Annotated in this window: 97 protein-coding genes (1 of these 97 running past the window's edge); 39 read left to right on the plus strand and 58 right to left on the minus strand. The window is 40.0% G+C overall.

The features are described from left to right. Positions 1 to 338: 338 nt before the first annotated feature. Positions 339 to 2,249, plus strand: a complete 1,911-nt coding sequence (gene dnaK, locus AC04Q1_RS14830; protein ID WP_478365368.1) for a molecular chaperone DnaK — start codon at positions 339 to 341, stop codon at positions 2,247 to 2,249. A 416-nt stretch (positions 2,250 to 2,665) separates the two neighbouring features. Here dnaK and AC04Q1_RS14835 read toward each other — a convergent pair whose 3' ends face one another. The 9 genes from AC04Q1_RS14835 to AC04Q1_RS14875 form a co-directional block, all read right to left on the minus strand. Then, positions 2,666 to 3,358 (minus strand): TMEM175 family protein, encoded by a 693-nt coding sequence (locus tag AC04Q1_RS14835; RefSeq protein ID WP_478365369.1) that lies wholly within the window; start codon positions 3,356 to 3,358, stop codon positions 2,666 to 2,668. 5 nt (positions 3,359 to 3,363) lie between these two features. After that, a complete protein-coding gene (locus AC04Q1_RS14840) occupies positions 3,364 to 4,440 on the minus strand; it encodes a phosphotransferase enzyme family protein (protein WP_478365370.1) in 1,077 nt (358 codons plus the stop codon). After that, entirely contained in the window at positions 4,431 to 5,330 is a 900-nt protein-coding gene (locus AC04Q1_RS14845; protein WP_478365371.1) for a nucleotidyltransferase family protein, read from the minus strand. The genes AC04Q1_RS14840 and AC04Q1_RS14845 overlap by 10 nt, the downstream gene beginning before the upstream one ends. A gap of 132 nt (positions 5,331 to 5,462) precedes the next feature. Beyond that, complete coding sequence (locus AC04Q1_RS14850; RefSeq protein ID WP_478365372.1) at positions 5,463 to 6,125, minus strand: hypothetical protein; 663 nt, start codon at positions 6,123 to 6,125, stop codon at positions 5,463 to 5,465. An 11-nt stretch (positions 6,126 to 6,136) separates the two neighbouring features. Beyond that, positions 6,137 to 7,711 carry a helicase HerA-like domain-containing protein gene (locus tag AC04Q1_RS14855; RefSeq protein ID WP_478365373.1) on the minus strand — a complete coding sequence of 525 codons (1,575 nt, stop codon included), beginning with the start codon at positions 7,709 to 7,711 and terminating at the stop codon, positions 6,137 to 6,139. Between the two features lie 94 nt (positions 7,712 to 7,805). Next, positions 7,806 to 8,111, minus strand: a complete 306-nt coding sequence (locus AC04Q1_RS14860) for a chaperone modulator CbpM (RefSeq protein WP_478365374.1) — start codon at positions 8,109 to 8,111, stop codon at positions 7,806 to 7,808. A gap of 5 nt (positions 8,112 to 8,116) precedes the next feature. Next, positions 8,117 to 9,013, minus strand: coding sequence for a DnaJ C-terminal domain-containing protein (locus tag AC04Q1_RS14865; RefSeq protein WP_478365375.1), 897 nt, complete (start codon positions 9,011 to 9,013; stop codon positions 8,117 to 8,119). 314 nt (positions 9,014 to 9,327) lie between these two features. Next, positions 9,328 to 11,745, minus strand: coding sequence for an alpha/beta hydrolase family protein (locus tag AC04Q1_RS14870; RefSeq protein ID WP_478365376.1), 2,418 nt, complete (start codon positions 11,743 to 11,745; stop codon positions 9,328 to 9,330). 281 nt (positions 11,746 to 12,026) lie between these two features. Beyond that, positions 12,027 to 12,443 (minus strand): DUF1801 domain-containing protein, encoded by a 417-nt coding sequence (locus tag AC04Q1_RS14875; RefSeq protein WP_478365377.1) that lies wholly within the window; start codon positions 12,441 to 12,443, stop codon positions 12,027 to 12,029. A 138-nt stretch (positions 12,444 to 12,581) separates the two neighbouring features. Here AC04Q1_RS14875 and AC04Q1_RS14880 point away from each other — a divergent pair, with 138 nt between their 5' ends. The 5 genes from AC04Q1_RS14880 to xth all read left to right on the plus strand — a co-directional run bounded on the left by AC04Q1_RS14880 (position 12,582) and on the right by xth (position 17,518). Next, positions 12,582 to 13,697 carry a Gfo/Idh/MocA family protein gene (locus tag AC04Q1_RS14880; RefSeq protein WP_478365378.1) on the plus strand — a complete coding sequence of 372 codons (1,116 nt, stop codon included), beginning with the start codon at positions 12,582 to 12,584 and terminating at the stop codon, positions 13,695 to 13,697. Positions 13,698 to 14,052: 355 nt separating this feature from the next. Then, positions 14,053 to 15,129 (plus strand): PAS domain-containing sensor histidine kinase, encoded by a 1,077-nt coding sequence (locus tag AC04Q1_RS14885; protein ID WP_478365379.1) that lies wholly within the window; start codon positions 14,053 to 14,055, stop codon positions 15,127 to 15,129. Between the two features lie 40 nt (positions 15,130 to 15,169). Beyond that, complete coding sequence (locus AC04Q1_RS14890; RefSeq protein WP_478365380.1) at positions 15,170 to 15,820, plus strand: response regulator; 651 nt, start codon at positions 15,170 to 15,172, stop codon at positions 15,818 to 15,820. Positions 15,821 to 15,944: 124 nt separating this feature from the next. Beyond that, positions 15,945 to 16,463, plus strand: a complete 519-nt coding sequence (locus AC04Q1_RS14895; protein ID WP_478365381.1) for an RNA polymerase sigma factor — start codon at positions 15,945 to 15,947, stop codon at positions 16,461 to 16,463. Positions 16,464 to 16,744: 281 nt separating this feature from the next. Further along, positions 16,745 to 17,518 (plus strand): exodeoxyribonuclease III, encoded by a 774-nt coding sequence (gene xth, locus AC04Q1_RS14900; protein ID WP_478365382.1) that lies wholly within the window; start codon positions 16,745 to 16,747, stop codon positions 17,516 to 17,518. Between the two features lie 3 nt (positions 17,519 to 17,521). Here xth and AC04Q1_RS14905 read toward each other — a convergent pair whose 3' ends face one another. The 7 genes from AC04Q1_RS14905 to AC04Q1_RS14935 form a co-directional block, all read right to left on the minus strand. Next, complete coding sequence (locus tag AC04Q1_RS14905) at positions 17,522 to 17,932, minus strand: PAS domain-containing protein (protein ID WP_478365383.1); 411 nt, start codon at positions 17,930 to 17,932, stop codon at positions 17,522 to 17,524. 181 nt (positions 17,933 to 18,113) lie between these two features. Beyond that, on the minus strand, positions 18,114 to 18,803 hold the full coding sequence (gene gpmA, locus AC04Q1_RS14910; RefSeq protein ID WP_478365384.1) for a 2,3-diphosphoglycerate-dependent phosphoglycerate mutase: 690 nt from the start codon (positions 18,801 to 18,803) through the stop codon (positions 18,114 to 18,116). Positions 18,804 to 18,939: 136 nt separating this feature from the next. Then, positions 18,940 to 19,203, minus strand: a complete 264-nt coding sequence (locus AC04Q1_RS14915; RefSeq protein ID WP_478365385.1) for a hypothetical protein — start codon at positions 19,201 to 19,203, stop codon at positions 18,940 to 18,942. Further along, on the minus strand, positions 19,203 to 20,318 hold the full coding sequence (locus AC04Q1_RS14920) for a M42 family metallopeptidase (RefSeq protein ID WP_478365386.1): 1,116 nt from the start codon (positions 20,316 to 20,318) through the stop codon (positions 19,203 to 19,205). The genes AC04Q1_RS14915 and AC04Q1_RS14920 overlap by 1 nt, the downstream gene beginning before the upstream one ends. Before the next feature lie 41 nt (positions 20,319 to 20,359). Then, positions 20,360 to 20,809 (minus strand): GNAT family N-acetyltransferase, encoded by a 450-nt coding sequence (locus tag AC04Q1_RS14925; RefSeq protein WP_478365387.1) that lies wholly within the window; start codon positions 20,807 to 20,809, stop codon positions 20,360 to 20,362. Then, positions 20,809 to 21,963: an MFS transporter gene (locus AC04Q1_RS14930; RefSeq protein ID WP_478365388.1), complete on the minus strand. Its 1,155-nt coding sequence runs from the start codon at positions 21,961 to 21,963 to the stop codon at positions 20,809 to 20,811. Before AC04Q1_RS14930 ends, AC04Q1_RS14925 begins: the two co-directional genes overlap by 1 nt. A gap of 108 nt (positions 21,964 to 22,071) precedes the next feature. Then, positions 22,072 to 23,613, minus strand: a complete 1,542-nt coding sequence (locus tag AC04Q1_RS14935; RefSeq protein ID WP_478365389.1) for an acyl-CoA carboxylase subunit beta — start codon at positions 23,611 to 23,613, stop codon at positions 22,072 to 22,074. Between the two features lie 397 nt (positions 23,614 to 24,010). Between AC04Q1_RS14935 and AC04Q1_RS14940 the strand changes: the two genes are divergently transcribed. The 4 genes from AC04Q1_RS14940 (at position 24,011) to AC04Q1_RS14955 (ending at position 28,411) form a co-directional block, all read left to right on the plus strand. Further along, positions 24,011 to 24,313, plus strand: coding sequence for a hypothetical protein (locus AC04Q1_RS14940; RefSeq protein ID WP_293310014.1), 303 nt, complete (start codon positions 24,011 to 24,013; stop codon positions 24,311 to 24,313). Positions 24,314 to 24,467: 154 nt separating this feature from the next. Next, positions 24,468 to 26,075 (plus strand): SulP family inorganic anion transporter, encoded by a 1,608-nt coding sequence (locus AC04Q1_RS14945; RefSeq protein WP_478365390.1) that lies wholly within the window; start codon positions 24,468 to 24,470, stop codon positions 26,073 to 26,075. 3 nt (positions 26,076 to 26,078) lie between these two features. After that, positions 26,079 to 26,645: a carbonic anhydrase gene (locus AC04Q1_RS14950; protein ID WP_478365391.1), complete on the plus strand. Its 567-nt coding sequence runs from the start codon at positions 26,079 to 26,081 to the stop codon at positions 26,643 to 26,645. Positions 26,646 to 27,019: 374 nt separating this feature from the next. Continuing rightward, complete coding sequence (locus AC04Q1_RS14955; protein ID WP_478365392.1) at positions 27,020 to 28,411, plus strand: undecaprenyl-phosphate glucose phosphotransferase; 1,392 nt, start codon at positions 27,020 to 27,022, stop codon at positions 28,409 to 28,411. A gap of 175 nt (positions 28,412 to 28,586) precedes the next feature. On the opposite strand, the gene AC04Q1_RS14960 is transcribed toward AC04Q1_RS14955, so the two are convergent. From AC04Q1_RS14960 to AC04Q1_RS14995, 8 genes are all read right to left on the minus strand, one after another. Further along, positions 28,587 to 28,847 carry a hypothetical protein gene (locus tag AC04Q1_RS14960; protein ID WP_478365393.1) on the minus strand — a complete coding sequence of 87 codons (261 nt, stop codon included), beginning with the start codon at positions 28,845 to 28,847 and terminating at the stop codon, positions 28,587 to 28,589. A gap of 110 nt (positions 28,848 to 28,957) precedes the next feature. Further along, positions 28,958 to 31,150, minus strand: a complete 2,193-nt coding sequence (locus AC04Q1_RS14965) for an alpha-galactosidase (protein ID WP_478365394.1) — start codon at positions 31,148 to 31,150, stop codon at positions 28,958 to 28,960. Between the two features lie 37 nt (positions 31,151 to 31,187). Then, positions 31,188 to 33,605 (minus strand): glycoside hydrolase family 95 protein, encoded by a 2,418-nt coding sequence (locus AC04Q1_RS14970; protein ID WP_478365395.1) that lies wholly within the window; start codon positions 33,603 to 33,605, stop codon positions 31,188 to 31,190. 39 nt (positions 33,606 to 33,644) lie between these two features. Further along, the gene (locus tag AC04Q1_RS14975) at positions 33,645 to 34,103 is read right to left on the minus strand and encodes an L-rhamnose mutarotase (protein ID WP_478365396.1); all 459 of its coding nucleotides are present in this window, start codon (positions 34,101 to 34,103) and stop codon (positions 33,645 to 33,647) included. A gap of 15 nt (positions 34,104 to 34,118) precedes the next feature. Then, on the minus strand, positions 34,119 to 35,420 hold the full coding sequence (locus tag AC04Q1_RS14980) for an alpha-L-fucosidase (protein WP_478365397.1): 1,302 nt from the start codon (positions 35,418 to 35,420) through the stop codon (positions 34,119 to 34,121). Between the two features lie 7 nt (positions 35,421 to 35,427). After that, positions 35,428 to 37,080: a sodium:solute symporter gene (locus AC04Q1_RS14985; protein ID WP_478365398.1), complete on the minus strand. Its 1,653-nt coding sequence runs from the start codon at positions 37,078 to 37,080 to the stop codon at positions 35,428 to 35,430. Between the two features lie 18 nt (positions 37,081 to 37,098). Further along, on the minus strand, positions 37,099 to 38,316 hold the full coding sequence (locus tag AC04Q1_RS14990) for an enolase C-terminal domain-like protein (RefSeq protein ID WP_478365399.1): 1,218 nt from the start codon (positions 38,314 to 38,316) through the stop codon (positions 37,099 to 37,101). A 14-nt stretch (positions 38,317 to 38,330) separates the two neighbouring features. Further along, on the minus strand, positions 38,331 to 39,095 hold the full coding sequence (locus tag AC04Q1_RS14995) for an SDR family NAD(P)-dependent oxidoreductase (protein ID WP_478365400.1): 765 nt from the start codon (positions 39,093 to 39,095) through the stop codon (positions 38,331 to 38,333). A 167-nt stretch (positions 39,096 to 39,262) separates the two neighbouring features. On the opposite strand from AC04Q1_RS14995, the gene AC04Q1_RS15000 reads away from it, so the two are divergent. Continuing rightward, entirely contained in the window at positions 39,263 to 40,144 is an 882-nt protein-coding gene (locus AC04Q1_RS15000; protein ID WP_478365401.1) for an AraC family transcriptional regulator, read from the plus strand. 103 nt (positions 40,145 to 40,247) lie between these two features. Here the strand turns inward: AC04Q1_RS15000 and AC04Q1_RS15005 are convergent, their stop codons facing one another. The 10 genes from AC04Q1_RS15005 to AC04Q1_RS15050 form a co-directional block, all read right to left on the minus strand. Next, entirely contained in the window at positions 40,248 to 41,756 is a 1,509-nt protein-coding gene (locus AC04Q1_RS15005; protein ID WP_478365402.1) for a sulfatase family protein, read from the minus strand. Positions 41,757 to 41,826: 70 nt separating this feature from the next. Further along, complete coding sequence (pruA, locus tag AC04Q1_RS15010) at positions 41,827 to 43,461, minus strand: L-glutamate gamma-semialdehyde dehydrogenase (protein ID WP_478365403.1); 1,635 nt, start codon at positions 43,459 to 43,461, stop codon at positions 41,827 to 41,829. Between the two features lie 236 nt (positions 43,462 to 43,697). Next, positions 43,698 to 44,162, minus strand: coding sequence for a 4'-phosphopantetheinyl transferase family protein (locus AC04Q1_RS15015; protein ID WP_478365404.1), 465 nt, complete (start codon positions 44,160 to 44,162; stop codon positions 43,698 to 43,700). Then, a complete protein-coding gene (locus AC04Q1_RS15020; RefSeq protein WP_478365405.1) occupies positions 44,149 to 44,412 on the minus strand; it encodes an acyl carrier protein in 264 nt (87 codons plus the stop codon). Before AC04Q1_RS15020 ends, AC04Q1_RS15015 begins: the two co-directional genes overlap by 14 nt. Further along, positions 44,405 to 45,682 carry a beta-ketoacyl-[acyl-carrier-protein] synthase family protein gene (locus tag AC04Q1_RS15025; protein WP_478365406.1) on the minus strand — a complete coding sequence of 426 codons (1,278 nt, stop codon included), beginning with the start codon at positions 45,680 to 45,682 and terminating at the stop codon, positions 44,405 to 44,407. The genes AC04Q1_RS15020 and AC04Q1_RS15025 overlap by 8 nt, the downstream gene beginning before the upstream one ends. Further along, the gene (locus AC04Q1_RS15030; protein ID WP_478365407.1) at positions 45,675 to 46,115 is read right to left on the minus strand and encodes a 3-hydroxyacyl-ACP dehydratase FabZ family protein; all 441 of its coding nucleotides are present in this window, start codon (positions 46,113 to 46,115) and stop codon (positions 45,675 to 45,677) included. Before AC04Q1_RS15030 ends, AC04Q1_RS15025 begins: the two co-directional genes overlap by 8 nt. A 31-nt stretch (positions 46,116 to 46,146) precedes the next feature. After that, the gene (locus tag AC04Q1_RS15035; protein WP_478365408.1) at positions 46,147 to 47,199 is read right to left on the minus strand and encodes a type III polyketide synthase; all 1,053 of its coding nucleotides are present in this window, start codon (positions 47,197 to 47,199) and stop codon (positions 46,147 to 46,149) included. Further along, positions 47,196 to 47,909, minus strand: a complete 714-nt coding sequence (locus AC04Q1_RS15040) for a methyltransferase domain-containing protein (RefSeq protein WP_478365409.1) — start codon at positions 47,907 to 47,909, stop codon at positions 47,196 to 47,198. The genes AC04Q1_RS15035 and AC04Q1_RS15040 overlap by 4 nt, the downstream gene beginning before the upstream one ends. Beyond that, positions 47,910 to 49,040 carry an NAD(P)/FAD-dependent oxidoreductase gene (locus AC04Q1_RS15045; protein ID WP_478365410.1) on the minus strand — a complete coding sequence of 377 codons (1,131 nt, stop codon included), beginning with the start codon at positions 49,038 to 49,040 and terminating at the stop codon, positions 47,910 to 47,912. It abuts the gene before it with no gap. Positions 49,041 to 49,469: 429 nt separating this feature from the next. Continuing rightward, entirely contained in the window at positions 49,470 to 50,609 is a 1,140-nt protein-coding gene (locus tag AC04Q1_RS15050; protein ID WP_478365411.1) for a sterol desaturase family protein, read from the minus strand. 356 nt (positions 50,610 to 50,965) lie between these two features. On the opposite strand from AC04Q1_RS15050, the gene AC04Q1_RS15055 reads away from it, so the two are divergent. Continuing rightward, positions 50,966 to 52,069 carry a hypothetical protein gene (locus tag AC04Q1_RS15055; RefSeq protein ID WP_478365412.1) on the plus strand — a complete coding sequence of 368 codons (1,104 nt, stop codon included), beginning with the start codon at positions 50,966 to 50,968 and terminating at the stop codon, positions 52,067 to 52,069. Positions 52,070 to 52,079: 10 nt separating this feature from the next. Here the strand turns inward: AC04Q1_RS15055 and AC04Q1_RS15060 are convergent, their stop codons facing one another. Then, positions 52,080 to 52,280, minus strand: a complete 201-nt coding sequence (locus AC04Q1_RS15060) for a hypothetical protein (protein ID WP_478365413.1) — start codon at positions 52,278 to 52,280, stop codon at positions 52,080 to 52,082. Positions 52,281 to 52,328: 48 nt separating this feature from the next. On the opposite strand from AC04Q1_RS15060, the gene lpxK reads away from it, so the two are divergent. Genes lpxK through AC04Q1_RS15075 form a run of 3 tightly spaced genes read left to right on the plus strand, consistent with a single transcriptional unit; the run spans position 52,329 to position 56,197 of the window. Further along, positions 52,329 to 53,402, plus strand: coding sequence for a tetraacyldisaccharide 4'-kinase (gene lpxK, locus AC04Q1_RS15065; RefSeq protein ID WP_478365414.1), 1,074 nt, complete (start codon positions 52,329 to 52,331; stop codon positions 53,400 to 53,402). After that, positions 53,374 to 54,189, plus strand: a complete 816-nt coding sequence (locus AC04Q1_RS15070) for a purine-nucleoside phosphorylase (RefSeq protein WP_478365415.1) — start codon at positions 53,374 to 53,376, stop codon at positions 54,187 to 54,189. Before lpxK ends, AC04Q1_RS15070 begins: the two co-directional genes overlap by 29 nt. Position 54,190: 1 nt before the next feature. Then, the gene (locus tag AC04Q1_RS15075; RefSeq protein WP_478365416.1) at positions 54,191 to 56,197 is read left to right on the plus strand and encodes a putative porin; all 2,007 of its coding nucleotides are present in this window, start codon (positions 54,191 to 54,193) and stop codon (positions 56,195 to 56,197) included. A gap of 67 nt (positions 56,198 to 56,264) precedes the next feature. On the opposite strand, the gene AC04Q1_RS15080 is transcribed toward AC04Q1_RS15075, so the two are convergent. After that, positions 56,265 to 57,005 (minus strand): outer membrane beta-barrel protein, encoded by a 741-nt coding sequence (locus AC04Q1_RS15080; RefSeq protein WP_478365417.1) that lies wholly within the window; start codon positions 57,003 to 57,005, stop codon positions 56,265 to 56,267. Between the two features lie 275 nt (positions 57,006 to 57,280). Continuing rightward, positions 57,281 to 58,462, minus strand: a complete 1,182-nt coding sequence (locus tag AC04Q1_RS15085; RefSeq protein ID WP_478365557.1) for an asparagine synthetase B — start codon at positions 58,460 to 58,462, stop codon at positions 57,281 to 57,283. Positions 58,463 to 58,695: 233 nt separating this feature from the next. On the opposite strand from AC04Q1_RS15085, the gene AC04Q1_RS15090 reads away from it, so the two are divergent. Both AC04Q1_RS15090 and AC04Q1_RS15095 read left to right on the plus strand, forming a co-directional pair. After that, complete coding sequence (locus tag AC04Q1_RS15090; RefSeq protein WP_025145145.1) at positions 58,696 to 59,157, plus strand: peptidylprolyl isomerase; 462 nt, start codon at positions 58,696 to 58,698, stop codon at positions 59,155 to 59,157. A gap of 152 nt (positions 59,158 to 59,309) precedes the next feature. Further along, complete coding sequence (locus AC04Q1_RS15095; RefSeq protein ID WP_478365418.1) at positions 59,310 to 59,852, plus strand: DUF5606 family protein; 543 nt, start codon at positions 59,310 to 59,312, stop codon at positions 59,850 to 59,852. Between the two features lie 60 nt (positions 59,853 to 59,912). On the opposite strand, the gene AC04Q1_RS15100 is transcribed toward AC04Q1_RS15095, so the two are convergent. Both AC04Q1_RS15100 and rlmH read right to left on the minus strand, forming a co-directional pair. Further along, positions 59,913 to 60,041 carry a hypothetical protein gene (locus AC04Q1_RS15100; RefSeq protein WP_478365419.1) on the minus strand — a complete coding sequence of 43 codons (129 nt, stop codon included), beginning with the start codon at positions 60,039 to 60,041 and terminating at the stop codon, positions 59,913 to 59,915. Between the two features lie 95 nt (positions 60,042 to 60,136). Next, a complete protein-coding gene (gene rlmH, locus AC04Q1_RS15105) occupies positions 60,137 to 60,610 on the minus strand; it encodes a 23S rRNA (pseudouridine(1915)-N(3))-methyltransferase RlmH (RefSeq protein ID WP_478365420.1) in 474 nt (157 codons plus the stop codon). A 111-nt stretch (positions 60,611 to 60,721) separates the two neighbouring features. Here rlmH and AC04Q1_RS15110 point away from each other — a divergent pair, with 111 nt between their 5' ends. Then, positions 60,722 to 62,536 carry a MutS-related protein gene (locus AC04Q1_RS15110; RefSeq protein ID WP_478365421.1) on the plus strand — a complete coding sequence of 605 codons (1,815 nt, stop codon included), beginning with the start codon at positions 60,722 to 60,724 and terminating at the stop codon, positions 62,534 to 62,536. A gap of 234 nt (positions 62,537 to 62,770) precedes the next feature. On the opposite strand, the gene AC04Q1_RS15115 is transcribed toward AC04Q1_RS15110, so the two are convergent. Next, positions 62,771 to 63,655: an AraC family transcriptional regulator gene (locus tag AC04Q1_RS15115; RefSeq protein WP_478365422.1), complete on the minus strand. Its 885-nt coding sequence runs from the start codon at positions 63,653 to 63,655 to the stop codon at positions 62,771 to 62,773. 209 nt (positions 63,656 to 63,864) lie between these two features. On the opposite strand from AC04Q1_RS15115, the gene AC04Q1_RS15120 reads away from it, so the two are divergent. The 4 genes from AC04Q1_RS15120 to AC04Q1_RS15135 all read left to right on the plus strand — a co-directional run bounded on the left by AC04Q1_RS15120 (position 63,865) and on the right by AC04Q1_RS15135 (position 70,745). Then, positions 63,865 to 66,603 (plus strand): DUF1553 domain-containing protein, encoded by a 2,739-nt coding sequence (locus AC04Q1_RS15120; protein WP_478365423.1) that lies wholly within the window; start codon positions 63,865 to 63,867, stop codon positions 66,601 to 66,603. Positions 66,604 to 66,614: 11 nt separating this feature from the next. Continuing rightward, positions 66,615 to 68,126 (plus strand): DUF1501 domain-containing protein, encoded by a 1,512-nt coding sequence (locus AC04Q1_RS15125; protein ID WP_478365424.1) that lies wholly within the window; start codon positions 66,615 to 66,617, stop codon positions 68,124 to 68,126. Between the two features lie 296 nt (positions 68,127 to 68,422). Continuing rightward, on the plus strand, positions 68,423 to 69,349 hold the full coding sequence (locus AC04Q1_RS15130) for a sugar phosphate isomerase/epimerase family protein (RefSeq protein ID WP_478365425.1): 927 nt from the start codon (positions 68,423 to 68,425) through the stop codon (positions 69,347 to 69,349). A 1-nt stretch (position 69,350) separates the two neighbouring features. Continuing rightward, positions 69,351 to 70,745: a c-type cytochrome domain-containing protein gene (locus AC04Q1_RS15135; RefSeq protein ID WP_478365426.1), complete on the plus strand. Its 1,395-nt coding sequence runs from the start codon at positions 69,351 to 69,353 to the stop codon at positions 70,743 to 70,745. Positions 70,746 to 70,767: 22 nt separating this feature from the next. Here AC04Q1_RS15135 and AC04Q1_RS15140 read toward each other — a convergent pair whose 3' ends face one another. Beyond that, the gene (locus AC04Q1_RS15140) at positions 70,768 to 73,308 is read right to left on the minus strand and encodes a PKD domain-containing protein (RefSeq protein ID WP_478365427.1); all 2,541 of its coding nucleotides are present in this window, start codon (positions 73,306 to 73,308) and stop codon (positions 70,768 to 70,770) included. Positions 73,309 to 73,406: 98 nt separating this feature from the next. Between AC04Q1_RS15140 and AC04Q1_RS15145 the strand changes: the two genes are divergently transcribed. Genes AC04Q1_RS15145 through AC04Q1_RS15155 form a run of 3 tightly spaced genes read left to right on the plus strand, consistent with a single transcriptional unit; the run spans position 73,407 to position 75,747 of the window. Further along, positions 73,407 to 74,744 (plus strand): GH1 family beta-glucosidase, encoded by a 1,338-nt coding sequence (locus tag AC04Q1_RS15145; RefSeq protein WP_478365428.1) that lies wholly within the window; start codon positions 73,407 to 73,409, stop codon positions 74,742 to 74,744. A 54-nt stretch (positions 74,745 to 74,798) separates the two neighbouring features. Continuing rightward, positions 74,799 to 75,233 carry a putative signal transducing protein gene (locus AC04Q1_RS15150; protein ID WP_478365429.1) on the plus strand — a complete coding sequence of 145 codons (435 nt, stop codon included), beginning with the start codon at positions 74,799 to 74,801 and terminating at the stop codon, positions 75,231 to 75,233. A 7-nt stretch (positions 75,234 to 75,240) separates the two neighbouring features. Then, a complete protein-coding gene (locus AC04Q1_RS15155; RefSeq protein WP_478365558.1) occupies positions 75,241 to 75,747 on the plus strand; it encodes a PH domain-containing protein in 507 nt (168 codons plus the stop codon). Positions 75,748 to 76,418: 671 nt separating this feature from the next. On the opposite strand, the gene AC04Q1_RS15160 is transcribed toward AC04Q1_RS15155, so the two are convergent. The 3 genes from AC04Q1_RS15160 to AC04Q1_RS15170 all read right to left on the minus strand — a co-directional run bounded on the left by AC04Q1_RS15160 (position 76,419) and on the right by AC04Q1_RS15170 (position 82,713). Further along, the gene (locus AC04Q1_RS15160; RefSeq protein ID WP_478365430.1) at positions 76,419 to 78,698 is read right to left on the minus strand and encodes an aconitate hydratase; all 2,280 of its coding nucleotides are present in this window, start codon (positions 78,696 to 78,698) and stop codon (positions 76,419 to 76,421) included. 194 nt (positions 78,699 to 78,892) lie between these two features. Further along, complete coding sequence (locus AC04Q1_RS15165; RefSeq protein WP_478365431.1) at positions 78,893 to 81,658, minus strand: bifunctional aconitate hydratase 2/2-methylisocitrate dehydratase; 2,766 nt, start codon at positions 81,656 to 81,658, stop codon at positions 78,893 to 78,895. 437 nt (positions 81,659 to 82,095) lie between these two features. Further along, entirely contained in the window at positions 82,096 to 82,713 is a 618-nt protein-coding gene (locus AC04Q1_RS15170; protein WP_478365432.1) for a polysaccharide deacetylase family protein, read from the minus strand. Between the two features lie 74 nt (positions 82,714 to 82,787). On the opposite strand from AC04Q1_RS15170, the gene AC04Q1_RS15175 reads away from it, so the two are divergent. The 3 genes from AC04Q1_RS15175 (at position 82,788) to AC04Q1_RS15185 (ending at position 86,679) form a co-directional block, all read left to right on the plus strand. Then, positions 82,788 to 84,137: a TolC family protein gene (locus AC04Q1_RS15175; RefSeq protein ID WP_478365433.1), complete on the plus strand. Its 1,350-nt coding sequence runs from the start codon at positions 82,788 to 82,790 to the stop codon at positions 84,135 to 84,137. An 80-nt stretch (positions 84,138 to 84,217) separates the two neighbouring features. Next, positions 84,218 to 85,558 carry an efflux RND transporter periplasmic adaptor subunit gene (locus AC04Q1_RS15180; protein WP_478365434.1) on the plus strand — a complete coding sequence of 447 codons (1,341 nt, stop codon included), beginning with the start codon at positions 84,218 to 84,220 and terminating at the stop codon, positions 85,556 to 85,558. A gap of 119 nt (positions 85,559 to 85,677) precedes the next feature. Then, on the plus strand, positions 85,678 to 86,679 hold the full coding sequence (locus tag AC04Q1_RS15185; RefSeq protein WP_478365435.1) for an NAD(P)H-dependent glycerol-3-phosphate dehydrogenase: 1,002 nt from the start codon (positions 85,678 to 85,680) through the stop codon (positions 86,677 to 86,679). 17 nt (positions 86,680 to 86,696) lie between these two features. Here AC04Q1_RS15185 and AC04Q1_RS15190 read toward each other — a convergent pair whose 3' ends face one another. Next, positions 86,697 to 87,557 (minus strand): AraC family transcriptional regulator, encoded by an 861-nt coding sequence (locus AC04Q1_RS15190; protein WP_478365436.1) that lies wholly within the window; start codon positions 87,555 to 87,557, stop codon positions 86,697 to 86,699. Positions 87,558 to 87,716: 159 nt separating this feature from the next. Here AC04Q1_RS15190 and AC04Q1_RS15195 point away from each other — a divergent pair, with 159 nt between their 5' ends. From AC04Q1_RS15195 to AC04Q1_RS15205, 3 genes are all read left to right on the plus strand, one after another. After that, positions 87,717 to 89,762 (plus strand): glycoside hydrolase family 127 protein, encoded by a 2,046-nt coding sequence (locus tag AC04Q1_RS15195; RefSeq protein ID WP_478365437.1) that lies wholly within the window; start codon positions 87,717 to 87,719, stop codon positions 89,760 to 89,762. A 34-nt stretch (positions 89,763 to 89,796) separates the two neighbouring features. Continuing rightward, on the plus strand, positions 89,797 to 92,304 hold the full coding sequence (locus tag AC04Q1_RS15200) for a 3-keto-alpha-glucoside-1,2-lyase-like domain-containing protein (RefSeq protein ID WP_478365438.1): 2,508 nt from the start codon (positions 89,797 to 89,799) through the stop codon (positions 92,302 to 92,304). Between the two features lie 106 nt (positions 92,305 to 92,410). Next, positions 92,411 to 92,755, plus strand: a complete 345-nt coding sequence (locus AC04Q1_RS15205; RefSeq protein WP_478365439.1) for a hypothetical protein — start codon at positions 92,411 to 92,413, stop codon at positions 92,753 to 92,755. Between the two features lie 69 nt (positions 92,756 to 92,824). Here AC04Q1_RS15205 and AC04Q1_RS15210 read toward each other — a convergent pair whose 3' ends face one another. The 10 genes from AC04Q1_RS15210 to AC04Q1_RS15255 form a co-directional block, all read right to left on the minus strand. Beyond that, positions 92,825 to 93,322, minus strand: coding sequence for a hypothetical protein (locus AC04Q1_RS15210; protein WP_478365440.1), 498 nt, complete (start codon positions 93,320 to 93,322; stop codon positions 92,825 to 92,827). A gap of 176 nt (positions 93,323 to 93,498) precedes the next feature. Next, positions 93,499 to 94,830, minus strand: a complete 1,332-nt coding sequence (rimO, locus tag AC04Q1_RS15215) for a 30S ribosomal protein S12 methylthiotransferase RimO (protein WP_478365441.1) — start codon at positions 94,828 to 94,830, stop codon at positions 93,499 to 93,501. Between the two features lie 82 nt (positions 94,831 to 94,912). Further along, a complete protein-coding gene (locus AC04Q1_RS15220; protein ID WP_478365559.1) occupies positions 94,913 to 95,020 on the minus strand; it encodes a GxxExxY protein in 108 nt (35 codons plus the stop codon). 56 nt (positions 95,021 to 95,076) lie between these two features. Then, a complete protein-coding gene (locus AC04Q1_RS15225; RefSeq protein ID WP_478365442.1) occupies positions 95,077 to 95,286 on the minus strand; it encodes a GxxExxY protein in 210 nt (69 codons plus the stop codon). A 106-nt stretch (positions 95,287 to 95,392) separates the two neighbouring features. Next, positions 95,393 to 96,355 (minus strand): signal recognition particle-docking protein FtsY, encoded by a 963-nt coding sequence (gene ftsY / locus AC04Q1_RS15230; protein WP_316845713.1) that lies wholly within the window; start codon positions 96,353 to 96,355, stop codon positions 95,393 to 95,395. A gap of 84 nt (positions 96,356 to 96,439) precedes the next feature. Next, positions 96,440 to 96,595, minus strand: a complete 156-nt coding sequence (locus AC04Q1_RS15235) for a DUF4295 domain-containing protein (RefSeq protein WP_010599808.1) — start codon at positions 96,593 to 96,595, stop codon at positions 96,440 to 96,442. 88 nt (positions 96,596 to 96,683) lie between these two features. Then, on the minus strand, positions 96,684 to 96,866 hold the full coding sequence (rpmG, locus tag AC04Q1_RS15240; RefSeq protein WP_010599807.1) for a 50S ribosomal protein L33: 183 nt from the start codon (positions 96,864 to 96,866) through the stop codon (positions 96,684 to 96,686). A gap of 44 nt (positions 96,867 to 96,910) precedes the next feature. Continuing rightward, positions 96,911 to 97,144: a 50S ribosomal protein L28 gene (rpmB, locus tag AC04Q1_RS15245; protein ID WP_025145121.1), complete on the minus strand. Its 234-nt coding sequence runs from the start codon at positions 97,142 to 97,144 to the stop codon at positions 96,911 to 96,913. A gap of 94 nt (positions 97,145 to 97,238) precedes the next feature. Next, positions 97,239 to 97,394, minus strand: coding sequence for a hypothetical protein (locus AC04Q1_RS15250; protein ID WP_478365443.1), 156 nt, complete (start codon positions 97,392 to 97,394; stop codon positions 97,239 to 97,241). A gap of 57 nt (positions 97,395 to 97,451) precedes the next feature. Beyond that, complete coding sequence (locus AC04Q1_RS15255; protein ID WP_478365444.1) at positions 97,452 to 97,706, minus strand: hypothetical protein; 255 nt, start codon at positions 97,704 to 97,706, stop codon at positions 97,452 to 97,454. A gap of 237 nt (positions 97,707 to 97,943) precedes the next feature. Here AC04Q1_RS15255 and acs point away from each other — a divergent pair, with 237 nt between their 5' ends. Further along, positions 97,944 to 99,839, plus strand: a complete 1,896-nt coding sequence (gene acs, locus AC04Q1_RS15260) for an acetate--CoA ligase (protein WP_478365445.1) — start codon at positions 97,944 to 97,946, stop codon at positions 99,837 to 99,839. Between the two features lie 66 nt (positions 99,840 to 99,905). Here acs and AC04Q1_RS15265 read toward each other — a convergent pair whose 3' ends face one another. Together AC04Q1_RS15265 and AC04Q1_RS15270 are read right to left on the minus strand one after the other, a co-directional pair. Beyond that, positions 99,906 to 101,285 (minus strand): RagB/SusD family nutrient uptake outer membrane protein, encoded by a 1,380-nt coding sequence (locus AC04Q1_RS15265; protein WP_478365446.1) that lies wholly within the window; start codon positions 101,283 to 101,285, stop codon positions 99,906 to 99,908. Between the two features lie 16 nt (positions 101,286 to 101,301). After that, positions 101,302 to 104,391, minus strand: coding sequence for a SusC/RagA family TonB-linked outer membrane protein (locus tag AC04Q1_RS15270; RefSeq protein ID WP_478365447.1), 3,090 nt, complete (start codon positions 104,389 to 104,391; stop codon positions 101,302 to 101,304). A gap of 198 nt (positions 104,392 to 104,589) precedes the next feature. On the opposite strand from AC04Q1_RS15270, the gene AC04Q1_RS15275 reads away from it, so the two are divergent. Both AC04Q1_RS15275 and AC04Q1_RS15280 read left to right on the plus strand, forming a co-directional pair. Continuing rightward, positions 104,590 to 104,775 carry a CsbD family protein gene (locus tag AC04Q1_RS15275; RefSeq protein ID WP_029276197.1) on the plus strand — a complete coding sequence of 62 codons (186 nt, stop codon included), beginning with the start codon at positions 104,590 to 104,592 and terminating at the stop codon, positions 104,773 to 104,775. Positions 104,776 to 104,839: 64 nt separating this feature from the next. After that, complete coding sequence (locus AC04Q1_RS15280; protein WP_478365448.1) at positions 104,840 to 105,892, plus strand: glycoside hydrolase family 130 protein; 1,053 nt, start codon at positions 104,840 to 104,842, stop codon at positions 105,890 to 105,892. A gap of 329 nt (positions 105,893 to 106,221) precedes the next feature. Here AC04Q1_RS15280 and AC04Q1_RS15285 read toward each other — a convergent pair whose 3' ends face one another. Continuing rightward, positions 106,222 to 109,155: a M16 family metallopeptidase gene (locus tag AC04Q1_RS15285; RefSeq protein ID WP_478365449.1), complete on the minus strand. Its 2,934-nt coding sequence runs from the start codon at positions 109,153 to 109,155 to the stop codon at positions 106,222 to 106,224. A gap of 221 nt (positions 109,156 to 109,376) precedes the next feature. Here AC04Q1_RS15285 and surE point away from each other — a divergent pair, with 221 nt between their 5' ends. The 5 genes from surE to AC04Q1_RS15310 form a co-directional block, all read left to right on the plus strand. Continuing rightward, positions 109,377 to 110,216: a 5'/3'-nucleotidase SurE gene (gene surE / locus AC04Q1_RS15290; protein WP_478365450.1), complete on the plus strand. Its 840-nt coding sequence runs from the start codon at positions 109,377 to 109,379 to the stop codon at positions 110,214 to 110,216. Positions 110,217 to 110,228: 12 nt separating this feature from the next. Next, complete coding sequence (locus AC04Q1_RS15295; RefSeq protein ID WP_478365451.1) at positions 110,229 to 110,501, plus strand: stationary phase survival protein SurE; 273 nt, start codon at positions 110,229 to 110,231, stop codon at positions 110,499 to 110,501. Between the two features lie 154 nt (positions 110,502 to 110,655). After that, positions 110,656 to 111,768 (plus strand): lipid-A-disaccharide synthase, encoded by a 1,113-nt coding sequence (lpxB, locus tag AC04Q1_RS15300; protein WP_478365452.1) that lies wholly within the window; start codon positions 110,656 to 110,658, stop codon positions 111,766 to 111,768. 349 nt (positions 111,769 to 112,117) lie between these two features. Then, positions 112,118 to 115,303 carry a SusC/RagA family TonB-linked outer membrane protein gene (locus AC04Q1_RS15305; RefSeq protein WP_478365453.1) on the plus strand — a complete coding sequence of 1,062 codons (3,186 nt, stop codon included), beginning with the start codon at positions 112,118 to 112,120 and terminating at the stop codon, positions 115,301 to 115,303. Positions 115,304 to 115,313: 10 nt separating this feature from the next. Further along, positions 115,314 to 115,343, plus strand: partial view of a RagB/SusD family nutrient uptake outer membrane protein gene (locus AC04Q1_RS15310; RefSeq protein ID WP_478365454.1) — the start only. Its footprint extends 1,641 nt past the window's final position; the window shows 30 of its 1,671 coding nt (coding positions 1–30); the start codon lies at positions 115,314 to 115,316; its stop codon lies beyond the right edge, outside the window.

Raw genomic sequence — 115,343 nt, forward strand, 5'->3', positions numbered from 1 at the left:
GGCGGGCGATAATAGCGGGCACGAGTGAAACGAAGTAAAGCGGTTAGCGGGGCAGGTGCATCCGAAGGACTGCTCACTTTCATTTCCAACCCCTTTATTTAGAAATCCAGCTTATTGCTATTCCCTTTTAGTCTATTTACTTTAACCTTTGGCCTCCCTCATCCATCTTCCATTTCACATCGTGCATCCTTTTCTGTCATGCTGTCAGTAAACTACAGCCTCTTTTTTTACATTTTATCAGTCTTTTACCCATATTATCTGCCAAAAACCAATTGGCACATGCATTGTTTAATAGGAGTAGAAATTATAATACTTTAAAAAGAGAAATTAAAAATACAATGGGAAAAATTATTGGAATAGACTTAGGAACAACAAACTCTTGCGTGAGCGTAATGGAAGGCAACGAGCCTGTAGTTATCGCAAACAGTGAGGGTAAACGTACTACACCGTCTATTGTTGCTTTTGCAGAAAACGGTGAGCGCAAGGTTGGCGAGCCTGCTAAACGTCAGGCTATAACCAACCCAACAAAAACGATATATTCGATTAAACGCTTTATGGGTAACAGCTACGACGAAAGTGCGAAAGAAGCTGGGCGTGTACCTTATAAAGTTGTTAAAGGTGATAACAACACTCCACGTGTTGAAATCGACGACAGAAAATACACTCCACAAGAGATTTCTGCAATGATTTTGCAGAAAATGAAAAAAACTGCTGAAGATTTCCTGGGTCAGGAAGTTACAGAAGCGGTAATTACTGTACCAGCTTACTTTAATGATGCACAACGTCAGGCTACCAAAGAAGCAGGCGAAATTGCAGGTTTAACTGTAAAACGTATCATTAACGAGCCTACTGCAGCTGCTTTAGCTTATGGTTTAGATAAAGCACACAAAGACATGAAAATTGTTGTGTTTGACTGTGGTGGTGGTACACACGACGTTTCTGTATTGGAATTGGGTGATGGTGTTTTTGAAGTGAAATCTACTGATGGTGATACACACTTAGGTGGTGATGACTTTGACCACATTATTATTGACTGGTTAACTGATGAGTTTAAATCAGAAAACAACATGGACCTTTCTAAAGATCCAATGGCATTACAACGTTTAAAAGAAGCTGCTGAGAAAGCTAAAATTGAATTATCAAGCACAACTTCTACCGAAATCAACTTACCATATATTACTGCTGATGCCAGCGGCCCTAAACACCTGGTGCGTACATTATCACGTGCTAAATTTGAGCAATTGGCTGATAGTTTGATCAAACGTACTATCGATCCTTGTAAATCTGCTTTGAAAAATGCTGGTTTAAGCACGAGCGATATCGATGAGATTATTTTAGTAGGTGGTTCAACCCGTATACCTGCTATTCAGGAAGCGGTTAAAGCTTTCTTCGGTAAAGAGCCAAGTAAAGGTGTTAACCCTGATGAGGTTGTAGCGATCGGTGCTGCTATTCAAGGTGGTGTGTTAACTGGTGATGTGAAAGATGTATTGTTATTAGATGTTACGCCTCTATCATTAGGTATCGAAACTATGGGTGGTGTAATGACTAAATTAATCGAGTCTAACACTACTATCCCAACTAAAAAATCAGAGACTTTCTCAACTGCAGCTGATAACCAGCCTTCAGTAGAAATCCATATCTTACAAGGTGAGCGCCCAATGGCTGGCCAGAACCGTACAATTGGCCGTTTCATTTTAGATGGTATTCCACCAGCACCTCGTGGTGTGCCTCAGGTAGAAGTATCATTTGATATTGATGCCAATGGTATATTACACGTAAGTGCAAAGGATAAAGCGACTGGTAAAGAGCAAAAAATCCGTATCGAAGCATCTTCCGGTTTAACTGACGCTGAGATCAAAAAAATGAAAGAAGAAGCTGAAGCTAATGCAGCAGACGATGCTAAGCAAAAAGAAGAAGCTGATAAAATCAATGGTGCTGATGCTTTAATTTTTTCAACTGAAAAACAACTAAAAGAGTTTGGTGATAAATTATCTGCTGATAAAAAAGCACCGATCGAAGCTGGTTTGGAGAAATTAAAAGCAGCGCATAGTGCTCGTAACTTTGCAGATATCGATGCAGCACAAGCTGAATTGCAAGCTGCATGGAACGTAGCGTCTGAGGAAATGTACAAAGCTGGTGAGCAACCTCAGGGTGGCGAACAACCACAAGCTGATGGTCAGCCTCAAGGTGGTGGCGATAACGTTACCGATGTTGATTTTGAAGAAGTAAAAGAAGACGACAAGAAATAAATTTTGAGTCTTTAGTCCTAAGTCGTAAGTCTTGGACATATATAAAAAGCGTTTCTGATTAATTTCAGGAGCGCTTTTTGCGTAAGATTAAACCTCGAAGGCTTTTAAAACCTGCAAGGTTTGATATGATATTTTTTTGTTTTTTGGAAACGAATGGTTCTTTACTTTTCGGTTTGTGCAGCCCCGCCATTCGCTACAATCTTTTTAAACTTGTGTTGTGCTGATGAAAGAAGCATCTTTTCCGGCTGTGGCAATTACTTCCTATTAAGGCCAATGCTGTAAAAAGTATTTTCGCTGCTGTCTGGTTTAGGTAGGGAGGCTTTGGTGCTTTTCGGAGAATTTGAATAGCGATCGCTACTTATGCCGTTCTTAAATGTCTAATCTGGTCAAAAGGTAACGCTAAAACTTCTACTGGATCACTTCCTATGTCTTGCTTTCGGCTTTGCGTGATACTCCAGCTCGCTTGCTTTGCCAAAAAACCTGTTTAATAAGGCTATTGCCGGCCAAATTAACATGGGTGTAAATCTGCTTAACATATTCATACCATTCGCACTTGGTAAAAGAAGATCGATGAGGATACCCAACAAAAATATGGCAGGTACAATCAAGGTTCTCCATCGCGCCAGCTGACGGGTTTTTAAATCATCAAATCCGTCAGAAATCCTGCCTTTATGCTTTATAATGTATGTTAACATTCTGTAATTGAGAAACCCCGTTAAAGCTACATTCAAAGAATAAAACCAGAAAGGCAGGCTATATATCGTATTGTCGCTATAATAGGCAGAGCTAAAAGGCATTAGGATGATCGAAAAAAGGAAAAAGAAGTTCAGCCAGATCAGCTTATCGTCGTAATCTTTAATAAAAGAGAACATGCGGTGATGCGAGCGCCAGTAAATGGCAACAACAAAAAAGCTGATGATAAATCCGATAAATTTGGGGATTAAACTTAACAACTGATCCACCATTTCAGTCAAACCCATGTTTCTGTGGATTTCTGGAGCCTTAATTTCTATAACTAAAAGCGTAATGGCTATTGCAAATACAGCGTCTGTAAAAAGAATCATCCGCTCAATCTGAAATTCTTTCTTTAATTCACCATGTTCTGACATACAATCTAGATTAAATTCTCTTCAATAATATCCTGTAACTCTTTTTCATTTAGAGCAATTTCATGCAATAGCTTGAATTGATTTTTGGTTCTATCCAGGTTTTGTGTGGGATAACTTGTAGGATAATACTTATTGCTGCTTAAAAAATCGGTTAAAAAGCGTAATGCCTGCATGTAAATGATGTACTTACCTGAGAATAAGATCAGCTCTTTTTCTGTTTGAGTTAAAATGCTTTTCATTTCAGATAAATAACCCTTTATCATCGCTTCAAAATAAGGCAAACGCACTTTTACTTTGTCCAGATCAGTTTCATTCTCAGAGAAGGCACAAAGATAGGTACGCATCATATCGCCCAGGTCGGAAATAAATTTACCTGGCATGATGGTATCCAGGTCGATTACACAAATACCTTCATAGGTTTCATCATCTAACAATACATTGCTGATCTTGGTATCGTGATGCATTACCCGATCAGGGAAATCATTTCTATGCGAATAAGAGGCATAATAATCTAAAATGTACCTATGTGTCAAAGCATCTTCGATTTGTGCTTTTGCCTGTTCTTTTACCCTTTCTGATGCTTGGTTTAAGGCCAGTTCAAACTGTTCGTACCTTAAGCCCAGATCGTGGAAACCAGGGATGGTAGGCTGAAGCGTTTTGGCATCAAAATGATCTAACAATCTGCTCAGTTTACCAAATTGTTTAGCGGCTTCATATGCTTGTTTGGGATCAGCTAAAACGTCAAGTGAAATGGTGTTGGGTACAAATGGGAGCAACCGCCAATATTCATGGCGAATGTGTGCCATTTCTTCACTACTGGTTGTGGAAATAGGTTTTATAAAAAGATATTCAGGGTAAGTGAAGCTTAGGTAATCGGCGATAGCCCTCAGGTTGTTGGCAATGGCCTGAGGCGATTTAAAGACCGAAGTATTTATATTTTGAAGAATATATTTTTTTTCTTCTGCTGAGGGCGAAAGCAAATAAGTACGGTTAATTAAACCCGTACCTATTTGTGTAATTTTGATATTTTCTTTAGCGTATCCGTAGGCTTTTAAAACTTCGGAATCTAAATTTAATTCCATAGTTTTTCTGGATATGTTCCGTTTTTAACCAATTGGTCAATACTATCCTGAACATAGGGTTTATCTTCTTTATATGTTACACCAAACCATTTGTTGGAGGTTGGTACGACTTTAAAGGTTGCAGTGTTGCTTTTTACCAGGTTTTCACCAATCAATGGAATAAAGAATTCGGCTTTAGGTTTATCCTTATTTGCTTCAGCAAATTCTCTGAAGAGTTCTTCAGTAATTTTAAATACAGCAGGCGTAAATCCCCAGAAATTCATCGATACAGGAGTTTCGAAGGCTAAAGGAAATTCTTCACCGTTCTCTTCGTAAAAAATACTGCCATCTTTAGGATAAACTTTTGTACGTTCAACAATTTCTTTGAGGTTGCCAGCTTCATCTACCTTGCAAACCCCGCGCGAAACAGCACCGAACTCTGATAAGGTTTTGCCAATTTCGTAACCGATGATAGCGTAATTGCTGTCGGTAACTTCGGTAGTTAAGAAATCGACCATTTTTTTAAAGGCATCATAACCATAATAATCATCAGCGTTAATTACGCAGAATGGTTCTTTAATTACATTTCTCCCTGAAAGGATCGCATGTGCGGTACCCCAAGGTTTTTCTCTGTATATTTCTTCCTCAATACCAAACTGTTTTAAATCGAAATTTTGGAAAACATAGTCTGTTTCAATTCTTCCTTGGAGTTTCGGTTCGAAAATGGCTTTGAATTCGTTTACAAATTCTTCTTTAATGATAAATACAACTTTGCCAAAGCCAGCATTAATTGCATCATATATGGAATAATCGATAATGGTTTCGCCGTTAGGGCCAAAGCCATCAATCTGTTTCATACTTCCATAACGGCTTGCCATACCTGCAGCCAGTATTAATAGGGTAGGTTTCATTTATTGTTATTGTTTTAATTATGGGATAGGACTTCTAGTAATTGGGATAATTAGTAAATGTTTTGGTTCATATTGCGAAATTAGTAATAGCCACTTAATTTTACTAAAATGGACACATTGTTTTATAAAAATTTATAGTTCATTTAAATATGTAAACAACTTATCGAGGTCTTTATCATCTTTAAAATCAGTTTTTTCTTTTTTAAGGTAATCTGTTATTTCTTTTTCTTTATTTGGAAATCGCCCGATCAATGATTTTTTATCTATGCTTATTTTAGATAAACTTCCATTCTGGAAAACATAATAAGTACTATAGGTGTCAAAAGATTTATTAACTGTAGCAGATCCATACTCTTTACTTTCTGTGATTTTTTTGTAAATCCTTTTGTAAAGGGATATTTTTCCAGTGGTAATGATCTGGAAAAATGAAGCTGCATTAAGTCCATCGGTTACCGGCAAGCTACTCGTAAATTTATAATGATTAGATAAATCCGCATCTGCGATTTCGAATGTAGAAACTGGCTCGACGAAATACATTATATTTCCACCCTTTGCCTGAAAGATGAGCTTGTCATTCATGATGTCATATTTTAAGAGCATATCGCCAAAATTCTTTCCAGATTTTGTTGTTACTTTTCCTTTCGACCAAAAATCAAGAAAATATGGATTGCCACTAACATTCTCATATTTGATTTCTCTTAAAGGAGTTCCCTGCATATCTCCATAAGGCTGAACGGTAAATTGAGCATGAGTGGCAATGGAATAAAGAGAGAGCACTATAATTAGATATTTCATTACCTTATCAATTAAAATCCAAATAAACCACCACCGGTTTTTGAACGTGTTTTTTTGCCTGTAAGCATGCCGAAAATACCGCGCACAATCTCTTTACCAATTTGGCGTGTGATTGTTGCGCCCATTACCTGTTCAACCAAACTCTTTTCGCCTGGTTTAGGCTTGTTTTCCTGTTCGGCCTGTTTCTGCGCTTCAGCTTCTTGTTTTTGTTGTTCGGCTGCCGCAGTTTGGTCGTTAATACGTTTGGTTAATATCTCATATGCACTTTCCGGATCGACAGGTTCTTTGTATTTGGTGTACATCGGGCTGGCATGTACCACCTGATCGAAATCTGCTGCTGTAAGCGGCCCCATAACAGCTCTTGGTGGGGTAAGCATGGTAGCTGAAACTTCTGTGGGTATACCTTTCTCGTTTAACACCGTAACCAAAGCTTGTCCCGTTCCCAATGAAGTTAATATTTGGTCGATTTCGTAAAAGTCTGATTTTGGGTACGTATTTACCGTTTTTTTCAAAGCGTCCACATCATTCGGAGTAAATGCCCTTAATGCATGCTGAACGCGGTTACCTAACTGCCCTAAAACACTTTCAGGAACATCAGTAGGTGCCTGTGTACAAAAGAAAACACCAATTCCCTTCGAACGGATCAATCTGATAATGGTTTCTATCTGTTCTAAAAATGCCTTAGATGAGTTTTTGAACAGTAAATGTGCTTCATCGAAAAAGAAGATCAGTTTTGGTTTATCTAAATCGCCAACCTCTGGCATGGTGTTAAACAATTCGGCCAACAGGCTTAATAAGAATGTTGAATATAAAACGGGTTGGTTTTGAACATCTGCAATGTTTAACAAACTAATGGTTCCCTTGCCGTCAACACGTTCGAAAAGATCTTCAATATCGAAGGATTTTTCGCCAAACATTCCTGCCAATCCCTGCTGCTCTATGGCCACTATTTTTCTTAAAATGGTACCGGATGTTGCAGTAGATATGGTGCCATAGCTGCTTTTGATCTCTGCGGCACCAGCACCTTCCGACAGGTAAGAAACCAGTTTCTTTAAATCGTTCAAGTCGATTATAGGCATTTTGTTGTCGTCGGCATATTTGAATATTACCGCCATCACGCCCGATTGTGTATCGTTTAAATCTAATACTTTCGATAAAAGTGTAGGGCCAAATTCAAGTACGGTTGCCCGCATCTGTGAACCCATTTTGCCCGAAAGAGAGTAAATCTCGATTGGAAAACCAGTTGGTGAGAAAGGTTTGTTGAGCTGTTGCGCCCTTTCTTCTATCTTTGGATTAACTGCACCTGGCTGGTTTAAGCCTGATAAATCGCCTTTAACATCTAACATAAAAACAGGAACACCGGCATCGGATAACTGTTCTGCCAATAACTGCAGGGTACGTGTTTTGCCGGTTCCGGTTGCGCCCGCGATTAAGCCGTGCCTATTCATCATTTTTAACGACAAATTAACTTCAGCTTCGCTATATATCTGTCCGTCTAAAATTCCGGCGCCTAAATAAATGTACGAGCCCGTTGGGGTGTAGGATGATTTTATTTTTTCGATGAATTTTGAAGAAAGATCGCTCATTTTTTAAAATTAGATTGCCAATTTAAGAAACATATCTTAAAAAGGTTGTGTTTTTGTTTCCACTTTTCATGCAAAATATTGCACAAACGGTTGTTTAATGTTGCTGGCTAAGTTGCTTATAATAATTTAGTTCGTTCTGAAGTGCAGTTATTTCCTGCTGCATATTTTGCAATTGATTAAGCAGATGTGAAACAGCATGAATGCCTTCCAGGTTAATCTCCAGATCTTGTGCCAAACGCAGGTATTGCTCCAGTTTAGATAATTCATCGATAGGTAAAAAGACCGATTTCTTTTTAACGGTGGTGTGGATCAAACCAAAATCTTCGAGAGAATGGATGAAATTAATCTCCACATGGTGATAAGCGCAGATGTCTTCTACAGGTATTAGATAGGTTTCCATAATGGTTAGAATTTGGAAAGTTTTTCGAATAATTCTTTTTGTTCGGCGCTTAAAGAGGTTGGTAATTTTACCTGCCATTTGATATAGAGATCGCCAAACTGGTTGTCTTTTTTATAAACGGGGAATCCTTTTCCCTTTAAGCGTAAAGTGGCGTCAGGCTGTGTACCTTCCGGTACTTTCAGCTTAACCTTGCCATTTAAGGTTTCTACAATTTTTTCGCCTCCCAAAATAGCAGTATATACATCTATCTCTTCCTGAATGTAAATATCATTTCCTTTACGTTTGAATTTAGGATCATCGGTAATGTTGAATTTGATAAACAAATCTCCGGGAGGACCATTGTTAACGCCAGGTGCACCATAACCCGGCAATTTAATTTTTTGCCCGTTTTCTACACCTGCCGGAATGGTGATACGCACCTGTTTTCCATTAACCGTTAAGGTTTGCTTGTGGGTAGTATAGGCATCGAGCAGGTTTAATTGTAAATCGGCATTGTAATCCTGACCTTTAAAAGGGGAATTTCTGCTGCTTCTTCCTCCACCACCAAACATCGATGAAAAGAAATCAGAAAAATCGTCGCCACCAAAACCACCTGAATAACTATTGCCTCCTCCGTAACCGCCAGCCTGCGATTGATATTGTCTTTGCTGCTGTTGCTGGGCATCTAATTGATCGGCATGTTGCCAATCCTTACCATATTTATCATATTTCTTCCTTTTCTCAGGGTCGCTTAATACTTCGTTGGCCTCATTAATCTGCTGAAATTTTTTGTTGGCTTCCTCGTTATTAGGATTAAGATCGGGATGGTGTTTTCTGGCTAATTTTCTATATGCTTTTTTAATATCCTCAGTTGTTGCATCTTTCTTTAAATCGAGGATTTTATAATAGTCTATGTAGTCCATAATGGCTTAACAAATAAGTAAAGGGAATGTTCAGTTTTATGGGATAAATGTAAGGTTTTAGTGTGGGAATGTGGGTAGGGCGTGGTGCAAAGCGTGTAGGAAATAGAGCAAAGGGCATAGCGGATAGAGTAAGGGACCTATGGCGGATGAGGAATGGTTGGCTGTCAGCTGACTGATGAATTATATTATTGCAATTCTAATCGAAAAGAACCTGGTAAAGTGCCGGGTATAAATCACCAATGCCACAAAAAATCTCTTTAAACAAAAAAAAGTGCCTCAGTTTGAGACACTTTAATCGATAAAGGTAGAGAGAATTATTTTTTGTTTTTTACATATTTTTCTAACCATTGGTCTTGCTCCCAAAGCATGTGCAATAAGTTTTCTTTGCCCCGGTAGCTATGTGCTTCATAAGGTAAGAATACAAAACGGGTAGTACCGCCGGCTCCCTTTATGGCATTGAACAAGCGTTCGCTATTAATGGGGAAAGTACCTGGATTATCGTCAGAATCGCCATGGATTAAAAGCAATGGTGTTTTAATTTTATCAGCATAACTAAACGGGCTCATTTCATAATACAGCTGAGGGGCCTGCCAATAGGTACGTTCTTCATTTTGAAAACCAAATGGCGTTAAGGTTCGGTTATAAGCACCGCTACGCGCAATACCTGCTGCAAAAAGATTGGTATGGGCCAATAAGTTTGCGGTCATAAATGCACCATAACTATGGCCACCCACAGCCATCCGTTTTTTATCGCCAACACCTAAATCGGCCAGTTTATTAATGGCAGCTTCGGCATTTAACTGTAGCTGATCAACAAAAGTATCGTTGGGCTTTTTTCCATCTTTTGCCACAATTGGCATTTCAGCATTGTCTAAAACAGCATAACCACGGGTTACCCAAAAAATAGGAGAAGCCCAGCTAATGGTTGTAAATTTATCCTTCGAACCCCGGATCTGCGCAGCATCTGCTGCAGAGTTGAATTCGCGTGGGTAAGCCCATATCAGCGCAGGCAACGGTCCGTCTTTATCTTTGTTATATCCTATAGGGAGATAAAGATCACCAGTTAAATCAACACCATCGGCACGTTTGTAAGAAATTTTCTGTTTGGTAATACCTTCTAACGATGGATATGGATTGGTAAAATTGGTAATTGGCTGATCAGCGATACGTAACATCAGGTTTTTAATAAAATAATTGGGAACCAATTTCTGACTTTCTTTCCTGGTCACTAAAACAAGTTTGTCAGGATTGATCACATCACTTACGTATTCGAAAGTGCCTTCGGCACTGCGCCAGATAATTTCGTTCTTTTTAGTGGCCAGATCGAACTTGGCCAGGAAAGGCAAATCTCCTTTTTCTGACGAACCCACAATATTGTTCATCAATAATTTGGTGCCATTATCAACGGTTTTAATTACCTGGCGGCCATATTTGTTTTTAATAGTAACAGGCGAGCCCGGATTACCATAAGCATCGGTTTGGTTACGGCTGTATAATTCTTCTACCGCACCTGTTGTAGGGTTATAACGGCTTACTTTATTGGTTTGTTTACTGCGTAAACCTTCCATAACCAGCGCCAGATTGGCATCGCCCCATTGTACACCACGGTAACGGGTCTGCGTTTTGAATAATTCTTTTTCTGTTCCTGTAAAAGGTGCGCTTAATGCGTAGACTGCATCATGAAATGGAACGTCTTTTTTGATTAAACCGCTGTCCAACGGCTTACTCCAAACCAATGTAGCCGCTTCGTCATCTCTCCAATCAAAGCCGCGTGGTACATTCTGCGTGTTGTCGTAACCCGATGGTGTACCTTCTGAAGATGGTAGCTCGGCAATAACTTTTAGGGTTTTACCGGCTAAATCGGTAATGGTTACCGTTGATGGGAAGCCATAAGCCGAAACGAGGTAAGAAAAAGGTTTGCGGATGGTTTCTACCATCATATAATTTTTATCCGGTGATAAACTTGTTGAACCATAAATGGCTGGTTTGCCGATTGGTGTTTCTACACCTGCGGTATTTTTTACCAATTGAGAGGTAGCAAAAAATTCAAATAATTGCTCATCAAAAGGCGATTTAATTAAATCCTGGTAGGTTGCACTCGGAGCAGCTTTACCTAAATTTTGCTGTATGGTAGGCCCTTTTGGCATTAATGGTTTTGTAGGTGCGGCACTGGCTGGTTTGGTTACGGTACGATAAATAATGGTATTATCGTTTAACCAGGTAAGGCCACTGCCTAAAACTACGTTTAAGAAAGCCTTATTGGTTTTTGTTGCTTTTTTTGTCGCCAGATCGATGATATATAGCTCTACACCTTTTTGTGTGGTATGGGTAAAGGCAATTTTGTTTTCTGACGGGTTCCAGCTGATGTTACTGGCATATAAAGGTGTTGGCAATCCGCTTACCTGAAAGCTTTGGTTGGATTTTATATTTTTAAGGCTAAAATTGTTAATGTAGGTCTGTCTGCTCGGCGAATAATTATTAGGGTTTAACCTTAAGCCTGCGATCCGGTACTCGGGCATGGCCAGTTCTTCTACCGAAGGATAAGAGTTACGTTCGCTAAATAGGATCCACTCCGCTTTACCATCTATACTCACGCCAGGTGTTGGTTTTGCCAGTAGTAAATCGGCAATTTCTTTTGGTGGGTTTTGGTAGCTTACGGCATCTTGTGCAGCTGCATTTAGCGATACGCAAGTGCCTGCTATTAATAAATAGAGCTGTAGTTTTTTAATCATTTCCAGTTTGTTTGTTCGAAGTGGGGAATAATCAAATATTGCAAAATTTAATAAATTGCAACGTAACTTCTTATTTACATCATGAATGGTTTTTCTTTTTTTACCACAAAGGGCACGATGAGGAAGGCATCAAGTTTGATGTTTATTTTTTGTTATATGGATTTAGATTGTTCAACTTTATATGCTTTTAATTCCGTGTTAATCTGTGCTTCTGCGGCAAAGAAAGTTCTAATCATAAACGAAGCGTCCAATTCCATCATCCATTTTATATCATCCCTCATTTAAGGATACAAACTACTGATGTAGGTCACAGAATTGGTTACCATTTCCTTTAAAACCGTGATATCAATGTCACTCATTCTTTTTACATATACACAGGCTTTGGCTGTTTTATGTTTCCCAAATTTGGCGAGTAGCGCTTCGCGATCTTTAAATTGTGAAGAAAAGTATAAAGCAATGGCATTTTGCCGTGGTGAAAAACCAACCAATGGTGCGTCGCCTTCTCTGCCGCTTTCATATTTATAATGATAGCTCCCAAAACCAACAATGGCGTTGCCCCACATTTTGGCGGTAAAACCTGTTGTTTCGGTAATCATTGCGGATAGATCAAAACAATCTTTCCGTTTAGTCTCGTCGGTTACTGTATTTAGAAAGTCGCTAACGCTTAAATCGTTTTCGGTGGTTTTATTCTGTGCCATTACTTTTTTAAATATGAATATAAGCTTATTCCATAACTGTTTCAAGATCTAACATCTGAATTGTAATATTTTTAAGTATTAAGCCTAAGCCTTTTATAATTCTCTAATTTGGTAACCATTAATTTAGAAACCATCAATATGAAAGCATACCATCCATTTAACTGTTTTTTGGGCATTAATAGTTTAGTTATTTGCTTACTACTTTCTTTTGTTAGTGCAAATGCGCAACAAAAACTAAATGTGGCTGTAGCTGGGTTAAATCATGATCATGTATATCTGATCATGAACAGCTATCAAAAGGCTGAAGTTAACATCATCGGCATTGCAGAAAGTAATCCCGATCTGGTTAGTAAGTTTAAAACCCGCTATAAAATTCCTGACAGTATATTTTATTCCAACCTGACTGATTTATTAAAGAAAAAGAAGCCGGATGTTGTGCTCGCCTACAATGCCATTAGCGATCATCTGGCGGTGGTGGAAGCTGCGGCCCCACTGGGTATATCGGTAATGGTAGAAAAGCCATTGGCTGTAACGGTTAAGCAGGCTGAAAGGATGGCGGCATTGGCCACACAATATAAAGTGCATATCCTTACCAATTATGAAACCACCTGGTACCCAAGTAACCAGGAGATTTATAAAAATGTGAAGGAAGGCAATAGCATAGGTGCATTGAGAAAAATAATCGCGCACGATGGGCATGAAGGCCCAAAGGAAATCGGGGTAAGTAAGGAATTTTTAAGCTGGTTAACCGATCCAAATAAAAATGGGGCAGGAGCACTGGTCGATTTTGGTTGTTACGGTGCCAATTTAATGACCTGGTTAATGGATGGAAAAGCGCCCATCTCGGTAACTGCAATTACACATCAGATTAAAAAAGATGTTTATCCCAATGTAGATGATGATGCCACAATTTTATTGGAGTATCCTAATGCTACAGGAATTATAGAGGCTTCATGGAACTGGCCATTTAGCATCAAAGATATGGAGGTGTTTGGTGCAAAGGGATACATCCAGGCTGTTAACGAAAAAAATATAAGGGCAAAGATAAACGGTAAGGATGATTATAAGATTTATCAGGCAAAAGCATTGGAACCAGCCTATTCAAATCATTTAAACTATTTAGCTGCCGTTTTAAAGGGTGAAATTAATCCAACAAATGATCTGTCATCTTTAACCAATAATTTAATTGTGGTAAAAATTTTAGAGGCCGCTAAAATTTCCGCTAAAACGGGTAAAAAGGTGTTGTTAAAATAGGACGCCTACATAACAAAAATAGCCACCTGAATGATGGCTATTGATAAAAGATTTTTCATCTTTCTATGGTGTGCCTGCCCTCCGCGGATCTCCCGCTCACAGGACTTTTTTGTCGTTGTTTTATGCTTAACAATTTAGGTAATAGTTGGTTTTGTTCTGCAAAATAATTTTACACATCGTGTGGAAAATGTTAATATCTCAGTTAAAATGCTCAAATAGTTGCTTCTTTGAGTAAAGTTTGTAAAAATGCCGCGTAGTTATACGCAAATTTTCTGTTTAAAAACTTTTTTAAGGGTTTGATGTTTGTGAATTGGTTGCTCCAAGGGGTAAATTATTACCTGTAAAAAACTAAATCATGACTGAATTAAATAACGAGCTTTTTTGTAGGCTGGGCGATTTGTCTGTTGATGGCTATTTTATTTATGAGCCTCAGTTCCAAAAATTTTCATACTTAAACAAAGCGGTAGCTAAAATTTGGGAACTGGATCTGGATGAAGTTTTAAATAATCCACAAATATTGTTCAACCAGATCCACCCTGAAGATCTAACACATGTCATATCGTGTTATGAAGAAAGTTTAGCGGATAGTACAGAAAAAAAATACGAATTCCGCTTATTATTTGCCGATCGGGAAAAATACGTACGCATAATTGTTTCTGCTGTTACTGATACGACCGGGCAGCATTTAGTGGGTACAATAGAAGATACAACAATAGCACGGCACAATAAGATCCATATCGAACAGATCAATGCCAGAAAAAATATAACCTTAGAAGTGCTGGCACACGATTTAAAAGAGCCGCTTGGTATGATGAAGTTAACGGCTTCATCAATGGAGGATGGCATTGCACAAACGGGTGATGAGCAGATGATGAATTCACTCAGTTTTATTAAGGATATGTGCGAACGTAATCTGCTTTTGGTGCGTAGTATGATAAACCGCGAGTTTTTAAAATCTTCGGTAGTTGAAATCGGAAAGGAACGGGCTGATCTGGTTTGGGAGCTTCGGGATGTAGTACGTTTTTATAAAAGGTCTAAATTAGGTAAAGAAAAAAATATTCAGTTCACCAGTTCTGCTGAACAGATCTACCTGCGCTTGGATAGTATGAAGTTTATGCAGGTAATCAATAACTTAATTTCGAATGCACTCAAGTTTACGGCCGATCGCGGTTATGTAGGCTTACATGCTGAAGAATTGGAAGATACTGTATTAATCAGTGTAACCGACGATGGTATCGGGATTCCGGAAGATTTGCAGGCCGGGCTTTTCGATCATTTGCCCGAAACTTTAAGGCCTGGTTTAAAAGGGGAAGAATCTGGTGGTTTTGGCATGGGGATAATTAAGGCGATTGTTGAATTACATCAGGGAAAAATCTGGTTTAAGAGCAAAGTTGGTGTTGGAACCACCTTTTACATCGAGCTACCTAAGTAGTCTTTTTTAATTTTAAAAGGACGTAAGTTATATTTGAATTATGATTAACATTATTCTTGCGGATGATCACCATATTATCCGTGCCTCACTCAAAGCACTTATCGAAAAACATGAAGGGATTAAAGTTGTAGCAGAAGTATCTGATGGTTTGGCTGTTTTAGCACTTCTGGAAAAAGGAGTAAAAGCCGATATTGTTTTATCTGATATCGTAATGCCGAACCTCGACGGTATAGGTTTAATCAGTGCAATAAAAGCAGGCGGCTACGATGCAAAAGTTGTTGTGCTTTCTATTTTAGATGATGAAAAGTATGCTTCAAATGCCTTTATTTCAGGAGCTTTTGCTTACTTGTCGAAAGACATTGAGGAGGATGAACTGCTGTTTTGTTTAAAACATGTAATGAAAGGGAAACGTTATCTTTCATCCAATTTATGCATCTCCATTCTGGAGCGTTTTAATACGCAATTGAATATGCTTTCGCAAAAAACAAATAGTGAAATCAACTTTTCGGAACGCGAAATTAATGTATTAAAACTTATAGCAGATGGTTTAACCAACCAGGAAATAGCAGATAAATTATACTTAAGCAGGCGTACGGTAGAAAGCCAGAGGGAGGCATTGATTAATAAAACAGGGACAAACAACTCGGCATCTTTAGTGCGTTTCGTGATGCGGAACGGTTATATTTCCTAACATTTTCGAACGTTTTAGGGCGCATTTTTCATGGTTTTGAATAAACCGTAAAAAATCGGGTATTTCTACAAATAACATTGGATAATGCGGTTTGTTGAATATTTACATCAACCCTAAAACCAATATGAATACGTTAAACTTCAATTGCGACATTTACCAATATCGACAACCCCTATTCGACCGGGCATTAGCATATACCCGCGATGAAGATGATGCGGCCGACCTGGTTCAGGATACCTTTATGAAGGCTTTTAGGTTTTCAGCCAAATTTGAAATGGGCAGTAATGTTAGGGCATGGCTATTTACCATATTAAAAAATACCTTTCTCAATCACTACTATAAAGTAAAGCGCAAAAATGAAACCATCCAGCAAGAAGAGGATTTAACCTCAGTGCAGTTGGCCCCAAGTGCGTCTACCAATGCCGGAACAGCAAAGTTTATGATGGAAGATATCCAGAAATCATTAAATGCCTTGCCCGACGATTGCCGCTTTTGTTTCTGCCGTTATTTTGAAGGTTATAAATACCATGAAATCGCCGCTGAATTAGATATTCCTTTGGGTACCGTGAAAACCAAAATACACGTAGCAAGAGGTCTGTTAAAGAAAATGCTTAAAAACTATAAATCAGGATTAGCCGCATAATTTATACCCGGTTTGAGTGCAAAACTCATTTACTTGAAGGCAATTTGACATGTTTAGTTAAAAAAGGGACAGGCTTAACGGCCCATCCCTATATCTAAACTCAAACATGCGCTCAAACATGAATGAATTTCCAAAATTAAACATTTTAATCTGGTATTTGGTTTTGAAAAGTTAGTATAAACCATTTTAGATTGCCCTATACAAGTATTTTTACGCCGTTTTTACTAAATAAAATGTGATTCCTTGTTTTCATTTTGACTTTTATTGTGGAGATTTATAAAATGAAAATAGCAACATATAATGTAAACGGAGTAAATGGCCGCTTGCCTGTCTTATTGCGCTGGCTGGAAGAAACGCAACCAGACGTAGTTTGCCTGCAGGAGTTGAAAGCACCACAAGAAAAATTCCCCGAACAAGCTATTAAAGATGCAGGTTATAACGCCATTTGGCATGGCCAGAAAAGTTGGAATGGTGTAGCTATATTGGCGAGAAATTTAGAAATAAAAGAATTAAAGCGCGGTTTGGATGGCGACCCTGAAGATTTGCATAGCCGCTATATAGAAGCGATGGTTAATAATGTGGTTATTGGCTGTTTGTACCTCCCAAATGGTAATCCGGCACCAGGGCCAAAGTTCGATTATAAATTGCAATGGTTTGAACGTTTTACAACTCACGCGGCTAAGCTATTAACCTACAATTTACCTGTAGTTTTGGTGGGCGATTACAATGTGATCCCGACCGAACTGGATGCCTATAAACCAGAACGTTGGGTAGAAGATGCATTATTTCGTCCTGAAACGCGTTTGGCATTTCAAAATTTGCTGGCACAGGGCTGGACAGATGCGATCAGAAAATTATACCCTACTGAAACCATTTATACTTTTTGGGATTATTTTCGTAATGCTTATGGCAGAAACGCGGGCTTGCGGATCGATCATTTTCTTTTGAGCCCTCAGGTTAGCGATCGCTTAAAATCGGCTGGTGTAGATAGGGATGTTAGGGGTTGGGAAAAATCAAGCGACCACGGACCTGTATGGATCGAAATTAATGATTAGTAATTAGCAAATGGATTGTTTTAAATCGGTCACATCTAAAGTTGTTCCAATTAATTTTAAACTTTCACCATGCTGTCGGGATAATATCCCATCTGCTTTAATCCATCTTATTTCTCCATCCGGACGGCGGATTCGGTACACCACATTATAACTGCTTTTTTCTCCGGTAACGGCATGTTCGATTTCATCCTGAACATGATCAAGATCTTCCGGTAGAATTGAGCCTAAAACGCTTTCATAACTTAAAACGCCATCCGGAGGATAGCCAAAATTTATTTTAAATGATGTGGTTGAACGGAGTATGCCTGTGGCCACACTTAACTCCCAAAAACCAATGCCAACATGATCGAAAACGACATCCCAATGATCATCGCAGATAATTGAGAGATCGACGCTTTTATTATTTGTTCTCACAAATAAGGATAAACTAATTGTTAAAATAACGCAACAATGTAGCTATAATTTTAACTAAAAATAAGAACAAACTTAGTGATGGGGTTTTAGCAAAGATGATGGCATATCTTTATTTTAATTGCAGGCAACAAATTTCTTCAAGAATTAACCAAAGTGCATTCTAGCCCTGAGGTGGTAAGATTTACTCCAGATAATAATGTCTTATTTTTTGAAGGTCATCATCCAGTTCGTAAACCAAAGGAACGCCGGTTGGGATTTCTAACGCAATCACTTCTTCGTTCGATAAATTATCGATGTATTTGATCAGCGCCCTTAAGCTGTTGCCATGCGCAGATATAATTACCTTTTCGTTTCTGCTTATTGCCGGTACTATACTTTCGTTCCAATAAGGCAGTACCCTGGCTATGGTATCGCTCAGGTTTTCGGTTAAAGGCAATTCTTCTGGTTTTAAAAGTTGATAGCGAAGGTCGTTTCCCGGGTAACGTTCATCATCTTTTGTAATTTGAGGAGGCTCCTCATCAGGGGCTCTTCTCCATTTATAAACCTGATCTGCACCATATTGCGTTGCCGTTTCTGCTTTGTTTAAACCTTGCAGGGCACCGTAAAAACGTTCGTTTAAGTGCCAGCTTTTGTATTCCGGAATCCAGAGGTGATCTAAATCTTCTAAAATAATATGAAGTGTCTTTATTGCCCTTTTTAATAGCGAGGTAAAAGCGATATCAAAATTATAACCGTGTTTTTTTAAAATTTCGCCGGCCTTTTTAGCTTCCAGATAACCATTTTCTGATAAATCTACATCTGTCCAGCCGGTGAAACGGTTTTCGAGGTTCCAAACACTTTGTCCATGGCGGACGAGTACAATTTTCTTCATAGCTGATTAAACAAATAAAGGGTAGAATGTTCTAGGGATAATCGGAATCTATTGTAAAGGGACTAAAAAAAGGAAGTCAAGTTTTATAGCGATTTGGCCATTCAAACTTGACTTCTCTTGAATTTTAATCCGATAGTTATCGGATTTGTTTATTTGCTTTTTCGATCAGTTCTCTTTGATCGGTTAAATCTTTGTAATAGAAATAAGCCGTAAACCCTAAAATCAGGATGATATTGCTTATTTTAAAACTATGGTCGAGCCAATAAGCAAAAGGCGGAGCATTACCACTTAGGCTTTGTTTAATGCTTGGCCATGAATTTAGAGTAAAAATGATCAAAATCATCAGCAAAAACTTCAATATGGTTCTGATGATGATTTTTTTATGATTTACTTTTTCCATTATTTAAATTCCCTGAAATCCTGACCGTCGGTAATGTTTAATAAACTTTCGTAAATCAGGCTGATTACATTATCAACATCTTCTTTATGCACCATTTCTACAGTGGTATGCATATAGCGTAAGGGTAAAGAAATTAATGCCGATGGTACACCGCCATTTGAGTAGGCAAAAGCATCGGTATCTGTTCCGGTAGAACGTGAAGAAGCCTGACGCTGGAATGGAATATTATTTTTCTCAGCAGTTTTGATCAATAATTTATTCAGATTGGTTTGAACAGCCGGTGCATAAGAAACCACGGGGCCTTTACCTGCAGCTAAATCGCCCTGGATATTTTTGTTGATCATTGGCGTAGTGGTATCGTGCGTTACATCGGTAATGATAGCCACATTTGGTTTGATGCGTTGGGCAATCATTTCTGCGCCGCGTAAACCAATCTCTTCCTGTACGGAGTTTACAATGTATAATCCGAACGGAAGTTTTTTCTTGTTTTCCTTTAATAAACGGGCAACTTCGGCAATCATAAAACCACCCACACGGTTATCTAATGCACGGCCAACATAATAACGGTCGTTTAAAACCATAAACTCATCTTCATAAGTAATTACACAGCCCACATGGATGCCTAATTTTTCTACTTCATCTTTTGTGGTACAGCCACAATCTAAAAAGATGTTTTTTAGCTCTGGTGCCTGTTCTTTTTCACCATGACGGGTGTGAATTGCCGGCCAGCCGAATACCGCTTTCACCAATCCTTTTTCGGTATGGATATTTACGCGTTTTGATGGCGCAATCTGATGATCAGAACCACCATTGCGGATTACATAGATTAAACCATCGCTGGTAATGTAGTTTACATACCAGGAAATTTCATCAGCATGCGCCTCAATTACTACCTTGAAATTAGCTTTAGGGTTAATTACACCAACGGCGGTGCCATAATTATCGATAAAGTGTTCGTCGATGTAAGGTTTTAAATAGTTTAACCAAAGTTTTTGTCCTTCCCATTCGTAACCGGTAGGCGCAGGGTTATTGATGTATTCTTCAAGAAACTGTAGCGATTTTTTAGTTACTACAGGTGTATGTTTCTTTTTTTCGTCGTCTTTTTTCTTAGCCATATGATATTTGTTATACCACTAGTGTGCAAAGTGAACAAAGCTTATATTTCTTTGTGTTCTTCGTGCCTTTGTGGTTCTTCGCAATTTAATATTAATTCCATTACCACAAAATCATAACCATCTTTAGAAAAGGTTTTATGGGTTTCGTGGAAGCCAAATTTAAAATAAAATTCTTTAGCATTTACACGGGCATTGCACCATAGTTTTGTTGCTTTTTGAATTTTACAAAAATCTAATATATAGTCAATGAGTTTTGAGCCATAACCATTTTTTTGCGCATCCGGCAGTACAGCGAGTTTTCTAAATTGATAAATATCTCCCTTGTGGAACAGGGAAACTACCCCTGTTAACTTATGATCTGCATACAACCCGAAATGTATTCCATCAAAATCATCAGGCAGTTTTACAATGTCGAAAGCTTGATCAGGGTACATGGTTTCATGCCTGATCCGCCAGGTTAAAGAGGGAAATATCTGCTCAATCTGAATCATTATGATTTTCTTCCGTAAAACTGATAGATTAAAATATTAAGTAAGATAATGCCTGTCATCCCATAGCAGAATAAAGCCCAGCCGCCCTGATCCCAAAGCCATAAGCCCAAAGCAGAACCACAGCTGGCACCAATAAAACTAACCGACATAAAAATCGTGTTCAATCTGTTGCGGGCTTCAGGTATAAGGGTATAAATACGGGTTTGGTTGGTTACATGAATGGCCTGCTGGCCGATATCGATCAACACAATGCCGATTACAAACAGATATAAATGACTGCCTGTAAAATAGAACAAGGCGATACTCACGATCTGCAGGATAAAACCGATCATTAAATTTTTGCGCGGATTGTTTCCGTCGCTCAGCTTACCAACCAGCGGTGCAGCCAATGCACCTGCAGCGCCTGCAATTCCAAATAATCCAATCTGTAACGTTTGGAAATTAAATGGTGGACTGGCAAGGAACAATACCATGGTTGTCCAGAAAGCACTGATAATAGCAAAAGCCAAAAAATTGATGATCGAGGTTTCTCTTAAAGCAGGCTGAGTTTTAATGTAGCCGAACATCGAGCGCATCAGTTCTTTGTATGTTCCTTTAAAAGCGGGGTAACTTTGCGGGAAACGTTTAGCCATTAAAAGAATGAGCAAAGCACAAATTCCGGCAGCGATATAATAAACGGCTCTCCATCCCAGCCAAAAGCCAATGCTTCCGCTTACCGCGCGTGAAGCTAAAATCCCAACCAGCAAACCGCTCATAATCATGCCGATGTTGGCCCCCCGGTTTTCGTCGTTGCTTAAATTAGCGGCCAATGGCAATATGAGCTGCGGTACAATAGAACAGGCTCCGATAAGCACAGAAGCCACTTCGAGTATAAAGAAAGTATGCGAAACTGCAGCAACCAGTAAGGCAAAAATAGCCAGACCCGTGATCACAAGAATCTGTTTTTTACGCTCGAACATATCACCCAGCGGTACCAAAAGAAAAAGCCCTAAAGCATAGCCGATCTGGGTGAGATAGGTGATTCTTCCGGCATTGGTTTCAGTGAGGTTAAAATCTTTTGCAATTAAGATCACCAGGGGCTGGCAGTAGTAAATGTTTGCAACAATCAGGCCTGTGCAAAAAGCCATAAGGAGGATGTCGGCGCGTTTTAACATGTAATGGGATGTAAATTTGTAAAATGGATGATGGAATTAAAATGTATAATATAAAATAGGTAATGGTGGACTTAACCATCTGCCATCTTACCTCATCCATTTTCCATCTTACAAAGGTATATTTCCGTGTTTCTTTCTCGGGTTATTCACCACCTTATTTTCTAACATCTTAAACGCTTTTATCAACTTGATACGGGTTTGTGCGGGTTCAATTACCTCATCAACAAAGCCACGTTCTGCTGCACGGTAGGGATTAGCGAAAATATCTGAGTAGAGTTTTTCTTTCTCCAGCCATTTTTCTTCAGGGTTTTCTGCTGAGCTGATCTCTCTTTTGAAAATAATTTCTGCAGCACCTTTGGCACCCATAACCGCAATTTCGGCACTTGGCCAGGCGTAGTTCATATCTGCGCCAATGTGTTTGCTGTTCATCACATCGTAAGCACCGCCATAGGCTTTCCGGGTAATCACCGTAATACGTGGTACCGTAGCTTCACTAAAGGCATATAATAATTTTGCCCCATTGGTAATGATGCCATTCCACTCCTGGTCGGTACCTGGTAAAAATCCTGGAACATCTTCAAATACCAACAATGGAATGTTAAAGCAGTCGCAAAAGCGGACAAAACGGGCTGCTTTTGTTGAAGAATTGCTGTCTAAAACCCCTGCTAAATAAGCGGGTTGATTGGCCACAATGCCGATGCTTCTACCTGCAAGACGGGCAAAACCCACTACAATATTTTCTGCATAGGCGGCATGTACTTCCAAGAAACTATCAGTATCTGCAACAGCGGCAATTACTTCACGGATATCGTATGGCTGCGAAGCATTTTCGGGCATAAAAGTATTTAGTTCAGGCCGGCTTTCATCTGTCGCTTCGTAAGGTAATTGTTCAGCAATTTCCTCACAGTTCTGAGGGATATAACTCAATAACTTCTTTACCTGGTTAATGGCTTCGATTTCGTTGGCACAGGCAAAGTGCGTAACGCCCGATTTTGTGGCATGGGTAGTGGCACCACCCAATTCTTCTGACGTTACTTCTTCGTGTGTTACCGTTTTAACCACATTTGGGCCGGTCACAAACATGTATGAAGTATTTTCAACCATTAGAATAAAATCGGTAATCGCTGGTGAATAAACAGCACCTCCGGCACAAGGACCCATTATAGCAGATAGCTGTGGGATAACACCAGATGCCTGAACGTTTTTATAAAAGATATCGGCATAGCCCCCTAAGGATACCACGCCTTCCTGAATACGGGCGCCACCGCTATCGTTTAAGCCGATTAATGGCGCACCATTTTTCATGGCCATATCCATTAACTTGCAGATTTTTTCGGCATGGGTTTCAGAAAGTGAACCGCCGAATACGGTGAAATCCTGAGAGAAAACATAGGTTAACCTTCCACTGACTGTTCCATAACCTGTTATGACGCCATCACCTAGATATTTTTCACGCTCCATACCGAAATCGGTACTGCGGTGGGTAACCATCATGCCAATTTCTTCAAAGCTGCCTTCGTCCATTAAAAAGTGAATGCGCTCACGGGCAGTAAGTTTGCCTTTTTTATGCTGACTATCGATTCGCGCCTGTCCGCCGCCAAGATTGGACTGGTTGATTTTATCTTTAAGTAATGCTATTTTTTTATCCATGGCTGAAGCTATGAGATTTTAAAATTAAAAATTACTAGCGGTAATGCAAGGTATGTGGAATGTTATTTACCCAAGAGCCATTACTTTATTAATTAAACCTGACAGTAGCGATATCCTTTCGGCATCGGTTGATTTTGAATTTACAGCCAAGGTTGTCAAAAAGATTTAGCGGATGCAGGGTTGAGCTATATTAATGGAATCAGTTGTTTGCAAGACCTTTAATAACCCTGTTTTTGCATTATGCCCGCCTGTATTTTACTTAAATTACATTTTTTTTACAGCCTAAAGTATTGAAAAACCAATTATCCGTTTATTTTTGTAACCGTTAGTATTAAAACAACATTAGAATTAGCAAATGTTTTTAAGGAAATACAAGTATTTAATCGTGACCTCATTCATGTTCATCTTCATGGCGAAGATGGGTATATCTGGTGCACCGGTTTTTTGTACGAGTATCGACAAGGAAATCATGAATGCCGTAATCATGCAGATTGAGTTAGAGCATGACGGCGGAAAGGATACCGCCAAAGACACTGCAAAATTCACCGATTTCAAACTCGTTGAACTTAATCATCCAATTTTTTCTTATGAGTTCTCTTCGAGCCATTTTATATTGAAGAGCAGTTTTATCGAACACTTCAAAAGATATGTTGATCCATATCATCCTACTGTACCAACACCGCCGCCCAACTTTATCTAGTCCTTATTTTTTGGGGTAATTTTTGCCTACTCAATTGAATTGAGCATTACTGCTGTGTTTGAAATTTCGCATGGTAAAGCTTGATCTTTTGCAGCCTGGTTTTAAAGTTCCCCCGCGATTTATTCGTTAAAATTTACCAGATAATTATATCGTTATGCAAAAGTTTAACCCGGCCTTTTCAGGTTCGGACGTGAAGAAATATATTCTTAAAAAGAATTTAAAGAAAGATTTACCTGCAAGTATTGTAGTGTTTTTAGTGGCATTGCCATTATGTTTGGGTATTGCACTAGCCTCAGGTGCCCCATTATTTGCTGGTTTAATTACAGGTATTATTGGAGGGGTAGTGGTTGCCTCCTTTAGCGGATCACAATTGAGTGTGAGTGGTCCTGCAGCAGGTCTAACGGTTATCGTTTTAGGTGCCATAACCTCTTTAGGAAGCTACCCAACCTTTTTACTTGCTGTTGTATTGGCAGGGGTGTTCCAACTAATTTTAGGATTGGTAAAAGCCGGAACCATTGGTAACTACTTTCCCTCAAGTGTAATTGAAGGAATGCTTGCCGCCATCGGACTGATTTTGATTTTAAAACAGTTGCCACATGCTTTAGGTGTTGATACCGATTTTACAGGTGATGAAGGATTTTTTCAACAAGATCACGAAAATACTTTTTCGGCAATTACTGCAGCGATAAGCCATTTTAGTTTGGCGGCTGTGGTAATTAGTTTATTGTCGATAGCCATTCTGATTATCTGGCCAAAATTCCCGAAGCTGGCTGTTGTACCTGCGCCATTACTGGTAGTAACTTTAGGTATTGTAGGAACACTGCTTTTTGCAGGTACAGATCATCCTTTACGTGCCGATCAGATGGTGAAAATTCCAATAGTAAGCGGGTTTGGAGAGTTTTTAGGTCTGTTTACTATGCCCGATTTTTCTCAATTGGCCAATAAAAACGTTTATATTGTTGCTTTAACCATTGCGGTTGTGGCGAGCCTGGAAACCTTGCTCAGTATTGAGGCGGTAGATAAAATTGATCCCATTAAACGCGTAACCCCAACAAACAGAGAATTAATGGCTCAGGGTATTGGTAATATTACCAGCGGAATGGTTGGTGGTTTACCCATGACATCCGTAATAGTACGGAGTTCAGCCAATGTAAATGCAGGGGGCAGGACCAAAATGTCGGCCATTTTCCATGGAACCTGGTTATTGTTATCATTGCTGTTTATTCCGGGCCTGATCAATATGATTCCATTGTCGTGTTTGGCAGCTATTCTCCTGGTAACGGGGTACAAATTAACACGTATCAGTTTGTTTAAACACATGTACCATAAAGGTTGGGACCAGTTTGTTCCATTTGTGGTCACTGTTGTAGCAGTTTTATTTACCGATTTGTTAAAAGGAGTGGCTGTTGGGATGTTGGTTTCGGTTTTTTACTTATTACGTACCAATATGCGAAACCCGTTTTTTTACAGGATCTCGAACGAGGGGGATAAAAAGAACATCAGGATTAAACTGGCCGAAGAAGTTTCCTTTTTGAACAAAGCAGCGATACAGGTAGTTTTAACGAATATCCCGAAAGAAACAAATGTGATTATTGATGGCTCGAATGCCAGGTATATCGATCCTGATGTATTGGAAACGATTTATAATTATAAGCATAATGCCTATACCAAGGGTATTATTGTATCACTGGAGAACATCCAAAAACACTATACAGTACCAAAATTAAATATTAAAGTAGAAGAAGAAATTAATAAATTATAAGATATGTGCGCAAAAACAATAGAAACGAAAGATATAACATACGATAACTTGTTGCAAGGCAATAAGGACTGGGTTAAAGATACCATTGACAGTGACCCTGCTTTTTTTGATAAACTTTCTGAAGGTCAGAGCCCGCCGGTACTATGGATTGGCTGTTCTGATAGCCGTGTGCCTGCCAATCAGATTACAAATACTAAACCGGGTGATATCTTCGTGCATAGAAACATTGCCAATGTGGTGGTACATACCGATATGAACTTGCTTTCGGTGCTCGATTATTCGATTAATGTATTAAAAGTAAAACATGTAATTGTTTGCGGCCATTATGGTTGTGGAGGTGTTAAAGCTGCATTGGGCAACAAACAGGTAGGTATTATCGATAACTGGTTGAGAAATATCCGGGATGTATACCGTACGCACGAACGCGAAATGGCCACCATCAAAGATCCGGATCAGCGTTTTGATCGTTTGGTTGAATTAAACGCGATTGAAGGTGCTGCAAATGTGACCAATACATCGATTGTACAAAGTGCCTGGGCCAATGGCCAGGAGCTTTCGGTACATGCCTAGGTATATAGTTTAAAAACAGGAATCATTAAAGACTTGAAAGTAACGTGTACTTGTCTTGATGATGTTGCTCCTGCGTTTAAAGTAGGTTAAACACCTCCATAGGTGTTATTTTTTAGTTGTTAGGAACGAGGCTATCTCATAATATCGGGATGGCCTCTTTTTGTATTTAAGGATTGATAAGCACTATTGTAAATATATAGATACGCGTTTATATACATGGTTTTTTAAAGCTAATATTGCCTGATTATTAGTGGTTTTTCTTTTGTTATTCATTTTTTTGATCCTGAATTCAAAATTTGGGCATTAATTTTGTTCATTATGATTCACTCAAAACAAAAACAATAGATAAATGTTTAAGTTTTCCCTTTAAGCCTATGCAAACACGTTACCTATTCATGCTCAAATATATTTTACCAATAACTGACCTGATCATGGTCAATATTGTGTACTTTTTTGCCTACGAATTTACGGCCTATATGGGTAAAGCTGTGAGTTCAGAATTGCAATGGCATTATATCGTAGTGTGTAATCTGATTTGGATCGTAAGTACCACCAGCTTTGGATTGTATAGCGAATACGGATCAAGAAGAATAGAACGGATTTATCGTGGAACCTGGAAAAGTGTAGTTTTACATGCGGTTTTGTTCTCTTTTTATCTTTTCTTTTCTAAGCAAAATGACTTCTCGAGATCATTTCTGGTAATTTTTTACGGCATGCTGGCCATTCTGTTTTTGGTGAACCGTTTTATGGGCACTTCTTTCCAGTTCTTATTGTTTAATCATCTACGGGGTGTTAAATCAGTTGCGATTATGGGTAACAATGCAACGGGACTACAACTTGCAAGTTATTTTGAAAAACAACGCTATATCGAATTTCACGGCTTCATTAACGACGTAGCAGAAGATTATCTGGACCGTAACGGACAGATTTCTGATATGGTAGGGCGCCAGTTTAAAATGGCTGTTGACAAAGGAATTAAGGATATTTATGTTACCATTGCACCAGAGCGGATGGCTGACATGAGTTTATTGACTGAGGAAGCGGAAAGACAATGTGTACGCTTAAAGTTTATCCCCGATATTAGCGGGGCGCTCTTGTCTCCTTATACCGTAAGTTATTTAGGTAATGAGTTCCCTGTGATTTCCTTACGTTCAGAACCATTAGAGAAAATACATAACCGGTTTAAAAAACGGGTTATTGATGTTGTATTTAGTGGATTGGTGATTCTTTTTGTACTAAGTTGGCTATATCCAATAATTGCTATATTGATTAAAATGCAAAGTAAGGGCCCTGTATTGTTTAAGCAACTAAGGAGCGGACGTGATGATGAACCTTTTTGGTGTTTTAAATTTAGGAGCATGCGTATGAACTCGGATAGCGATAACCGGCAAGCCAGCAAAAACGATGATCGTATTACGCCTATCGGAAAATTTTTAAGAAAATCGAGTTTGGATGAATTGCCTCAGTTTTTTAACGTATTTATGGGGCATATGAGCGTAGTTGGCCCTCGCCCGCATATGTTGAGTCATACCGAGCAATATAAGGGTATTGTAGATCAGTTTATGGTCCGACACTTTTTAAAACCAGGTATTTCTGGCTGGGCACAGGTAAATGGTTACCGTGGCGAGACTAAAGAAGACTATAAAATGGTGAAACGCGTAGAGCATGATATTTGGTATCTGGAAAACTGGAGTGCCATGCTCGATGTAAAGATTATCTTTATGACTGTGATTAACATGGTTAAAGGTGAGGAAAATGCATTTTAAGTAAATATATAAAAAGCCCTATCGGGCTTTTGTTTTATCCACATTTCGGGAAGTCGTTAATTTTATATTAATGTTCATACCCTTTGAATTAAAATTGATCAGGTAAAAACCAGTTCTACCCGATCGATGATAAAAATTAACTTTTTCAGGTCCTTTCCTTGTGAGGCAGCATCATTTATTTTTCTTCAGTATTTGGCATGTTTCCGGCATGGCCCTTATTCCCTTTTTCTGCATCTGCTCTTGCTTCCTCCGAACCAAAATCGCCCATTCCAAAATCTCTCCCCAGGTTACCAGCTTCAGTTTCTACGCTATTTTTCTTTTCGTTATCGTTACTTCGGTGGCGGGGTACCTGTTGATCCGGCATATTGGTTTTATCAGCAGCATTATCGGCATTTTTATCACCTAAATTTTTGTTATTTTCTTTTGTGCTTTCCATAATCTTAGTTTTTAACTATTTATACAGAACAGCATAAGAATGGATTGGTTTTGGTTTATTTGGCCGCAAATTCTGAACTTCTTCAATATATAAGCTTTCGGCACCTTAAATTACTCAATAGTGATCCATTTATATTCTTCTGGATTAAGTACAATGGTGACCTCTACTTCATATGCCCTGTTCAATTTCAATTGTTGTGGCTTTCCATCATTAATACGGATAGATGCCGTTTGGGTTAATCCTGTATAATACAGAGGTATTTTAATTTTTCTGGTGATTTTTTCCTTCAAAGGATTAAAAATCATGGCAAGTCCTTTTTGTTTAAGTGATGGATTTACATGAAGCCAACCATCCCAGTCTCTACCGTCTGCCCTGCGTAAATGGAGTAAATCGCTATTTAAGATGCTGCGGTATTTTTTATACCAGTTGATCACCTCAACTACTGTGTTTTTTGTGGATTCAGTATCGTATAAACGTGGGCCACGGTAACATGCCTGTACACCGGCTCCATAATATTGCATCATCAACTGTTTATAATCGGTGAGGTGTTCTGAAAGGGGCTCAAGAATCGCTTCAGGGCCACCACCCTGGTATTTGGTTAAGGGTACAAAACCCCAGCTCATTGATGGCGTTTTTTCCCAGTTGCCATCAAAAATATTTTGTCTGTTTAAGATTTTCTGTTGATCGCGTGGCAATGAAAAATTTACCTCTCTATAACCTATAGAAACCTTGTTTGTACCGTCCAAAAGATACCAGTCCGGGGCATTTACATAAATCCCATTTTCGTTGCACCAGTGGTAAAGCTCTTTTTGGATTTCCATTTGTTTCCATTGCGAATCGTCTTTGTCGCGGTGACCTGGGTGTGTAGTTGATGCACAGATATCGCCAGGATACGGGCCGTCGTTTTCCCAAATGCTAAAACCGGTTTCGGCTAAAAAATATTTAATCTTATCGCGGTAAGATAAACCCCATTTACTGCCAAAACATGGGGCATTACCAAAAAATGCGCCACCGATTTTACCTGTTTTTGGATTTACTACATCGTCTTCTTCACTGATATGGCGGGAGCTGAAAAGTGAATAACTACCAATGGCTATGCCTTTTTTACGGGCTATATCGGCAATGTTTTTCCAATGCGCTATGTTTTTAGCAGACGTGTCTTCCATGTTACAATGACTGCCAAAACTCATAATTAGCGCTTCATAGCCAGTATTTTTGCATTGCTCTATTGCATTTAATACCTCTTCATCAGTTTTGCTTACCAAATGCATAAAAATAGGGTTCTGTGTGGTCCATGGCGCAATGGTACGGTACATTTTTCTGATCATCAATCCCTTTCTTTCCCGGTCGTAAGTATCAATTAACAGTTCGTGGGTACGGATAGAATTGAAAATTTCTTTAGGTTTTAATGAGATTCCAACTGCATTTTCAGGATAAATTTCCAATAAAGCAGGCGTTTTATAGTCGTAATTAACCTGCGAAGTGTAAGTGCTATCCTTTTTCCAATGTGTGGTTTGATCACTGATTTCATAAGTCATGGAGTTGTTAAAGGCATAATTCGATTCAATGTAAATACCATGTTGCTTTTTCATCTGCTCCTCAGTACCCACTACAGCACTTTCTTCTTCCACTATCCCTAAAATTTCATTGACCACCCGGCCGATCTTAAACTCTTTTCTTCCTTTGTTTTCTATACTCAGCCATTTTACAATTAATGGAAGGCCATCGTAAAGTTCATAATGAACATTAATGCTGATCCCTTTTAAAGCAGACTGATCACTTTCAAAATTAAAGGTGATCATTTTGCCTTTGGCTTGTTGCCTGTTCGAAGCCCAGATTGTGTTTTTCCAATTGAGAAATGGTTTTATGGAATCTATTCTGAATGATTTATAAGTGAAGTCCGCTTTTGCATCAAGGTGATTGACCCATTGGCTGAGGAAGTATGCATTTTCTTTTTGTCCGTAAAGTCCGCCAACATTGTAGACGGTACCATTTATGGTAATTTTAGCTTCCGGTTTTGTTGAGCGGATCAACTGCTGGCCATTGCTCATGTTTTTATAATCAATACAAGCCAAACCTGGCAACAGTGTAAATACACGTTTCGCTAATCCATTATAAAGAATGACACCTTTTTTATCGGCTGTGTAAAAAACCTGAGCCTGTAGCTTGTTTTGCTTTACAAGCCAATCGGAGGTGCTTAGGTTTTCTATGCCCGTTGAATAGGATTGGGGCATTTCTTGAGCGGCAAGACTCAAAAATTGAAAAGCGGACAGGGCTATCAAAAATGTTTTTACCAGTTTCATCGGTGGCATGTATTTTAGGTTGCGATTAGTCGCTGGTTTATTTAAAATCTGCAGCGCTAAGTTGATAATGCTGCCCAGCCTTCGTTTCTAATATAACCTTTTTTCCTTGATAACGAATTGTACAGGGTCCTCCTTTCTTGGCTACAATGGTTGCGGATTGTAATTGATGGTTTTTCCAGTTTATATCAATTACAAAACCACCTCTTGCAACCAATCCTTTTACCGAACCCTCTTTCCATGCCGTTGGTAAGGCAGGTAACAGGGATATAAAATCTTCATGGCTCTGCAGCAACATTTCGGCCATACCAGCAATTACGCCCAGGTTTCCATCGATCTGAAAAGGAGGGCAGGCATCAAACAAATTATAATACGTTCCACCGCCCTGATTGTATTTCGTATCTGTATCTGAAGTTGGACGCAATTGGGCGTTTAATATTTTAAATGCCCTATCTCCATCGTTTAGCCTGGCCCAAAGTGCAATTTTCCAGGCATATGTCCATCCAACGCCGCCATCACCTCTTATTTCTAATGTTTTTTTTACCGCTTCTGCCAGCTCTGGTGTTTTATCTTTCGTAATTTGATTGCCCGGATAAAGTGCATATACATGAGACATGTGGCGGTGCTGCACTTCTACTTCCGTAAATTCTTCTGCCCATTCCATTAACCTGCCGTCTGAGCCTATTTTAGGTGAGGCTAAATTTCGCCTGGCATCGGTGAGTTTTTTTAGAAAGTTAGTATCATTTGTTTTTAAAATAGCAGCCGCTTTTAAGGTATTGCTAAACAGTTCGTAAATCAGCTCCTGATCGTGTGTAGGGGCCATACTGATCTGTACCGTGGCGCCATCGGGTGCCAGGAATGAATTTTCGGGCGATGGGGATGGCCCTGATACCAACTTCCCGGTTTTTGGGTCTTTTACCAGCCAATCTAAATAAAACATACTGGCTTCCCTTAAAATGGGAAATACCTTAGCTAAATAATCTTTATCCTTGGTAAAGGCATAGTGTTCCCATAAATGTTCGCACATCCAGCCACCACCACCCACGTGCATACCCCAGCTTGGATGTTCGCCTGGGGAGGTATAACCCCAAACATTTGTAATGGTATGGAGTACCCAGCCGTTCATTTGGTATTGTACTTTCGCAGTACGTTTTCCAGGTTCCAGTAACGATGAAACCAGATCAACAAACTGATCCTGACATTCGGATAGATTGGTTACTTCAGCTGGCCAATAATTCATCTGAACATTAATATTGGTGTGGTAATCTCCATTCCATGGGGTTTGGATCTGATTGGCCCAGATGCCCTGTAAGTTGGCAGGTAAACTCCCTTTACGAGATGAGGATAACAAAAGATAACGGCCAAATTGATAATATAAGCCGTACAAAGCCGATTCGTTATGGCTCTTTACATTTTTAGCCATCAGCTCGTTCGTGGGTAAATTATTGTTGCTATTGTTTAACCGGAGGCTTGATCTTTTCATAAAAGAAGAGAAATCATTTACATGTCTTTCTCGCAATAATCCGTAATTTTTGGCAGTTGCTTTTTTAGTTAGCAGGTTCAATTCGTTTTCAAAATTCGCATTGATATAATCCGGATAGTGCTGACGGTAGTTTGTAGCGGCTGTTAATATAATGGTAACTGAAGTAGCTTTTGAGATCTGTAGCGTATTTCCATCGGCTTTTATTGTTCCGCCGGTAAGCTGCGGGACAGCGTAAGTTTTATAGCGCATACCGTCGCCACCTTTGCCGTTATTTAAAATCCCGCTCATCACTAAACGGCCATTTTCTGCCAGGGTTTTAAACCGTTCGGGCCGATCTAACGATAATGAAAAAGATAATGCATTGGCTTTGTCGGCTGTAAACCGAATCACCAGAGCCCGATCCGGGAAACTGGTAAAAACTTCCCTTTTATATTTAATGCCATCTTGTTCGTAGCTGGTTAATGCTATTCCGGTGATGAGGTCGAGTTCGCGGTAGTAGTTTTTAAAACTGGATTTTTTGCCAAAGTCTAACCTCAGGTCGCCCAGCGTTTGGTAGCAACCAAAGGGAACATTTGCACCATTGCCCTGACCAGAGCCTTTACCCCTGCACACCTGGGTTTTGTTGGTTAATTCTGCTGCTTCCTTATATTTTCCTGCAAAAAGGAGATTCCGAATTTCAGGAATGTATTTTGCGGCATCCGGATTGTCGTTGTCATCCGCACTGCCGCTCCATAAAGATTTTTCGTTAAGTTGTATCCGTTCCTGGTTTACATCTCCAAATACCATTGCCCCTAAAAAACCATTGCCAACGGGAAGTGCTTTTAACCATTCCGGGTCACTTTTCCATCCATCCGGATTGTCTTTTGTAGTAGCGTTTGCCGGAGAAGTGTACCAGATTTTGTCATTGTGGATGGACTGCGACCAAACTTTTGTAGCTACACAGATTGTTAAAATAATGAGCTGTATTTTCTTCATCAGGGATAATTTCAGATTATATATAATTGGGGCGTTCCATTAATCTTGATGAAACACTTCTTCCATACTGCTCCAGGTTTCGCCTTTTGCAGCAGCATCGGGTAAGGGAATTTGCATGGGTGCGGTTTCCTTCCACCAGCGTTGGGTAGTGGTATCGGCAGCCATTTTCTTCATGTCGGCAACAAAATCTTTTCCAGTGTATTCAAAGTAGCTGAAGAGATAAGGCTTTCCATCTATTTTTTTTAAATAAATAGAGTAGTTGCGGATGTTGCACGCACTGATTTTTTTAAGTACTGCCGGCCATGCTGCAGCGTGTAATTTTTTGTAATCGGCAATTTTTTCAGGTTTTAAACCTGTAACCGTTCCATAACGTACTGTTTTTTGTGCCGTATCCTGCTGAGAAGCAGCTGAAGTATCCGTTTTTGCAGGTGGATTACAAGCCCATAGGGATAGTAATGGGACTAACAGCCATAGACGGATTGTTTTTAAATTTTTCATATGGTCCTAATTGATTTAGTTAATCACCGGAATATCTTCAGCATTTCCATTTAATTCGAGCACCACAATGTAATCGGATTGATTGCTTTGACCAGCAGGAAGCTGAACCGAAATGCCTTCTTTTTGTTCAATATTAACTATCTGGTTATTTAGTAAGTATGCCTTTTTAACTTTTCTACCCGGAATGGTTTTTAAACTGAGTTTATCCAAACTGGTGTTGAGTACATGCAGGTAAACTTTGTTGCCCTTTCTGGTGGTTGCATAATCGTTGTTGGGGTGGTATGGACCTCCCAATGTGCTATAAATGGCTTCACCATTGATTTTTAACCAATCGCCGATTTCTTTTAAACGCTCAACCTGGCGGGTTTCGATCCGTCCATCAGGCATGGGACCAACGTTTAACAAAAGATTGCCATTACCGCCTGCTGTTTTCGAAATAATATCGAGACACTGTTTTAACGATTTCATTTTGTCGTTTGGTTTCCAGGCCCACTGGTTACAGATGGTAAAACAGCTTTCCCAGGGGGTGGTCATATTTAGTTTTCCTACAACCTGTTCAGGCGTATCGTAATCACCGACCATTTTGGAGGCATCGATATTTTTATTTTCGAGCGCTGCAAATTCTTTTCCCAACCGGTTATTGATGACCACCTCTGGTTTTAATTTTTTGAGATAGGTGTACAGATCTTTGCCCATTTCATCTGTCCAGGGTTTTTCCCATTGGCCATCAAACCAGAGCATATAGGGATCGTATTTGGTAATCAGTTCTTTTAACTGATTTTTCATATAAAGCACATAACGGTTCATATCTGATTTCGGGTCGATACTTTGGTTTTTTGGCGAGTGGATCGGATAATCGGGGTGGTGCCAGTCTAACACAGAATAATAAATACAGAATTTAATGCCCTGTTTTTTGCAGGCTTCGTTTAGTGCGCCAACGATATCCTTTTTATAGGGTGTATGGGCTATATCAAAATCGGTATAGGCACTTGGCCATAAACAAAAGCCATCATGGTGACGTGCGGTAATGGTGAGGTATTTCATACCTGCATCTTTAGCCGTTTTTACAACAGCATCGGCATCAAACAGCACAGGGTTAAATTCTTTATACAGGTTATCATAATCCTCTACCGCTACCTGATCGCCACGGCTCCAGCCAATTTCTGTACCCCGTAAACTTACCGGCCCCCAATGGATGAACATGCCAAAGCGTTTATCCATAAAATCATTTACTGGAGATGGTTTACTCTTTTTTGTTTGTGCAGCAACGCTCAAAAATGTCGTTAATGCAATCAGAAACAAGAAACTTTTTTTCATATCAATTCTATCTAAAATAAACATATAAAACACCCATGATGGCCAGAAGCGCCACCGATAAAAATTTGTAATTGCCTATACCGCTCCATCCTTTGCTTTGCAAGGGCTCCCAGATAGATTTCCAGTACAGTACTTCGCTTTGTGCAGTGTGTTTTACCGGATAGATATATGAAAACACAATTTGCGTAACCGCACATACGCAGAAAAGGTAAAAGGCCATCATCATGAATGGGATTTGACCGATAAAAGTTTCGGTACCGTAAACCTTATTTACAATAAACACCGCTACGCCCAATATGGAGCCGATAAGCAAGGTATATTGTGCCGACTCAGCCGATGCTTTTTTCCAGAATACACCCAATAAAAATACGCAGGTAATGGGTGGTGCAATGTGTGCAATCACATCGTTTATCCCTTCGAACAAACTTTGGTAACTGTTTAATAAAGGCAACAAGGCAATGGACACAATTAAAGCAACTCCTGCCGCCCAACGCCCAACGGTTACCAATTGTTTATCGCTGGTTTCGGGTTTAAAACGTTTGTATAAATCGTAGCTACTTAAAGTGGCAATAGAGTTTAATGCTCCTGCAATCTGGCTCATCAATCCCGATAGGAGCGCAGCTACCAATATACCTACCAATCCTTTTGGCAAAAGCTGGGTAATCATCAGGGTATAAATCCCTTTGGTATTTAAAATGGTTTCGCCATTGGCACCAACACTTTGTAAGGTCGATAAATCCATCGAACCAGATTTGTATAATGCATAGGCAAACAGGCCAGGTAGCACAAATATGAAAACAGGTAAAATTTTAATGAAACCGCAAAATAACGCACCAACACGGGCATGGTTTTCATCTTTTGCACCCAAAACACGTTGTACAATGGTTTGATCGGCACACCAATACCAGATGCCCAAGATCGGATAACCTAAAAATACGGCGATCCAGCTCATACCACTTTTATCGCCTACGGGCCGGATCATACTAAGTTTGTCCATGGTGTTTTCCCTTTGTAGCACAGCGGTCATTTGATCCCAACCACCCACTTTGTTCCAGGCGAATACGGTAATAATGATCGCACCTGTAATTAATACCAAACTTTGTATGGTTTCGGTAACCACTACGGCTTTTAATCCGCCAATGATAGTGTACAAGCCTGTTAGTGTTGCGATTACGATGATGCTCTTGTACATGTTAATGCCAAATAGCGTTTCGAGCACGATACCTCCTGCTAAAAAGGAAAAAGCAATGTGTATAATAATGGCCGAAAGGATAGAGATAAAGGCGAGCCAATCTCTACAGGCACGGTTATAACGGCGTTCTAAAAAATCGGGAAGGGTAGAGATGCCTGAGCGGATATAAAAAGGAATAAACAGCAGGGCTAAAAGAATGAGCGTAAAAGCGGCCATCCATTCGAAGTTGCCGTTTAAAAGCCCTGAGTCGAATCCACTTTGAGCCAAACTAACCAAATGTAAGCACGAAATATTAGTAGCAAATAAAGCCAAACCAATCATAGGCCATTTGAGGCTTTTGCCAGCTAAAAAATATTCGCCGCTAGTGGTCTCCTGATCCTTTTTCTTTCGCGTACCTGTCCACAGCCCTATGGTTACAATGAATAATATATAGGCGATGGTAATTATAATATCGAGGGTGCTGATCATATTTGCAAAGTTTAACGTTTATTTTAAATCACAACTGCTCCCTGCCTCCTGAGGCGTAATGTAAACACCATGCTCAATCTTTATCGGGTTTACAAAATGTTGTTTTAAATGCGGGATATGTTCCAAAAATAAAGCCTGATGCCCCATGGCAATGTGGTTAAACAGCACAAGATGCTGATGCAGCTGACCCATATCACCAACATGCGGTACAACCGGGACCCCGAATTTTTTGCACATTAAGCTGATGGTAATAAATTCGCTTACCCCACCAACGCGTACAGCATCTACCTGAGCAAAACTGGTACAACCGGTTTGTAAATAATTTTTAAAAATAATGCGGTTGGGAACATGTTCACCCAGTGCCAGTTTTACAGGTGCAATGGCTTTAGCCAAGGTTTGGTGTGCCAGAACATCATCGGGATGGGTGGGCTCTTCAACCCAGTAAGGGTTCATGTTTTTTAGCTCATTACAAATGGATATCGCTTGTGGTAAAGTCCACTGTTGGTTGGCATCTAACATTACCTTTGCGTTTTCTCCGGCAACTTCCCGTACAATATTAGCTCTTCTGATGTCCCGCTTTGGATCTGCTGAACCCACTTTCAGTTTCATGGCCGTAAAACCGTTATCAATCGCTTTTTTACAATTTTCGCGTACTTTTTCATCATCGTAATTGAACCAGCCCACAGAAGTATCGTAACCTGGATAGCCAGCACTGAGTATACCTTCCCTCGATTTTTTCGAATCCGCCTGACTTTGCAGCATTTCTATAGCTTCTTCTCTGGTGAGTACATCTTCCAGATAGGAAAGATCGAGGGTATTTACAATTTCTTCAGGGCTAAGGTCGATCAATAATTTCCATAAAGGTACACCACGCTTTTTTGCCCATAAATCGTAACAGGCATTGGTAACAGAAGCCAATCCTAAATGTACCACGCCTTTGTGAGGCCCAAGCCATCTAAATTGCTGCTCGTTTGATAAGGTTTTAAAAGTTTCTCCAAAATTGCCCATCAGCTCTTCAATGCCAATGCCCTTTAAAGTATCGGCATAAAATTGTGCAGCATTACAAACCAGATCATTACCTGCGCCCAATGTAAAAGCCAGTCCCGTTCCCGTTTTGCCATTTTCGGTAAGTTGTGTTACGGCATATGAATATTGGGGATCTTTGTGTATGGCATCGCTTCCGGCACCAGTTGCCAGTTCAAATCGTTTATCGCTAATGTCAACTTTGTTTATCATGTTAATTGTCGGGATTATAAAATGGTTCTATAGCCAAGTTCTGCACCACCACTTACCGGTAAAATAGTTCCGGTAATAAAGCGGGCAGCGTTGCTCAATAAAAAAGTACAGGCATCGGCAATGACATCGCCTGCAGGCATATCGCCTAGTGGCTGTAAGTGATTCAGGTATTTTTCAATTTCACCTGCATTAGGTTGCTCCCGGCTCCAGGCCTGTAATGTTGGGGTGTTTATTGCTGCGGGCGATATGGCGTTCACCCTGATTTTAAATGGAGCATAATCTAAGGCCATGGCTTTGGTGAGGGCGTTAATTGCTCCTTTAGTAGCCACATAAACCGCATGGTTATCCTGGCCGATACTGCCCACCATCGAACTTGTATTTAAAATGCAACCCTGAGATTTTTTTAAATGCGCTATCCCGTAACGGGTCGTGAATAAAATGCTTTTTAAATTGATATCCATTAATAAATCCCACTCCGGGTTACTCGTCTGATCTAAGGTTTTTGATGGATGGGCAATGGCTGCATTATTGTGGATGGCATCGATGCGGCCATACTTATCGATGATGGTATTAAATGCATCAGCCACCTCGGCTTCGTTGGCCAGGTTACAAATTAAAGCTAATGTATCTTTGCTTTTAAGTTTCTCCAGTTTATCATTGCTGAGCTGGTTTTTATCTAATATACAAACGGTAGCGCCTGCTTTTACATAAGCTTTTGCGCATTCCCAACCGATACCACCTCCTCCGCCTGTAAGTACGATAATTTTATTTTCTAGCATGTCTGTGTTTTAATATTTGGTTAATATTTCGCTAATTTATTGATGAAAATTTAGAATGACTGGAATAGGGTTCGCTGATACTGACTCTATATTAGCTATTATTGTTATTTAAGTGTTGAGTTATGATAATATATCAGTTTTTTATAACTTGCCTTCGTTAACCAAATATGATGAAACCCATTTTTGCTAAAATACTGGATGGTAAGGTAAACGATGTTTATGGTTTAAAGGTAGTAGATGCACCTTATTTTTCTACCGAGTTTCATTTCCATGAAGAATGCCAGCTTACTTACACCATCGAAAGTGAAGGACGGCGCATGATCGGCGATAGCATCGAAGATTTTAATTCCGACGAGCTGATTTTTGTAGGCTCTAACCTACCGCATGTATGGCATAACAGTAACCAATATTTTAACGATGTAGATGCACATGCACACGCGCGCTCAGTTTCCATATTTATACATCCGGATAAAATTCTTGATCTTTTTAAGGAACCCGATAATATCCAGCGCATCAAAAACTTTCTTCAACTGGCCAAAAGGGGAATGAAATTTGGTGATGAAGTGAAGAAGAAGTTAAAGGAGCTGATGTTAAAAGTAGCCCTGCAGACCGAAGAAATCGGGCGTTTAATCGGGGTACTCGAAATTTTAAACCTGCTCTGCTCCACCAGGAATTACGAATTGTTAACCAGCCCGGGGTATACGAACAACTATCAGTTGAAAGATAACGACCGGATGGATAAAATTTTAAAATACGTTTTTGATAATTTTAATCAGGAAATCCTGCTCCATGCGGCCGCCGAAATGACAAATATGAACAAGCAGGCCTTTTGCCGGTATTTCAAAAACCGCACGCAGAAAACTTTTGTAACCTTTGTAAATGAGGTGAGGATAGGCCATGCCTGTAAGTTAATGGCCCAGAGCGATCAGCAGATCAGTGAGCTGGCTTATTCGTGCGGTTTCAACAGTCTTTCTAATTTTAATAAGTTTTTTAAACTCGCCAAAGGAGTTACGCCCAAGGAATATAAGAAGATGTTGCTGGTGGATTAGTGTTTCGACCACGTTCAGGATGGATAATCGCCATGTATTCTATCGCATCATGTCATCCTGAGCGTGGCCGAAGGAGCTTTATAGTTATGAGAGGACCCAAGGCTTACTTTGTTTTCGCTTCTTCTGTACTTAATAGAGCTTCCAGTTCTTTTATTTTTTCAGGGTATTTTGAGGCCAGGTTGTTTTTCTCGCCTACATCATCTGCTAAGTTATATAACTGGGCCGTAGGCAGGTTGCCGCTATCGGTATGTGTAAGTTTGTAATAGGCTTCTCCCTTTGATGGCCGGATGTATTTCCAGTTATCTTTAACAATAGCCAGTTGGTTGCTCTGTTCGATGTAAAAATCGCGGCCCTTGGCATCTTTTCCAATAAAAGCATTCCACACATTTTTACTGTCGATGGCATTTTTGCTTTCAATATTGAAGAAACTGGCAAAAGAGGCCAGGAAATCGATTTGCGAAACGAGCGCATTGGAAACACCAGGTTTTATTTTAGCCGGCCACGAAACAATAAAAGGTTCGCGGGTACCACCTTCCAAAATGCTGTATTTGCCACCACGCAATTCGCCAGCAGGCGTATGTCCGTTCAGCTTTTCAGCACCCTGATCTTCATAACCATCCATAATTACAGGTCCGTTGTCACTGCTAAAAATAATCATGGTGTTTTTATCCAGACCAAGGTATTTCAGTTGTTTCGTAATTTCGCCAACGGCCCAGTCGAGCTGTAAAATTACATCGCCCCTGTAACCCAGTTCACTTTTGCCTTTAAACATGGTGGCGGGTAAGCGGGGTACATGTGGTTCGGTTAAGGCATAATATAGAAAAAACGGTTCTTGTTTATGGTTTTCAATAAAGTTTTTGGCTTTAGTTAAAAAGGTGAAAGGGATTTCTTCATCCGTCCAGCGTGCCAATTTACCACCCTGCATATAACCGATGCGTCCTATGCCGTTTACAATCGTCATGTTGTGGCCATGATTCGCTTCTGCAGGCATTTTTAAAAGCTCAGGATGATCTTTCCCGGTTGGATCAGTACCCACGGGATTTTTGTAATCAACCGTAATCGGATCTTTCGGATCTAAACCCACCACCAATTGGTTTTCCATAAAAACGGTTGGCACCCGATCGGCAGTAGCCGGGAAAATAAACGAATAATCAAAACCTACTTCTCTCGGACCGGGTTTTACTTCCTTGTTCCAGTCTTTTTCAACTGCAGTACCCAGGCCTAAATGCCATTTACCAACCAAGCCTGTTTTATAACCTGCCTGCTGAAAAACGGCTGGAAGTGAGCTGTTATCTGTCGGTACGATCAATGCCGCGTCGCCAGGTAAAACACCAGTTCCCTTTTTACGCCAGGCATATCTGCCCGTCATTAACGAATAACGCGAAGGGGTACAGGTGGAGGCTGTGGCGTGACCATTGGTAAACCTTAATCCCTGTTTGGCCAGTGCATCAATATTTGGTGTTTTGATTTTGGTTGCACCATAGCAACTGAGGTCGCCATAACCCAGATCATCGGCATAGATGATAATCACATTGGGTTTCTTTTGTGCGGTAGCATAAAGATTAAAGCTGGCGAGGCCAATAATAAGGGAAAGTAAAAATTTGTGGTTCATGGTTAGAAAAGGTATTCGGTTAGGCATAAAAAAGGCCAAACAATGATGTCTGGCCTGATATATTATAATATTAATCTGCTGCTAAAAACGGGTAACGGTAATCAGTTGGCGATTCGAAAACCTCTTTAATCGTACGTGGAGAAACCCAACGCAATAAGTTGATCATTGAGCCTGCCTTATCATTTGTGCCTGAGCCTCTTGCGCCACCAAATGGCTGCTGACCTACAACGGCACCAGTACATTTATCGTTGATGTAGAAGTTACCAGCCGAATTGCGTAAAGCATGACTTGCCTTATCAATCGCATACCTGTCTTGTGCGATTAAAGCACCGGTTAGAGCGTATGGAGAAGTGGTATCAATTACTTCTAAAATCTGATCGAAATCTTTATCGGCGTAAACATAAACCGTTAAAACCGGACCGAACAATTCTTCGCTCATGGTGGTGTATTTCGGATCATCAACCACTAAAATGGTTGGTTCGATGAAATAGCCCTTCGTTTTATCGTAGTTACCACCGGCGATAATTTCTACACCTTTATCTTTTTTAGCCTGGTCGATATATTTAGCCAGTTTATCAAAAGAACGCTCATCGATAACAGCATTGATAAAATTGCCGAAATCTTCTGTTCCGCCCATTTTGAAGGTAGCCAGATCAGCTAACATTTGTTCTTTAATTTCCGGCCAAAGGCTTTCTGCAATGTACACACGGCTGGCTGCAGAACATTTTTGTCCCTGATATTCGAAAGCACCACGAACAATGGCTGTGCTGGCAACTTTCGTTTGTGCCGATGGATGAACCAGGATAAAATCTTTACCACCGGTTTCGCCCACGATACGTGGATATGACCGGTATTTATGGATGTTTGTTCCGATAGTTTGCCAGATTTCCTGGAATACTTTGGTAGAGCCTGTAAAGTGGATCCCTGCAAAATCAGCGTGGTTAAAAATTACTTCTCCAGTTTCAGGACCATCAGCATATACCAAGTTGATTACGCCATCAGGTAAACCCGCTTCGCGGAAAATTTCCATCAACAGGTTAGCAGCGTAAACCTGTGTATCGGCAGGTTTCCAAACCACAACGTTACCCATCATCGCAGCAGATGCAGGTAAATTAGCCGCGATAGCTGTAAAGTTGAAAGGCGTAAGGGCGAACACAAAACCTTCTAAAGGGCGTTGCTCTACACGGTTCCAGCTTCCACGCGGAGAAACAGGAGGTTGCTGTTTGTAAATATCTACCATATAACTTACGTTAAAACGCAAGAAATCGATCAGTTCGCAAGCGGCATCAATTTCAGCCTGGTAGGCATTTTTGCTTTGCCCCAACATCGTCGCAGCGTTTAATTTATAGCGGTATTTACCTGCAATCAGGTCGGCAGCTTTTAAGAAAATAGCAGCGCGGTGTTCCCATGTTAGGTTTTCCCAATCCTGTTTTGCTGCTAAAGCAGCGTCAATTGCCTGAGTGATATGGGTTTTATCGCCAATACTGAACTGGGCTAAAATATGTTGGTGATCGTGTGGTGCAACAACTTTACCTTTTTTGCTGGTATGAACTTGTTTGCTGCCAATATACATCGGAATGTCTTGTTGGTAAGAGCGGGCTTCGGCCAGTGCTTCTTTTAAAAGTGCACGTTCTTTACTGCCTGGGCCATAATTTAATATAGGTTCGTTTACCGGAGCGGGTACGTTAAAAAATCCTTTAAGCATATTTTATTTTTTATGATTTGGGCAAATATAAGGCTTTTTGAGCTAGGCCATTCCATTATTCTGTAAAGAAAAGCGGGCAAACGTTTGTGTAGGCAGTCCGAAGGCGGAAGTCCGGAGACCGAAGCCAGGGAGCAGGTAATTTTAAAGAAGTTGTGGTTAAAATATGGATAGTTTGGATCTTAGCAGACGCGTTGACAAATTATCCACAGGGTGGCAAAGAATCTGTCACCTTGTAATTAATACACCAAAGCCAGATACTGCCCATGATGGCTCACAGAGCCTGGTTTTGTGCTTTTATAATCGAATAAATGATCTGGAGATGTGTAAATGACAATGCTGATGCTTTTTAAGTTGCCAGATTCAGCTGACGCTACTGTATGAAGATAGCTTGTTTCAATATCGCTTTTCGTGAAATAAGTATGATCCTCAATATTCACCTCACCATAAGTTTGCCCGGTGTTTGAATGGATCGAACACTTTAAACTTTTCGGGGCGAAACTCCTGATACCGGTTTTACGGTTATATATTTTATAGGCCGATTCTTTCATGCTCCACAATAGCCAAACCATTTCATCAGGGTTTTCAGATGAAGTAATCAGTAACTGTTCTTCAGCCGTGAAAATTTTATGGAGGTAATTTTTACGCCGCCAGTTGCTTTGGGTTTTGGCCAAAACTAAATCAACAATATCATTGCCCAGCACGCGCTTCCAGTTTTTCTGCTATGATTTCCGTTGTGGCTTTTACATTGAGCATTTTTGCCATCGAATCGTTGTCTATTTCGATCTTGAATTTTTCTTCAATGTCTAAAATGATGTCAACCAGATTGGCAGAGTTTATTTTAAGGTCATTAATAAAATCGGTGTTTTCGTCTATATCGGCCAAAGCCGTCGTTTCTTCGCTATAAGGCTCAACAATTGTTTTTAAGGCTTCGATGATCTGTTCTTTATTCATGGGAGTATTTTTTAAAGATAACGCAGGCATAAATGTCGCCAAATCCAAAACTGGCTTTCGCTAAGATATTAAATGGTTGTTGAATTAAAGTTTGTGGAATACTTTTTACATCGATTAATTCGCTAATCTCAGGGTTTAAGTCTTCACAGTTAATATTGGGGAAAATAAACCCTTCGTGAAGTTCCAGTACCGAAGCCACACATTCAATGCTGCCCGATGCTGCGATGCAATGGCCGATCATGCCTTTTAGTGAATTCATATATGGGAAATCATCCGCCGGTAATTGTAATGCGGTTTTCCAGTTTTCAATTTCCAATGCATCCTTGGTTGTAGCGGTAAGGTGGCCGTTAATTACATCTATTTGGTGAGCCTCGATACCTGCATTTTGTAAAGCGGCCTGTATGCATTTTTGAACGGCAGTAGGATTTGGTGCCGTCATGGTGCCCAGGCCCCGCTGACCGCCAGCATTGATGTGTCCACCAAGCACTTCTCCATAAATTTTGGCCTTTCTGGCGACTGCACTTTCCAACGATTCTAAAACCAATGCCCCGGCACCACTTCCCGGTACAAAACCACTTGCCGTTACACTCATGGGCCTGCTGCCTTTTTCAGGTTCGTGGTTATGTTTAAAGGTGCATACTTTCATTGCATCAAAACCGCCCCAAATGTATGGACCGCTATCGCTGGTGCTGCCTGCCAGCATCCTTGTGGCTTGTCCGGTTTTAATCCTTTCGTAGGCCAGTAAAATGCTTTCGGCCCCGGTGGCACAAGCTGATGAATTGGTGCTTACCTGATTCCCTAAACCGAGTTTTCCACTGATAAATGCACTTACGCCACTGGCCATGGTCTGGATCACCACAGAACTGCCCAGCTTTTTGATTTCCAGTTCATCGATTTTATTAATCGCCCACCTAAATTTATCTATTCCCGAAGTTCCGGCGCCGAAAATGGTGCCGCTGTCCCAATCGGGTTCTTCATTGTTCTCTATGGCCAAACCTGCATCCTTCCAGGCATCTAAACCAGCAATTACCCCATAAACAATTCCTGTGCTGTTCAGGTTGCGTAATTCGAGGGGCGTAAAATACTGACTAATGCGTTCGTCACTTAACTCGGGTTTTCCGGCTATCTGGCAGGAAAAATTTAAAGCCTCGAGGTCGGGCTGATGGCGGATACCAGAAACACCATTTTTTATCGCCTCCGAAAATTCCGGAATAGTCGTCCCATTGGGTGCGCAAATGCCTAAACCTGTAATCACGACTCTGTTACTCATTTTCTTTTGAAATTAACATACCCGAAATATTTCCTTTGCAGACTATTTCGCCAGCTGCATTTTCCATTCTTACATTGCAGCTTAATTTATTAAACCTAAAATACACTTTCTCACTCGTTACCTTAACCTGCTCGCCCGGATAAACTGGTTTTAAAAAGTCAACGGCGTTTGATGTCATGGCGATGGATACCTTTTGATCAATATCTTTTAACAGATAAATCCCTAAACACACCAGGCCAATCTGAGCCATGGTTTCGGTGAGGATTACCGCTGGCGTAACCGGATGATCTTTAAAATGACTTTCGTAGAAAGGAAGATCTTTACCATAGGTGTATGTTCCCGTTGCACCGTTTTCATCAATATGCAACAACTCATCAACAAATAGAAAAGATTTGCCGTAGGGAAGTTTAGCTAATATTTCATCTTTTGTCATGAGGAAGGGTGAATGGTTGAATTTTGAATATTTACCACTGTAAAAGAATACGCTGGGCCGAGAAACCTGGGCCGAAGCTGAGCATCAAACCTTTTTCGCCGGCTGCGGGTTTCTTATCCATCATCCTTTCTAAAACATATAAAACCGTTGCGCTGCTCATATTTCCATAAAGCCTTAATACTTCTTTGGTCTCATCGATGTTTTTGCCGAGCTGGCCAAACAGTTCTTCTGCGATCTGGATGATCTTTTTCCCGCCGGGGTGGAAAATCAGGTGGTTGATATCATCTATAAGTAAATTGTTTTTGGCCAGAAAAGGGTGAATAATGTTAGGAAAATGATCAGCTATGGTTTCGGGTACCGCTACATCCAATACCATTTGCAATCCGGTATTGGTGAGTTTAAAACCCATCATCTCTTCGGCATCGTAGAAATGGTACATTTCTTCGGCTAATATTTCTGGTCCACCATCTGCTTCATCCGAACTTAACAGCACACAGGCCGCACCATCGCCAAATATGGCCGCACTTACAATGTTGGCCATCGAAAAATCATTTAGCTGAAAAGTCGCCGTTGGCGATTCAACCGCAACAACCGCTGCCCGCTTACCAGGATTTGCTTTCAGGAAATTTTTAGCATAAATCATACCCGATACCCCAGCGGCACAGCCCATTTCGGTTACCGGCAGGCGAACAATATCCTGACGGAGTTTCAATAAATTGATCAGATAGGCATCTAAAGAAGGAATCATAATGCCTGTACAGCTTACCGTAATAATGTAATCCACATCCTGTGCCTGCCAACCCGCTTTTTCAAGCGCTGAGGTTAAGCATTGCGCACCCAGTTTGATGCCTTCCCTAACATAAATGGTATTGCGTTCTTCAAAACTTAAATCGCTGAACACTTCTTCAGGCGACATGATCGAATAACGTTTATCAACCGCCGCACCTTCGAAAATCTTCTTTACTTTTCTAACAAAGCGGTCGTCCTGATCTTTTAGCCAAGCATCAAGAAAGGGCAGAATCTCATCAGTTGATCTCCAGAATTCGGGCAAGGCTTTACTTACTGCTTTTACGGTTACGCTCATATTGTTTTAATTATCCATTGGTAGCGGAAAGCCCATTTCCATTTAATCGAACCCGATTTCAGGTTTAATTGTTTGCTGTATTTGATCAGGTCGGCTCTTTTAAATCCCCGGAGAATGGATACCAATCCATCCTCGCGCGACATATCGTTTAAACGGAACACATAACATAAGGCTTTAAAAAGGCGATAAGCCAATGCACTTCTTTGCAGATCGTTGATGACAATGCCCATTTTGGCCGATCTTTTAAAATTTTCCAACAGATCAATAATTTCTTCATCCTTAAAATGGTGTAGTGTTAAGGTGCAAAGCATAATATCGCAGGGTTCATCTTGATCTAAATCTTCAAAAATATTGCTACACTGATAAGAGATATTCCCATATTGATTAGATAAACTTTGCGCATGTTTAACCGTAAAACTGTTGGCATCAATTCCTTTTAAAATAAAATGTAACCCCTTGCTTTTGGCATAATCAGCCAAAGTGCGCAGCATATCGCCATTTCCACAGCCAATATCAGTAATACGTATAACTTCCTCCTTTGGTTTGCTGCGGATTAAGCTTTTGATGCCATCCAATGTAATTTTATTGCCGCCAAGCAATTGGTTAATGCTGGCGATTTTATCGAGCGCATCGCGGAGTATTTCACCTTCCATGGCAAAATCGTCCATAATTTCTGGGGCAGTGCTTCTATATGTGGTATCTATAGCCATTTATTGTGGAATAGTGATGGGTTTTCCGTGGGTTTGTTTAATGATTTTATCGAGCAAAAAGGGCATGTTGCTTAAAGTATTCATGGCAAAACTTTCGAGTGTATTGTTCCTTAATAAAGAAGATAAAATCCTGCCCATCTTTAAGCGGTTTTTGAAGGCACCGTTCCATTGTGCGGTATACTTTTGTTCCAGTACTGCACGCGAAGCAATTTTGCCATTCATCTTTTGAATCAATAGTTCTGAAACGATTTTGGCACTATGAATGGCCATGGCCATGCCATTTCCGCAGAGCGGATGGATCAGCCCGGCAGTATCCCCAATCATTAAGAGGTGTTGATAAACAGGTTCTTTGACCTCAAAAGAAACCTGACTAATGGTTAGTGGAGCCGCGAATAAGCTTTCAGCATTTTCGAAAATAGCCTTTAAATGACTGTTTTTGTAAAGAATGTTTTCCTGGTACGCCACAATATTTTTGTGTTTTTTAAAACTTTCATAATCGGCCAGATAACAGATGTTTAACCGGTTGTTTTCTACTTTCGAAACGCCACAATAGCCGCCGTTGAAATTATGCAGTCCAACCACATTGTTCGGGAAATCTGCTTTATAGTGTGCTTTAACGGCAAGATAGGGCGATTGTTTATGAATGAAATCCCGGTTGAGCTTTACATCGATCGCTGATCTTTTTCCATAAGCCCCGATCACATAGGGCGCAACATAAATGCTGTTAGCTGTTTCTACCGTAAATTGATCATGGTTAAAATTGATCTGCAACACCCGCTCGTGGATTACCCTGATATTTCTTTTGATGAGCTCGGTATAGAGATAATGGTCGATGATATAACGGCTTAAGCCAAAACCACCAAGCGGTAATTTGCGCTGAATGCTTTTGCCCGAAAGGGAAGTGAAAAGCAGATCGCTGATGAATGCAGGGTTCAGGTTTTCGATAGTTAAACCCAGCCATTCAAAATAGGGGAGCACTTCGTTCGAAATGTACTCGCCACAAACTTTGTGGTGGGGATAAGTATCTTTCTCGATCAGTATGACAGGTAAGCCCAGTTTGTTCAAATGGAGTGCCGCTGTTAAGCCTGCCAATCCACCGCCAATAATTAAAATTTCTGTTTCGGACTGCATATGATGAGATGGAACGCTAATATAACGTTTTAACGAGGTGTTTGTTCCAGTTGTGTAGCTTTAACCGCAAAGTGCAGAGAGAAAATCGCAGAGGGCGCGCAGCTGGGCGTGTAGGGTGCTGTCAGATGGTAACATCTGATCGGAATGATTATTTGTTTATAGCCATTTCCATTGCGTTTGTAAACCTTTAATAGTAGCAGTGTTGGTTTTGATTAAACGGGATTGCAGCGATATAATTTGTTTTCCTTCAAAACAAAAGATTTAGCGGAAAGCCCGACAAACATTAATGATATCTACAGCCCCTGATTTCCAACTAATCTTTATGATTGTATTGTTTGCGCTCGTTACTAAATGCATGCATCAGTAGCTTAAAGATTTTATTGCGATGAGCTATTCAACATTCGTAGGAAAGGAGCTTTAGCGACAGGTTTATCTATCGCTTCTTTCTTCCATGTTCAAATCTGTATCAAACGGACTCTTGGTAAAGGGATAAATGGTTTGTTTAAGAAAACCTTTCGGATAGGCCGCTTCGTGTACACCCGTTCCGGCCGGCCATTCCTTGCCCGGTAAATAATAGGTGCCAAAAATCATATCGATAAAAGGGAATATGGAAGCGAAATTATGTCCGTAATATTTAGGGTCTTCGCAATGGTGCCAATGGTGATATTGAGGGGTAGTGAAAATATATTTTATCGGGCCGAAGTTTATCCGCGTATTGGCATGGATCAGTACCGCGTGTATCGCGATAAAAATGATGTATACATTGAAAACAGTGGATGAGAAACCCAATACGTAAAGTGGAATAAAGGTCATGGCACGGGTAAAAAAGATATCAATAAAGTGCGTGCGGCTTCCGGCAAGCCAATCCATATTCTGCGTAGAGTGGTGTATGGAGTGGAAACGCCAAAGCGATACCCGGGTGTGAAAGAAACGGTGTGCCCAGTATTGAAATAAATCGGTGCTAAAAAATGCCAGGAACAGAGCCACAATAAAAGGCAAGCCTTGCACCCAGGTATGAAGTTTGTCTAAACCCATCCAGCCGAAAAACAATACGGCAGGTTTTTGGGTCACAATACCAAAAAACTGGATAAAAAGGTGACTAATTACAAAATAGGTTAAATCGGTGCGCCACTCTTCGTGGAATTTGGTCTGCTCGTTGTTTTTTGGGAAGAATAATTCTAAAGGGACAAAAATGGCCACCATTAAAAGCAGATCTAAAATCATCCAATCTAAACCGAAATGCCAGCCTGATTTAGCAACATCGCGGCCTTCCACACTTAATGCACCCAGTATCACTGCCAAGGCACCTAACGCAAAACCAGGCCAGGCCCATTTCAGTTTTTTGCTCAGGATTAAGCTTAATAATGAAAAGAAGAAACAGGCAATCACACCACCAAGCATTAAAACTTCCATGCTATCCTTGGTATATATTTCGCGGAACTCGGGTGTGGTGAGTTTTTCTGGATAATGAAAACACAGGATGCCTAAAATTGCCAGCACAGCTAAGAAAATTGAGATATATCCACTAATCTGGCCCTGGCCTACTACTAATCTTTTATTCGGAGACATTAAATATGTTTTTGATAGACAACAATGATAATAAAAAAAATATAAAATAACCGTGCATTGGGTTAATCGGTTAATTGTTGAAATCGGTTAACTATCAATTGAAAACTGGTCAATAGTTGATGGCCTAATCGTCCATTAATAATTGGTTATTGAACATTGGGCAAATTATAAGCAAAACGCCGGGCTCCAAACGCAAGGCTGATCAATCATCCACTCCAAACGCCTAACCTTCTTTATATTTTTGTTATTTAAAGAGAATAATTAAATTACACCTTTAAATAACCAAATAACGCCTCAAACCTATGTCATACCGCTCAAAAATCATATTATCAATTCTAATAAGCTGTTTTTTCATCTTGCCGCATGTATGGGCGCAACAAATCATTAAAGGATGGGTGGTTGGCGAGGGAAATAAAGGCATCGCATCGGTATCGATTTATAATAAACAAAAATTAATCGCCCTGAGCGATCCAGAAGGAAACTTTAGCTTTAAAATAGATTCGTTGATTAAGGGCCAATCGCTTTCCTTCAGTTCGGTGGGTTACGAAAGCCATTCAGTTAGGGTTGATGAGCGCAGCAGTGCCAGCGACCTCATCGTTAAGCTAAAAGACAAATACGTTAAATTGGATGATGTGCATATTTATGCAGCCAATTTTGCTGCTAGCTTAATGAAAAACGCGGTCGCGCACCTTGCAGATACCGGTGTGGTGAGCGAAAAACTGTTGTGCAGACAGTACATGGTAAAAGATGGCAAATACTATAGTTATGCCGAAGGCTTATTTAACCTCCGTACCGATGAATATAAAAACGATATCAGGTTACAGCTCGAGGGACTAAGAAGACTCAAAGAGCTCAGGAAAACCGGTAGTGTGAAGATCAATTATGCGGTTGATTTGAGAATCGAACTCAAATCTTATTTTGTAAGTAATCTCAACGATAACATGTTGAGCGAGGATAACGATTATGAAATTGAAGGTCAGGTAGAATACGAAGGCACAAAATGTTATAAAATATCTTTCACCAGGGCAAGGAATGTATTGTACAAACGCAAGAATGGATGGGTTTACATCACGGTAGATAAACACCTGATTAAAGGAATGGAAAGCAATATTGCTACGATAAACAAAAGTATGATCTGGATAAACAGACAAAACTATACCATCGAAAATGGTTTATCAAAGTTATCTTCTACCTATTTAAAGTGTAATGTGGTAGCCGGATTATTCTCAGAAGGGGAACCTTCGGCGGAAATGGAACTGGTTTTTTTGGAGAATATAGATCCTGAACAAAAAAACAGCAACAATTATTCTACCTTAAAACTCAGACAGGATTTTTATCAATACCCTAAAAAGAACAATGTTGAGCTTTGGAGTGAGAGCTATCAAAAACATAATCTATCCATTCCAAAGGTAATTGTCGAAACCTATAAATCGGATAAGGACATATTGGAACAGTTTTAATTTCTTTGGGTTAACTGGTTAATTGATGTCGGCTGCCAAACCCCAAACGCAAATCGGTTAACCGTACGCCAAGCGCAAGGCTGATTAATCGGTTCATCCACTCCAAACCCGCAACGCTGAACTCCCAACCCGAAAGGCTAATCGATTTCGGACTCCGGACTTCCGACTGTTTCCATTTTACATCCTGATGAAAACCATTTCCCGTACTCAACGGTTGCTTTATTGGCTCATGCCTTTCTTTTTTAAATAATCAGTATTTTTGAACCACGATATGCTATTGAACTATCTACGCCTTTTACTGCTTCCTTTTTCATTGATTTATGGAATAGCCATTACACTCCGCAAAAAATTATACGATTGGGGATTGATGCGATCTGTACCATTCGATTTACCCGTAATCTGTGTGGGCAATCTGGCTGTTGGCGGATCGGGCAAAACGCCTACCACCGAATATCTGGTGCGGTTATTGGCCGATTATAAAATCGCGATATTGAGTAGGGGCTATGGCCGCAAAACAAAAGGATTTATCCTGGCGGATGCCCATGCCACTGCCGAAACCATAGGCGATGAACCTTTACAATACCATCAGAAATTTGCAGGTGTAACCGTTGCCGTTTGCGAAAATCGTGTGAATGGGATTAATCAGCTTAAAGAAAACCATGATTTAATTATCCTCGATGATGCCTTTCAGCACCGTGCGGTAAGGGCGGGCTTTAATATCCTGCTTTTTGAATTCAGGAAATTGGGCACCTTGCAATTTTTATTGCCTGCAGGTAATTTAAGGGATGTTTTCTCCTCGCGTAAAAGGGCTGATGTATTACTGGTGACCAAATCGCCGGTGCCCTTGTTACATGTTGCACAACAGGCCTCAGTAAACGAACTGCAGCCCAATGCCCATCAGCCCGTATTGCACTCTTACCTAAAATATGGCAATCTTGTTCATTTGTACCATAACGAAAGCCGCACGGTCGAATCGGTAAGGGATTTCGAAATCTTTCTCTTAACGGGAATTGCGAACCCGGACCCACTGATCGAAGAACTCGGTAAATATTCCAGAAACATTAAACACGAAAAATATCCGGATCATTATGCTTTTAAAGAAGCAGATATCAAAAAGTTAAAAAGCACTTTTTTAGCGGAAAATAAAAAAGAAAAAATCATCATCACAACAGAAAAGGATAGCAAGCGTTTAAGAGCTACCGGATTTGAAGATTTACTGGTAGATTTACCCGTATATTATTTACCCATCGAGGTTGAATTATTTGAAGAAGATAAGATTACCTTTGACGAACTCATTTTAAACTATGTTAAGAGCAATAGAAGAAACCGTTGAATATATAAAACGTAAAACAGAGAACTTTAAGCCAGAAATAGGTATTATTTTAGGAACAGGCCTGGGTGGCCTGGTAAAAGAAATCGAAGTTGAACATCAGTTGATGTATTCCAATATCCCAAATTTTCCCATTTCAACTTTAGAGTTTCATAGTGGTAAATTAATCTTTGGAACATTAAACGGTAAGAAAATTATTGCCATGCAAGGGCGTTTACATTATTATGAAGGCTATAGCATGCAACAGATTACCTTCCCTGTAAGGGTAATGAAGGGTTTGGGTATCGAAAACCTGATTGTATCCAATGCAGCAGGTTCATTAAATCCTGAGTTCAGAAAAGGTGATTTGATGGTTATCGAAGATCATATTAACCTGCAGCCCGATAACCCGTTGCGTGGATTAATCGAAAGTGAACTGGGTCCCCGTTTTCCGGATATGAGCCAGCCTTACAAACGCGATATCATTGCAAAGGCTTTAACTATTGCCCAGGAAGTTGATATTAAATGTCATAAAGGCGTTTATGTTGCCGTTTCAGGTCCAAATTTAGAGACCAAGGCAGAATATAAATATTTACGTTTAATTGGTGCGGATGCCGTTGGCATGAGCACTGTCCCAGAAGTCATTGTGGCCAACCACGCAGGCTTACCTGTTTTCGCTATTTCGGTGTTAACAGATGAAGGTTTTCCTGAGGATCTCCAGCCCTTTAATTTAGAGGAGATTTTAGCGGCTGCAGCCAAAGCAGAACCAAAAATGACAGAAATTTTAACCCGCTTAATCGCCGAACTGTAAAATGCGTAAGGTCGTTCAAATCTGTTTTTTGCTGTTCATGCTCGCTGGCATCAATAATGCCTTTGCACAGGATCTAAAAACAAACGTTGGTACCAATAAGGAACTCGATTCGGTTAGGAAAAAACTGGATGGCGGAAAAGATTCTGTTGTTTTTACGGCAAAATTCATCCGTTTTACCAAACTTTCGCTAAGTAAAGATAGTATTGTGCTGTTACCTTTAGACACTACCACTACCAACATCCAGAACTACAGTCCGCTTTTGCAGCCTTTGCATCCCACCATCAGCACGGGCAACATGGGTTTGGCCGCACGGCCATTGTTGTTCGAGCCCAGTAAACGGATCGGTTTTGATGTGGGTTTCCACTCTTTCGACTACTATGCGCTCACACCCGAAGATATTATTTATTACCAGGCGAGAACGCCCTTTACAAGTTTGTATTTTATAAGTGGTGGAAAAACAGAACAGCTTTTTAGGGCTATACACACACAAAACATTAAGAAAAACTGGAATGTTGGCGTCAATTTTAACCGTGGAGATTCTAAGGGCTTTTACTCGAGGCAACGTGGCGATAATTTGAATGTGGCTATATTTTCCTGGTACCAATCGCCAAGCAAACGGTATAACATGTGGGCATCAGCCATTTTTAACACCATGCGTGGTTATGAAAACGGTTCGGTAGTGGCGCAAAATATTTTTGATCCGGGCTATAATAAGATCAGCAGGGATGCCGAGGCCATAAACCTATCGGATGCGCGGAATATGTATAAAAAGAATACTGTATTTTTAAAGCAGACTTATTATGTAGGCCGAATAGATACCTCTGCCAACGTAAATAATGCTGTTTTGCCAACCAATAAGGTGAGCTACACCTTTGAATACAATAACGAAAGTTACGATTTTTATAAAAACGGTACCGATCCGAACAATGTTTTGCCTCCAGGGATAAACAGCACAACATTTACAAACGATTCTACCCATGTACAGCACATCAAAAATGAATTTATTTATAGTTTTTTCTTAAGACCTAAAAATTCATCACTCATAAAAAATGAGCTAAAAGTTGATGCGGGGATTAGGCACGACTATTATAAACACGAATTTTTGGGGATTAAACAAGACGGTACAAATTACGAGCAAAGCCGCTTTGCGTATCAGAATATTACCATTCTAGGTGCTGCGGGTTACAGGTTTTCGAATAATATTGATTTTAACCTGGATGTAGAGCAGATATTACAGGGCGAAAATGCCGGCGATTACCTCTATGAAGCAAAAAGTAAAATCCTTTTGGGTAAAAAAATCGGTAGGATTGAATTAGGGGCCTATGTGCAGAACCAAACGCCAGCTACCATTTTCGACTATTACCATGGCAACCACTACCAATGGACCAATAACGACTTTAAAAATACCAAAATTGCCAATTTATCTTTTAACTATATCAATGACAAATATGCTTTTAATGCGGGAGCTAAATATTTCTTAACCAGTAACTATCTGTATTTCGCCGCCGACCATAGCAATGGCACCACTGCGATTTTACCTAAGCAGGAAACAGCAGATATCAGCCTGATCAGGATTGATGTGTCTAAGAAATGGAAGTTTGGCAGATTTGCAATGGAAAACTACATTGCTTACCAAAAAACGGATAAAAATGCCATTTTAAGAACACCTGAATTTTACACCTATAACAGTATTTATTTTGATAATACCTTCTTTAAAGTGTTAAAGGCAAACATTGGTATCGATGTAAGGTACAATACGGAGTATGCAAATTACTTGTATTCGCCTGCAACTGCGCAGTTCTACATAGATGAAACCAACCCGGTAAGCTTTGTTTCTAAACCTATTGTGGATGTATTCTTCAAGGCCAATTTAAAACGGGCCAATCTGTTTGTTAAATATGATTTTATCAATCAGGGCTTGTTTCAACAGGGGTATTATACCGTAAACAGATATCCCATGCAAGATGCCTTATTGAAATTTGGCGTAACCTGGAATTTTTACGATTAAAATCATCAGACATAAAAAAGCCGTGCCAATGTAAAATCGGCACGGCTTTTTTATTTTTAAGGTTTTCTTAGAAAGAATAACCAACTGAGAAACCTAACACGCGGTTGGTTAATTTATTGGTATTGGCCTGTCTGTCTTTAGGTGTTAAATCGGTTAAACCTAAGCCATAGTTGGCACCTACTAAAAATCCTGAATTGGTACGGTAAGCTAAACCAAAGTTTGCACCAAATTCTGTACTGTTGTAGTTTTTATCATTGGCACTACCAAACGATAAATCCCTGTCATTAGAGGTGGTAACGGTAGAACTGTTGTTATTCGAATTGTTCACTGTTGTAACTACATTTTCTCCTTTATCTTTACCTGAGATGTTAAATCCGATATATGGTCCGGCACTGATCTGAACTGCACCAGCATCGCCGGTAGGAATTCTCAATACCGCATTAATTGGTACCTCAATCGCCATTAGATTGGTTTTGACAGAAGATGTGGTGGTAACCGTATTGCCCAAAGCGGTAGTGGTGTTTACAGATTCGAATTTGTTACCCTTATTCTGTAAGGATACACCTGGTTGGATAAAGAAGTTATTTCCTACACCAAAATCACCAAATGCAGTAACATTAAAACCCACATTGTTTTTTGCATTATCGTTAAAAGCATTGGCTGCGGCATCGTCGCCACCAGCATGAAACTTCGAGAGGTTAACACCGGCTTTTATTCCAAAACGCGAAGTTTCACCAGTCATTTTTGTTTGTGCAAATGCACCTGTTGCCAATAATAAAACTGAAGCGCTTAATAATAACTTTTTCATAATATTTTTCTTTTAGAAGAATCTTGTTTAAAAATTTCAGGCTTTAACCTGTTGTTAATTACAAGCCTCAATTCCAAAAGCTGTGCCAAAGTATCAAGTCTGTTACAAATAATTCGGTAATCTACTGGTTTACAGAGTCTTTTTTAATGGATTTCAGTATAATTACCATGCCTGTTACTTCCGGTAACGAGCACCTCTTTATGTATACATAACAGGAATAAAGAAAAGGATGGGGAATCCTTTGCCGTTAAATGAATAATGCCAAAACCTGAAACTTATGTTTTTTGTGGTTTCTTTTTTGCCGCTGGGAAAAGCACATTGTTTAAAATCAATCGGTAGCCTGGCGAATTGGGGTGCAGGTTTAAATCCGTTGGCGGGTCGCCAACCGCGTGCTGGTAATCTTCCGGGTCGTGCCCGCCGTAAAAGGTGAACTGCCCCTTCCCGATTTCGCCATGTAGATACCTTACTTCTGCCGCGCCTTTGTTTTCGCCCAAAACGGTAACACTTGTTTTAACCAGGCTTTTTCTAAAAGCAGTAGTTTGGCCCATAAAGCCCTTAATCACTTTATCATGATCCTGGGTGAGCATAGTCGGAACCAGATCCCATTTGGCCGAAAAATCGAACAAGGTGAAATAATCGTTGCTTTGGTTCAGTGTACGGGTTTGGGTAGCATCAATATCCGAAAATTCATAATTCATCGGGTTGTTGTCCAGCTTAAAATTCTGAAAAGCCAGTGTTTTATTAAAATCCAGTTTGGCCTGTGCATTCGGGTCGGCAGCATCGCCATCGAACATCTGCGCGCAAATATCTACACCCTCGGCTGCCAGTGCAATATCAAAACTGTCGGTGCCCGAGCACATGGCAAACAGAAAACCGCCGCCTGCACAGTATTCTTTGATGTGTTTGGCTACGGCCAGTTTCATTTCAGAAACCTTTTTATAGCCCATGCGTTTGGCCAGGGTTTCCTGGTTTTTTACATCTTCCTGGTACCAGGTGGCATACCTGAAGTTAGCCCAAAAGCGCCCGTACTGACCAGTAAAATCTTCATGATGCAGGTGTAACCAGTCATATTTGCTTAATTTATCCTGTAAGATATCGTCATCATAAATCACATCGTATGGAATTTCAGCATAGGTTAAAACCAGGGTAACGGCATCATCCCAGGGTAATTTACTTTTTGGGGAGTACACTGCGATTTTGGGCGTTTTCTCCAGTTTAACCATTTCCATATTTACCGAAGGATCACTGATCTCGTTTAACAGGTTGGTCACCTTTCCATCAGCCAGTACCTCGTAAGATACCCCGCGGATTTTAAGTTCGTCTTCAACCGTCTTATTATACTTAATTAAGAAACTTCCGCCACGGTAATTTAAAAGCCAATCCACCTCCAGCTGTTTGCTAATGGTCCAATAGGCAATTCCATAAGCTTTCAGGTGGTTTTTTTGGTCCTCATCCATATAAATCAACAGTGATGAGGCCCTTAAGCCCAGAGTGCAAAGCAGGCAAATGAGCAGGATATAATATTTCTTTGTCAAATCGATTCGCTTAAAACACTAAAATACCGCATTTAAACTGTATAGAAAAATTTAATGATGTTATAAGTTATACAATTTTGTTATTTTTGCCCTCTACTAAAAAAACGAGAAAGTTTTTGAGGTGAATAAAATTTAAAATTAGTACCGATATTGATATGAGTAAAGCAATAATAAAAACAGAAAAAGGCGAAATGACTGTAGAATTCTACGAGAATGATGCGCCGAAAGCCGTTGCAAACTTTAAAAAACTAGCTAAAGAAGGCTTTTATGATGGTGTAACTTTTCACCGTGTAATTCCTAACTTTATGGTTCAGGGTGGATGCCCAAATTCGAAAGATCCCGCTAAAGCACATTTAGCAGGTACTGGTGGCCCGGGTTACAAAATCGATTGCGAACTGGACGGTGAAAATCAATTTCACGACCGTGGCGTTTTATCAATGGCACATGCTGGCCGCAACACTGGTGGATCACAGTTTTTTATCTGCCACAGCAGGACCAATACAGCGCATTTAGACCGTAACCATACTTGTTTTGGTAAAGTTGTGGAGAATGTTGATCTTGTAGATGATATCCGTCAGGGCGATAAAATTTTAAACATTGAAGTTTTAGAAGATTAAAAATAGATGCGAGATTTGAGACATTGGATTTGAGACTTGATTGCTCTGATTGGTGCCCCTATCTCATTTAATAATTGAACAAAGAGTTTTAGTTATTTGATTTGAGTGATTTCTCATATCTCATATCTCGAATCTCATATCTCACAAAAAATATGAATTTAAGAGGAATTGTTGCCGTATCTGGCAGACCGGGTTTATTTAAACTGGTTGGACAAAATAAAGTAGGTTACATTTTAGAGGGCTTAGACGCCCAAAAAACTAAAGTGGTAGCCAATATCACCAATACAAAATTAGCTTCGTTAGAAGATATTACGGTATATGGTGAAGAAGAAGAAATTAAACTGGCTGATATTTTTGCCAAGATTGCTGCAAAAGGATCTACTCCGGATTTGAAAGGCGATTTACGCGCTTACTTTCTTGAAGTAGCACCAGGCCACGATCAGGACAAAGTTTATGCTTCAGATATGAAGAAAATCATTACCTGGTATAACCTGTTAAAGGATCTTCCTTTGTTTACAGAAGAGACTCCTGAAACACCGGGTACACCTGCAGAGGTTAAATTATCAGAAGAAAAAGCAGCTTCAGATAAAAAACAAAAAGCTACAGGTGCTAAAGCATCAGCAAGTGCTAAAGCCACAACTAAAACTTCAGCTCCTGCTAAAAAAGCCAGCATGACGAGTAAAAAAGGCGTTTAAGCATTATTTACATCGTGATAGAAAACACCAGTCCATTCGTCTGGTGTTTTTTTTGTGGAATTAATCGAAAAAATAATAAAGTACTGCTACAATAACCAAAGAAGCAATAATGCTGATCCATAGGTATTTATTGTTGCCGTTCTGATTGCTTTTATATCGGTATTCCCGTTTATATTTATCTAATAACATCGGTTCTTTTATTTAATGATGATTTTTATCCCTCTTTTCCATATTTGATTCTCACCCTAACATTACCCATCTTACCTCAACCATCTTCCATCTGGTTATGCGTGATGATAAGGTTCGCCCTTTAAAATGCTAAATCCGCGGTAAAGCTGTTCTACAAAAAACAACCTGATCATCTGGTGCGAAAAAGTCATGTCGGATAAGGAGATTAATCCGTTTGCCCGTTTGTAAATGCTTTCATCAAATCCATACGGCCCACCAATAATAAAGATTAAATGCTGCACACTGCCGATCATCTGTTTATTTAAATAGCTGGAAAACGCTACCGAGGTATATTTTTTTCCCTTTTCATCTAATAAAATAACAACATCGCCATTATTGATTTGTTTGTGCAAAAGCTCCGCTTCTTTGGTTTTTTGCTGTGCTTCGCTTAAATTTTTAACGTTTTTTACATCTGGCAAAGCCACAAAACTAAAGTTGATATAATGCTTCAGGCGGTTGATGTATTTATCAATTCCTTCGATCAGATACTTGTCTTCGGTTTTGCCAATGGCGATCAGCGTAATCTTCATTTAATATTTCCCTATCTTTAGAATTTTCGAGATTCAAACTTAGAGAAAATTGTAACAAATAATACAATTTATCAGTCTGATGCCTTCGAAAATATATATACAGAAGCCATCATGTTAAAACAACAAGCAGAAATAATAGCCGGTTACGATCAGAAAATTAAGCAGGTTACAGGAGAGATCGATCAAACAAAAAACCTGATCGATCAGCTTTCTTTTATGCGCATTGGTTTGTTCCTGGCCGAAATTTTATTGTTTGTTCTACTGCTGCGCTCTGCAGATGATGGATTACGTACTTTAATCCAGTTTGGCTTATTGGTACCTGTAATCGTTTTCGCTTTTATTGTACGGCGGCAGAGCATTCTGGACCGCGAAATCGATTATAAAAAGCAACTTTTATGGGTTTATCAGAACGAGTGGAATATTTTAAACAGTTTGGAAAACGGATATGATGGAGGCAAGGCCTTCGAATCGGAACTGCATCCTTATACTTCCGATCTGGATATTTTTGGAACAGCATCTCTATTTGCACTAGCCAACCGCTGCAGTACCAAAAGTGGGAATGCGCAATTGGCCCAAAGTTTTGCTGAAAAGCCGATCCTAGATAAAATACTTCAGCGCCAGGAAGCTGTAAAAGAAATGATTGATAAAATGGCCGAAACCTATAGTTTTAGGGCCAGCCTCCATGGTTATGATCCCGATAAAATAGAACAGATTAAAATCCAGTTAAAGCACCAGTTGGGTGCACAGCTGGAATTTGTTAAAGGGCGCTTTTTAAGGTTTTATGTCAAACTGGTGCCTTATATTTCCATCGCTGTAATACTGACCGCACTGTTCGTGAGTAGTGTTTTTTGGAAGGTATTGGCTTTGCTGTTTGTGATCCACACGGGATGGAATGTGTTGTTGGGCGCAAAGATTAACAAGGTGTTTTATAGTTTCGGCGGAAGCTCCAGCCTGCTCAATGGTTATGCCAGCGCCATCCTGTGGACAGAAAATCAGAACTGGAAAAGTTTGTACACTTTAAACTTATTAGACTCCAAAATTCCGGTTAGTAAAGAAATCAAAGCTTTATCTAAGATTATCCAGAATTTTGATGCCCGGTTAAACATCATTGTTGGTGGGATATTGAATGCACTCTTATTGTGGGACTTGAGGTGCTGCATCAGTTTGGCCAGCTGGTACAAGTCATCATCAGCAGATGTAATTTCGGCCCTCGATCATTTGGGCGATTTTGAAGAGCTCATTTCACTGGCCACAACGGCCTATAATCAACCCGATTGGGTTTTCCCTGTTGTTACAGATCAATTTGCCCTAACAGGTAGCCATATCGGTCATCCGTTGATTAAGGAGAAATTGAGGGTGAGCAATGACTTTCATCTTGAAGCAAAGCCGACTGTTGATATTGTAACCGGTTCCAATATGGCGGGTAAAAGTACCTTCCTACGTACTTTGGGCATTAATATGGTATTGGCTTATGCCGGTGCACCTGTTTGTGCCAAAACGATGCAGTTATCGGTTTTTTCGATCAATACTTATATGCGGATTAAAGATTCGTTGAATGAAAGCACCTCAACCTTTAAGGCCGAGTTAAACCGCCTGAAAATGATTTTAGACAATGTGGTGAAGGATAAAGATACTTTTGTGCTGATTGACGAAATGTTACGGGGAACAAACAGCAGGGATAAATATTTGGGATCGAAAGTTTTTGTAGAAAAGCTGATTGCAGAAAAAACACCTGCACTTTTTGCCACCCACGATTTACAGTTGGCCGATCTGATTAAAGACCATCCCGAAACCGTCCGTAATTTCCATTTCGATATCCAGATTGCCGATGGTGAAATGAGATTTGATTATTTACTAAAACAAGGCCCCTGCAAAACTTTTAATGCCGCGATTTTACTGAAGGAAATCGGTTTGACATTGGACTAGTGTTGGTGGTGTCGGATGTTACCATCTGACACCAATTTCTCCCTAGATAATGTCATGTTGGGCATCCCAAAGAATCGGGACAAGCAGTCGAAACACCATAAAGAATATTTAAAGTCCTTCGACTACACTACCATTGACGTTATTTTGTAATTATTTATTAATAAGCAACTTAAAGGTACCTACTTTGGCTGATTCTTTGAGAATGTTAGATGGTAACATCTGTCAGCACATTTATCAATTAAACCGGTTATCCCGGTATTGTTTTGGCGAAATGCCCATCACGCTTGAGAAGAGCCTACTAAAATAATAGGGATCGTTAATGCCGATTTTCTGTGCAATTTCATTGATCCTTAAATTGGTGAAAAGCAGATACTGGGTGGTTTTCTGGATTTTAAGCTGGTTAAAATAATCGATGGGCGAGGTGCCCGTTTTCTTTTTAAATATGGCCGATAAATAAGATGGAGAAAGGTACACGGCCAAAGCCATTTCCTTTAAAGTAAGGGTCTTCTCGAGGTTGTTCCGCATAAAGTCTATGGCCTCTTCTACTTTATCAGGTTCCATAATTTTGTCGTTATTGGGCAGTTTGTCGGCGTAAATGATTTCGGCAATATAATGGTGGAAACATAAATTCGCATAAATGATATTTTCTCTGCTAAAGCCTCTTTCCAATCGGTTATAAATTGTATCGAACAACAAGGTCCTTTCCTCACTAAAACCGGCATAAGCTTTATAGTGCTGTAACGACACCACAAGCTGGTCGGCACCGTTACCTGAAAAGTGGAACCAATAAATAGTCCATGGTAAAGCTGGATCGGCCTGATAAGTATGGGCTGTTTTTTTAGGTACGATGATAAAATGTCCGGCTTCGATGTGATATGTAGTTCCATGAAATTCTACAGTTCCCATTCCCTCGATACAATAAATTAAAATGTGTTGTTCTGCCCCATTTTTCCTTTGTATATAGTGGTTCAATGCCTTACGGTAATAGCCCATATCGGTAATGAATATATTGCTGATGATTCCGTTATCTGAGCATTGTTTGAGGAGTACATTCTTTGGAATGATGATGGATTTTAATAAATCAAAGCTATTTTTTGGCTTAACCTGGTGTTTCTCCATGTTCAATTCTTAATAAAAAGTAATATAATCCATTTTTTGAGCAAGTTAATACATTTTTATGTTTTATATTTTTTTGATCTTTGGTTAAAGGAAACAACAATTTAGCGATTAATGCTAATCATTGTTCTCTTGATTAATGTTTAGCTTGATTTAACTTTGTATATAAATACAAAACTGCTAAAAATTAGCTTAAGTTTATTTTTAACCAAATGTTATTGAACAAGAAAATACTGTTTGCCTCCGGTTTTGTATTGGTGGCTATCGCTTTAATTGCTTTTTCGCTTTTATCTTCAGAGAAGCCGATTGATTTTAATACGCAGGTTAAACCTATTTTAAATAAAAAGTGTATTTCGTGCCATGGGGGTGTTAAGCAACAGGGCGGTTTTAGCGTGCTGTTTAGGGAAGAAGCCCTGGCCAACACCAAAAGTGGTAAACCAGCCATTATTCCCGGTCACCCGGAAGATAGCGAATTTATTAAACGCCTAAAATCTAACGATCCGGAAGAAAGGATGCCCTATAAACACCCTGCTTTAAACAACGACGAAATTGATATTTTAAGCGGCTGGATCAAACAGGGGGCAAAATGGGGCAATCATTGGGCTTATGTAAGTGTAAAACCAACAGAAGTGCCTGATGTGGATAACGATTGGGTACGCAACGACCTGGATAAATTCATTTTTGCGAAGCTCGAAGAAAATAAACTGGAACCTTCCAAAACGGCTGATCGGGCTACTTTATTGAGAAGAGTGAGTTTAGATCTGATCGGTACCTATCCGTCAGATCAGCTGGCGAAATTTTATCTGAACAGTAAAGATGAGCAACAGGCTTACAATGTGCTGGTGGATAGTTTATTGGCTTCGCCTAAATTTGGTGAGCGCTGGGCATCAATGTGGCTGGATATCGCCCGCTACGCAGACACTAAAGGTTACGAAAGTGACCCTAACCGGAATATCTGGAGTTATCGCGATTGGGTAATTAAAGCCTTTAACCGTGATATGCCTTATGATCAGTTTATTACCGATCAGATTGCCGGCGATTTGTTCCCAAACCCGACGGATGCCCAGTATATCGCAACCGCCTTTAGTCGCAATACCCCTACCAATGATGAAGGTGGTACCAATAATGAAGAGTTTAGAACAGCTGCGGTTTTAGATCGGGTAAACGCCACCTGGGAAGGCCTGATGAGTACCACTTTTTCTTGTGTGCAATGCCATAGCCATCCCTACGATCCCTTTAAACATGATGAATACTATAAGTTCATGTCGTATTTTAACAATACCAGGGATGAGGATGTATCGGCAGAGTACCCTTTGCTCAGAAACTTTAACGATAGTTTAAAGAATGAACTCAATCATTTAACCAGCTGGGTTAAAACGGTTGCCGGCCAGGAAAGAGCTGATCAGATGGGACTTTTTTTAAGAACAGGGGAACCCACCATTAACTCCACCACCGCTGATGAGTTGGTGAATTCGGTAATTGGCAACAATAATATTGCACTGTATTTTAAAAACAGTTCATCGGCCAGGTTAAAAGCTGTAAACCTCGAAAATGTAGATCAATTGATCCTGCGCTTTAACTGCAGTCAGCCAAATGGTACCATGAGTTTACATCTGGGCTCACCCGCCGGACCAGTCATCAAATTGTGGAAAGTGGCCCAAACCCAGGGTTATCAAAATGTGGAGGTCGATTTCCCTAAACAACGTGGCCAACAGGATGTATACTTAAAATATACCAATCCTTCAGTAAAAAACCCTGATCAGTTTATGGTGTATTTCGATTGGTTTTACTTTACCAAACAATTTCCTGGTAAGGGTAAGCCCGAATATGTGGCCATGAAAAAAACGTTTACTGATTTAATGAACGCACAGGTGCCTACCACACCGGTTATGGTCGAAAATCCATTAAGCATGCAACGCAAAAATTATGTATTTGAACGTGGTGCATGGACTTCGAAAGGAAAAGAGGTAAAAGTAGGCGTACCTAATTCTTTGGGTTTTGCGATGCCTAAAAATGCGCCCGATAACCGGATGGGTTTGGCTATGTGGCTTACTGATAAAAGAAATCCGCTGGTATCGAGAACAATGGTTAACCGCTTATGGGAGCAATTATACGGAACAGGTTTGGTCGAAACGCTTGAAGATATGGGCACGCAGGGTATGGCACCAACTCATCAGGAGCTGTTGGATTTTATGGCCTATCAGTTGATGTACAAGTACAACTGGAGTGTTAAAAAGATGCTGAAAGAAATGGTGATGATGGCTACTTACCGGCAAGACAGTAAAGTATCGGAAGAATTGAAGGAAAAAGACCTGTTTAATAAATTTTATGCCCGTGGCTCGCGTATCAGGCTGAGTGCCGAGCAGGTGAGAGACCAGAGTTTGGCCGTTTGTGGTGTATTGAGCAATAAAATGTATGGGCCACCGGTAATGCCCTGGCAGCCCGAAGGTATTTGGTTTTCGCCTTACAATGGTGCCAAATGGATCACCAGCAGCGGCAGCGAACAGTACCGCAGGGGGATTTATACCTATTGGAAAAGAACGGCTCCATATCCATCAGCCATTGCCTTTGATGGTGCTTCGCGGGTGGTTTGTAGTCCACGGCGTATCCGTACCAATACGCCTTTACAGGCCCTGGTTACCTTAAATGATAGTGTTTATATCGATCTGGCCAGAAAACTGGCGGTACGTATGGAGAAGGTTGGAGGCAATACCAGTAAGTCTAAAATCTCGAAGGGCTACGAACTGATCTTGTATAAAACGATTCCCCAAAACAGATTAAAGGTATTCGAGGATTTATATGCAAAAGCCTTTGATGAGTTTAGAAAAAATGCAGCTAGTGTATCGGCGTTTATGGGCGATAAGCAAAAGAAATATAAGCCAGAAGATGCGGCCATGGTTTTAGTGGCCAATGCGATGCTGAACCTGGATGAAGTAATTACCAAAAATTAAATTGATCTATCATGACAAGAGACGAGTTAAACGCACATAGATTAATTAAGGAAGCGCATGAGGCAAATGCACGCCTCCACTCGCGGCGCCATTTTTTAAAAGAAAGTGCCATGGGTTTGGGCGCTTTGGCGATGGGTTCTTTGCTGGGCAGCTGTGGCAATCTCTTTTCGAGTTCGCAAACAAAAATCGCCTACGATCCTGCACATCCATTATTGCCCAAATCGCCACCTTTGGTGGGAAAGGCTAAAAGTGTAATTTATTTACACATGGCTGGTGCACCCTCTCAATTGGAGTTGTTTGATTTTAAACCAGAACTCATGAAAATGGATGGGCAGGATTGTCCGCCATCTTTACTGGCCGGGAAGAAATTTGCTTTTATTACCGGTGTGCCCAAAATGTTGGGGCCGCAGGCCACTTTTGCCAAACATGGTCAATCTGGTGCTTTGGTGAGCGATAATTTGCCGCATTTTTCGACTATGGTAGATGAGGTAAGCTTTTTAAAAGCAGTAAAAACCGATCAGTTTAACCATGCGCCGGCACAGTTGCTGGTACATACCGGCTCGCCCCGTTTAGGCAGACCAAGTATGGGTAGCTGGGTGACTTATGGTTTGGGTTCAGAGAACCAAAATCTGCCGGGTTATGTGGTACTCACCAGTGGGGGAAGTTTCCCAGATGCCGGAAAAAGTGTTTGGGGCAGTGGTTTCTTACCATCGGTATACCAGGGGGTACAATGCCGGAGTGAAGGCGATCCGGTACTGTTTATCAAGGATCCCGATGGCATGAACCGCGATTTGAGGAAAGCCTCTATCGAAGCGATTAACAAAGCGAATGAACAACAATACCAGGAGTACAACGATCCGGAAATCTTATCGCGGATTGCACAATATGAAATGGCCTACCGGATGCAGATATCGGCACCAGAAGTGATGAACATCAATGATGAACCTGCTTATATTCATGAAATGTATGGCACACAGCCTGGTAAAGCCTGTTTTGCCAACAATGTACTGCTTGCCCGTAAACTGGTAGAAAAAGGAGTACGCTATATTCAGTTGTTCGATTGGGGATGGGATGCACACGGAGATAATCCGAACAACTCACTCAATATCGGATTGAAAAATAAATGCAGAAGCATCGACAGACCAATCACAGCCTTATTGCTCGATTTAAAACAGCGTGGCCTACTGGAAGAAACGCTGGTGGTATGGGGCGGCGAATTTGGCCGTACGCCGATGATGGAAAACCGGAATGGTATACAGAACCCATTTAAAGGACGTGATCACCATACTGAAGCATTTACCATATGGATGGCCGGCGGAGGTGTGAAAAAAGGTTTTACACATGGAGAAACCGACGAAATAGGCTACAGTGCCATCAGCGGAAAAGTTGATGCTTTTGATATTCAGGCTACTATTTTAAATCAGTTGGGTTTTGATCACGAACAGTTTACCTACCCATTTCAGGGCCGCCCGTTCAGGTTAACTGATGTGGCTGGGAAGGTGATCAGGGAAGTGGTGGCTTAAAGTCTGGTCTTTAAAGAGATGGGTAATGTGTGATGCAAAATGAATGATGGAATAACCGGTTTTCAATTGACAGTTGAGAATGACTAATGAACCAGACTGCGTTTGGAGTCCGGAGCTGGGCGTTTGGAGTAGATAATTGATCAGGCTTGCGCTTAAAGCAAGGCATTTGGTGTGTAATAAGTCCAATAACCAATGTTCAATAAACAATCATCAATGGACGATTAGACCATCAACTATCAGCTATTGGCCAGGAAACCAATGACTAATGAATTAATGACAAATGAACCAATAAACCAATGAACCAAACACGAAGAAAATTTTTACAAAATACAGCGGTGGTAACCGCGGCCTCATTGTTGGCCCCAATACAAAATGTAAATGCATTTAAAAGCGTAAAAGCAAAGGCAGGTTATGAACTCCTGTTTATGCAAACGGACTGGGGTTTTGAAGGCAGCAGAGATGAATTTTGTGCAGCTGCCAAAAAAGAAGGTTATGATGGGATCGAAGTGTGGTGGCCAGGAGAAGATCAGGCGGTAAAAGAGCTCTTTGAAGCAGTAAAGAAGCATAAATTACAGGTTGGTTTCTTATGTGCAGGATCAGCATCAAATATAGGCGAGCATTTAGCCGCTTTTAAAAAGAGTTTAGATGCCATTTGTGCCAATACGTATCAAAAGCCTGTATATATCAATTGCCATTCGGGAAAAGATTATTTTAGTTACGAGGAAAACAAACAGATTATCGATTATGTAACAGCCAAAAGAAAGTCGTCGGGCATACCGATTTACCACGAAACGCACCGTAGCCGGATGATGTTTGCTGCTCCTGTTGCCAGGAATTTTGCGGAGAAAAACCCTGAAGTGAGGTTCACTCTGGATATTTCGCATTGGTGTAATGTGCACGAAAGTTTATTGAATGATCAAAAACAGACCATTGATTTTATTTTAGAAAAAACAGATCACATCCACTCCCGCGTTGGGCACCCCGAAGGGCCACAGGTAAACGATCCGCGGGCACCAGAATGGGCGAGAGTGGTAGAAGCACATTTAGCCTGGTGGGATAAGGTCATCACTCGGAAAAAGCAAAACGGCGAACGGATGACTATCCTTACCGAATTTGGCCCGGCAGATTATATGCCTACCTTACCTTATACCCGGCAGCCGGTTGCCGATCAGTGGGCCATTAATGTGTATATGATGAATTTATTAAGAAAGAGATATCAATAAGATGCTGGAGTTTTTTGGCCGTTTTCACCCTGTTTTTGTCCACCTTCCCATTGGGATTTTATTGTTGACCTGCATCTGTATCCTGTTGTCGTTTAAAGCTAGCTTTGCTCAGCTGAAACCATCAATCCCCCTCATGTTACTCTTAGGCACACTTAGTGCCCTTGTTTCCTGTGTTACCGGTTATCTTTTGGCCAACGGCGGCGATTACGACGGCAAGCTGGTAAGTTATCACCAATGGATGGGCATAAGCGTCGCCATTTTATCGTTTATTTTATGGATAATTTACAAGAAAGTAAAATCTAAAGGGATAATGGGAACAATTGCCACTATTCTTGTGGTACTCATTTCTATTACAGGCCATATGGGTGGTTCTTTAACCCATGGTTCTGATTATTTAACCGCACCACTTAAAACAGGTGGTACTACAGGTGGGCCTGCCATTCCGGCAATTGCCAATGTGCAGGAAGCCTTTGTTTACCAGAATGCGATCCAGCCACTCTTCAAAAGCAGGTGTTACAGTTGCCATGGCAGTGAGAAACAGAAAGGTAAACTGCGGCTGGATGAAGAAGTTTATATTTTAAAAGGTGGGGAAGATGGGCATACCCTTGTAAAAGGCAAAGCCGACGAAAGTGAGCTGATTAAACGGATTTTGTTGCCGTTAAACGATGAAGACCATATGGCACCCAAAGAAAAGCCCCAGCTAACTGCCAACGAAATTACTTTGTTAAAATGGTGGATAAACAATGGTGCTGATTTTAAAAAGAAATTTAAAGAGCTGCCCCAAACCGCTGAGATCAAACCCGTGTTGGCCAGCTTGCAAAAAGGTGAAGCAGCAGATGGGGAAATAAGGAACAGCGATATCCCGGCGGAAGAGGTAAGTGCTGTTGACAATAGTGTATTGAAGAAATTTACCGATGCGGGTATCACCGTGCTCCCAATCGCACAGAACACGAATTACCTTTCGGCAAACTTTATCAATGCACAATCGATGGATAAAGATGTTTTAGATCTGATCAAATCAATCGATAAGCAGTTGCTTTGGCTCAAGTTAGAGAACAATAAGGTAAACGATCAAACCTTAGCGGCGCTTAAAAATTGTAAACACTTAACCCGGTTAAGCTTAAACAATACCCAAATAACTGATGCAGGTTTAGCCGTTCTAAAAGATTTAGATCAGTTACAGTCATTGAGTTTAGTGGGCACAAAGGTTACGGCTAAGGGAATTAATCAATTACAGAAACTTCAAAATCTAAAGTTTCTGTACCTCTACCAGACTGGGGTAACTAAAACCGATCTGGCCAATATAAAAAAGCTATTACCAAAAGTAAGTTTAGATACCGGAAATTATAAAGTGCCCATGGTAGCACAGGATACTGTTGTGGTTAAGGCGCCTTAAACATTATATCCTGATATATTAATTACCTGATCAAGGTAACCGAGCCAGAATACTTAACCGTGCCGTTCGATAGATTGGTGCCAAATATGATATAATAATACACCCCAACAGGAAGGTCGTTGCCCTTAAAAGTGCCCTTCCAGTTTTCAAATATGTTATCGGTAAAGAAAACCTGTGTGCCTAAACGGTTGTAAATCTGGATGCTGTATTTTCGGAGGTTGGTTACGCCAATAACCAATTCATCATTCACCCCATCGCCATTTGGCGAGAACGCATTTGGAACAAATGTGGATCCGTTTTTTTTGATGATGAGGTCGCCCTGGGTAATTGAATTTGCGCAACCGTTTTTAGAAAATGCGGTTAAGGTAATTTTAAATAATCCATCGGTCTGATAAATGTGGGTAGGGTTTTGTTGTGAAGAAGTAAATCCATCGCCGAAGTTCCACTCATAAAAATCTCCATAAAGTGAGGTATTGGTAAATGTTATAGGAACCGGGGCAGAAAACTTAACGTTAAAAGAGGGTTCGGTAAAAAAATTAGCCATCGGGATTCTGGCAATGGCCGGGATAACGATGGTTGCCGGCTCGGAGCTACAAGTTCCCGATGTTAATACAACCTGATATTTACCTGCCAAATTAAGGTTTGTTACCGGAATTTCGATGGCATTAGTGCTAGCGGTATAATTGTTTGGTCCGCTCCAGGCATAAGTGATCCCTTCTTGTGCGGGTACTGATAATTTGATGATGTCTTTTAAACAAAACAAAGCCTGATTGACACTGATTTCGGGTTTTTCTGGCTTCAATTCTACCAAAATGTCTTTTGTAAAGGTCGAAATACAGCCATTATTGGTTTCAACGGTTAGGGTGATTGTTTTTAGCCCAGGATTAGTAAAAGTTAATATTTTACTGTCGTTATTGATGGCTACCTGACTTTTTACCCCTGCTCCAAAATCCCAGTTAAGCTTTGTGTAGTTTTTAGAAGCATTGATAAACGAAAAAGACTGGTTTGTTTCGCACCTGTTATTCACCTCAATCGAAAACATTGCTTCGGGTTTTAAATCGACTGATAAGATATCGAGTGAATTTACCTCACTCACGCAATCCCCAACCTGAACATAAAGCTGGTATATTCCAACGATTTCTGGTCCGGTTACCTGGATTTCGGGGTTCTGGTCTGTTGAAATAAAGCCATTTGGGCCAGACCAGTGGTAGGTGGCAAAATTTAAAAAAGGAGTGGATAATTTTAATAGATCTCCCTGGCATAAATTAACATTCGAAGCGGTTATTAAAGGTTTTTCAGGGGTGTTTGCTACAATAAAAGTTTGCGTAGCCACTACATTGCAACCATTTGTGCCCTTAGCTTCTAAAACCACGATTTTCTCTCCGGGGGTATTGTATGTCACGGTAAATGGTCCAGCGGTAGTAGACGAAGCCAAACTTGCGCCTTCGCCAAAAGACCATTTTAAAGAGGCGAAGTTTGAGGCTTTGCTTTCGAAAATATAGGCCTGGCTATCGGTACAAGGATTTAATTTTTTAACATCAATTTCGGCAGTTGGGCCCGCAAAATCAGCGGTACCTCCAAATTCTAAAGTAAATCCATTATTTCCTCCGGAATAATTATCGATTAGTATAGCGTAAACATGATCCTTTTCGAGATCTACATATTTTACAAAGCCATTTTGACCAGCCGGGCAACCTGCCGCTTCAGTTAAATCAGTTTCCATCATACTCAAACCGGTTTTATAATAGGATGGACTGCAGGTTACCCCACTGCCCGATGCACAGCGTATGGCAGTTGCACCGCTTATTTTACTGCAATCTCCATTTACGCCTAAATCGTAAAAAATCCAGTCAATATCGTTTGAGGTTACCGTAGGGGTGATTACAAAAGTAAAATCACCAGGTGCAGAGGCTTTAAACATATACCAGGCAGAATTAGATTCTGTACCCAGGCAGGTTCCGGCTGATTCGTGATTGTTTGCGCCCGAACCCGTTACATTTAACTGGGTAAACGTTTCTTTTGTACACAATACTGAAAATGTGCCACAATCCTGTCCAGGTTGTATTGGCGGAAAGTAATTATCTAGACAAAGTTTAAAGGTACCGGTAGCATCATTCGCTGCACTTATCCTAATATAATAAACCTGTCCTACCGTTAATGCACCTTTGTATAAAGAAACAACATTATTTGATGTAGCCTGTGTGCCTGGCTGCTCCGTTATAAAACCGGTGGCTGCATCAAATGAATATAAGGCAAGCAATGGATCAGTTAAAGTATTGGTACTACTGGCGTCAATTTTCCCACTAACAGAAATGTTTACATCAAATTTAGATGCCGTAAATTTGTACCAAACATCCTTTCCAACGGCCTGCCAGTTTAAACCTTTGTTATAATTGCTTGGGGTAGCTTCTAAATTGTTAAATTCGGCATCCCTACTACAATATGCACTGGTATTGGTAATGTTTATGGCATTTATCAGTTCGTCATTAATTGGCGGGGTAAATTTTCCAAAGGCAGAGAGATTGAGTAATGCCAATAGAAGAGAAATTAACGAGTAGCGCATAGGTAAAAATATCAAAATTTGTTTTTATTTCGAATCATTTTGATTGTTAATGATTTGTTAATATTAAACTTGCAACTTATGGCAATAAATGGATAACAATGGTTAAGGCGAGCGATTTTGGTTCAGATTTTTTGTGGGGAGTAGCTACAGCTGCAGCGCAGATTGAGGGTACCGCAACCCAGTATGGCAAAGGTCTATCCATTTGGGATAGCTTTACAGCGAGAAACGGGAAAATAAAAAAGAACCATAAATTAGACCCTGCCTGCGATTTTTACCATCGATATGCTGAAGATATTTCCCTGGTTAAACTTTTAGGATTTAAGGTTTTTAGATTTTCTATTGCCTGGTCGCGGATTTTGCCTGCAGGCAGGGGAGAAATCAACCAGGAAGGCATCCGCTTTTATCATAACCTGATCGATGAATGTTTAACACATGGCATTACGCCCTATATTACACTCTACCATTGGGATCTGCCCCAGGCTTTAGAAGATGAGGGCGGGTGGACAAGCTTTAGTATCAATGCTGCTTTTAACGCTTTTGTAAGTATCTGCGCTTTAGAATACGGCGATAAGGTGAAAAACTGGATCGTGTTAAATGAGCCTTTCGGATATACCTCCTTAGGTTATATGCTGGGCGTTCATGCCCCTGGCAAAACAGGTTTGAGTAATTTCTTTCCAGCAGTATTGCATACAGCTTTGGCGCAGGCCGATGGCGGAAAAATTTTGCGCGCTGAGATCAGCAAAGCCAATATCGGTACTACTTTCTCCTGTTCAGAAATTATTCCAAATACCCAAAGCGATAATGATATTCTAACGGCGAAACGGGTAGACTGTTTGATGAACCGCCTTTTTGTAGAGCCTACACAGGGCATGGGTTTTCCTACCGCCGATTGGGAAGTATTGGAGAAATTCCAGATCGAATATGGCACATGGCGGCTTCAGGAGCGCATGAAATTTGATTTTGATTTTATCGGACTTCAAAACTATTTCCCGTTGACGGTAAAGTACAATGCCTTTATTCCGGTGATCCAGGCCTGGGAGGTCAAAGCCAAAAGCAGGAAAAAACCACACACGGCTATGGGTTGGGAGATCAACGCCGATAGTTTTTATAATATTGTAAAACAGTTTGCAGCTTATCCAGATATCAAAAACATCATCATTACCGAAAACGGTGCGGCTTATCATGATAAATTAAGCGATGGAAGGATAGAAGACCCTGAACGGATTGAATATTTTAAACTTTATCTCAATGCCCTGTTAAAGCTCAAAAATGAAGGTGCAAACGTGACCGGTTACATGGCCTGGACCTTGATGGATAATTTTGAATGGGCCGAAGGTTTTACCGCCCGGTTCGGATTAATTTACAATGACTTTAAAACACAAGAGCGTACTATTAAGGATTCTGGTTATTGGTGGCAGGAATTCCTGAAAGGTTAGTTGATAAATAATGGTTTCCTCTTTTGTTATTAAACAAATTATTATGTTTGATTGATGAATGATAGAACCGTTGTTTATAGCACGTATTACAATCCCATTGAGGCCAACATTATCAAAGCCAGACTGGAAGACAGTGGTTTCTCCTGTTTCCTGGCAGATGAAAATGTGTCTACGATCCAGCCGTTATACAACCAGGCAATTGGAGGGGTAAAACTCATCGTTTTTGAACGCGATGTAGAAGCCATTCATACCTTATTGGCCGAAGACAATAGTTTGGCACTTGAAGCATCTTATGATACGGTTCCTGATGAAGGATCAACAGAAGGCCAGGTGCTTTGTGAAAAATGCGGGTCTAAAAATGTGGGTTATGGCATGGCAACCAATAAAAAATATAGTGTATGGGCCACTATATTGGCCTTTCTAACAATTACTACTCCCGTTAAGGCCAATAAGTGCTATCATTGTTATGACTGTGGTCATGAGTTCTAAAGCTGGCATGACCTTTAAAATTGATCTTAAACATCAGCTTAGATCTTTGAAGTATTGCAGGTTACTAGGTGTTTTAATTATAATTTCCCTGGCTATTGATGTGCTTGGCTGGTGGCCATTTGTAGATTTCCGATTCTTTTGGTACATATTATTAGTTGTATTCATCTTTTTGCTCCCAGTTTTTTATTTACACACCACCTATTATATCAAAAATCGAAACGCTAGTTTTATAATATCTGACAATTCCGACTCGTATACTTATTTAGATAACAATCAGCAATTTGAATTCAAACAAAAGGATATCGACGTTATTGAACAGCATATCGGGATCTACCAAGAAAATAATCGTGATTTTGCAAACCGCCGAATCGCGCTGTGGACAAATTACCACTATGTTAAAATTCAATTGAAAAGCGGAAATCATTTCTTCTTAACCTCCCTTATGATTGATTATAAAAGTTTTCCAATGCATATTTATACAACAAAATTTCGCTTCATGCCCTATTTAAAATGAGCTGTTCTTTGAGAAATATTTTAATACTATTTTTCACAGGAAAATGTGTCAATTTTATTAAGCGCAAGTCCAGGAGCCACTATTAACGTTTGTTCCGTTCTCCGCTGTATCCTTACGCTGCGCTTCAGGGATGTCGCTGCGGCCGGGGCTAAGAGGCTCTTTTCTGCAAGAACTGCAAAACGCTAATTTAACTAATTTCTTACTTGGAATCGGGTTCCGGCTTTCATGCAGGGTCTTCTGTTCCCTAAACCTTATTGAAGCGGCTATCCTTTTTGTTGTAGTGCCAGTCATTATCTAGCATACCATCGCAAAAAGATAGTAGTGGAAAGAAGGACTGTCGGGCCCCCAAAAGGCAATGAACCCTGATTTCCAGAAAAAAATAACAACATTATTCTTTTGAAGCGCAAAGACGGAAGCCACTATTAACATTTGTTCCCGTGCTCCGCTGTATCCTTACGCTGCGCTTCAGGGATGCCGCTGCGCCCTGGGCTGGAAAGCTCATGTTCTGCCGTACAGACCCTGAAATAAATCCGATAGCTATCGGATCAGGGTGACGCCTCTCAGGAGTTGGTCTAATGGATAATTGTAACAAAAAATCCCGTTCTGATTTAACAAAACGGGATTAGTCGATTTATAGACTCCAGACTTAAGGCCTAAAGACTGTGGACTGATTAAAGCGCTGCCTTGGCTGCTGCTTCTGCCCTAATGATGTTTAATGCACCACCAGCTTTAAACCAGTCGATTTGTTGCGCATTGTAACTGTGGTTAACCGGGAACTGCTCTTCGGTGCCATCAGCATGGTGTAATACCAATGTTAATGGTTTATCCGGAGCAAATTCTGTTAAACCTATAATGTCGATGGTATCGTCTTCCAGGATTTTATCGTAATCATCTTTATCTGTAAAGGTTAAACCCAGCATCCCTTGTTTCTTCAGGTTGGTTTCGTGGATACGGGCAAAAGATTTTACCAGTACGGCACGAACCCCTAAGTGACGGGGTTCCATGGCTGCATGCTCGCGGGATGAACCTTCGCCATAGTTTTCATCACCCACTACGATAGAACCTAAACCGGCCGCTTTGTAATCGCGTTGGGTGGCTGGAACCGGACCGTACTCGCCGGTTAATTCATTTTTAACATTATCTGTTTTATCGTTGAAGTAATTCACCGCACCAATCAGCATGTTGTTAGAAATGTTATCTAAGTGGCCACGGAATTTTAACCATGGACCGGCCATAGAAATATGATCGGTTGTACATTTACCTTTGGCTTTGATTAAAAGTTTTAAACCTTTTAAGTCGGTACCTTCCCAAGGGGTAAACGGATCTAACAATTGTAAACGGTGAGAAGTTGGGGAAACCAAAACCTGAACTGATGAACCATCAGCTGCCGGTGCCTGGAAACCTGCATCATCTACAGCAAAACCTTTTGTCGGCAATTCATCACCTGTAGGTGGATCTAATTTAACCTGTTCGCCTTTATCGTTTGTTAACGTATCGGTTAATGGGTTGAAACCTAAATTACCTGAAATGGCAATTGCAGCAACCATTTCTGGCGAAGCTACGAATGCGAAAGTATTCGGGTTACCATCGGCACGTTTGGCAAAGTTTCTGTTAAAGGAGTGTACGATTGTATTTTTTTCTGCTTTTTCTGCCCCGGTACGGTCCCACATACCAATACATGGTCCGCAGGCGTTGGTGAAGATTGTCGCATCTAAATCTTCGAAAGTTTTTAAGAAACCGTCGCGGTTAGCGGTGTAGCGTACCTGCTCAGACCCTGGGTTGATGCCAAAAGCCGATTTGGTGACTAAACCTTTTGCAATAGCCTGGTTGGCGATAGAAGCCGCCCTTGATAAATCCTCATAAGATGAGTTGGTACAAGAACCGATTAAGCCCCATTCTACCTTTAAAGGCCAGCCATTTTTCTCAGCTTCCACTTTCATCTGTGAAACCGGAGTCGCTAAATCTGGTGTAAACGGACCGTTTAAGTAAGGTTCCAAGGTATCCAGGTCGATCTCAATTACCTGATCGAAATAGTTTTCAGGATCAGCATAAACTTCCTCATCACCGGTTAAATAGGCCGCAATCTTATTGGCTTCATCCGCAACTTCATTTCGGCCGGTAGCACGTAAATAACGTTCCATGCTTTCATCGTAACCGAAGGTAGAAGTGGTTGCACCAATTTCGGCACCCATGTTACAGATGGTACCTTTACCTGTACAGCTGAGGTTAATGGCGCCATCGCCAAAATATTCTACAATTGCTCCGGTACCACCTTTTACGGTAAGGATACCAGCCACTTTAAGGATTACATCTTTCGCTGCAGTCCAGCCGTTTAATTTTCCTGTTAATTTAACGCCGATCAACTTAGGGAATTTAAGTTCCCATGGTAAACCTGCCATTACATCGCAGGCATCAGCACCACCAACACCAATCGCTACCATGCCCAAACCACCTGCGTTTACTGTGTGCGAGTCGGTTCCGATCATCATTCCGCCCGGGAAAGCATAATTTTCTAAAACGACCTGGTGGATAATACCAGCCCCTGGTTTCCAGAAACCGATACCATATTTATTTGATACAGAAGACAGGAAATCAAAAACTTCGGCACTTTCTGTTTTAGCATGAGGTAAATCTATCGCAGCACCTTCCTTAGCCGTAATTAAGTGATCACAGTGAACTGTAGAAGGAACAGCCACTTGTGGCCTTCCTGCCTGCATAAACTGCAATAAAGCCATCTGTGCAGTTGCATCCTGCATCGCAACGCGATCGGGTGCAAAGTCTACATAATCAGAACCACGTTTAAATGCCGTTTTAGGATCTCCATCCCAAAGGTGTGCATACAATATTTTTTCAGATAATGTTAAAGGTCTGCCAACTACTTTACGGGCAGCCTCTACACGGCTACCAAAGTTTGCATATACCTTTTTGATCATGTCTATATCAAAAGCCATACTTTATTTTTTTTTATTTTATTGTTAATAACAACACTGACTAAATTAAACAATTTTTGAGAGACTTGTTTTTGTGAATTGTCAAATTGTGTTATTTAAAAACATTCTACCCAATTTTTACACCAAACAAAAAGGCTATCCGGTTTACCAGATAGCCTCGTTGTTTATTAACAAACCAGATGTTTATTTGTTTCTTATTGTTTGGTGGAAATAGGGGTAAACTTGGTTAAGTTAATGCCTTCCACCGCTAATTTATATTCTTCAATATTTGGAATGCGACCTAAGATGGCAGAAAGCACCACTACAGGAGTAGATGCCAGTAAGGACTCGCCTTTTTTACCGTCTTTATCTTCTACCACACGGCCCTGGAATAGGCGTGTCGAGGTAGCCATTACAGTATCCCCCTTAGCCGCTTTTTCCTGGTTACCCATGCAAAGGTTACAACCCGGGCGTTCCAGGTACATGATGTTCTCATATTCTGTACGTGCCGAGCTTTTTGGCAGGGCATCGCTAAACTCAAATCCGGAGTATTTTTGTAGGTATTCCCAGTCGCCTTCTGCTTTAAGCTCATCAATGATATTGTAAGTAGGCGCCGCAACTACCAATGGTGCTTTGAAGGATACGGTACCCATTTTGCTTTCTACATTTCTCAGCATCTGAGAAACAATTTTCAAATCGTCTTTATGTACCATACAAGAACCTACGAAACCAAGATCTACTTTTTTATCGCCACCGTAATAAGTTAGGTCCCGGATGGTATCGTGTGTATAACGTTTAGAAACGTCTGCGTTGTTCACATCCGGATCGGCAATCATTGGCTCATTGATGATATCCAGATCAATAACTACTTCCGCATAGTATTTCGCATTGTCATCTGGCATTAAAGCTGGTTTGATACCGGTTTTAATTTCTTCAATACGTTTGTTTGCTTTATTGATCAAACCCTGTAAAACCTGGTTATGGTTGTCCATACCTTTATCTATCATGATTTGAATACGGCTTTTGGCAATTTCTAAAGATTGGATTAAAGTATCGTCCTGCGAAATACAGATCGATGCTTTTGCCTTCATCTCTGCGGTCCAATCGGTAAAGGTAAAGGCCTGATCGGCTAATAAAGTGCCAATATGTACCTCGATGATACGGCCCTGGAATACGTTTTCGCCATCAAACTGTTGCAACATTTGCAATTGTGTCGCATGAACTACATCACGGAAATCCATGTGTTCTTTCATCTGACCTTTGAAGGTTACTTTTACGGATTCAGGAATTGGCATTGAAGCCTCGCCTGTTGCCAGTGCTAAGGCAACCGTACCAGAATCGGCACCGAAAGCTACGCCTTTCGACATACGTGTGTGCGAGTCGCCACCGATAATGATGGCCCACTCATCAATCGTAATATCGTTCAATACCTTGTGGATAACGTCGGTCATCGCATGATATTCACCTTTAGGGTCGCGGGCAGTAATCACGCCAAAATCATTCATAAACTTCATCAGTTTAGGGATGTTGGCCTGTGCTTTTTTATCCCAAACAGATGCGGTATGGCAACCTGATTGATAAGCACCATCAACAATTGGAGAAATCACTGTAGCAGCCATTGCCTCTAATTCCTGAGCGGTCATCAAACCTGTTGTATCCTGCGAGCCTACAATATTTACTTCTACACGGACATCAGATCCCGCATGTAAAACTTTGCCCTGTGTTAAGCCAACTGCGTTTCTGTTGAATATTTTTTCTACAGCGGTTAAACCCTGGCCTTCAATAGATACCTCTTTGGCCGGAGCAAACACCAACGGTGCTTCGATACCTAAAGTTTTAGCCGCAAAAGTTTGGATTTTTTTACCAAATACGATGGCGTAAGAACCACCTGCTTTGATAAATTCCACTTTTTGAGGTGTCAAAGCTTTTGAAATATCAATCAGCTCCTGATCTCCGTTATATAATTTTTTAGTTTTGGTATTGATTGTAAGTACCGTGCCGGTTTCTATGGAGTAAACCTGCTCTAAAATTGGTTCATCGTTTTCGTTACGCAGTACGTTGCCATTTTCATCTGTTTTCTTCACCCAGTTTTTAAGGTCGATACCGATACCACCAGTTACATCAACCGTGGTTAAGAAAATAGGCGAAATCCCATTGGTACCACCAACAATTGGGGCGATGTTTACAAATGGGATATAAGGGCTGGAACGTTTACCTGTCCAAAGTGCCACATTGTTTACGCCCGACATGCGTGAAGAACCTACGCCCATGGTACCTTTTTCTGCCACCAGCATCACGCTTTTATCCGGATGTAGTGCCTGCAATGCCTGAATTTCTTCCTGGGCCTCCGGCGTAATCATGCATTTGCCATGCAGCTCACGGTCTGAACGGGAGTGTGCCTGGTTGCCCGGTGACAATAAATCAGTAGAAATATCGCCAATACCGGCAATATAGGTAACCACTTTAATTTCTTCAGCAATGGCAGGCAATTCAGTAAAGAATTCGGCCCTGGCATAACTCTCCAGTATTTCTTTAGCAATATCATTGCCGTTGTTGTAAGCTTCTTTTAAGCGGTCGGTATCGGCATCATACAAGAAAACCTGTGTTTTAAGTACATCTGCAGCTTTATGGGCTTTATCACCATTATCGGCCAATGCGATGTCTAATAAAACCTTAATAGAAGCCCCACCCTTCATGTGCGACAACAATTCAAAAGCAAAATCAGGTGTGATTTCTGCAACGATTGTTCCGCCCAGGATAATTTCTTTTAAAAATTCTGCTTTTACACCAGCTGCTGCGGTAGTGCCCGGCAGGGTGTTGTATATGAAAAAGTTAACAGCATCTGCTCTGTTAAAATTATTTACATTTTTGATCTGATCGATGATTTCGCCTAATAATTCAGCTCCATCAATGGGTTTAGGATGAAGACCTTGTGTTTTTCTTTCTTCAATCTCCTGGATATAATCGTTATAAATACTCATCTTGGCTATTTTATTCTTTTTGCTAAAAATTGTGCAATACGAACAGGCACAAGCTTACACAAAAAGAATACTGTCATTACATGTTAATTTGTGGTTTTTGACCATAAAAACTCAGTTTTTAGATCAAAGCAAAAATAACAAAAAGCAACCTTTAAATGTAATTTAGGCAGGTGATTAGGTAATTTGGAATTATTCTAAACAACCAGATGATACTTAATTAATGTGCCGTAAAAAATCAATACCCCATATAAAAAAGAAGCCGAATTTATGGTTTAACGAGTGGTTTTAAACGCTTATTATTTTCGTTTTTCCACAAGCGTTCATTATCGGACAGATTTGTGCGATTTTGAACAGTTATTTATCTTTACCTGTAGTAATTATCTGGTCTACAGTAATTTGATTTGTGTTTAGGGCCTTGGCATAAGATTGGCTTAAGGCTAGAGTGTGGAAAAAGTGAAACCTTTTTCGGTAAAATAAGCTAATGCTTTAGGGAGTGTATGGGATAAACGATCAAATGCTTTTAAACTATCGTGAAAAACAATAATAGAACCGTTTTCGGTATTTTTTATCACATATTGAAAGCATTTTTCGGGTGAGAGATTGATGTCGAAATCACCACTGAGTACATCCCACATGATGATGTCAAGATTTGAGATCTGAGATTTGAGATTTGAAATTTGCGACTTCTTAATCCTTCCGTAAGGTGGGCGAAAGAGATGCGATTGTGTAAGTTTCTGGCATTTCAGCGTATTTTGGAGATAGGTTTCATCATCGGTTTTCCAGCCTTTTAAATGATTAAAAGTATGGTTGCCGATGGCATGTCCGTCGTTTTTTACACGTTCAAAAACCTCGGGGTGTTTTACAATATTATCGCCAATGCAAAAAAATGTAGCTTTAGCATTGAAAGCTTTCAAAGTTTTTAATACAAAATCTGTAACATTGGGTATGGGTCCATCGTCAAAGGTCAAATAAATAACTTTTTCGGTGCGGGATTTATTCCATAATAACGATGGATAATACCATTTTAGCAGAAGCGGTGATTTGATCAGGTACATTTTAGCAACAAAGTTACTAAATGCCTGTGCAGATTGAAATTATTAAAGTTGTTTATATAGATTTGAAACAAATTATGAAGATGTTTACCAAGAAGAAGTTAATTACCGGATCTGCGTTATTAGTAGCATTAAGTTTTAGTCAGAAAATTAAAGCTCAAGAAGTTATCAGCATTCAACAAGCTGTTGAAAACACATTAAAGAACAATTTAAACATCAAGCAAGCGGCATTTAGTGCTTCTTTGAGTGAAGAAACTGTGCGCCAATCTAAAAATGCACTCTTACCTACCCTGAATGGTTCCATTAATCAGTCGATGCAATGGGGTAGAAGTCAACAGGTTTCAGGTTTATTCGAAAATACACAAAATTATAATTTAAGTCCAAATGTAAGTACGAGTGTTTCACTTTTTGAAGGGGGGACTAAACTGAACCAGATCAGACAGAACAAAATTTTATTGGCTGCTAACCAGACCAATATAGAAAAGGTAAAGAATGATCTGATTCTTCAGGTGGTGACAGCTTATCTTCAGGTTTTAAATAATGAAGATCAGGTAAAAGCTACAAAACAACAATTGGATGTAGCCAATTCTACTTTAAAAAGGGAGCAAGCGCTTTTAGATGTTGGTAATAAAACGCTGGCGGATATTTCTCAAGCAAAATCGCAGGCGGCAACAGCAGAGCTTAATTTAACTAATGCTCAGAACCAGTTGACCATATCTTATTTAACTTTAGGCCAGTTGATGGAAATTCAACCCCCAATGACTTTTAAGGTACAGCCTCCTTTGGTTAATGAAATGGGGAATATTCAAACTGCTTATGTACCTACCGATATCTATAATCAAGCATTAGCCACATTCCCTGATATAAAATTAGCAGAGTTAAACAGTAAGGCAGCCGAAAAAGGGATTGCCGTAGCTAAGGGCGGATTCTTCCCTCAGATTAGTTTAGGTGCTGGTTTGGGATCAGCTTACTACTATCAGTTTAATTCAAACTTTCCAATTTCGAAATTCACCGATCAATTATCAGATAACTTTGGTCAGTATGTGAGTATGGGAATTTCCATTCCGATTTTCAATGGATTCACCACCAGATCAGCGGTTAGAAAAGCTAAAATTAACTGGATGCAGCGTAAAACAGATGAACAGATTTCGAAAAATAACCTAATAAAAGTAATTAATCAGGCGGTTGCAGATCTTGGTGCCGCGCAGAGCAGATACTCATCAACACAAAATGCTTTCCAGGCTCAAAAAGATGCTTTTTATGTAATCGATCAACGCTATAATGTGGGCTTGGTTAATTCTTTGGATTATAGCACTGCGCAAACCAATAGAAACAAGGCTGAAATAGATTTTATCCTGGCTAAATACGATCTTTTGTTCAGGGCAAAAGTGATTGATTATTACCTGGGCAAACAGATTACTTTTTAATATCACCAAGAATAGGGCTTAAATTGAAATCATCTTCAAACATTACAACTTTAATACAAACAAACGAAATACAATAAATTATGAAACTGAAGCATATTATTATTACCGTAGTTGCTATCGTAGCTCTTCTAGTTATATTAAAACTGGCAGGAGTGATTGGAGGAGATAAAACCGAAAAAGTAACTACAGAAAAAGCATCAGATAAAACTGTTGTAGAAACAGTAACCGCAAGTGGTAAAATACAGCCAGAAACAGAGGTGAAATTAAGTTCTGAGGTATCGGGAGAGGTAGTAGAGTTGAAAGTTAAAGAAGGCGATATTGTTAAAGCTGGTCAATTGCTTTGTAAAGTACGTCCGGATGTTTTGCAATCGGGATACGAAAGAACTGTAGCTACTTTTAATGCCCAAAAAGCTAGCGTGGCTGCAGCACAACAACAATTGATACAGAATCAGGCCAACTTCGTAAATGCCGAAGCAACCTACAAACGTAATGTAGAACTGTTTAACAAAAAGGTAATTTCTGCATCAGAATTCGATTCGGCTAAAGCGGCATATTTAACGGCAAAGGCAAATTTAGCCAGTGCAAAAGAAAATGTAACCGGGGCTAAATTTACCTTAGAACAAACCGGTGCAAACGTGAAAGAAGCAGGTGCCAACTTAGCTAAAACAACCATTTATGCACCAGTTGACGGAGTGGTTTCAAAACTATCAATCGAATTGGGCGACCGTATTTTAGGAACGTCGCAAATGGCAGGTACAGAGATTATGCGTATCTCTAACCTATCATCGATGGAGGTTAACGTTGATGTGAACGAAAACGATATTACCCGTGTTAAAGTGGGCGATAAAGCGTCGATTGAGGTTGATGCTTTCTCTGATAAGAAATTTAGAGGCGTAGTCACTGAAATCGCAAGTTCATCCACAGCTGTTGGTACAGCAGTATCCACTTCGGTTGATCAGGTAACCAATTTCTCCGTAAAAATCAGAATTACCGAAGAACTGGCAGGTAAACAACAATCTATTTTCCGTCCGGGTATGTCGGCTACTGTTGATATCGAAAGCGAATCATTAACAGGTTTGGCTATTCCTATTCAGGCTGTGTTTACGGATAACAGTAAATCTGGTGATGCCGCACAGAACCAGGGTAACCAGGAAAATACCGATAAGCAGAAATCTAAATTAACAGATAAAAAGGTAAAGCAATATATTTATGCTTACGATGCCAAGACCAAAAAAGTTAAAAAGACAGAGGTAACCACGGGTATCCAGAATGACCAGTTCATAATTGTAAAATCTGGTGTTAAAGCAGGGGAGGAAATCGTTACCGGCCCATATTCTGCCATCCAAAACAAATTAAAAGACGGAATGCTTGTAGAAAAAACATCTAAAGACCAATTGTTTAGCAAAGACGGCAAGAAGTAGTTTATAATTACCCGCAAGAAATAGTAACTTGCGTTGTTTAAGGTGTAAGGTTTAGGGTTTAAGGCAAATGGTCTGAACCCTAAACCTTACACCTTTTACCTTAAACCTTTTTTATAATCATGGTACCTAAAATAGCGATGATAGGGGGCGGGAGCTGGGCGACTGCCATTGTGAAAATGCTTGCAGATAATTTAGCTGAAAAGGAAATTTTTTGGTGGATGCGCAATGAGGCAGCCATAACGCATATTAAAAAATTTAAACACAACCCCAATTATATCAGTTCTGTTGAGATTAAGCTTACTCAAGATGATCACATTTCGTCTGATATCAACGCCATTATAAAATCTGCCGATTTTGTCATATTAAATGTTCCGGCGGCATTTTTAAAAAACACTTTATCTTCTATTACGGCGGAAGATTTAAAAGGCAAAAAAATTGTTTCTGCGATTAAAGGGATTGTTCCTGAAGATAACCTGATTATTGGCGAATTTATGCACGAAAACTATGGCATCCCATACCATGATATTTTGGTGGTGAGTGGCCCGTGCCATGCCGAAGAGGTAGCTTTAGAAAAATTGTCGTACTTAACCATTGCCTGTACCGAGGTTGCACAAGCCGGTACATTCGCTTCTTTTTTGAATACCCGGTACATTAAAACAAATGTATCCGATGATATTTTCGGTACCGAATATGCTGCGGTTTTAAAAAACATCTATGCGGTGGCCAGCGGAATTTGCCATGGTATAGGTTATGGCGATAACTTTCAGGCTGTATTGATCAGTAATGCCATCCGAGAAATCAAACGCTTCGTAGATGCCGTACATCCCATTAACCGCGATATTAAAGAGTCTGCATACCTCGGAGATTTATTGGTAACAGCCTATTCGCAATTTAGCCGCAACCGTACTTTTGGCAACATGGTAGGAAAAGGATACACGGTAAAATCGGCTCAGTTAGAAATGAATATGATTGCCGAAGGTTATTATGCGGTAAAATGTATGCATATCAAAAACCAGGCATACAACGTCGATATGCCAATCTGTAAGGCAGTTTATGGTATCCTTTATGAAAACCGTTCACCACATATCGAAATGAAATTACTCGCAGAAAAGCTGAATTAATTTTTCATGGCCCTGTACTAAAGATCGTCGAAAAACTTCTTTTTTTGATACTTTAGGGGCGAAGTTTCCATTTGTAACTTAAACTGACGGTTAAAATAGGAGATGTTTTTGTAACCACTTTCAAAGCAGACATCGAGAATGCTCAAACGTTTCTGCTGCAATAACCTACAGGCGTAGCTGATCCGCAGTTCATTCATAAATTCGGAATGTGTTTTTCGGGTATGCTTTTTAAAGTAGCGGCAAAAGGCTTCTTCCGAAAGATTCGCAATGGATGCAATTTCGCCGAGCGGGATATCCCGCTTAAAGTTATCAAGCAGATAATGATAAACCCTGCTCATCCTTTCCGTATCACGGTGGATGGCATGCGATTTATAATCATAATGAGAAAGCAGTTCGTATTCACTTGATCTGCCAAGCATATTCAGAATAGATATCAGATTTGCCGCCGATTCTGCTTCATCAGCTGTCAACATTTCTTTGATCTTTTGGGTCGCTTTGTCGCGAACCGTTCCCTTGAAACAGACTCCGTGTAACGAACGTTCAAAAAGCCCTTTTATCGCACTAAACTGCGGTTTGTCGAAAAAACCTGCGCCAAACATATCCTCATTAAACTGGATCACTACCTGATGCACGTCTCTATTGTCGGGAAGATGTTTATTATAAAAAGTGTGTGGTAAATTTGGTCCGAAGAAGCAAAGATCGCCTGATGAAAAGGTATCAATACTATCACCAACATACCTTTTACCGCTGCTTTTTAAAACCAGTATCAGTTCATATTCGGGATGGATGTGAAGTGGAAAGTCGTTATATGGAAAAGTTTCTTCCTTGAGTACAAAAAGCTTATCGCCCTTAATAATTGTTTCGGTAAATAATTTCATCTTGTATTGGTCGGATAATAGATTTGGGTTATTTTATAAATTAAGCTTAATAAAAAATCAATTTAGTATCAAAACAGATCAAATGCGCGCAATTATTTTACGATAATGGCCTGTATTTTTGACTAAATTAGTAATATTTGATATAACCAAAAATAAACGATGCGTATTCATATTCAAACTATAGGAAGACTATTTACCCCGGCATTACTTTTTACCGGAATGTTGTGTGTTGCACAAAATAAGAATGTCATAAATACCCACCAGATAGAACCGGTTCAATTAAGTGCAGTAAAAATAAGCGATGGCTTTTGGTCGCCTAAATTAAAGGTTTGGCATAGTAAAACGATTTATGATGTTTTGGATAAACTAGAAGGAAAATATGAACCTGATCTGGATGATATGATTAAAGAAAAGGCCGAACGTGGGAGGACCCGCAATGCATTTTTAAATTTTGATCTTGTTGCCCAGGGGAAAAAGGCAATTGGTACAAGTGACGGTCCGCCGTGGTATGATGGTCTGGTGTACGAAACCCTTAGGGGAGGTGCCGATTTATTGATTTCTTATCCTGATGCCAAACTCGAAAAAAAGATGGATGCGTATATCGACCGTATTGCGGCCGCACAAAATGCTGATCCCGAAGGATATATTAATACCTATACTACCTTAAACAGACCAACACAGCGATGGGGACTGAACGGCGGAGATGACAGATGGCAGCATGACGTGTATAATGCCGGGATGTTGGTAGAAGCAGGTATCCACTATTATAACGCTACCGGAAAAACAAAACTTTTGGGGGTTGCGGTAAAAATGGCAAACTATGTAACCAAAGTAATGGGCGATGCACCTAAGCTTAATGTGATACCAGCCCATGCCGGACCCGAAGAAGCATTTTTTAAACTTTATGTATTGTTTAAAACGCATCCTAACCTGAAAACGAAATTGGGTGTTTCTGTAAAGGAAGATGATTATCACGCGATCGTTAAATATTGGATTGAAAAGCGCGGTGTTTTTGCCGATGCTGACGGAAGCCGCAAGAGGCAGAGTTTTGGCAGCTACAATCAGGATCATATCCCGGTTTTCGAACAAAAAACAATTGAAGGACACGCGGTACGTGCAACATTACTGGCAACGGCAATAACTGAAGTGGGCGGATATGACCACGATCAAAGGTATTTAAATACAGCCAATCACTATTGGGACAATATGATCGGTAAACGCATGTTCATTACCGGAGGTGAAGGCGCGATTGCCGATGATGAGAAATTTGGCGCAGATTATTTTCTTCCCGAATCTGCTTACCTCGAAACCTGTGCTTCCGTCGGCTCTGCTTTTTTTAGCCAGCAGATGAACGCTGTATTCGCCGATGGGAAATATATGGATGAATTTGAACGTGTAATTTACAACAACATGCTGTCGAGTGTTGCTGCAGATGGCCAGCATTACCACTATGAAAACCCTTTGATTTCTAAAGACCGAAAGCGCTGGAACTGGCATGGCTGCCCTTGCTGCCCGCCAATGTTCCTTAAAATGATCGGTGCGTTGCCACAATATATTTATGGGCAAGATGAAAGTACAATCTTTGTCAATCTGTTTATCGGTAGCGATGCAAAACTAAGCCTAAAAAATACAGATGTAGTGATTAAACAGGTTACTTCGTATCCCTGGAAAGGTGGGATACAAGTCAATGTTAATCCAGCCAAATCTACAACCTTTAACATTGCTGTGAGGATTCCAGGTTGGGCAATGGGCAATGAAAATCCCTTTGATTTATACCATTCGAACATTAAGGAGCAGATAAGTTTAAAAGTTAATGGTCATGCAGTCGAGGTAAAGCCTACAAATGGTTACGTATCCATAAACCGCAAGTGGAAAAAAGGTGATATCATCGAACTTGATCTTCCTGTAGAACCGAGGCTGGTGGTACCAAATGAGTTGGTAAAAACCATTAGTGGGAAAACGGCAATTGCAGCTGGCCCCCTGGTTTATGCCTTAGAAGGTGTAGACAATACCGGGATAGATGGATTTCATTTAACAGGTAATTCAATGCTAACACCTCAATACAAATCTGAAATTGCAAATGGTGTGAATGTGATTTCTGGTAAAATGACGGATAATCTTAAAGAGGTAAATTTTACCGCTATCCCATTTTATGCCATTGGTAACCGTGGCGTATATCCCTATAAAGTTTGGTTGGAAAAATAATCTGTAGCTATAGCCTTCACGAGGAAAAAATATAATGAATAAATTTAACTGTCCTTCCGTACTGAAAACCGTTTTTGCGATTGCAGTACTGGGATTTTGTGCCCCGGCGAGATTATTTTCGCAAAATACCACGATCAAGATCAATGCTGATAAGATTGAGAACAAAATCAGCCTACTTATTTATGGTTCAAATATCGAAGATGTAAACCACGAAATTTATGGCGGTTTCTATGACCAACGTATTTTCGGCGAAAGTTTTGAAGAACCAAATACAGGTGTAAATTTTAACCAATGGCGTAAGTATTCGGGTTTTTGGACAGGAGAGCAGGGTGTCGTTTCGATAAAGCCAGGTAGGAATACACAAAGCATTGTACTGATGAATGGTGTGCATCACGTTGGCGTGGAGCCCGATCATAGCGCAAAGCTCATCTATGAGCCTAAAATGATTGCTGATGGAGAGGTTGAAGCCGAAATCAGATTTACAAATAAAGGTGATGCTGGAGGATTAATTTTTCGTGTTTCGAACGAAGGGGTAGGAGATGATGCCTTTGATGGTTATGAAGTGAGTTTGGCTGCCGATGGTAAAAAAATAACACTTGGTAAACACCAGCAAAACTTTAAGCTGTTAAAAGAAACAGCGGTTAGTTTCTCGCCACAGGATTGGAATAAGGTACGGGTGCTTTTAACAGGTAAACAGATCGATGTTTCGTTAAACGGTAAAAAAGTGCTTTCGTTTATCGATGAAGACAGGCCTATCCTGTCGGGTAAGATCGGTTTACGCACCTGGAAATCGGATATGGAATTCAGAAATATTGATCTATCAGATCAAGAGGGAAGCCAGCGGTTAAAACTGGTTAACCCGGCAAATGAAGAAATGAGCTATAACTGGGATTTGATCAATAGCAAAAATGCCAGGGCGGGCTTTAAACTTGATACCACATCAGCTTACAATGGCAAAAATTCGCAGGTGATCAATTTTATCAGTGGGGTAGGTAAAATTGGCATAGCCAACCGAAGTCTAAACCGCTGGGGCATTGCCGTAAAAAAGAATCAGTTATTCCAGGGAAGAGTATATCTTAAAGGGGTTACAGCAGGACCAGTTACAATCGCATTAGAAAATAGCGATGGAAGCAAAACCTATGCACAGTATAAGGTTAATGGTGTTGGAAAGGACTGGAAGAAATGTGCGTTTAACCTTACCACAAATACAGCAGATGCGCATGCCCGCTTAGCCATTTATCTTAGTGCTAAAGGAAAACTGTGGATCGATCAGGTGGTATTAATGGGGACTGGAACAGAGCAGTTTAAAGGATTGCCAATAAGGGACGACATTGGAAAAATGCTGGTTTCGCAAGGGTTAACTTTTTTACGCTATGCCGGAACAATGGTAAATGCACCAGACTATAAGTTCAAGAATATGATTGGTGATCGCGATCAAAGGGCGCCCTATCGCGGTCATTGGAACTGGTATACCTCAAATGGCTTTGGGATAGAAGAGTTTCTCAGATTTTGTGAGCAGACGAAAATAACACCTTGTTTTGCAGTTAATATTTATGAAACGCCCGAAGATATGGCCGATATGGTAGAATATCTCAATGGCGATGTGAAAACCGTGTGGGGCGCAAAACGGGCCAGCAACGGCCATCCCAAGCCTTATGGCGTTAAATACATCGAAATTGGCAATGAAGAGGTAATATTTAACGGAGATAGCAAAGCTGCTTACGAAGAATATGTTCAGCGTTTTAAGGTATTGAATAATGCAATGCACCAAAAGGATGCTTCCCTGAAATTCGTGAGTGCGGCTTGGTGGCGACCCGACTCGCCAAACATGGAATATGTTTTTAAGGAATTAAACGGTAAGGCCGATTACTGGGATCTTCATGTTGGCGGCGACGATCCCTCAGCAGGTGTGGAAACCGACAGGCAATTGAGCGGCATGTTGGCCAGTTTTAGAAAATGGGATCCCGATACCAAAATGAAAATTGCCGTTTTTGAAGAGAATGGAAGTAAACACGGTATACAACGCGCCCTTGGCCACGCTACAAATATGAATGCCATCAGAAAGCATAGCGAAGATGTATTAACTTCAAGTCCGGCTAATGCCTTACAGCCCGACCGGCAAAACGATAATGACTGGGACCAGGGACAGATTTTTTTTACATCAGATCAGGCTTGGGGCATGCCACCCTATTATGCACAAAAAATGCAGGCAGAAAGTCACTTGCCCTTGCGGATCAACACATCAGTCAATGGAGCACTGGATGTAAGCGCTGCAAAAAGTGAAAATGGAAAAACATTGATTTTGTATGTGGTGAATACTACAGCAAATGCGATAAATGCTTACCTTGAATTTGCTGGTTTTGAAAATAGAAATAATGAGGTCAGGGTTTCAACATTATCAGGAAACCTGGATGCTTATAACACCGTAAGAAATCAAAAAGAATACCAGACACAATATTCGAAAATTACCTTGTCTGCCAATAGCCCCGGGTATAAATTCCTGCCTTTTTCGTACACCATATTGCATTTTTCAAAAGATTAAATCACGGCGGTAACTGCTATAAGGAATTATTGGAATTTTATCTACATCGAATTAAAAACAAATCACTTAACTGACTGTTATAGTCTTAAATAAAAATATAGCTGTCATGAAAAAGAAAGTAGTAATGGGTTTATTAACGCTTGCCTTGTTTGGCGGTGCAGCCCTAAATGTAAATGCTCAAGAAAAGAAAAAAACTGAGGTGGGTAAGGCATTAGATCATACAGGAAAAGCAATAGGTAAAGGCGCTAAATCGGTGGGTAATAAAACCGCCGAAGTTGCCGTAAAAGGCGGTTCGAAAGTAGCTGATAAAACCTGGAAGGGTAAAATGGCACCAGATGGAACGGATGTTTACATCAATTCAAAAAATGAAAAATATTATGTAAACTCTAAAGGTGCTAAAATCTGGTTAAAACCTAGTCAGATTAAAAACAGACCTGAGCCTAAAAAATAATATAAAAAAACCCGATGACATTCATCGGGTTTTTTTATGCAATCAGTTGATGTAAAAGTTATTATTTTATTAAATCTTTAAGGTATAAATGCTATTGAGGTACTGACTGTTAATGTTCGGAATTTCTTTAGGTGCATCAACTTTATCGATCAGTAATTTTTCAACCGCGCGATCATTCACTTTTAAGTTAAGCTCATAAAGCTTCTCGCCAAGTTTAAGATAAAATGTATTTTCAATACTCTTGGCCCGAAGCCCTATTTCATTTGAAAAGAGCTGATAATAATCCATTTTTAAGTTATCGGTATATGTAAATGGCTGGCGGATATCAAAACTGATCTGTGTAATTACATTGTTTGCATCCTTCGAATAAAGCTGTATCTGACTTTTATTAAAGTAACCTGCAGTTTTAGGATTTAGCAGATCTACAGCTGCACTATTTTTAATCACCAGGCCTAAAGTGGTATCGTAACTAATTGGCGAACAGGCACAGAGTGCATCATCCGTTATTTTTTTACATCCTAAGTTGGCAATAAAGATCACCATGAGCACGATTAGCGTTTTTTTCATCTGAATATTTTGTTTAAAGAAGATGAAGCGTTAAATGATTAATGATAACAGCTTTATATCTGGTTTTTAGCTTAAACGCATATGGAGCCGGATTCGCTACAATACATCACTTAAATCTGTATATAGCAAAAAAGCCCGGAAATATTGTTCCCGGGCCTTAATATTTTTTAACGTTTTTAAACTATTGTTCCGTACAGGTCGAAATCTTCAGCCCTGTCGATTTTTACATTCACAAAACTTCCGTTAGCGGCATAACCCGTAGCTGCATCAATCAAAACTTCATTATCAACCTCGGGCGAATCAAATTCGGTTCTGCCTACGAAGAAACCGCCTTCTTTTTTATCCACCAGTACTTTAAAGGTTTTACCTACTTTTTCCTGGTTAATATCGAAAGAAATACCTTGTTGAATTTCCATGATATCATCTACACGTTGTTGTTTTACTTCATCAGGAATATCATCAACTAAAGTATGGGCATGTGTTTTTTCTTCGTGTGAATAAGTGAAACATCCTAAACGGTCGAATTTAGTTTCGGCAACCCATTCTTTCATTTCTTCGAAATCGTGTTCTGTTTCGCCTGGATAACCACAGATTAAAGTAGTACGCATAGCGATATTTGGTACTTTATCCCTGATCTGGTTTACTAAATCGATGGTTTTTTGTTTGGTTGTGCCACGGCGCATTGATTTTAGCATGTTATCTGTGATGTGCTGCAATGGCATATCCAGATATTTACAGATGTTATCGCGCTCGTTCATGGCATCTAAAATTTCCATTGGGAAACCAGAAGGGTAGGCGTATTGTAAACGGATCCACTCGATACCCGGAACATCTGATAAACGGCGCATCAATTCATCTAACTTACGCACACCATAAAGGTCTAAACCATAATAGGTAAGATCCTGAGCGATCAAAATCAGTTCTTTTGTGCCGTTTTTAGCCAAGATCTTAGCTTCATTAACCAATTCTTCCATTGGCTTGCTTAAGTGCTTGCCACGCATTAATGGAATGGCGCAGAAAGAACAAGGGCGGTTACAGCCCTCAGCAATTTTGAAATAGGCGAAATGAGATGGCGTTGTTAACAAACGCTCGCCGATCAGTTCATGTTTGTAATTAGCACCCAGTTCGTGTAATATATTCTGTAGGTCGTTTGTGCCGAAAAAAGCATCAACATTTGTAATTTCTGATTCCAGTTCGGGTTTGTAGCGCTCAGATAAACAACCTGTAACCACTACTTTGCCGATTTTACCGGCTTCTTTCAGTTCGCTGAACTGTAGAATGGTATCAATTGACTCCTGTTTGGCATTATCGATAAAACCGCAGGTATTGATCACCACAATATCGTCTTTACCCATCTTGTCTGATTCGTGCACAACGTTTAAATTGTTGCCACGTAACTGCCCCATCAATACTTCCGAATCGTATATGTTTTTAGAACAACCTAATGTAATGACATTGATTTTAGGCTGTTTGATTGCGCTTTTACTTCTTGCTAATTTGGTATTCATATCAATTTTATTTACACTTTCCTGCGGTATGATTTCACAGATTTAGCGATTCCACAGATTATCATGTGGATATTTTAAAGGATTATACTGATATCCTTTTGACCTCACAACTTGTGTTGCCAAAGTTAATCAATAATCCAGTTTTAATTTTGCTGGCTTTCAAATAAGAGATAAGCTGGTTTGAAATAATTTAGGTTGGTATCCAGTTACTGGTTTTAGCTCGACTATTACTTTTTGTTCTACTACTCAATCACATCTAAACTTGCCGATCATTTGATCTTCAAACATCACTATAAACTCCTTCTCAATATCAAACTTCAATCCAGCTTGTTGAAGTTTAATTTTAAATGCGTTTACATAAATTTTCTCTAAGAAGCCTGGACCCAACTGCGTGTGGACACTGTAGCAACAACCGATTATAATTTTGGTAAGCTCATGATTTTCATATTCTTCCATTATGGAAATTAATAAAAATCTGTGTAATCCTGTAATCTGTGAAATCAACCACGAAGTGAACCTGAGGCTTAAATACTCTATGGAATCAACCCACTCCCACGAAGTGTTATTTAAACAAACTGTTCACAAACTCTTTCTTGTCAAAAAGCTGTAAGTCGCCTATTTTTTCTCCTACACCAATATATTTAACCGGTATCCTGAACTGATCTGAAATTCCAATTACCACACCACCTTTTGCTGTCCCATCCAACTTTGTAATGGCCAAGGCGTTTACATCGGTAGCTTCGGTAAACTGTTTACACTGTTCAAAGGCATTTTGTCCGGTTGAAGCATCCAGTACCAGCAGGATTTCGTGCGGCGCATTAGGTACAACCTTTTGCATCACCTGTTTAATTTTGCCCAGCTCGTTCATTAAGCCGATTTTGTTGTGTAAACGTCCGGCAGTATCGATAATCACTACATCTTCGCCGTTGGCAACCGCCGATTGTAGGGTATCAAAAGCTACTGAAGCAGGATCTGAGCCCATGGCCTGTGCAACCACTCTTACCCCAACACGTTCGCCCCAAAGTTTTATCTGATCAACAGCTGCGGCCCTAAAAGTATCGGCAGCACCTAAAACAACTTTAAGTCCAGATTCTTTCAGTTTATGCGCCAGTTTTCCGATCGTAGTGGTTTTACCTACGCCATTTACACCAACCACCATAATTACATATGGTTTATGATCGCCGTATTCGAACTGGCGGAAATCGTTGCTATTGTTTTCCGACAAAAGCAACTGGATCTCATCACGGAGTATAAAGTTTAGCTCAGAAGTATTGAGATATTTGTCTTTGGCTACACGTTCTTCGATACGTTTGATAATTTTTAATGTAGTGCTTACGCCAACATCAGAAGTAACCAAAACTTCCTCCAGATTATCGAGCACTTCATCATCAACAGAAGATTTTCCTGCAACAGCTTTGGTGATTTTATTAAAGAAACCGTCTTTGGTTTTCTCTAAACCTTTATCCAATGCTTCCTGAGCCTCAGGTGCAGTTTCTTTCTTTTTGAAAAAATCGAATAAACCCATATCTAAATTTTTATATAACAAAAAAAGCCCTTCCGGTTAAAACGGAACGGCCTTTAATATTTTTAATATTAAAAAATATTAACCTTATTTAGATGCAATAGCATCTTTTACGTGGTCGTTGTGTACGATAAGTTCTTTGAATGAGTAAGCACCAGTTTTAGGTGATTTTACCATTGTAATTACTTTCGAATATTCTTTACCTGTACCTGTTTTAAGGGTTGCAACTACTTTCTTTGCCATGTTCTTATAAATTTAATGATTTAATGATAGATGAATAGAATGAGTAAAAGGGATATACCCTCAACCTTCTACCTTTACACCATCAATCTTATTTAATCTCTTTATGTACGGTTACTTTTCTCAACACTGGATTGAATTTTTTCAATTCTAATCTTTCTGTAGTGTTTTTACGGTTTTTGGTAGAAATATATCTAGACATACCCGGCATGCCACTTTCTTTATGTTCAGTACATTCTAAAATAACCTGAACTCTGTTACCTTTTTTTGCCATTTTAATATAAATTGAAAACTGTTAATCTCAACAGTTAATGTTTTTTACAAAAATCCTTTTTTTACGAAACGGTTAATTGCTTCGCTAATGCCCACTTTATTGATGGTTTTAATCGCTGAAGTAGAAACTTTCAACGTAATCCAACGGTTTTCTTCAGGAATATAAAATTTCTGAAGTTGTAGGTTTGGGTAAAATTTGCGTTTGGTTTTAACGTTCGAGTGAGAAACGTTGTTACCTACCATTGCTTTTTTTCCTGTTAAATCACAAACTCTTGACATGACTTGTAAATATAGTTGTTTAATACGTCCGCTTAATTTTTTTAAGAGTGTGCAAATATCTGAATAATAATTGTAAACGACAAGAGAGTTCCATTTATTTTTTTAAAATTAAGTCAACATCCCACTTGCCGGGTTCTAAAAGCTCAAAATCAAGAGTTTCGCCCATAAACATTATGTTTAAACGTAAAGGAAATGCTAAACCTGTTAACATATAAAGTGTTGACGTTTTGGTAACTGTTTCTGCTTTCATATCTTCATATTTACCGTTCAAAATTTTAACTTCAGAAATGGTTGGGTTATTGGCATCCTAATACTGTTTATTGCCTTGTAGGACGGCTGTTTTAACAGCATTGGAATTTGACTCTGTTTTTGTGAAACCAATTTTGATGTATAAAATCTGATCTTTAGACTTTTTGTTCTTAGTCAAGGTAACATCTTCAATATTTGCTGTTTTGCTAAATAACACATATTGCCCAGTCTTTTTTAAGGTATCTGTAAGCACCGGGAAAGATTTTTCGGCAGAACTGGCTACATAAGAAATGGATAAAAATAAAGCAAGCATTATTAACGTTTTGGTTTTCATGGTATACATCATTAGTAAATGGGTTAAAGGTCCGTTAGTTAACAGACTTCACAATGTTTATTAATGCAGGATATTAATCCTTAATATATTACAGTTGTTAAAAAATAAATAACGCGGATCAAACGTTTGATATTCATTTTGATACGATTAGACTATTTTTCGTTGATATTATTTATTTAAATTAGCCGCAACTAATCCAAAATATAAAACAGAGCAATGCAAATTACATCTTTTAAGCAGTACGAAGAAGATTATAAAAAAAGCGTCGAAAACCCAGAGCAGTTTTGGGGGGAGGTAGCGCAAAACTTTCAATGGCGCAAACCTTGGTTCAAAGTGTTATCATGGAATTTTAACGAGCCGAATATTAAATGGTTCGAAGGAGCTAAACTTAATATTACCGAAAATTGTTTAGACCGTCACCTTGCTACCAATGGCGATAAACCAGCCATTATTTGGGAGCCGAATAATCCTGAGGAAGAAAGTGTTACCTATACTTATAAAATGTTGCACGAGCGCGTTTGTCGCTTCGCTAATGTTTTAAAACGTAATGGTGCTAAAAAGGGCGATCGCATCTGTATTTATATGCCAATGGTACCCGAACTGGCCATTGCTGTTTTAGCTTGTGCCAGGATTGGCGCCGTTCACTCGGTTATTTTCGGTGGATTTTCGGCAAAATCAATCGCCGACCGGATTAATGATTCGCAATGTAAAGTCGTGATTACTGCCGATGGTTCTTACCGTGGCAACAAACAGATTCCTTTAAAAGATGTAATTGATGATGCATTGATCGGTTGCCCAACGGTTGAAAAATGTATTGTACTTACCCATATCCGTACACCTGTTTCGATGTTGAAAGGCAGGGATGTATGGTGGGAGGATGAAGTGAAACACGTTAACGATATCTGCGATGCCGAAGAAATGGATGCAGAGGATATGCTCTTTATCCTTTATACATCAGGTTCTACCGGAAAACCTAAAGGTGTAGTACATACCTGCGGCGGTTATATGGTTTATGCGGGCTATACTTTTTCGAATGTATTTAACTATCAGCCAGGTGAGGTTTATTTCTGTACGGCCGATATCGGCTGGATTACCGGTCACTCGTATATTGTTTACGGACCGCTTTCGCAAGGCGCAACTTCAGTGCTTTTCGAAGGAATCCCAACTTATCCAAGTCCATCCCGTTTTTGGGATATTGTGGAAAAGCACAAAGTAAACACTTTATATACTGCACCTACAGCCATCCGCTCTTTAATGAGTTTTGGTGAGGATCCTTTGAATGGCAAAGATTTAAGCACCATTCGCGTTTTAGGCTCGGTAGGAGAGCCAATCAATGAAGAGGCCTGGCATTGGTTTGATGAAAAGATCGGTCATGGCAAGGCACCTATTGTAGATACCTGGTGGCAAACGGAGACCGGGGGCATTATGATTTCACCTATTGCCACGGTAACACCAACCAAACCTAGTTTCGCTACATTGCCTTTGCCGGGCATCCAGCCGATTTTGGTTGATGAAAACGGGAATGAAATTGAAGGAAACGGGGTCATGGGAAATCTTTGTATCAAATTCCCCTGGCCTGGGATGTTGCGTACCACTTATGGCGACCATGAGCGTTGTAAACAGACCTATTTCTCAACTTACGAGAATTTATACTTTACAGGCGATGGCTGTTTGCGTGATGAGGATGGTTATTACCGGATTACCGGTCGTGTTGATGATGTATTAAATGTTTCAGGACATAGAATTGGTACCGCTGAAGTAGAAAATGCCATTAACATGCATGCAGGCGTGGTAGAAAGTGCGGTGGTGGGTTATCCGCATGATGTAAAAGGGCAGGGAATTTATGCTTTTGTCATTTACCCTGAAATGCATGGCGAAGCAGAACTGTCTAAAAAAGATATTTTACAAACGGTTACCCGTGTAATTGGTGCGATTGCCAAGCCTGATAAAATATTGTTCGTTTCTGGTTTACCAAAAACACGCTCAGGCAAAATTATGCGTAGGATTTTACGTAAGATTGCTGAAGGTGATACCGATAATTTGGGCGATACTTCTACTTTGCTGGATCCGGGAGTTGTAGAGGAAATTATTGAAGCGGCAAAGAGGCTTTAACAGAAACTTTTTGCAATAAGGAATGCCCCCGAAAATTTCGGGGGCATTTTTGTTAATAGCCTATTGCTAATAATCAGCATTTTGAACCAGTTTAGTGTTGGCATCAATTTCACGTTGTGGAATTGGGAAAACCAGTTTAGGGGAGTTCCATGGTAAGCTACCGATATTGGTTTGCGTCCTTTTTGCGTCGTGTAATGAAAATCCTTCGAAGGCAAATTCAAGTTTTCTTTCATCAAGGATATCTGCTAAAGTAGCCGTTGTAGTTGTTAAACCTGCCCTGTCTCTAACTGTAGCTAAATCCTGTAAGGGCGTTACGCCGCCAATTGGAGCTGCTGGAGCCAAACGGACATTACATTCGGCTCTAATTAAATACATTTCTGCTAATCTGATTACTGGTACATTGCCAAATTGATTTCCATATTTTGCCGTAAATATATCGTCGTCATCATAAAAAGCATTTATCCTGTCATCGTCTGAACTGTAAGTTGCGTCAATCCAATCTTGCGATATTACGGCATCTCCACGGCCACCAAATGTTGATGAACCATAAAACTCATTAAAACCGTTAAATCCACTCAGCGTTGTTACCTGCATGGCAAAAACATCTTCTGTTGAATTATCTCCAGGTTTTGCTGGTTTTCCACTTTCTGGCATTCTAGGGAAAGCGCCTAGATAAGTACCTGTTAATTGATAGTTTCCAGAGGTGATTACCCGATTTGCGGCGGCTCCGGCTGCGCTATAATTCCCCATTTGCAGATACAGTCTGGCTAACATTGCAGCAGCGGCAGATTTGGTTGCAAAAAAACCATTAGTTGCCGGAAGCTTAGCTTCGGCGTCTGTTAAATCGGTTATAGCCTGGTTGTAAACAGCAGTTACAGTAGCCCTGCTTACATAACTCGATTCGGTTATGAGCGTGGTTGGTGTTAATACAATCGGTACACCCGGATTTGTGGTTGGCGAACCATCATTATAGGCTTTCCCAAATAACCTAACGAGTTCAAAATATGCCGCGCCCCTAATAAATTTCGCCTCTCCTTCAACTCTGCTTTTTTTAGCTGCCTCTACTTTATCAAGGGCGGCAATTACATTATTGGCATCATTAATTGCGGTATATCCTGCGGCCCAAACGTTATCAACAAAAACATTTGTTTTTAAAAGCGATTTGTTGATGGCCTGAGTCAATTCCTCGTATGTGCCAAACCATTCAATGGCATCCGTATTCGCTAAGAAATCCGCGATTAAAAACGGACGGCCACCAAAAAAATTGCGGCTACCAAGATCTGAGTATGCGCCAACTAAGGCACCTTCAACATCTTTTGAGGTGAGTAAAGCATTTTTTTGCTCAATGGTATCAACAGGATTTATATCGAGTGCCTTCTTGCATGATGATAAAGCCATCAAAAACATGCAAGCAAATAAGATATTGTTTATATATGTCTTTTTCATTTTGATTCTTTTTTAATTATAGGCCAATGTTAATACCAAATGAAATTACACGCGGTTGTGGTGCAGAGTAAAAATCCACACCTTGATTAATGTTTGTGGACTGATAATCGGCATTAACCTCAGGATCCCATCCCTTGTATCCCGTTATGGTAAGCAAATTTTGGGCAGTGGCATATAACCTTAATTTGCTTAATTTAATTTTAGTTAATACTGAAGTAGGGAAAGTATAACCGAGTGTTATGGTTTTTAGTCTGACATAAGAACCGTCAGATAAATACCTGGTCGAGTTCCCGATACCATTGCCTGCAAACAAACGTGGCTCGGGAACAGAGGTGATATCGCCCGGTTTATCCCAATAGGTCATTTGATCTACAGTTTGATTATCATAACCATTTGAAGCATTAGCGCTCATATACTGGCCACCAGCGTTAAAAATTTTATTGCCTTTTACCCCCTGAAAAAATATACCTAAATCAAAGTTTTGATAAGAGAAAGTGTTGTTTAAACCAAAGGTGTATTTAGGATTAGGGTTTCCTGCAAATATTCTTTGTGCTTTATTGATATCTGTTGTGGTCGATCTGTCAATATTTCCAGATGCATCCGTGGTATTCAGGTAATAAAGTGCATCTCCATTTGCCGGATTTACCCCTGCATATTCCGGTATATAAAATACACCGATCGGCTGACCAGAAATAGCCGCATTTATTTCATTGCTATTTAAAATCTGTCCACCTAAATTGGTAATCTTATTGTTGTTGATCGCGCCTGTTATTGCAGTTGACCATTTGAAGGCGCCAACAAAATTTTCGCTGTTAATACCCAATTCAAACCCGGTATTTTTTAATGAACCAAGATTTTGGGTTTTGGTAGAGAAACCCGTTGTTTGTGGAATAGGAACATCCAATAATAAATCGGTGGTATTTTTTTGATAGAAATCAAAAACTCCGGTAATTCTGTTTTTTAATATACCAAAGTCGAAACCAATATCGAGTTGTTTGGTTTTTTCCCAGGTTAAATCTGGGTTGGCTATTCTGGAAGGGATTTGCCCAGGTAAGCCACCGTATGCACCGGTTCCACTAAATAAACCACGGGCAGAATAATTACCTATCTCGGCATTCCCTGTTAAGCCATAACTTGCCCTTAATTTTAATAAACTGATGGTTTCGCTTTCTTTTAAGAAATCTTCTTCAGAAGCAATCCATGCCAATGATCCTGCCGGGAAATACCCATACCTGTTGTTGGCTCCAAAACGCGATGAGCCATCAGCCCTCACGCTAAAGCCAACTAAATAACGATCGTTAAATTTATAGTTTGCCCTAAAGAAATAGGATAAAAAGCTAAATGCGCCTTCATTACTGGTTGCAATTACTTTTGTTGCTGCTGAACCTAATTTAATATAAGAATCACTTGGGAAATCCTGTCCTTCTATAGTACTATATTTAGTGGTCGATTTTTGATAACTTGTACCTAAAATAACATCGAAAGCACTCTTGCCAATGGTTTTATTGTAACTGAAAAAGTTATTGGTATTGGTGTTGATTACAAAAGTTGAAATATTTTGTGCATATCCATTTGTAGTGCCCGTATTTCTGAATGTTAAAGAACCATAATAACTTTCTTCGTTTTGATTTAAGTTATCGATAGAAAAATCAGTGCTAAATTTTAAACCTTTAGCGATATTGATATTAGCAAAAGCTTTCCCAATTGTTCTGTACACTGTAGCTTTGTAAAATGCATTGTCGATACTGATAAATGGATTATAGTATACCGGATAGTTTGAGGCTGCCCCAGGTAATGTTCCGCTGATTAAACCTGATCTTGGATCGATGAATGGAGTAATTGGCGAAAGTGCTACCGACTGTAACGGACTTGAGAAAGCATTATCATTCGATAACCTGTTGTTAATGCTGTTTGAGAAATTAAGGTTAACGCCCACCTCTAAAAAGTCGGTAACTTTATTGGTAAGGTTTAGTCTTCCGCTGTAGCGTTTATAGCTGTTTCCAATCACAATTCCTTGCTGATCTAATGCCTGGCCACCAATGTAAAATTTGGTCTTTTCATTGCCCCCTGTCAGATTCAGGTCGTATTGTTGTGTAACCGGTTTATCCTGATAAGAAGCCGCTTCCCAGTTTGAGTTAACTTTATAGGTTTGATAATCGTTATTACCCGCCGAATACCGGTTTAAACGAGCTTCCACACTTTCGCTATAGTCATCAAGGGCTTCTTGTAATGTTGCATAATCTCCGTTAAGGAAATCCTGGTTCGCCTGACCTTGCCCGGCTCTTCGCTCTATTTGAACATATTGTTCCGCGTTTAAAAAATCTCTATGGTTAGAGGGGCTACTTACGCCACCAAGTGCATTAAACTGGATTAGTGTTTTGCCTGCCTTTCCTTGTTTGGTTGTGATCAATACTACTCCGTTAGAAGCCCTTGCTCCGTATATGGCCGATGCGGAGGCATCTTTTAATACCTCAATTGACTCAATATCGTTTGTGTTTAAGTCTGCTAAAGCGCTGGTTGGTGCAGTAGTACTGGAAAAATCGCCTGAAGTAATCGGAATTCCATCAACAATATAAAGCGGTTCACTACCAGCAGTTACAGAAGCGGCGCCCCTTACCCTAACAGTAATCCCCTGACCTAATTTTCCATTTTGTGCCGCAATTTGTACTCCTGCTGCTTTTCCTTGTAAGGCCTGTTCAAAACTTGTTACGGGTAAGTTCTCCAGGTCTTTAGATTTAACAGAAGCCACAGATCCAGTTACATCCCGCTTGTTCTGTGTACCATAACCCACCACAATCACGTCTGATAGGGTATTGTTTTCCTCTTCCAAACTCGTGTTAATGGTTCGCCCGGTTATGGGTACTTCCTTGGTTTTGTAACCGATAAAGCTAAAAACGAGTGTTTTGGCATCGTCTGCAACGGTTAATTTAAAAGCGCCGGAGGCATCGCTCTGTGTGCCATTGGCTGGCGAGCCTTTTACAAATACGCTAACACCCGGAATTGGTCCGGAGGCCGATGTTACTCTCCCGGTAATTACCTTGCCTTGTGCGAAAGCAAATGAAATTAAACCGAGAGACAAAAGCATACTGAAGAGTAGTTTTTTCATCAAATTGGTAATTTAGTTAGTAATGTTAAATAGTTTGTATAAATGATACTCTTAATATAGTTAAAAATATATTTAAAACCTTGAGAAATAGGCTGAAATGTGCCTGTTGTTTGGTTTTATAGGTTTAAATCAAAACAAAAAGCGGCGAAGACTGTTGTTTTATTAAAAGATTACTTTATTTATAACAAAAAAACGATCATGGATAAGTTAGAATTAAAAGGAAAGTGGAATGAAATCAAAGGAAAGGTTAAACAAGCTTACGCCGATTTAACCGATGATGATTTAAAACATGAAGAGGGACAAGACGATGAGCTGTTGGGGAAACTGCAACAAAAAACAGGTAAGGGAAGAGATGAACTTGTAAAATGGATCAACTCACTTTAACATCAGTTCTATAAAATATAGCAGGCGGTCAATTTGGTCGCCTGTTTGCTTTAAAAACTTTTTTATGCCCGATATTGCCCGAAGATTTTCCGGAAACCCGATACTTTCCCCTAAAGATTTAATGCCCAGTAGACACGGACTGGAAATCGAGTGCCTGTTAAATCCGGGTGTTTTTACCTTTGAAGGAAAAATCTGGCTGCTCATCCGCGTGGCGGAAAGGCCTCAACAAACAGCAGGAGTAATCTCTTTTCCTATTTTAAAGGAGCATGGCATAGAAATTCTGGCGATTGAAAAAAATGACCCAGCTCTGGATGCCAGCGATCCAAGGGTGATCAGTTATCAGGGAGCCGACTACTTAACTACCTTATCTCATTTAAGGTTGGTTTGTAGTGATGATGGCATATATTTTTATCAGCCTGATGGTTATCCTCTCTTGCAGGGTGAGGGCGAGGACGAGGTTTTTGGAATTGAAGATTGCCGGGTAGCCTTAATTGATGAGATGTATTATTTAACTTTTACCGCGGTTTCGGCGCATGGAGTCGGTGTAGGCCTGCGGACTACAAAAGATTGGAAAACTTTTCAAAACCACGGAATGATTATTCCACCCCATAATAAAGATTGTGCTTTATTTGAAGAACGCATTAAGGGCAAATTTTATGCCCTGCATCGCCCGAGCAGTGTTGCTTTAGGCGGCAACTACATCTGGCTGGCCGAATCTCCTGATGGGATCCATTGGGGCAAACACAAATGTATTATCAAAACCCGGTCTGGCTTTTGGGATAGTGCCCGCGTTGGAGCAGGTGCTGCACCGATAAAAACCGCGGATGGCTGGCTCGAAATTTACCACGGTGCAAACGAAAAACACCAGTATTGTTTGGGGGCTTTTTTAATGGATTTAAATGATCCATCAAAAGTATTGGCCAGAACTGATGTGCCCATTATGGTGCCAAGCACAGATTATGAGTTGCATGGTTTCTTTGGTGAAGTGGTGTTTACAAATGGCCATATCGTTAATGGGGATGAGTTGACCATTTATTATGGCGCCGCCGATGAATTTGTTTGTGGAGCTAAATTTTCGATAAAGGAAATTTTGGATGCACTGGTTTTTTGCCACTAAGTCACCATTTATGTTTCCGGTATAGAACATTGAACACAATACCCACCATCACCGAACCTTCACCGGACATTTTAGGTTTTGATCCTTTTGAAGTTGGGGTGGAAATCAGTAAATATTAACTCCTCACTGTTAATTAATCCACAAACAAGCTTAGAAAGATGTAATCATTAACCAACAGCTTTCGCCTGACAGGTTGCAATCGCCAGTTAACCGATTTAAACAATTAACCATCGGCTATTGAATTAAACAAAAAAAGCGATCCCGTTTCCGGGTATCGCTTGTAAGTATTGATATCAGCGCTTGGGTTTCACCTTCAACCCATAACCTTTCTAGTATCCAAAAATCTGCTCCAAACTCAATTTAGTCACCGGACCAAATTTTGCTAAATCAGCCATGTTGATTTTCTTTTCTGAGGCAACAATACAATAGCTGTAAGGCTTGCCCGAAAGATTGGTTTGGTGAAATGATTTTACGTCGTTAAAGGTTAACGGTTTTAAGTTGGCGTACTCATCAATCCTTGAATCGTGGTCGAAACCTAATTTTTGATCTGCCAGGTAAGTGTAGATAATTCCATCCTTAGTAATGCGACTGGTTTCTATACCATTTAGTGAATTGGCTTTAGACAAATCGAAGGATTTATCAGATTCTGGTAGCGTAGTTAGTAACTCGTTCATGCCAGCAACGGCCTCATTCATTTTATCAGCCTGCGTACCTACATAAGCAATAATCGAATTCTCTTTCTCTTTCGTGTTTGGAGAAGAATATACAGCAAAAGTTGAGTAGGCAAGCGCTTTAGATTCGCGGATGGTTTGGAATACCACAGAGCCCATGCCACCACCAAAATAATTGTTAAATAAAGCAATTTTGGCTGCATTGGCTGGATCGTATAAACCGCCATTGCGTACCCAACGGATTTCTGCCTGAACCATATCATAATCGGCAAAGTAAACTTTGTTCGAATCCGTTTTGGTATATACAAATTTCTTGATCGGTGCGGCATCGGTAAATTCTTTTGCCAATGGGTGTGCTTTTACAATATCAGCAGAAAATGCGGCTAAAGTTTTAGGTCCATAATACGTAATGGTGTGTTTGTAATTGGTGAGGTTATGTAAGATGTAAATCAGATCAGCCGATTTCATATTCTTGATCTCATCATTGGTTAATCCATAATTGAATGGATTATCTGCACCAAACTGTGCATAACTCATTAAGCCACCTAAAATTGATGATTTGTTTAATTTGGCATTATCTCTCGATTTTAACAAACGGCCTTTTAAATCTTCCAGCGCTTTTTCGTTTGGTTTGCAATGTGCCAGTACATCTTCGAGCAAAGCAACCGCTTTATCAAAATTTTCCTGTAAACCACTGATCGCAACCGTTGTTACATCAGTACCTACGTTAACACTATAGTTACAGGCAATGTTGTAAAAAGCCTTGCTGATATCTTCTGCAGAATATTTATCCGTGCTTAAGAAAGATAGGTATTGAGCCGCATAAGGCAATAATTTATAATTGTAAGAACCCATGTCGAATCGGTAACCCAAACGGAAAATTGCGTTTTCTGTGTTTTGTACCGCAATTACATCTGCAATACCTGCTTTACCGAAATTAAGATCTTTAGTGTAATCTAAAAATTTAGGCGCAATTGGCTTTACCGGGGCAGCAATTACATCTTTTGTAAATGGTGAAACCTCGTTAACATTGGTTTTTACAGCTGTGATGGCTGGTTTTTCCACTTTAACAATGCTTTTATCTTCACCTTTATGTTTTAAGATGGAAACATAATTGTTGATGAAAAATTTATTGGCAAAATCTACGATTTCCTTTTTGGTTACTTTGCCCATTGCATCGGTAGAAGCCAGGGTTTTATCCCACTCCGTCCCGCGGTTTTGAATAAAGGCATTCATGGCAAAATCTGCACGTACATCGTTATTATCAAAGCTTTGTAACTCGGCCAATTTGATATTGGCAACGGTTGCTTTAATCAGGCTCTCGTCGAATTCACCTTTTTTAAGCAGTTCTACCTGCTCTAACAATAATTTTTGGGCGTCCTCCAGGCTTTGTCCGGCTTTAGGTGAACCAGATAAAATGAAGATTCCATAATCTTTCATCGAGTTATAACCTGCACCAGCCCTCAACATTTTTTGTTGTTTGTTGATGTTGATATCCATTAAACCCGCTTTGCCATTGGCTAAAATACTTCCAATTAAATCCAACAGTAAACTTTGGTGGGTATTTTGCGCAAAACCTCTGTAAGCCACATATAAGTTTTCGGCACTTGGACCATAAATATCAACCGTTTGAACCTGGGTTAAAGGTTTTTCGGGAGCTGGGTTATAAAGCGAGAACGGTTTTGAAACCATATAGGCAAAATCTTTATCGATTTTTTTGATCAGGTCGTCATAGTTGATATCGCCACTCATAATTAAGGCCATATTATTTGGCACATAATATTTGTTGTAATATTTCCTGATCTCAACCAACGATGGGTTTTTTAAATGTTCAATTGTACCAATGGTAGTTTGTTGTCCGTAGTTATGTGTTGGAAACAAAGCATATAACATTTTCTCGTACATTTTACGTCCATCATTGTCCATACCGATATTTTTCTCTTCGTAAACCGCTTCTAGCTCAGTATGGAAAATACGGAAAACAGGTGCGCGGAAACGTTCGGCCTGTACGGCTAAAAATTTATCAATGGCATTAGATGGGAGATCTTCTTCATAAACGGTTTCTTCCACTGAAGTATGAGCGTTTGTAGAATTGCTTCCGATCGATTTCATCATTTTATCGTATTCGTTTGCAATCGAATAATTAGATGCCTCGCCCGAAGTTTTGTCGATTTCTTTATAAATCTCTTTACGTTTTGCCGGATCGGTGGTTTTGTTGTAGGTTTCGTAGAGCGCCTCGATTTTATCTAAAAGCGGTTTTTCTTTGGCATAATTTAAGGTTCCGAATTTATCCGTTCCTTTAAATAAAAGGTGTTCTAAATAATGTGCCAAACCTGTATTGGTACGTGGATCGGTATTACTGCCCGCCCTTACGGCCATTTTGTAGGTAATATTTGGCTCTTTGTTGTTTTGTGACAAGATTACGGTCAAACCGTTTTTTAAAGTATAAAAACGTGTTTTGGTCGGATCGTTGGTTACATACTTGTAGGTAAAGCCACCTGATGTTCCTGTTTTCCATTGATAGGTTGTTTGCGCCTTCGCTAAAGAACCTGTAATCAGAAAACAAGCCAAAGTAAATAGTTTGAATTTCATTGAATTGGGTTTGGTTTATGGTAATGAATGGGTATCTGGTAGTTAAGAAAAAATCCAAATACAGCATTCATTTTTAATAAGTTATTTATTCAAATATATATGCTTTCGGCGATCGAATGAAAATATTTTTTATTTAGAAACTAAAAATCTAGGAATAAATGATTTTTGCACATCAATCGCTCTTTATTGTGCCTTGAATTTATAATCTGTATTTTTACAGCATGACAAAGCAGGGCACAAAACCAAATATTTTAGTGGTAAATGATGATGGCATTACCGCTACGGGTATTAAAAACTTAATGGAAGTAATGCAAGAGCTGGGTAATGTGGTAGTTGTTGCACCAGATAGTCCGCAAAGTGGGATGGGACATGCCATTACCATAGGTAAACCGATCCGTTTTGATAAAGTTGAGCTTTACGATGGGGTTGAGATGTATAAATGCAGTGGAACACCGGTTGACTGTGTGAAAATTGCTGTGAATAAAATTTTTAAGGGTAAAAAGCCTGATCTCTGTGTATCGGGAATTAACCATGGATTAAATAATTCGATCAATGTGTTGTATTCGGGTACCATGTCTGCTGCAGTAGAAGGTGCAATCGAAAAAATTCCTTCAATAGGTTTTTCTTTAGATGATTTTGCAGCAGATGCTGATTTTAGCCATACCAAAAAATACATCAAAAATATCTGTGAGCAGGTTTTGGCCAATGGTTTGCCAGAAGGGACTTTGTTGAATGTGAATTTTCCTAAAGGCGAGCATTTAAAGGGTGTTAAAATCTGTCGTCAGGCCAATGCCAAGTGGATGGAAGAATTTGACGAAAGAACAGATCCCTACAAACGCCCATATTATTGGTTGACCGGTGTTTTTGAAAATTTCGATAAGGGAGAAGATACCGATGTTTGGGCACTAGAACACCATTATGTTTCTATCGTTCCGGTGCAGTTCGATTTAACGGCACATCATGCCATCCAAGCCCTGAACAGCTGGGATTTTATTGATGAAAGTAATTTAAAATCTGCTGGTACTAAAGTTTCGGCACCGGATGGCATTAATTTAGGTTAAGCGATTGCTGTGATGAATGACCGGTTAAAAAAATTAAACAATTCGGTATGGCTTGGTTTGGGGATTGGTTTGCTAATTCCGGCAATACTTTGTGCCATCGCCTGGTATATCATTCACCATATCACTTATCTTGCAAAAGCTGATTTGCTGTATATAGGTGGTATTGCGATAAATGCGTATACCATGCAATACTTTTTTAAATACAATAAAGAAAATATCGGAAGAGGCATATTGGCTGCAACATTTGTATGCGCTTTTGTGTTTTTTGCCTATAAAGTTTTTTAAAAAACAGGCGTCATTGCGAACTGAAGAAGAGAATTGCGAGCTGGGGTGAAGCAATCTTTCCAGGACAACGGAGAGTAAAGGGATAAAAAATAGCATAAAAGATTGCTTCGTCGTGCCGCCTCGCAATGACGATTTTGTTATAAAAGAACAAATTATGAAATACTATCTCGTAGCCGGAGAAGCCTCAGGCGATTTACATGGCGCCAACTTAATGAAAGCCTTAAAAATTGAGGACGGCAACGCTGTGTTTCGGTATTTCGGAGGCGATAAGATGGAAACTGAAGGTGGAGAACTGGTTAAACACTATGCTGATATGGCCTTTATGGGTTTTACAGAGGTGGTTTTAAATTTGCGGACCATCTTTAGGAACCTTAAAGCCTGTAAGGAAGATATTTTACAATGGAAACCCGATGTACTGATTCTGATCGATTTCCCGGGCTTTAACTTGAAAATTGCAGAGTTTGCAAAAGCAAACGGCATAAAAGTTTGCTACTATATTTCGCCTAAAGTGTGGGCATGGAACCAGAAACGGGTACTGAAAATAAAAAAGGTAGTCGACTATATGTTTTGCATTTTACCTTTCGAAGTGGATTTCTACAAAAAGTGGGGTATGCATGTAGATTATGTGGGTAACCCATTACTGGATGAAATTGCCCAATTTACGCCAGATTTAAACTTTCGTGAAATACATCAACTGGGGGATAAAAAAATTATTGCCTTATTGCCTGGTAGCCGCAAACAGGAAATAGAGCGCCTGCTCCCGGTGATGTTAAGCATTACCGAAAATTATCCCGATGAAGTATTTGCCATTGCGGCGGCACCAACCTTTACCGAAGAATATTATCGTCAGTTTACGGGAGATAAAAATGTTCAGCTTCTTTTTAACAATACCTATAATTTATTGCACCATGCACATGTTGCAATTGTAGCTTCGGGAACAGCTACATTAGAAACTGCTTTGTTTAAAGTACCACAGGTAGTGGTGTATAAAGGAGGTACAATTTCAATTGCCATTGCCAGGATGTTAGTGAAAATTAAGTTTATTTCATTGGTTAACCTCATTGTGGATAAGAAGATTGTGACCGAATTGATTCAGGAGGATTGCAGTACTCAAAAAATAAATGAAGAGCTTAGGATGATCCTATCGGGAGCGGGCAGGGATGAGATGTTAAAACATTACGATGAGCTGCTTTTACTCATGGGAAAACCAGGAGCTTCTGCAAAAACAGCTAGATTAATTGTCGAAAAATTAAGGGTTAAAGTTTAAGCTGCTGCCAGATTTGTGAAAACTGGACCAAGCTTCAGCTTGTTTAAAGATGCAAACAGGCAGATGATTTAAAATAATAAACTTAATGCTATCATTTCCTCTTATTCAGACTTCTCATGTTGATATGGGAGGTTTACTTTTTCTGATTCATTAGTAAAGGGTTGTTTTATCTATTAACGTAACAATTTAAGTTTTTTTCATTTTTTTTAAAACAATATGCCCTTTAGAGCGTTACTAAATCGTTTTGCGGAAATCCTAACTCTAACTAATTAATCTCGTTGCTCTTATTAATTTGGTAAAAGGTTGGCCGCATTGCGTAACTAATTATAAACTAAACTAGTGAGTGCCAATGAAAAACATTTTACTCAGGATATCAGGATTCCTATGCCTGGTCCTACTTTCAAGCCCCCAGTTGTTTGCAAAAATTAAGAGCGAAAAAATCAATTTCAACCGCTATTATTTTCAGCAAGACACAACTAAAAAACAAGACACTACCAAAAAAGTACCAGTTGCAAAACCTGCCGATACGGTAAAAGCACCTGTAAATCCTTTGGGTGGTGCACGGCCGGTTACTACACCGGCGCCTGTGCCAACAACGGGAACTCCTGCACCCTCAGCAACGGCTGCCCCTGCAGCAAGTGCAGGTCAAAAAACAATTACGGGTACCGTTGTAGACGAAAAGAAAATAGGTTTACCGGGTGTTGGTATTAAAATACAAGGCAAAACCGGTGGAAGTGTAACACAAGAGAACGGTAAGTTCAGTATCAATGTAACTTCGCCAACAGATGTGCTGGTGTTCAGTTATATTGGCTATCAATCCAAATCTCTTCCCGCAGGTAATGGGGCCACGCCCTTAACTGTAAGTTTGGTGCCATCAGGAGCACAAAATTTAAGTGACGTAGTGGTGGTGGGCTACGGAACATTGAAAACCAAAGAGGTTACGTCTTCGGTTGCGCACGTAGACACTGCTCAATTTCGGCAAAGTGGTGCGCGGAATCCCCTCGATCTGGTACAAGGTAAGGTGGCTGGTTTAAACCTTACCCGAACGAGTGGATCAAATCCCAATTCTGGTGTCAACGTTCAACTTAGGGGAGCAGTAACCGTAACGGGAAGTTCTAGTCCGTTATTCGTAATTGATGGTATCCCTGGTGGAAACCCAGACCTGTTGCAACAAGATGATATCTTATCAGTCGACGTTTTAAAGGATGGTTCAGGTGCCGCGATTTATGGTACCAGTGCAAATGCGGGTGTAATCCTGATTACCACTAAAAAGGGAAAGCCTGGAGCGCCACAATTTAATTATTCTACTTATTTCCGTAAAGAATACATACAGAACAGGTTGGATTTTTTAACTACAGATGAGTTCAGACAAAAAATAACTTCCGGTGCTTTAGATGCGCAGGATTATGGCGGAAATGACGATTTGTATGGAAGCTTGGTGAATAAAGATAACCTATCACAAAACCATAACCTTTCCTTATCAGGAGGTACAAATAATACCAATTATCGTGCGAGTTTAAACTACCGTGATTTACAGGGTATCGGCTTGGAAAACGGAAGGAAAGAATATACTGTTAGGTTAAATGTAAACCAGAAAGGTTTTAACGATAAGCTGAATATTCAAATGAACCTGGCTTCGAACTTTAATAATGCAAATACATTAGGTGGTAGCGGCTGGGAAGAGGAACTGGTTAAAAATCCAACCAAACGGATTTATAATGAAAACGGTACATTCTATTTTGATAACCAAAGTACCAATCAATATGCCCGCTTACAACAAGAGCGTAGTAAAAGACAACAGCAAACAAGCTCGGCCGATATTAAAGCGGATATCGACTTAGCAAAAGGGTTGAAGGGGTCAGTTTTTGGATCTGTTCAACGCGATAGCTACACGGATGGCGCATGGGCTTCTATTTTTTCCGAGCGTTCGGTAGAAGATGCAGATTATCCCGGAGGCGGTTATGCGAGTAAGGGAAATTTCTTGTCGCAAGCTTTCGCATTTGAGCCTACCTTGCAATACAATACCATTATTAAAGAAAAACATTCAATTTCTGCGGTTGCCGGTTATAGTTATCGGTATAATGTAGAAGAAGGTCAGTCGGCGAGTAACAGGGGCTTTATCAATGATCAGTTTCATGAAGATAACCTAACAACCGGTATTGCGTTAACTGACGGAAGAGCAACGGCAACAAGTTTTAAAAACGACAATACCTTGATCGCTTTTTTTGGAAGGATCAATTATGCTTTCGACAACAAATACCTGTTGCAGTTGATTTTAAGACATGAAGGTTCATCCCGTTTTGGTATAAACAATAAATGGGGAGATTTTCCAGCGGTTTCGGCCGGATGGAACATCTCAGACGAAAATTTCATGAAGAATATTAAATGGGTTAATTATTTGAAACTACGTGTGGGTTATGGGGTAACGGGTAACTCTGGTTTCTCCAATAATGCCTCAAGGGTAGTGCTAGGTGGCGGAGGTAGATATATCTACCCAGATGGTGCATACCGCGAAACGTATGGGCCAACTACCAATGTTAACCCTGATCTGAAATGGGAAACCAAAAGGGAGTTAAACATTGGTGCTGATTTTACCTTATTTAATAGTAAACTTAAAGGGGCCGTGGATGTATTCGATCGTACAACTAAAGATTTGTTAGATCAATATACTACGCCTCAACCACCCTACGTTCTGGCTAATATCTACGCTAACGTAGGTACCATCTCATCAAAAGGTATCGAATTGGCGTTGAGTTATGAAGCAATCAAAACAAAGGATTTAACCTTTAGCATGGATTTTACCGGTAGCACTTTAAGCAATAAGCTGGTAAGTTATTCGAACGATATTTTTGATGTTAAATATAAAACATTTGGCGGTATTGGAGGATCAGGTGCTTTGGGCGACGCCATTACAACCTATGAAGGCGCTCCACTAGGCGAATTCTGGGGCAAACGTTTTGCGGGCTTCGATGCAGCAGGAAAATGGTTATTCTACAATAGAAACGGTGTTGCCGTGCACAACGATCAGATTAATTACTCAAAAGATCCAAATCTTACCGACTTAGCCCGTATAGGTAATGCCATACCTAAATACTATGCATCCTTTACGGCGAATTTAGCTTATAAAAACTGGGATTTCAGAATGTTTGTAAGAGGAAAGTTTGATTATCAGATCTTAAATACTACTGCACTCTCATACGGTAATCCATCCATCAAAGGTAGCAACTATCTACGTTCGGCGTTCGACAAGTATAGCCAGATCAACGATACCTATCAATATTCTGATTATTACTTAGAGGATGGAACAAACCTTAAAATCGACGAGATCACAATCGGTTATAGCTTTAAATTCAAAACCAAGCTGATCCGCAATTTAAGGGTTTACGCCACCGGGCAAAATTTAGTTACGCTTACAGGCTACACAGGTAATGATCCTGATTTCGTACTCGATTCAGGTTTAGGCCCCGGTGTTGATAACAGAAATGCTTATCCAAGTACCAGGTCATTCTTGTTCGGTCTAAATCTTGGTTTTTAAACATAATATCATGAAAAAGAATTTAAAATATATAATAATG

The organism is Pedobacter humicola (assembly GCF_056490705.1).

Excerpts from the sequence above, each read along its gene's own strand:
- dnaK (WP_478365368.1), top strand. The coding sequence starts at position 339 with ATGGGAAAAATTATTGGAATAGACTTAGGAACAACAAACTCTTGCGTG.
- AC04Q1_RS14835 (WP_478365369.1), bottom strand. The coding sequence starts at position 3,358 with ATGTCAGAACATGGTGAATTAAAGAAAGAATTTCAGATTGAGCGGATG.
- AC04Q1_RS14840 (WP_478365370.1), bottom strand. The coding sequence starts at position 4,440 with ATGGAATTAAATTTAGATTCCGAAGTTTTAAAAGCCTACGGATACGCT.
- AC04Q1_RS14845 (WP_478365371.1), bottom strand. The coding sequence starts at position 5,330 with ATGAAACCTACCCTATTAATACTGGCTGCAGGTATGGCAAGCCGTTAT.
- AC04Q1_RS14850 (WP_478365372.1), bottom strand. The coding sequence starts at position 6,125 with ATGAAATATCTAATTATAGTGCTCTCTCTTTATTCCATTGCCACTCAT.
- AC04Q1_RS14855 (WP_478365373.1), bottom strand. The coding sequence starts at position 7,711 with ATGAGCGATCTTTCTTCAAAATTCATCGAAAAAATAAAATCATCCTAC.
- AC04Q1_RS14860 (WP_478365374.1), bottom strand. The coding sequence starts at position 8,111 with ATGGAAACCTATCTAATACCTGTAGAAGACATCTGCGCTTATCACCAT.
- AC04Q1_RS14865 (WP_478365375.1), bottom strand. The coding sequence starts at position 9,013 with ATGGACTACATAGACTATTATAAAATCCTCGATTTAAAGAAAGATGCA.
- AC04Q1_RS14870 (WP_478365376.1), bottom strand. The coding sequence starts at position 11,745 with ATGATTAAAAAACTACAGCTCTATTTATTAATAGCAGGCACTTGCGTA.
- AC04Q1_RS14875 (WP_478365377.1), bottom strand. The coding sequence starts at position 12,443 with ATGGCACAGAATAAAACCACCGAAAACGATTTAAGCGTTAGCGACTTT.
- AC04Q1_RS14880 (WP_478365378.1), top strand. The coding sequence starts at position 12,582 with ATGAAAGCATACCATCCATTTAACTGTTTTTTGGGCATTAATAGTTTA.
- AC04Q1_RS14885 (WP_478365379.1), top strand. The coding sequence starts at position 14,053 with ATGACTGAATTAAATAACGAGCTTTTTTGTAGGCTGGGCGATTTGTCT.
- AC04Q1_RS14890 (WP_478365380.1), top strand. The coding sequence starts at position 15,170 with ATGATTAACATTATTCTTGCGGATGATCACCATATTATCCGTGCCTCA.
- AC04Q1_RS14895 (WP_478365381.1), top strand. The coding sequence starts at position 15,945 with ATGAATACGTTAAACTTCAATTGCGACATTTACCAATATCGACAACCC.
- xth (WP_478365382.1), top strand. The coding sequence starts at position 16,745 with ATGAAAATAGCAACATATAATGTAAACGGAGTAAATGGCCGCTTGCCT.
- gpmA (WP_478365384.1), bottom strand. The coding sequence starts at position 18,803 with ATGAAGAAAATTGTACTCGTCCGCCATGGACAAAGTGTTTGGAACCTC.
- AC04Q1_RS14915 (WP_478365385.1), bottom strand. The coding sequence starts at position 19,203 with ATGGAAAAAGTAAATCATAAAAAAATCATCATCAGAACCATATTGAAG.
- AC04Q1_RS14920 (WP_478365386.1), bottom strand. The coding sequence starts at position 20,318 with ATGGCTAAGAAAAAAGACGACGAAAAAAAGAAACATACACCTGTAGTA.
- AC04Q1_RS14925 (WP_478365387.1), bottom strand. The coding sequence starts at position 20,809 with ATGATTCAGATTGAGCAGATATTTCCCTCTTTAACCTGGCGGATCAGG.
- AC04Q1_RS14930 (WP_478365388.1), bottom strand. The coding sequence starts at position 21,963 with ATGTTAAAACGCGCCGACATCCTCCTTATGGCTTTTTGCACAGGCCTG.
- AC04Q1_RS14935 (WP_478365389.1), bottom strand. The coding sequence starts at position 23,613 with ATGGATAAAAAAATAGCATTACTTAAAGATAAAATCAACCAGTCCAAT.
- AC04Q1_RS14940 (WP_293310014.1), top strand. The coding sequence starts at position 24,011 with ATGTTCATCTTCATGGCGAAGATGGGTATATCTGGTGCACCGGTTTTT.
- AC04Q1_RS14945 (WP_478365390.1), top strand. The coding sequence starts at position 24,468 with ATGCAAAAGTTTAACCCGGCCTTTTCAGGTTCGGACGTGAAGAAATAT.
- AC04Q1_RS14950 (WP_478365391.1), top strand. The coding sequence starts at position 26,079 with ATGTGCGCAAAAACAATAGAAACGAAAGATATAACATACGATAACTTG.
- AC04Q1_RS14955 (WP_478365392.1), top strand. The coding sequence starts at position 27,020 with ATGCAAACACGTTACCTATTCATGCTCAAATATATTTTACCAATAACT.
- AC04Q1_RS14960 (WP_478365393.1), bottom strand. The coding sequence starts at position 28,847 with ATGGAAAGCACAAAAGAAAATAACAAAAATTTAGGTGATAAAAATGCC.
- AC04Q1_RS14965 (WP_478365394.1), bottom strand. The coding sequence starts at position 31,150 with ATGAAACTGGTAAAAACATTTTTGATAGCCCTGTCCGCTTTTCAATTT.
- AC04Q1_RS14970 (WP_478365395.1), bottom strand. The coding sequence starts at position 33,605 with ATGAAGAAAATACAGCTCATTATTTTAACAATCTGTGTAGCTACAAAA.
- AC04Q1_RS14975 (WP_478365396.1), bottom strand. The coding sequence starts at position 34,103 with ATGAAAAATTTAAAAACAATCCGTCTATGGCTGTTAGTCCCATTACTA.
- AC04Q1_RS14980 (WP_478365397.1), bottom strand. The coding sequence starts at position 35,420 with ATGAAAAAAAGTTTCTTGTTTCTGATTGCATTAACGACATTTTTGAGC.
- AC04Q1_RS14985 (WP_478365398.1), bottom strand. The coding sequence starts at position 37,080 with ATGATCAGCACCCTCGATATTATAATTACCATCGCCTATATATTATTC.
- AC04Q1_RS14990 (WP_478365399.1), bottom strand. The coding sequence starts at position 38,316 with ATGATAAACAAAGTTGACATTAGCGATAAACGATTTGAACTGGCAACT.
- AC04Q1_RS14995 (WP_478365400.1), bottom strand. The coding sequence starts at position 39,095 with ATGCTAGAAAATAAAATTATCGTACTTACAGGCGGAGGAGGTGGTATC.
- AC04Q1_RS15000 (WP_478365401.1), top strand. The coding sequence starts at position 39,263 with ATGATGAAACCCATTTTTGCTAAAATACTGGATGGTAAGGTAAACGAT.
- AC04Q1_RS15005 (WP_478365402.1), bottom strand. The coding sequence starts at position 41,756 with ATGAACCACAAATTTTTACTTTCCCTTATTATTGGCCTCGCCAGCTTT.
- pruA (WP_478365403.1), bottom strand. The coding sequence starts at position 43,461 with ATGCTTAAAGGATTTTTTAACGTACCCGCTCCGGTAAACGAACCTATA.
- AC04Q1_RS15020 (WP_478365405.1), bottom strand. The coding sequence starts at position 44,412 with ATGAATAAAGAACAGATCATCGAAGCCTTAAAAACAATTGTTGAGCCT.
- AC04Q1_RS15025 (WP_478365406.1), bottom strand. The coding sequence starts at position 45,682 with ATGAGTAACAGAGTCGTGATTACAGGTTTAGGCATTTGCGCACCCAAT.
- AC04Q1_RS15030 (WP_478365407.1), bottom strand. The coding sequence starts at position 46,115 with ATGACAAAAGATGAAATATTAGCTAAACTTCCCTACGGCAAATCTTTT.
- AC04Q1_RS15035 (WP_478365408.1), bottom strand. The coding sequence starts at position 47,199 with ATGAGCGTAACCGTAAAAGCAGTAAGTAAAGCCTTGCCCGAATTCTGG.
- AC04Q1_RS15040 (WP_478365409.1), bottom strand. The coding sequence starts at position 47,909 with ATGGCTATAGATACCACATATAGAAGCACTGCCCCAGAAATTATGGAC.
- AC04Q1_RS15045 (WP_478365410.1), bottom strand. The coding sequence starts at position 49,040 with ATGCAGTCCGAAACAGAAATTTTAATTATTGGCGGTGGATTGGCAGGC.
- AC04Q1_RS15050 (WP_478365411.1), bottom strand. The coding sequence starts at position 50,609 with ATGTCTCCGAATAAAAGATTAGTAGTAGGCCAGGGCCAGATTAGTGGA.
- AC04Q1_RS15070 (WP_478365415.1), top strand. The coding sequence starts at position 53,374 with ATGTTAAGAGCAATAGAAGAAACCGTTGAATATATAAAACGTAAAACA.
- AC04Q1_RS15075 (WP_478365416.1), top strand. The coding sequence starts at position 54,191 with ATGCGTAAGGTCGTTCAAATCTGTTTTTTGCTGTTCATGCTCGCTGGC.
- AC04Q1_RS15080 (WP_478365417.1), bottom strand. The coding sequence starts at position 57,005 with ATGAAAAAGTTATTATTAAGCGCTTCAGTTTTATTATTGGCAACAGGT.
- AC04Q1_RS15085 (WP_478365557.1), bottom strand. The coding sequence starts at position 58,462 with ATGGATGAGGACCAAAAAAACCACCTGAAAGCTTATGGAATTGCCTAT.
- AC04Q1_RS15090 (WP_025145145.1), top strand. The coding sequence starts at position 58,696 with ATGAGTAAAGCAATAATAAAAACAGAAAAAGGCGAAATGACTGTAGAA.
- AC04Q1_RS15095 (WP_478365418.1), top strand. The coding sequence starts at position 59,310 with ATGAATTTAAGAGGAATTGTTGCCGTATCTGGCAGACCGGGTTTATTT.
- AC04Q1_RS15100 (WP_478365419.1), bottom strand. The coding sequence starts at position 60,041 with ATGTTATTAGATAAATATAAACGGGAATACCGATATAAAAGCAATCAG.
- rlmH (WP_478365420.1), bottom strand. The coding sequence starts at position 60,610 with ATGAAGATTACGCTGATCGCCATTGGCAAAACCGAAGACAAGTATCTG.
- AC04Q1_RS15110 (WP_478365421.1), top strand. The coding sequence starts at position 60,722 with ATGTTAAAACAACAAGCAGAAATAATAGCCGGTTACGATCAGAAAATT.
- AC04Q1_RS15115 (WP_478365422.1), bottom strand. The coding sequence starts at position 63,655 with ATGGAGAAACACCAGGTTAAGCCAAAAAATAGCTTTGATTTATTAAAA.
- AC04Q1_RS15120 (WP_478365423.1), top strand. The coding sequence starts at position 63,865 with ATGTTATTGAACAAGAAAATACTGTTTGCCTCCGGTTTTGTATTGGTG.
- AC04Q1_RS15125 (WP_478365424.1), top strand. The coding sequence starts at position 66,615 with ATGACAAGAGACGAGTTAAACGCACATAGATTAATTAAGGAAGCGCAT.
- AC04Q1_RS15130 (WP_478365425.1), top strand. The coding sequence starts at position 68,423 with ATGAACCAAACACGAAGAAAATTTTTACAAAATACAGCGGTGGTAACC.
- AC04Q1_RS15135 (WP_478365426.1), top strand. The coding sequence starts at position 69,351 with ATGCTGGAGTTTTTTGGCCGTTTTCACCCTGTTTTTGTCCACCTTCCC.
- AC04Q1_RS15140 (WP_478365427.1), bottom strand. The coding sequence starts at position 73,308 with ATGCGCTACTCGTTAATTTCTCTTCTATTGGCATTACTCAATCTCTCT.
- AC04Q1_RS15145 (WP_478365428.1), top strand. The coding sequence starts at position 73,407 with ATGGTTAAGGCGAGCGATTTTGGTTCAGATTTTTTGTGGGGAGTAGCT.
- AC04Q1_RS15150 (WP_478365429.1), top strand. The coding sequence starts at position 74,799 with ATGAATGATAGAACCGTTGTTTATAGCACGTATTACAATCCCATTGAG.
- AC04Q1_RS15155 (WP_478365558.1), top strand. The coding sequence starts at position 75,241 with ATGACCTTTAAAATTGATCTTAAACATCAGCTTAGATCTTTGAAGTAT.
- AC04Q1_RS15160 (WP_478365430.1), bottom strand. The coding sequence starts at position 78,698 with ATGGCTTTTGATATAGACATGATCAAAAAGGTATATGCAAACTTTGGT.
- AC04Q1_RS15165 (WP_478365431.1), bottom strand. The coding sequence starts at position 81,658 with ATGAGTATTTATAACGATTATATCCAGGAGATTGAAGAAAGAAAAACA.
- AC04Q1_RS15170 (WP_478365432.1), bottom strand. The coding sequence starts at position 82,713 with ATGTACCTGATCAAATCACCGCTTCTGCTAAAATGGTATTATCCATCG.
- AC04Q1_RS15175 (WP_478365433.1), top strand. The coding sequence starts at position 82,788 with ATGAAGATGTTTACCAAGAAGAAGTTAATTACCGGATCTGCGTTATTA.
- AC04Q1_RS15180 (WP_478365434.1), top strand. The coding sequence starts at position 84,218 with ATGAAACTGAAGCATATTATTATTACCGTAGTTGCTATCGTAGCTCTT.
- AC04Q1_RS15185 (WP_478365435.1), top strand. The coding sequence starts at position 85,678 with ATGGTACCTAAAATAGCGATGATAGGGGGCGGGAGCTGGGCGACTGCC.
- AC04Q1_RS15190 (WP_478365436.1), bottom strand. The coding sequence starts at position 87,557 with ATGAAATTATTTACCGAAACAATTATTAAGGGCGATAAGCTTTTTGTA.
- AC04Q1_RS15195 (WP_478365437.1), top strand. The coding sequence starts at position 87,717 with ATGCGTATTCATATTCAAACTATAGGAAGACTATTTACCCCGGCATTA.
- AC04Q1_RS15200 (WP_478365438.1), top strand. The coding sequence starts at position 89,797 with ATGAATAAATTTAACTGTCCTTCCGTACTGAAAACCGTTTTTGCGATT.
- AC04Q1_RS15205 (WP_478365439.1), top strand. The coding sequence starts at position 92,411 with ATGAAAAAGAAAGTAGTAATGGGTTTATTAACGCTTGCCTTGTTTGGC.
- AC04Q1_RS15210 (WP_478365440.1), bottom strand. The coding sequence starts at position 93,322 with ATGAAAAAAACGCTAATCGTGCTCATGGTGATCTTTATTGCCAACTTA.
- rimO (WP_478365441.1), bottom strand. The coding sequence starts at position 94,830 with ATGAATACCAAATTAGCAAGAAGTAAAAGCGCAATCAAACAGCCTAAA.
- AC04Q1_RS15225 (WP_478365442.1), bottom strand. The coding sequence starts at position 95,286 with ATGGAAGAATATGAAAATCATGAGCTTACCAAAATTATAATCGGTTGT.
- ftsY (WP_316845713.1), bottom strand. The coding sequence starts at position 96,355 with ATGGGTTTATTCGATTTTTTCAAAAAGAAAGAAACTGCACCTGAGGCT.
- AC04Q1_RS15235 (WP_010599808.1), bottom strand. The coding sequence starts at position 96,595 with ATGGCAAAGAAAGTAGTTGCAACCCTTAAAACAGGTACAGGTAAAGAA.
- rpmG (WP_010599807.1), bottom strand. The coding sequence starts at position 96,866 with ATGGCAAAAAAAGGTAACAGAGTTCAGGTTATTTTAGAATGTACTGAA.
- rpmB (WP_025145121.1), bottom strand. The coding sequence starts at position 97,144 with ATGTCAAGAGTTTGTGATTTAACAGGAAAAAAAGCAATGGTAGGTAAC.
- AC04Q1_RS15250 (WP_478365443.1), bottom strand. The coding sequence starts at position 97,394 with ATGAAAGCAGAAACAGTTACCAAAACGTCAACACTTTATATGTTAACA.
- AC04Q1_RS15255 (WP_478365444.1), bottom strand. The coding sequence starts at position 97,706 with ATGCTTGCTTTATTTTTATCCATTTCTTATGTAGCCAGTTCTGCCGAA.
- acs (WP_478365445.1), top strand. The coding sequence starts at position 97,944 with ATGCAAATTACATCTTTTAAGCAGTACGAAGAAGATTATAAAAAAAGC.
- AC04Q1_RS15265 (WP_478365446.1), bottom strand. The coding sequence starts at position 101,285 with ATGAAAAAGACATATATAAACAATATCTTATTTGCTTGCATGTTTTTG.
- AC04Q1_RS15270 (WP_478365447.1), bottom strand. The coding sequence starts at position 104,391 with ATGAAAAAACTACTCTTCAGTATGCTTTTGTCTCTCGGTTTAATTTCA.
- AC04Q1_RS15275 (WP_029276197.1), top strand. The coding sequence starts at position 104,590 with ATGGATAAGTTAGAATTAAAAGGAAAGTGGAATGAAATCAAAGGAAAG.
- AC04Q1_RS15280 (WP_478365448.1), top strand. The coding sequence starts at position 104,840 with ATGCCCGATATTGCCCGAAGATTTTCCGGAAACCCGATACTTTCCCCT.
- AC04Q1_RS15285 (WP_478365449.1), bottom strand. The coding sequence starts at position 109,155 with ATGAAATTCAAACTATTTACTTTGGCTTGTTTTCTGATTACAGGTTCT.
- surE (WP_478365450.1), top strand. The coding sequence starts at position 109,377 with ATGACAAAGCAGGGCACAAAACCAAATATTTTAGTGGTAAATGATGAT.
- AC04Q1_RS15295 (WP_478365451.1), top strand. The coding sequence starts at position 110,229 with ATGAATGACCGGTTAAAAAAATTAAACAATTCGGTATGGCTTGGTTTG.
- lpxB (WP_478365452.1), top strand. The coding sequence starts at position 110,656 with ATGAAATACTATCTCGTAGCCGGAGAAGCCTCAGGCGATTTACATGGC.
- AC04Q1_RS15305 (WP_478365453.1), top strand. The coding sequence starts at position 112,118 with ATGAAAAACATTTTACTCAGGATATCAGGATTCCTATGCCTGGTCCTA.